Origin of the sequence: Pseudomonas syringae pv. coryli str. NCPPB 4273 (genome assembly GCF_000972175.1) — a bacterium.
GTDB classification, from domain to species: domain Bacteria; phylum Pseudomonadota; class Gammaproteobacteria; order Pseudomonadales; family Pseudomonadaceae; genus Aquipseudomonas; species Aquipseudomonas syringae.
Genome location: NZ_AWQP01000016.1, coordinates 1 through 112776, shown reverse-complemented (window position 1 = coordinate 112776; position 112776 = coordinate 1). Strand labels below are relative to the sequence as shown.

The following is a 112776-nucleotide window of genomic DNA, read 5'->3' as shown; positions in this document are numbered from 1 at the left end:
ATGCAGCACGGGGAAGCCGCTTATGCAGCGATCGCGCGCTGGGTCGTACTCCGAGCAACGATTTATTTTGGACATGACTTCGTCCTTGCCGCACACGCGGCTAACATTGAATTGATTGAGAAGGATGAGGCGGAGCTAACAAATGAAAGATCGTATTAGGGTGGCTTTGTGGCAAAGCCACACCTTAAACTACGCGACCTGCCAGATGGAAAAAGGAAAACAATCTGTGATGCCCTTACCTACGGATAACTTCAATAAATGCCTTGCGATCCTCGGTCTTACAATGATTGCTGGTAGTTTCTATTTTTGGTGGCCTATTAAAGTTACAGTTGACGATGACTACGCTGAGGTGCTGTATCTTTCAGAGAAAGCACAGCAGCCATTCAACGTCATGGTGAGCGCAGTGAGTGAGGCCACGGCGATGATCAACAGTGTGGGGGGAGACCGCTCGAAGCTAGACGCTGTGCAAAACGCTTTTATAGACGAGAAGCTTGAAGAGGCGACACCGGCTTCCGAAGAAGCGAAGGTCAGCCTAGATCAGGTCCTCAAACCTTTGAGGATTGCTGAAGTGCGATATAAACGCTTTATTCTGGCAAGCTGGTTATGCGGCGCAGTAGCATTCCTCGGACTTATACTTTCCTGCTATGGCTTTTACAAGTGGGGTCGGGCGGATAGGACATCTCACTAATCGCCGCAGAAGCAAGCGATTGCCTCGTCATGATCAGCGAACATATCGAACTGCGTATCTGAGTAGTCGAGCATCTGCTGATAGCTCGGCCGGTCGAAGCGGAATAGCGCGCCGTCAGTTGTGGCGGTGCTGCTCTGGGTGGCGGTGCGTTCCATCCGAACCCACCAGTCGGCCTTGCTGCGGTCGCTGGCAATGATCGAGTAGACCTGCTTTGCACCCTTGAGAAAGCACAGGTCACAGTTTCCTTCCAGGGTGCGGCCATTGATCGTTGGTAGTTCCAGATCAAACGGCTGCGCCTTCCAGAATTCTCCGATCTGCTGCACGCCGACGCCTGCATCTGCCAGCGGCATCACCATCGTTGCGTGCTTGCTCTCTGATGTGGTCTTGCGATGCCGTATCTTGGCTACCCGTCGCGGTTCATCAGCTCGGATGCCGGTCATCATGTCGACCGGGGTTTCCTCTGTGGAGCATCCAACCATCCGCAGATATTTGTGGATCACCCTGATTTTGAGGTCAATGGTGCAGAACCGCGTGACCGGGTTGGGCAGATAGCTGCGCTTGCGGATCAGCGCTTCGAACGGCTCGCCGTCCCTGCTGGCGGTTTCGTAGGTAACAATGGCGAAGCCTCGATCATCGTCGCGGTACTCCAGCCAGACAATGGGAACTTGCCAGCGCTGCGCGCATTCGTTCACGAAGTCGAGGGTGGCGGGGTGTTCCTTGCCGGTGTTGGCGAACGTGACGATCAGATCGTCCAGATCATCGTTGGCGTCCAGCACCTGGCGCAGCATGTAGGCGCTGGTCCGACCACCGGAAAAGCTGACAACCGTCGTCCCGGACATTTTGTAGGGAGACATGGGGATTCCTCGCCGGGGTGGCGTGAGTCGTTGAAGTGGGGTATTAGTGCTGCCCGACAGAGTGCGGGATCTTCCTCCCAGTAAATGATAGTTGGACAACAGACGAATTTATAATAGGGATACTTATGAATAAGAAAGTTAATATTGCATGGTTCTGTTTTGCCGGTTTATTTGGTCTGCTCGCGATTGCAGGCGTAGCATTAAGGTATACCTATGTATTTTCAACTACTACTTATGCTGATCGAGAAGCCTGGGGGCAGTTTGGGGACTACTTTGGCGGTGTGCTAAACCCTCTTCTCTCCTTTGCGGGGTTCGTGACGCTGCTTATTACGCTTCGTATGCAGCTTGCTGCGAATGGCAGAAGTGAAGATATGTATCAAAAACAGGTTCGGGAACAACGCCTATTTCAGTTGTTAGACATGTTAGGCAACAGTGCTTCTAGTGCTGTCTACCAGCCGGCTCCCACGGATGTCCGACCAGCATTAAAAGGGCATGTCGCACTTCACAATGCGTGGCACGACTTCAGAAAGTCTATTGTGAAGGAAGTTTCGACAGGCCAATCAATTCCTCTGGAGCAATACCGTGATGTTGAGAAAGTATTCTTTATCTTCAAAAGAACCGCATGGCCTTCATTAGAAATATTTGTAGAGTCTTCGTTTCTTCTGATTGACTTTGTCTCAAAAGATAATAGCTTGGCAGATCGGTACACTGAGTTTTCTATGGGGGCATTACGTGTTCAGATGACGGAGCCTGAGAGGTTGCTGCTATGGTACTCAGCATTGTGTATGCCACAATATGCGCACTATCTTTTGGTTCTCAAAGCTTTTGGTTTTAAAGGTGCTGAAGGCCCTGAAAGTAATGATCCCTCGTGGGCGTCGGCAGATAAGCTTTACGAGTGCGCCCTAGTTAACGCTAATTTACGATATTGAATTTTGGCAGTGCCCTTTGGTGACAATTAGTCGAGTTTCAGCTATAGATGACTACCGGCATGGAGTCGGATCCAAGGAGTAGGGTTATGGGTCATGGTTTTGAAGGCGAGCAAAGCAACCGAGCAGTGGCAGACGCTCTGGGAATCTCTGAAGAGCATGCGGAGCAATACGTAACCATCGACACGAATGAAAGCGACGACGGTTTGGTCTACAGCTACATCGCGACATTCCATGAGTCGACACCAAAAGAGATTCTGGAGGCGGCTGGGGTCGGCGATGATCTTACGGTTGAGCTTGGGCCAAACGTTTTCGATGAAGAGGAATGATCATGCTGGCGCGATGATTTCATCCCCAGGCTCTTGCTGAATCGTCAGCATGCTCTTGCGGTGAGACTCCAGCGCCACGATTTTGTTACTTTGCTCGGGCGCTGGGGATCATCGTTGTTTAAGCTGAAAAGCAGCCCAGAGCCAGCTGCGCCGCTTCGCCCACCTTCACTTCAAGCACCGACTTGAACTCTTGCGCAATCTCTTCGCGCTGCACGTCCTCGCCGACCCAGCGCAGCTTCAACACCGGCTGTGCGCCGCTGGTGATGACCGAGATTCGCAGGATGATTTCGCGCATCTGCAAGCCTTCAAACGGCACAGCCGAGAAGATCAGCGACGTGGGCAAGGTTTCCTTGCTGGTCGCCTCGATGGCATCCATTGCGCTGCGACTGGCGCGTGTCTCGCTGACGGTGTGATCGCTTTCCGAAGATGCCTTGACCGTGATCGTGCGCACGGCGGCGATGGCTTTGGCCAACGGGATGTTCTGCAGCTCCTCACCGACCGCCGACAGGGTGCTGTGCCAGTCTTCAATCCAGTCGCTCATATCCTTCTGCGACATGGCCCGGCCACTGATGGCCTGCACAGCCTGATAGGCAGCGGTGGGCTTGAGCTTCAGCACTGCGCGATCATCTGCGTGGCCTGGCACTTCCTCGTTGCCCAGGTTGAACAGCACCGAACAGGTCATTTCGTCCTGATTGATGAAGCCCTTTGCGTCGGCCACTGCCCGGTCGGAAACGTACTTGGCGAAGTCGGCCAGGGAGTTGGTGGAGAACGTGCCACGGAAGCGACTGCGGCCTGCGCCGAATTGCTCAAGGTTTACGACCTTCGCGCCTTCGGGCAGCACGATGGTGGGCGTGACGGTGTCCAGGACTTTGCCGTCCGCGATCAGCGCGGTGTCGGTGATCAGTTGAATTGCTTCTTTCGTGAGGGACATTTGTCAGCTCTCTTTGAGGATGAAGGGTTGTTGCGATTGATCAGGTGCGTGGCTTGACCGGTGCTTGGTCGCGTTCGAACAGCTGGCCAGGGTGCGGAGCTTCAGCGAACAGCGTTACTTGGCCGCCGGTGCCGACGTTCATCGGTGTATCAAGTGCGGTGTTCTCGCTCCGGGTACCTCAATCATCACCTGCCACCTCAAGCCGCGCCTGTCCGAACTGCTCATTGCCGATGTGGACCGGTCCACCTTGGACAAGCTGGTCATGTGGCCCATGCAGGCCGAGATGTCGCTGTCCTACGTCAGGCTGATGTGGGGCGTTCTTGTGGTCGCTTTCCGCCAGGCCGAAAAGCTGCGTCTGATCGCCCAGAACCCAGTCGCCGGTTTCAAGTTCACCGACTTCACCAAGGCCCGCATCCTGCCGAAACCATCGCGGCTGCGTGCCGCTCAGCTGGAAGAGGTGCTTGGGGACCTTGCTGCCGGGTTCGACCAGCACCCACAGGACTGCATGCTCGCTTTGATGATGCTGTGTCACGGCACGCGTGCTGGCGAGACAAGGCAGGCCCGTTGGTTGCACCTCACGCTGGGTGAGCAGGGCGAGTGGTTCATACCTGCCGAGAACACCAAGACCCGCTGTGAGCATCGCTTACCGCTGACCCATCAAGCCTGTGCGTTGCTGGAGCGGTATCGGGACTGGCAGTCGTCGAAGGGCTACAAGGGTGCCTACATGTTCCCGGCTCGCAACCGTGGGCCGATCAGCGACAGCCAGGCATGTGCCGTATTCGCTCGCCTGGGCAAGGGCGAGTGGACGAGCCACGACCTGCGCAAAGTGGCCCGGACCGGCTGGACTGATCTGGGCGTCGACTTCCTGATCGGCGAGATGCTGGTGAACCACACGCTGACCCGCAACGTGCAGACCTATATCCACACCTCGGCTGAACTGCTCAAGCGTGACGCGCTGAACAAGTGGCACGAATGGTTAGACGGGAAAGGCTTTAGCCGCATTCACCGCTCGACCCTGACTAGAAACGGAAATTCGCAGAATGCCGTCGAGGCCAATACCGGCGCGGCTTCCAGCGCGATCACGAATCCATAAAAGGCGAGGTTTAAAAATGACCACTTCAGATAGAAAGCTGATGATGTGCCGGTCGCCGAATCTCGGATTTGCCGGGTGTCTTCAGGCTTTGGAATCCTATGGTGCTGCGCGTTTTTGGAAGAAAGACCGCCCGGTTAGCAACACGCCGCGTCCTTGGCTGCGCCGCAAAAAGGGACGGTCCATTAAATGAAGAAGACTCACGGCCCAGCGTTCCGCGCCGACCAACTCGACCTGGCCCAGTGCGCGGCCTGCCGAGGTCGCGCTGTGATCAAGGGTGTTTTCCACGAAATGGCCTGCGTGCAGTGCAACGCCTCTGGCTGGGTCGCCGCCGAGACAGGTCAACCTCTGCCGCTGGAAGTGTTGGTGACCCAATTGAGCATGCGCTTGCAGGCCGCCGACCGACAGATCGAACAATTGAAGCGCCCGGCCCAGATGACTGGACCTGCCGCCATTTATAACCAGAACAACCGCCGCGGTGCCGGTGGAGCGAATTACACAGGGGATTGACCATGAAAAAACGTACATATGTCGACAAGCCTTTGGGCGATACCGAGTACCTGCTGGAAAACTGGGGCTCTTGGCGTATATCTGGCATGGGCGTGCCGCAATATGTCTCCCCGCTGGCGGCGCTGATGAACCAGTGCTGCCCAGAGCCGACTGCGATGACTTATGTCATCACCGACGAAACGGCAATGCTTGTGGATGCGGCTATCGCAAGGCTGATCGCGCGCAACCAGCAAATGGGCGATTTCATCTGGTGGTACTTCGGCTTCAAGTGGACGATGGTCCGGATCGCTGAGTCTCACAAGATGTCGGAACGGTCCGCGCGCGAAATAATCCGCCAAGGGGTGGCATGGGTTGACGGTGCTTTGGGAGATTTTTGCGCAGCTGCGTAGAAAGTTCTTTCAGGCCTGATAAACACCTGTTTTCATTGCACGGTGTTCAGCTGTACCAGCGCGGCACCACTCATGATCTAGTCCGGCCAAACGCTGGGCTTTTTGTTGGATGTGGTGCCCACGTGTGGCATTGTGATTGCTCAAATCGCGGAGCAAGACGATGACGAAATTTTCAGAAATCGCCAACGCATATCGAAAGTCCTTGGAAGATGATGACCAGGATCTTAAAAGCTTACGTGGTACCGCTTTGACATTGCGCAAAGAGTTTGCGAAATACCTTGGTTTGTCCGAAACCAATTCCAATCTAATCGATGTACAGAATCAGCCCGCTGTTGCGATTGGTGTGCTCGATGAGCAAGGCAGATTTAAAAGTGTTACACGCACGGCTTTTCCTCGAGTATCCAGTTCACAAATCCAATTTGTCATCCGTCTAAACTTCGACCCAGACTCTATTGGTCTTGAGCAGGGCATCCTCTTGTTTCAGCTCCATATGGAGCGATCAGAAGCTGGTGTTACAGTTTTTCTCGACGATGAAACATCTTTCGATGTCGGTATTTATGATATGCATCCTTTGTTTGATGAAATGTTCAATCGAGCGATCGCTAAGGCTCGTAGTGCAACGAGGTAATGGCCTTTTGGTGAGTATATTCAAGGCATAACTTTCATCGTTAGCCCCAGCGATTGCTGGGGCTTTTTGTTTTGTAGATCCCGAAAGGGTTGAGACCGGATGCGCACCATGCCTGACAAACCAGATACATGGGCCAGGATCGTGGCGGCCATTTCAAACCCACTGTGGCAGGGCATGATTATGGCCATCGTCGTCTCTCTACTTCGCATCCTCTATGACGCCAAAGAAACCAGCAAACGCCGGATCTTCTTTGAAGCGTTGATCTGCGGTGCCCTCAGCTTGGTTGCTTCAAGCTTGATCGAGTGGATGGCATGGCCGCCCAGTCTGTCTGTTGCCGCTGGTGGAACCATCGGCTTTCTCGGCGTTACGGCCATACGCGAGTTGGTGACCCGATTCATTGGCCGCAAGGTGGATTCCGTATGAATGCTATTGCCGCTGCAATCATCATCGGTCTAGTAGGCCTGCTGCTGGTGGGTATCCAGCAGTACCGCGTCCTCGCGCTGGAAGGGCAGGTGACTCTGCAAATGAAGACTGCCAAGGATGCCACCGACGCCAACACCGAAAGCCAGAAGACAATTACCACGCTCCAGGCCGAGGCCAAGCGCAATGCCAACTACACGGCCGATCTGCAGCAGCGCCTCAAGGCCAGCGAAGACAAGGCCCGCCAAGCGACGAAAGACTTTGAAGACCTCAAGCGTAAGAGCCCGGCTGTTCGTAAGTGGGCTGATCAGCCTTTGCCTGACGGCCTACGCGGCAAGGGCGCTGGCAGTGGCGATGCCGTCTTGGCGCCTGACCTAATTTAACTTGATTAGGTCGGGCTACATTGTTTTTTGGTCAAGCTTAAAGTGTGAACTTCTTCACCATGCCCTCGAGGACGACGGCCAAACCTGACATTTTCTTACTTGCGCTCATTATGTGGTGTGTACCTTTTTCAGTTTCGCCAGATAGGTCTCGAATGCTTATTAAGTTGCGGTCCACCTCCCTTGCTACATAGGCCTGTTCCTCTGAGGCTGTAGCAATTTGCATGTTGCGCTCCTCAATAAGTTGTACGGCGTCCATAATTTCTTGTAATGCTTTACCCGCTTCCTGAGCTATGTCGTACGTAGCATGCGCCTGAGATGTACTTGTTTGCATTGAGCTCACAGCGCCCTTAGTACCTTCTTGGATAGCAATGATCATGCTTTCGATTTTTTTAGTCGATTCCTGGGTGCGTTGGGCCAGCGCACGAACCTCATCAGCTACAACAGCAAAGCCTCTGCCTTGCTCTCCAGCTCGTGCTGCCTCAATGGCAGCGTTCAATGCAAGCAGGTTGGTTTGACCGGCGATCGCTTGAATGACGCTGACGACTTCAGCAATATTCTGGGCCTGGTCCGCAACATCTTGTACTTGTTCTGAGGTACTTTCCACCTGAGAAGTGAGTTGCTTCATAGCGTCCAGTGTCTGAGTCACCTTACTATTTCCAAGTTTTGCCGCGTGACTCGATTCGCGTGCGGACTCGGATGTGGATGTTGCATTCCGTGCCACCTCTTCAACGGCAGCGCTCATCTGGGTAACCGCCGTGGCTGCTTGATCGATTTGGCCGTTTTGCTGTTCTTGAGTTAAACCAGCTTTGTCGGTGACTGTTTGCATCTGCGTGGCTGACGATGTCAGTTCAGCAGAAGAATTCACGATACCCTGAATCGTCTGCCTAAGATTTTCTTGCATTTGTTTGAGGGCTTGCATCAAACCGGCGGCTTCATCTTTTCCAGACACGTTGATGGAGCGATTCAATTCACCTCTAGCTATCGCCTCAGCGACACCCAGGCAATCTCCTATAGGGCTAGACATGCTTTTTGTAAGTCTCCAAGCAAGTAACACTGTGACCAGAAGAGACATGCTGACGATAAAAAACATGACTTTAAGGCTGTGCTCGTATACAACGGCAGAGTGCTCGCCAGATTCTTTCACTCCCTCGGAATTTACATCGCGCAGGGCTGTAAGTTTAATCTGATAGTTCTTGGCGTTATCTGCTTGTGGACCGTTAGCGTACTCAATAGCAGCACCCCGATCTGCTCGGGCGAGTCCAACCAAATGGTCTAACCCGTCAAGGTATTGCTTCATCAGGGTGGACGCTTCTTCAAATCGTGCTTTTTCTTGTTCGCCAGAAATTAAATATTTTTTGTAATACTCTGTGAGTGTATTGAGTTCATCACGATTTCGTTTTATTGTCTCTGCTGTAGTTTCGAACACTTCGGAGTCTGTCGAGGCAAGTAATCGGATACCTTCAAGTCGAGTATGAAGCAATGCTATCTGAATGTCGTCTGCCTTTTGAATACTAGGTAGCCAGTCGTTCTCGAGAGTCTGTTGAGTCGATCTAAGTTCGCGTATTTGCTCGAAGGCAAAGGCGCCCAGCAACAGTACGAAAACCGTAATAATAGAAAAGGCAATAGCTGCCCTGGGAGCTATGCGAAAGGATCTAAAGTTCATGAAGTCATTCCTAGGTAATATACTGTGAGTTGGGCTTTACGGATATATCTGCCAGATCGGCTTAAACTTGAGCGGCAATCCACGACAAGCACGTATAAAGGTCGCAGCCCTTCCCTCGTTTCGCAGCCTTTGCGGCGCCCTTTGTTCCATCGGATTGCTCGGGGGCTGAAGGGCCGTTTTTTTAGCCACAAAAGACCGTTGATACGCTCAGAGTCAACAGAAAGACTTATTTTGCCTGGACTCCTCAGCCTCTGCCTAACGGCCTGTGCGACAAGTCCGCAGCCAGTGGCGGTAAAGATGACATCGGTAAGACTGGAAGCACTGGAAATGGTCCCGTGTGAGCGGGTAAGTGAAAGCGACGACGAGCTAGCCCTGAATGGCGATCTTTGGGCGTTGAAAAATCGCGCCATCAACCTGCTGGATACCTGTGCTGACCAGGTGGATGCGCAGATACAACGTAGCAAATCAAAGTGATATTCCAAGGAAGCAAACGCTTAAAAAATCGAACGTCTATTCGAGTTTACCAAGCATAATACGGGCTGCGAATTTTCAGCCAAATTAGCGTTCAGAATGGATAGCTCATATAAACGGGTCATGCATTCGTGCTGCGCAACTAATGAGTTATTAAGTTTTTCCAAAAGCCCAACAACTATCGGGTCTTCTGAAGCGTATATCGCCTTCAGCTTTAGGACTGTGTCTGAGAGTAATTGATGGTTATTAATTATTTGGTTCAAGTCGGGCATGGCTCCTCCTGAGCTATCTTGCCAAGCTTCAAGAATCTTATATCGGCACAGACTTTCTCGGCTTGAGCGGTTGTCAAGGAATCCAGCCGAACGGTATCAATCTGACCGCAAACAGTTTTCTTGCGGGGTTTGGTGGCGAGATGCATTGGGGGTGCCTTTCGGCGTTAGTAGTTCAAGAAGTGGAGCAAGGTGGCATATGAACGAGCACAGCAACTCATTGCTAAGCCAGATACAAAAGCTGACACCGAGCAAGGGCGATCTACTGGTGATCTACCCAGAGAACCCTATGACAGTCCTTCAGCACGAACGAGTGACCAAGAGCCTTGAGCCATTTGCTCAGCGGATTGGGTGCAACTTGCTGGTAAGTCAACCTGGCATTCAGGTGGCTCTGCAGCCGAATGGTGCTGCGATCCTTGAAGAGATGCGCAAGCAGACAGAACTGCTTCGGCTGATGACAGAGCAACAGACGCTGCTGATCGACGCACTGAGTGAAGAAGAGCCAGAAGACCCTGATGCAGCGCCCCAGACTTACCTGGACGGTACACCATGCCGTTGAGGCCGCAGAAACCATGCAATGCCCAGGGCTGCAACACGTTGACCCGCAACCCTCGGTACTGTGACGCCCATAAGGATGTAGGCAAGCAGTTCGATGTGAAGCAGCGGGAGAAGCAACGCGAGACCAGCAGCCAGCGCGGCTACAGCTACAAGTGGCAACAGGCGCGCAAGGGCTTCTTGGCTAAGCATCCGCTCTGCGTAGAGTGCGAGCGCGTTGGACGTGTCACAGCGTCGACAGACGTTGATCACATCGTTCCTCACAAGGGTGACATGGACCTGTTCTGGGATCGATCCAACTGGCAGGCCATGTGTCATCCATGCCACAGCACGAAGACGGCCGCAGAGGACGGCGGGTGGGGCAACACCCAGGTTGCCCGGTCGTGCTGACCGAAATGAGAACGGTTCTCGGCGTGCTTCACGGAATGCACCGGTATGGTGCGCGCACCAGTCTGGTGCGGTGGGGGAGGGTCAAAAGTCTGGTCCCTTTGGCTTCTAGACCGCGCCCTCAATCGTTTTTTTACACCCGCGAAATTAAAAAATCTGGAGTTGCGCGATGGGAGGTACCGCCACGGTCGCCGGCCGTGGTCGCAAACCCAAGCCGACCGCCAAGAAAGCACTAGCCGGTAATCCCGGCAAACGCGCGCTGAATAAGGCCGAACCCGCTTTTTCGAAGATCACAAATGTTGATCCTCCCGAATGGCTGAGCGACCGCGCTTCGCAGATGTGGAAGATGATTGTCCCCGAGCTTCTGCGCGAAAACGTGGTCGCGATAACTGATTTACACAACGTCGAAGCGTTCTGCGTTGCATACGACAACTGGCGGATGGCGCAGGAATCAGTCCAGACCCACGGCATCGTGGTTACTGGTGCCACCGGCGGACCTATGAAAAACCCGGCACTGACTGCCGCGAACGAAACGATGCGGCAAATGGTGACATTCGGGTCGATGCTGGGCCTGGACCCGGCCAGCAGGACACGCCTTATCGGCGGCAACAAGGAAAAAGAAACCAACGAATTCGCCCAACTACTGAGATCTTAAATGGCCAAGTCCGCCCACCCCAACGTCGATAAGGCAATGGTGTGGGGAAGGTCTCTATTGCGCGGGAAGGTGCCTGCCTGCCGCTACATCCATCAGGCCGTGCAGCGTCATTTCGACGACCTGGCAGCCAGCCGCAAGCGCGGGTTCAGATTCAAGTTTGATCCGGCCAAGGCTGAGAAAAAACTCAAGCTGATCCAGCTATTGCCGCACACCAAGGGTGAATGGGCGTTCAAACGCCAGTTGATCACTCTTGAGGGATGGCAGCTCTTCGGCTTGGCCGTCACGTTTGGTTGGGTCAAGAAGAAGGGCGGGCATCGAAAACACCCTGTCCAGCATGAATGGCATCGCCCGGACCGTGCAGCTTTCCTCTACTCAGGTCGCAGGTCTGGGTCAGCACTCCGAGCACATTTCATCGATCGTCAGCGTGATTCAGGGCATTGCCGACCAGACCAACCTGCTGGCCCTCAACGCTGCCATCGAGGCTGCTCGTGCCGGTGAACAGGGGCGTGGCTTCGCAGTGGTTGCTGACGAAGTACGCCTGCTGGCGCAGAACACCGGCAAGTCCACCAAGGAAATCGCCGGGATGATCGAGAAAATTCAGGCGGGCGTGCGGGAAACCGTCGAGAGCATGCGCAGCGGCGTTCAGGAAGTGAACGAAGGCGTGGAAATGGCGGGCACTGCCGGTCAGGCGATCATCGAGATTCGCGACAGTTCGGGCAAGGTTCTGCAGGTGGTCGACCAGATATCCTTCGCGCTGCGTGAGCAAACCGCAGCCAGCCAGGATGTCGCACGTAACGTCGAGCGCTCCGCGCAAATGGCTGAACAGAACAACATGTCGGTTCAGGAACTGCTCAAGACCAGCGGCGGCCTGAAGACCCTCGCCACCAGCCTGCAGACGGAAGTGGGCAAGTTTCGGCTTTAAGGTCTGAAAGCGCATCAGCAGCAGGATCACCCTGCTGAAAAAACCGGTATTAGTCGAAGCGCTAATGCCGGTTTTTTTTGCATATTAAAAAAATGCGCCTAACCTTTGGTGCCTCGATGACGATCCCGAGCAGCGCATCGAAATTCATGCAATGAAATGGCAGCGCAGGCTGTCTCAGGACTGATGCCTTGTTACGTCAGTGCTGAGCCAGAATACTGTCCAGCAGACCCGGGAAACGGCTCTCGAGCACCTGTTTGCGTAGCGAGTTCATGTGCGTGGTGCCCACGTTGCGCGTCTGTACAAGCCCCGCGTCGCGCAGCACGCGGAAGTGATGGGACATGCTGGATTTGGGGCGTCCGCCGTCCAGTTCGCCGCAGGTGGCCTCTGCAACGCCGGCCAGGCAGCGCACGATTCCCATGCGAACGGGATCACTCAAGGCATAGAGTAAGCGTTCGAGGGTGAGGTCTTCAGGATCGGGATGTTGGAAGGTTCGCATGCTGGGGATGATATCAAGGCTTTCGTTTATTGCCATAGTTCGATTACCATCGAACAACTGAAATCAAAAGTCATCTGGCCTACGGGAGCTTTCCAATGTCTGCATTGTTCGAACCCTTCAAACTGAAAGACGTTACGCTGCGCAATCGAATCGCCATTCCTCCGATGTGCCAGTACTCGGCAACCGAAGGTGTTATCAACGACTGGCACCAGGTGCATCTGGCCAGCATGGCGCGCGGTGGCGCGGGTCTGTTGGTGGTTGAAGCTACCGCCGTTGCGCCGGAAGGGCGTATTACCCCAGGTTGCACCGGTATCTGGAACGACGAGCAGGCGCAGGCATTCGTGCCTGTCGTCAAAGCCATCAAGGCCGCAGGGTGCGTGCCGGGTATTCAAATTGCCCACGCCGGTCGCAAGGCCAGCGCCAATCGCCCATGGGAAGGTGATGACCATATCGCAGCGTCCGATTCGCGCGGCTGGGACACCATCGCCCCGTCCGCCATCGCGTTCGGTGCCAATCTGCCGAAAGTCCCGCGCGCCATGACCCTGGAAGACATCGCTCGTGTTCGCCAGAACTTCGTCGATGCTGCCCGTCGCGCCCGCGATGCCGGCTTTGAATGGATCGAGTTGCATTTTGCCCACGGCTACTTGGGGCAGAGCTTCTTCTCCGAGCATTCCAACCAGCGCACCGATGAGTACGGCGGCAGCTTCGATAACCGTAGCCGTTTCCTGCTGGAAACCCTGGCTGCAGTGCGTGAAGTCTGGCCTGAGAACCTTCCGCTCACCGCACGTTTTGGCGTGATCGAATACGACGGTCGCGACGAGCAGACTCTGGCAGAATCGATCGAACTGGCGCGCCGCTTCAAGGCTGGCGGGCTGGATCTGTTGAGCGTCAGCGTCGGTTTCAGCACCCCGGACGCCAACATTCCGTGGGGGCCTGCATTCATGGGGCCGATTGCCGAGCGTGTGCGTCGTGAAGCGGATATTCCAGTGACCAGCGCCTGGGGTTTTGGCGAGCCGAAGTTGGCTGAAGAGGCGGTCAAGTCAGGTCAGCTCGATCTGGTCTCTATTGGTCGTGCACATCTGGCCGACCCTCATTGGGCCTACTTCGCAGCGAAAGAACTGGGCGTTGAAAAATCGGCCTGGACCTTGTCTGCGCCTTACGCTCACTGGCTTGAACGTTATCGCTGAGCACGCCTGACCTGAAGATATGCATTCGTTGGTGGAACCTACAGCGTCTGCACCTTATCTTCTGCTGAAGTGGTGGTAGGCGTTTGCCAACCACCACCCAGCGCTTTGAATACGGCGACCGCCGCCTGCGCGGATTCGACCTGTGCCTGCGCCTTGGCGTCAGCGACCTGCAGCATTTTCTCTTCGGCGCGCAGAACCTCGATCAAACTGGCAGCACCTTTGCTGTAGCTTGCGAATGAGGATTGTCGGGCTGACGCAAGTGCAGTTTCTCCTTCACCCAGCATTGCAGCTTGAGTTTCGCGGCTGGCCAACGAAGAAAAAGCATTTTCAACGTCCTCAGTGGCGCGCAAAACTGCCTGTCGATAAGCCGCCAGAGCTTCTGCCTCTTGTCCCTTGGCTTGACTGATCCGGGCGTTCACCCGGCCGAAATCAAAAAGCCTCCAGCGAAGCCCCAAAATACCTGCTGACTGACTGGCACCGCCGGTAAACAGATTGCCGCTCGACACGGCTGTGGCGCTGCCCAGCAATGCGCTGAGTGAGAGTTTGGGGTAATACTCGCTGATCGCCACGCCGATACGCGCGTTCGAAGCTGCTAGGCGCCGTTCGGCGACGATCAGATCAGGTCTGCGACGGAGGAGATCGGCTGGCGTTCCTGTCGATGTGAGCGTGGGTGCGTGAGGGATTCGACCTGTTTCCGCCAGAGAGCCCCGATGAGTGCCAGGCGGTACGCCCAGCATCACGTCAAGCGCGTTCATGGCAGCGTCGAGACCTGCTTGCAGAATCGGCACTGTTGCCTGCACCTGTAAAAGCTCGGCTTCGATCTGACGAACTTCATAGTCAGGGGACAGACCACGCTCATGAAGGAGCTGGACTTTTTCCAGCAGGTCTTGCCGGGTTTTAACCTGTCGGTTCGTGATCGCCAGCCTGGCTTGCAGACCACGGATGGTGATGTAGGTATCGGCGGTCCGGGCTGCCACAGCGAGCCTCGCAGCCGCAACACCTGCCTGCGAAGCCTGGTATTCAGCCAGTGCAGCCTGTCGGCTGCGTCTCAAACCGCCAAAAACATCCAGCTCCCAGCTTGCGGTCAGATTGGCTTCATAGGCATTGCCATAACGATCGTAGCCAGGTGCCGAGTTCAGCACCTGGCCGAGTGGCGTCTCTACCGATTGATGAGCCCGCGCCGTCTGTGCATCGATGTTGCCCGACGGGAGCAGGGCGGCGGTTGCCGCATCTGCTCCGGCGCGTGCCTGAGCCAGTTGCGCGCTGGCTTGAGCGAGATCGAGGTTCTGCGCCAGTGCGCGTGACACGAAGCTGCTCAGTAACGGATCATCAAAACCGTCCCACCACGCGGCACTGACAAGCGGATGCGCGGTAATATTCGCAGCGCCACGTGGTTGAGTCAGATAGCGGTCAGGCAGGGGCGCATCCGCGCGCTGGTAATCCGGACCCACGGCGCAGCCCGACAGCAGGCCGGTGCTCATGACCAGTACATAAGTACAAAGCGTGCGCATGGAAATTCCTTGAGATGATCAGATTGTGACTATATTACGATTCGGTCACTTGTTGTCAATGAGTGTTCACATAGCTAAGCTGGAAACATGACTAATCAAATCAAGACATCGCCAACACGTGGTCCCTCCGACCACAGCGTTCGCGATCAGGTTGTCGAAGCGGCAACACAGCATTTCGGCCACTACGGCTATGAGAAAACCACGGTCTCCGATCTGGCCAAGGCCATCGGTTTTTCCAAGGCCTACATCTACAAGTTCTTCGACTCCAAGCAAGCCATCGGCGAAGTGATCTGCTCGAACCGGCTGGCGATGATCATGGCGCTGGTGAACTCGGCCATCAGCGACGCGCCAACGGCCTCCGAAAGGCTGCGCCGCCTGTTCCGCTCGCTTGTGGAGGCCGGTAGCGATCTGTTTTTTCACGACCGGAAGCTGTATGACATAGCCGCTGTCGCAGGCCGCGATCAGTGGCCTTCTGCTGCCGCGCACGACGAGCGTATTCGCCAGCTCATCCAGCAAATCGTTCTTGAAGGCAGGGAGTCGGGAGAGTTCGAACGCAAGACACCGCTGGACGAGGCCGTTCAGGCCATTCACCTGGTCATGCGTCCGTACATCAACCCGGTGCAATTGCAATACAACCTCGACACCGTGTCGACGGCTCCGGTCCATCTGTCGGCGCTGATACTGCGAAGTCTGGCACCCTGAAACTGTGACCATTGACTAATTTGGTCACTTTTCGGAGAATCGTTTCCCTGCTCACTTGATTTCAAGTAGGGATCCCATGCTCCTGTTCAGACCCAAAGCCACTGCGTTGTTGTTATTGCCTCTCTTCCTGACTGCGTGCAGCGAGTCGTCCGGGGGGCGCGATCCACGTACCCAGCCGCCTCTGGTAAGGGCGGCCACTGTTGCAAATACTGATCAAGCCTCCCGTTCATTCACCGGGGTTGTGGTCGCTCGGGTTCAGAGCGACCTGGGGTTTCGGGTTTCCGGGAAGGTGCTTGAGCGCCTGGTTGATACCGGCCAGACCGTCAAGCGCGGTGAGCCGCTGATGCGCCTGGACCCCGTTGACCTTGGGCTTCAGGCTCAGGCCCAACAGCAGGCGGTTGCCGCCGCAGTGGCACGAGCCAGGCAGACCGCCGATGACGAAGCGCGCAACCGTGACCTGGTTGTTGCTGGTGCGATATCCGCGTCCGCCTACGACAGGATCAAATCCCTGGCCGACACCGCCAAGGCAGAGCTGAGTGCTGCACAAGCGCAGGCCAGCGTGGCGCGTAACGCAACCGGATACGCCGTTTTACTGGCGGACGCCGACGGTGTGGTGGTCGATACCCTGGTCGAGCCTGGACAGGTCGTCAGCGCAGGCCAGCCCGTGGTCAGGCTGGCAAAGGCCGGGCCACGTGAAGCCATTGTCCATCTGCCTGAAACCTTGCGGCCGACTATGGGGGATCGGGCTGAGGCCAGACTGTATGGCGACAGTGCGCGCGTCATACCGGCAAGGCTGCGGCTGCTCTCTGACGCCGCAGACCCGCTGACGCGTACGTTTGAAGCCAGGTATGTGCTTGAAGGCTCAAACATCAGTGCACCTCTCGGTTCAACGGTGTCCCTCGATATCGCTGTCGGCAAGGCTGGCCGGCAGTCGCTGGCGATACCCATTGCCGCTCTGCATGACCCGGGTCGAGGCCCGGGTGTCTGGGTCATTGCAGGTACGCCTGCAAAAGTCACCTGGCGCGCCGTGCAACTGCTGGGTGTGAGTGACGATTCGGCAAATGTGAGTGGCGGTCTCGAGGCCGGTGAGCAGGTCGTGGCACTGGGCACGCATTTGCTTCACGACGGTGAGGAAGTGCTCGTGCAGCAAGGTGGTATCACCGCCGAGGCACGACCATGAGTCCGGGACGTTTCAACCTTTCTGCACTGGCCGTTCGCGAACGCGCCATCACGCTGTTTCTGATTATTTTGATCGGCGTGGCCGGTACGCTTTCATTTTTCAAACTGGGGCGTGCGGAAGATCCGCCTTTCACCGTCAAGCAAATGACCGTTATTTCTGCGTGGCCTGGCGCAACCGCTCAGGAGATGCAGGATCAGGTTGCCGAGCCGCTTGAAAAACGCATGCAGGAATTGAAGTGGTACGACCGTAGCGAGACCTACACCCGGCCAGGTCTGGCATTCACTATGGTTTCATTCCAGGACAAGACGCCACCTTCTCAGGTGCAGGAAGAGTTTTATCAGGCGCGCAAGAAACTCAGTGATGCCGCGAAGTCATTGCCTGCGGGGGTCATTGGTCCGATGGTCAATGATGAATTCTCGGACGTGACCTTTGCGCTGTTTGCGTTGAAAGCAAAAGGTGAGCCGCAGCGGCTACTGGTACGCGATGCCGAGTCACTGCGCCAGCGTCTGTTGCATGTGCCGGGCGTGAAGAAGATCAATATCATCGGCGAACAGGCCGAACGAATTTTCGTGTCGTTCTCCCATGAGCGGCTGGCAACATTGGGTATCGCTCCTCAGGATATTTTTTCGGCGCTCAACGACCAGAACGCTCTGACGCCTGCCGGTTCGATTGAGACCAGCGGGCCACAGGTTTTTCTGCGCCTGGACGGTGCCTTCGACACCCTTGAGAAAATCCGCAATACGGCGATTGTGGTGCGGGGTAAAACGCTGAAGCTCCAGGACGTGGCGACAGTGGAGCGCGGTTACGAAGACCCCGCGACCTTTATGGTCCGCAATCAGGGTGAGCCTGCGCTGTTGCTGGGCATCGTGATGCGCGACGGCTGGAACGGGCTGGACCTGGGTAAGGCGCTGGATGCAGAAACGGCCAGCATCAACCAAGCCATGCCCTTGGGAATGACGCTTTCAAAAGTCACTGACCAGTCGGTGAACATCGGTTCGGCCGTTGACGAGTTCATGATCAAATTCTTCGTCGCCCTGCTTGTGGTGATGCTGGTGTGCTTCCTCAGCATGGGCTGGCGAGTCGGTGTGGTCGTCGCTGCAGCGGTACCGCTGACGCTGGCCATGGTCTTCGTCGTGATGGAAGCGACTGGCAAGAACTTTGATCGTATTACCCTGGGATCACTGATCCTGGCGCTGGGCCTGTTGGTGGACGACGCCATCATTGCCATCGAAATGATGGTGGTGAAAATGGAGGAAGGTTACGACCGGATCAAGGCCTCAGCCTATGCCTGGAGCCACACAGCGGCGCCCATGCTTGCCGGTACCCTGGTGACTGCGGTCGGCTTCATGCCGAACGGCTTTGCGCAGTCGACTGCCGGCGAGTACACCAGCAACATGTTCTGGATTGTCGGCATCGCCCTGATTGCTTCCTGGATAGTTGCAGTGGTCTTCACACCTTATCTGGGGGTGAAGATGCTGCCGGAAATCAAGCCGGTTGAAGGCGGACACGCCGCCATCTACGACACGGCGCATTACAATCGTTTCAGGCGGATTCTGGCCCACGTCATTGCCAGGAAGTGGTGGGTGGCGGGTGCGGTTATCGCTGCATTTATGGTGGCGATTCTCGGGATGGGGGCCGTCAAGAAACAATTCTTCCCGACTTCCGATCGGCCCGAAGTACTGATCGAAGTGCAGATGCCCTATGGCACATCCATCGAGCAGACCAGCGCCACCACCGCCAAAGTAGAGGCATGGCTGAAAAAGCAGGATGCCGCGAAGATCGTCACGTCCTACATCGGCCAGGGCTCGCCACGCTTTTATCTGGCAATGGCGCCGGAGCTGCCCGACCCGTCGTTTGCAAAGATCGTTGTACTGACTGAAAGCCAGGAAGCACGTGAGGCGCTCAAGCTGCGGATTCGCGAGGCGGTTGCTGACGGACTTGCACCTGAAGCCCGGGTCAGGGTCACACAGCTCGTGTTCGGTCCTTATTCACCGTTTCCCGTGGCGTATCGCGTGAGCGGGCCGGACCCTGACACATTGCGCGAGATCGCCGCGCGGGTCGAAACCGTGATGGCGGCGAGTCCGATGATGCGTACTGTCAACAGCGATTGGGGAACACGAGTGCCCACGCTGCACTTCTCTCTGGATCAGGATCGTTTGCAGGCCGTCGGGCTGACCTCGAGCGCAGTTGCCCGGCAATTGCAGTTCCTGCTTTCAGGTGTCCCTGTCACGTCTGTCCGCGAAGATATCCGTTCAGTGGACGTGATGGGCAGGGCGGCGGGTGACATCCGCCTGGACCCTGCGAAGATCGAGGGTTTCACGCTGGTGGGGGCTGCCGGTCAGCGTATTCCTCTGTCGCAGACCGGAGTGGTCGAAGTGCGCATGGAAGACCCGATTCTGCGCCGTAGAGATCGTGTGCCGACTATCACCGTGCGCGGTGATATTGCGGAAGACCTGCAACCGCCGGATGTCTCCGCCGGGATCATGAAAGCACTGCAGCCGATCATCGACAGCCTGCCGCAGGGCTATCGGATCGAGCAGGCCGGATCAATAGAGGAGTCGGCAAAGGCCACTGTGGCATTGGCTCCGCTGTTTCCGATCATGATTGCCGTTACCTTGCTGATCATCATCCTTCAGGTGCGTTCGATGTCGGCGATGATGATGGTGTTTTTCACCGCGCCGCTCGGGTTGATCGGCGTTGTGCCGACAATACTTCTGTTCAATCAGCCGTTCGGTATCAATGCTCTGGTCGGGCTGATCGCGCTGTCCGGCATTCTGATGCGCAATACCTTGATCCTGATCGGGCAAATCGACCACAACGAAAAGCAAGGGCTCGACCCGTTTCATGCGGTGGTCGAAGCGACCGTACAGCGGGCACGTCCGGTGCTGCTCACGGCACTGGCGGCGATCCTGGCGTTCATTCCCCTGACCCATTCGGTGTTCTGGGGCACGCTTGCCTACACGCTGATCGGAGGCACCCTCGGCGGGACAGTCATGACGCTGGTGTTCCTGCCAGCGATGTATTCGATCTGGTTCAAAATCCGTCCGGATAGAGAAACGCAGCCCCGAAACTCCAGCAGTCACGCCTCAACTGGCACAGAGATGAAAAGGATCTGATCATGAATCGTTACGCTTAAAGGCGGAGTGGCTTTGCGATCAGTTCTACAAAATCGACTGCCGCACATTCGTTCGGTGCTGGCCTTGCAAGATCCGCTCGTCCTCATGAGAGTAATCTCGCCTAACCGGATTCGGCGGGGTCAATGCCAGCGTTCTCTTTCGGCGCTGGGAAGGCAAGCTGTAAGTCGTTTGGTCCTGAAAAGTGCTCTGCAGCGGCCTGGCTGCTTACTTGCGCCGCACCCGCGGCGCAAGTCCTGTCAATTGCTGCCGAACGCACGCCCAAGCCAGGTGCAGGGCATTACGCAACGCCACTGCATCGGCGCTCATCACGCGTACCGACACGCCGCAATCGTTCGGCAATGCGCTGATGCCCTGGTAGCTATCGGCAACGTCGTGTAACGCCTCGCGTAACGTCCGTTTCAAATCCTCTACCGGTAAACCCTGACCCACCAGCATGAACGTTGCCAAGGCTTGCCGTTGTCCGCTTACGCCGGGCAGTCGGCGTTGCAGGTCTGCGCCGGTCATTGCCAGGCGGTCACCGGCCAACAGTTTTCCGGCCGGGTTGTAGACCTGCAGATCGGCGCGGTAAAAGTCAGGCAGTCCTTCGCTGCCTTGAGGTGTATGCAGGCAGAATGCGTCGCACAGCAGCACCCGTGCGCCGGGGTGCAATGTCACGTCCACCCGGCTGTGCAGTCGTGTCTGTGGAAACAGAATGGTCGCCATCGGCAGGTACTCCAGCAGCGCATCGGCTTCGGCGACCAGTGTCACGGTCTGCCGCGCCGATTGTTCTAGCATGCTGTGCGCGACCGTCGCAGCGCCGGTGCTGACGTGCACTTGTGTGCCTGGCCCCGCGTGCAGATGCAAGTGCAGTTGTTCCCCGGCGAACAGACCTCCCGAGCACGATTGCAGGTAGACCGCCGCCATGCCGGGCGGGTCCTGCGGCAGGGTCAGGGTACGGCCCAGATGGAAGGGGTAGCCGACCTCCTGACGAGACACATAACTGGCCCCGGAAGGCGCTTTGCTGAAGGCAATGTGCGCCGTGCGTTTCGTCTGTGCGGGCAGTGACGATTGATGGGCGTTCATGTGCGGTCGAACAACACGGCACGGCTTATCGCTTCAACCACCGCATCGACGCCTTCGCCAGTGTTGCAGTTGGTAAACAGCACTGGCTGGCCGTTGCGCGCCTGCGCCGACTCGCGCCGCATGCGCGGCAGGTCGACACCCACATAGGGCGCCAGGTCATATTTATTGACCACCAGCAGGTCGCAGCTCAGCACGCCGGGGCCGCGTTTGCGCGGGATATCGTCGCCGCCTGCCACATCGATGACGAAAATCCAGTAGTCCACCAGATCCAGCGAAAAGGTCGAGGCCAGGTTGTCGCCGCCGGATTCGATCAGCACCAGATCAAGATTACCGAAGCGCGCTTCCAGCTCATCGGCCATTTGCAGGTTGAGGGTCGGGTCTTCACGAATGGCCGTGTGCGGGCAGGCACCGGTTTCCACCGCGCGAACCCGCTGCGGGTCGATCAGTCCGCTGCGCTGCACACGCTCGGCATCCTCACGGGTGGCAAGGTCATTGGTGATGATCGCCAGCTCGGTGCCTCGTGCGATGAAGCGCGGGATCAGTTGTTCCAGCAGACGTGTCTTGCCCGAGCCGACCGGCCCGCCGATGCCGACACGCGCTGCGCCGGGATGCGGGTGGGCAGCGGCATGTTCGGAAGATGGAGCGGGAGCATTCGTGGTTTGGTTCATTGGCGGGTTTCCTGTGCGGAGATGGTTTCAACGCAGCATGTAGCGCTGCGCGAGTGGCACTTCGCTGACCGGCTCGCAGTGCAGGCGCTCGCCGTCGGCGTACACATCGAAAGTCTGCGGATCGACGCGGATGTCCGGGCAGGCATCGTTGTGCAGCATGTCGGACTTGCGCAGGGTGCGAGTGCCGAACGCGGGCAGCAGTTGCTTCTTGAGCCCCAGTCGCGCGGCGGTGTCGGCCTCGACGGCAAGACGATTGACGAAGTTGACCGACAGCGCCTGTTTGGCCTCGCCAAACGCGCCCCATTGCGGGCGCATCACCAAGGGTTCGCAGGTGTACAGCGAGGCGGCGGAATCACCCATCACGGCGTGCACGATGAAGCCGCCCTTGACCACCAGCTCCGGCTTGATGCCGAAGAAGGCCGGCCGCCAAAGCACCAGATCGGCCAGCTTGCCGGGCTCCAGAGAGCCGATGTAGCTGTCGATGCCGAATACCCGCGCGGCGTTGATGGTGTATTTGGCGATGTAACGCTTGATCCGTTCGTTATCGCCCAGTGCCGTGGTTTCTTCCGGCAGGCGACCGCGTTGGTCTTTCATTTTCGACGCCAGTTGCCAGGTCCGGCAGATCACCTCGTTGATACGGCCCATGCCCTGGCTGTCGGAGCCCAGGATCGAAATGGCGCCGGTGTCGTGCAGGATGTCCTCGGCGGCGATGGTCTGCGGGCGCACTCGCGATTCGGCGAACGCCACGTCTTCCGGCACATCCGGATTGAGGTGGTGGCAGACCATGATCATGTCCAAGTGCTCGTCGAACGTGTTCACGGTGTAGGGGTTGGTCGGGTTGGTCGAGGAGGGGATGCAGTTGCTTTTTCCGGCGACGCTGATGATGTCCGGCGCATGCCCGCCGCCTGCACCCTCAGTGTGGTACATGTGGATGGTGCGGTCGCCGATGGCCGCCAGCGTGTCTTCGAGAAACCCGGATTCATTGAGCGTGTCGGTGTGCAACTGCACCTGAAAGTCGTATTCGTCGGCGACTTTCAGGCAGGTGTCGATCACTGCCGGCATGGCGCCCCAGTCCTCGTGAATCTTCAGTCCCAGGCAGCCGCCACGCAGTTGCCCGAGCAGCGATTCGGGCTTGCTGGAATTGCCGCGTCCCAGAAAGCCGAAGTTGATCGGCCAGGCTTCGGCAGCCTGCAACATCTTGCCGACGTTCCACTCCCCGCCACAATCGATGCCGACCGTGATCGGCCCGAGCGAACCGCCGATCAGTGTGGTCAAACCTGCCGCCAGCGCGTGATCGCAGAGTTGCGCGGAGTCGAAATGCACATGCACGTCGATACCGCCGGGGGTGACGATCAGGCCCTCGGCATCGCGTACGGTCGTGGCGACGCCGCAGATCAGTTGCGGGTGTACGCCGTCCATGATCTGCGGGTTGCCGGCCTTGCCAATGGCCACGATCTTGCCGTCCTTGATACCGATGTCGCCTTTGACGATGCCGATCACCGGGTCGATGATCAGCGCGTTGCAGATCAGCATATCGAGGGCGCCGTCAGCGCTGTCATGCCCGGGCATCAGGCCCATGCCGTCACGCAGCGTCTTGCCACCGCCGTGCAGGCACTCATCGCCGGGCACCGAGTGGTCGAACTCGACTTCGGCCAGCAACGAGGTGTCGCCCAGGCGCACGGCATCGCCAGTCGTGGGGCCGTACATGGCGGCGTATTCCTTGCGCGTCATCGTTGCCATGCCTCAGGCTCCCTTGAAGTATTGGGCGCGGGCACGCTTCAGCGCTGCGAGCTTGCAGGCCGGATCGTGCAGGTTGCCATTGGTCAGGCCACTGAAGCCGTGGATGTCGCCAGTTCCGCCAAACTGCACCAGTTGCACTTCGCGCAGCTCGCCGGGTTCGAAGCGCACCGCCGTGCCTGCGGGAATATCCAGGTGCATGCCGAAGGCACTTTCACGCGGGAAATCCAGCGCCTTGTTGACCTCGAAAAAGTGATAGTGACTGCCGATCTGCACCGGCCGGTCGCCGGTATTGATCGCGCGCAGGGTGGCGGTCGGGCGGTCGCCATTGAGGTGGATATCGCCGTCAGGTGAAAGGATCTCCCCTGGTGTGGGCATGACCGCCAGCGGCAGTCGGCCCGGCCGGATCGGTTGATGCACAGTGACCAGTTTGGTGCCATCCGGAAACGTGCCCTCGACCTGCAGCACCGGCAGCAGGTCGGCGACCCCTGGCATCACGTCATCGGTGTTGAGGATCGTCGAGCCGAAACCGATCAGCTCGGCGACGCTGCGGCCCTCACGCGCGCCTTCGAGGATTTCGTCAGCGATCAGTGCCGAAGCTTCCGGGAAGTTCAGGCGCAGGCCCTTGCTGCGGCGTTTGCGTGACAGCTCGGCAGCGGTGTACAGCGTGAGTCGTTCAAGTTCGGTAGGGGTCAGCAACATGAGGGGGCTCCAGAGCTGTCAGTAGAAGGCCGGTCAATTGGCAAACAGGCGCAGGTCCTGGGTTTCGTGGCGCATCACGGCGATTTCGCCCATGGGTGTGAAGCCGCATGCGTCGTCCGGCGACGGCGGCTCCTGCGCCAGCAGTTCGGTGATCAGCGGTTGAATATCGGTCAGCACCCGTTGCGCATCGATGTGGCCCATGACCCCGAGCCGCACGGCGGCGCTGACCAGGCCGGTACACAAAGCGTGCGCGGCAGCCAGTTGGCAGTGATCGCGGTGCATGCCCAGGTGATTCCAGAGCAAGCCCTGCACCACGGGCAGATGGCCCGGTGTGTTGCCTGTAAGAATCTGCTGTTGATAGGACGCCGCGCCCGATGTGCCCAGCGCGACATGCACGCCCAGCAATGCCTGGCCGACACGTCGTGAGCCCTGACGCAGTTCCTCGGCCAGGGTCAGCGCTTCGATCTGGGCGTCCAGAGCCATCAACGCCGGCGGGTCATCAGCCGCGTGCCAGGCGGCGAGCAGAAACACCCGATCAAAACTGTTCCAGCGATGGCGCAACTGGCCCTCGACGAAGCCATGCACTTCGGCACTGCGGCTATGGCGAACAGTCCGTTGCCGACGTGGTGGCGCGACGATTTCGCCGTGGCCGAGGTGCCCGTCAGCAACCAGCGTTTCCAGACCCCACGACCACGCGACCGCGCCGCCGGGAAAGAAACTGTCGGCCTGCTGCAGGGCCAGCAACAGGCTGCTCGAGGCATTCATGCGCGCTGCACCCGGCCGTCCGCGAGCATGGGCGCCAGACGCTCGAGGTAGTCAGCTTCCGGGCCGTTGAGCGGGATCTGCAAGGTGTCTCCGGCAAAGCGCACCGCCCAGTGCATGTTGCCGGCGAAATAACCCAGTTCCAGCGCGGCGGCTGCGTCGCGTGGCTGCAAGTTGAGGTATTGCTGATCCTGCATTTGCACGACGATGGCGCGTTGACTGTCGAGCATAAGCACCGAGCCGTTGCGCAGCTGTTGGTGGCGTTCCAGGCGGATTGCGCAGTCGGTGCCCCGGTCGCTGGCCAGACGCAGGCGATGGCGCTGAATGTCACTGCCCGACAGGCTCAGGGTTTCGACCTGACCGGCGTGGCTCAGGTCATGCAAGCGGTCGGCGAGGGCAGGGTCGCTGGCCTGGCCCAGAATGCGGTCGAGTATCAGCATGGCGATGGCTCCTGTGCGTTGGTCAGATTGTCAGGTAGCGCAGGATGCGCTCGCGGTCGACGGTCTCGCGGACTTCGCTGTGCACGAATTCGCCTTTTTCGATGATCAGGTAGCGGTCTGCCACCGCCATGGCGAACGACAGCACCTGCTCGGAAACAATCAGCGAAAACCCGCGCTCCTTTTTCAGCAGGTTGAGGGCTTTGGCGATGTCTTTGATGATCGACGGCTGGATGCCTTCGGTGGGCTCATCGAGGATCAACACCTTGGGGTTGGAGACCAGCGCCCGCGCGATGGCCAACTGTTGCTGTTGACCGCCGGACAGGTTGCCGCCCTTGCGTCGGCGCATCTCGAACAGCACCGGAAAGTACTCGAAGATGTAGTCGGGAATCGGCGCGGCGGGCGCACCCTGCATGCCGGTCAGGATGTTTTCCTCGACACTCAGGTAGGGGAAGATCATCCGCCCCTGAGGCACGAAACCGACCCCGGCGGCGACCCGCTCGTAGCTGTTGCTGCCGGTCAGTTCCTGCCCTGCAAGGGTGATGCTGCCGCTGCGCGTCGGCAACATGCCGACCAGGCTTCTGAGCAGCGTGGTCTTGCCCATGCCGTTGCGGCCCATGACCGCGAGTGACTCGCCTGCCGCCAGTTCCAGGCTGAGGTCACGCAACACGTGACTGTCGCCGTAATACACATTGAGGTGAGAGACATTCAGCATGTTCAGTGCCCCAGGTAGACGTCGATGACGCGAGGATCGTTCTGCACCTGATCCATCGAGCCGTAGGCCAGGGTCTTGCCCTGATGCAGGACGGTGACCTTGTCGGCCACCGATTTCACGAACTCCATATCGTGCTCGATGATCACCATCGCGCGACCCTTGGCGATGAGCTTGAGCAGGCCAGCGGTTTTCTCCCGCTCGCCTGCGCTCATGCCGGCGACGGGCTCGTCGAGCAGCAGCAGTTCCGGGCGCTGCATCAACAGCATGCCGATCTCCAGCCACTGTTTCTGGCCGTGGGACAACAGCCCGGCCTTGCGTCCCAACTGGTCCTTGAGAAAGATCATTTCGGCGGTCTGATCGATTTCGGCATTCAGCGCCGCATTCTTTCCGGCGAACAGGCAGTTGAAGATGCCGCGCTTGTCCGGCGAGGAAATGTCGAGGTTTTCGCGCACGGTGAGGTCTTCGTAGACCGACGGGTTCTGAAACTTGCGGCCCACGCCAGCGCGGGTGATCTGGTACTCGATCATGTTGGCCAGTTGCAGGTCCTTGAAGCGGATGCTGCCGGCACTCGGGCGGGTCTTGCCGCAAATCATGTCGAGCAGGGTGGTCTTGCCCGCGCCATTGGGCCCGATCACCACATGCACCTGGTTTTCCTCGACATAGAAATTGAGGTTGTCGACCGCCTTGAAACCGTCGAATGACACGGTCAGGTCTTCGACGCTCAGTAACATCGCGCTCATGACTGCGTCTCCTTGTTGTTCAGGCGCTGCAGCAGCCCGGCCAGCCCGGTGGGCAGGAACAGCACCACGGCCATGAACAGGAAACCGATAAAGTACTGCCAGAAACTGACGAAGTTTTCCGACAGCCAGGTTTTTGCCGTACCGATCAGCAGCGTGCCGTACACCGCACCCACCAGAGAGAGGCGCCCACCCAGTGCGGCGTAGATGACGATCTCGGTGGACGGAATGATGCCCACCAGCGAGGGCGACGCCAGGCCGACCTGCAAAGTGAACATCACCCCGCCCAGCGCGGAAATCAGTGCGGCCACGGCAAAGATGAAGGCCTTGAACAGTGCAGTGTTGTAGCCGGAGAAACGTACCCGGTCTTCGCGATCACGGATCGCCACGATCACCTTGCCCAGACGGCTGCGCAGAATGAACCCGCACATCGCGACGCTGGCCAGCAGCAACAGTGTGGTGATCAGGTAGAGAATCCAGGGCGTCTGGGGTGTCTGCAGGCTCAGGCCGAAGGCCGTCTTGAAATCGGTCAGGCCATTGACGCCGCCGGTGTAGCCCTGTTGGCCGATGATCATGATCGACATGATCGAGGCCAGTGACAGGGTAATGATCGAGAAGTACACGCCGCCCACGCGCTTTTTGAAGTAGGCATAACTGAACAGAAACGCCAGCAGCGCAGGCAGGATCAGGATCGCGGCCAGGGTAAAGGTTGCCGACTCGAACGGCTTCCACCACCAGGGCAGGGCTTCGACGCTGTTCCAGATCATGAAGTCCGGCAGTGCCGAGCCGTAGAACGCGGCGAGGGCGCTGGCCGCTTCGTCCGTGGCAGTGGCTTCGAGTTTGAGGTACATCGCCATCATGTAGCTGCCCAGGCCGAAGAAGATCCCCTGGCCGAGGCTGAGGATGCCGCCGTAGCCCCAGATCATCACCATGCCCACTGCGCAGAACGCCAGGCTCAGGTATTTGCCGGCCAGACCGAGGCGAAAATCACCCAGTATCAGGGGTAACGCCACCAGCAACAGCAGCGACAGCCAGATCAGGCTGTAGCGCTCGATCAGCGTCAACCAGCCACCCGCTGGCTTGCCTGCGCCCGGTACTGTGGCCTGCGGCCGGAGCATCGGCTTTTCAGTCATGTCATTCATCTCAACGTCTCACTTTCGTGGCGAACAGGCCGTTGGGGCGGAAAAACAGCAGCACGATGACCACCAGCAGGGTGATCGCCTTGGCCATGGAACCGGTGGTCAGGTATTCCAGCGAAACCTGGGTCTGACCGATGGCGAACGCCGACAGGAAAGTGCCCAGCAAGCTTTCCACGCCGCCGAACACGACGACGATGAAGGTGTCCACCAGGTACTGCTGACCGCTGACCGGGCCAGTGGACGCAAGCATGGTGAACGAACTGCCGGCAATGCCCGCAAGGCCACAGCCCAGCGCGAAGGTCACCGAGTCGACCCGTGCGGTATTGATCCCGGCTGCACCGGCCATGGCGCGGTTCTGGGTCACGGCACGAATGCGCAGGCCCCAGCGACTGCGGTAGAGAAACAGGAACACCGCGGCGGCAATCACGAAGGTCAGACCGATGATGAAAATCCGGTTGAGGGGCAGCTCCAGCCCATCGCTGATTTTCCATGCGCCCTGCAACCATTGCACGGTGGGTACGCTGACTTCCTTGGGGCCGAAGACCTGGCGGAACAGCTGCTGCAGGACCAGAGACAGTCCCCAGGTCGCCAGCAGGGTGTCGAGCGGTCGGTTGTACATGAAGCGGATGAAGCAGCGCTCCAGCAGGAGGCCGAAGGCAAAGGTCACCACAAAGGCCATCCCGATGGCGATGATGAAATACCAGCCCATGAGCTCGGGAAAGTAGCGCTGAAACACCACGGAGGTGACGTAGGTCATGTATGAGCCCATCGCCATCAGTTCGCCGTGCGCCATGTTGATCACGCCCATCAGGCCGAACACAATGGTCAGCCCGAGTGCCATCAGCACCAGCACGGAAAACAGCGAGAACCCGCTGAAGACTTGCATTACCAGCGTATCGAGAGTCATGCCGTCGCTACCTGTTGCTGCACATTGACGAAAGCGGGCGCGAAGCGGATCGCGCCCGGGCCGGGATCAGAGTTTCGGAAAGGGGTTGGGCTCGATCGGTGCCGACTCGTAGATCACGTCGACCTGGCCCTGTGCATTGAGGGTGCCGATGCGCGCACGCTTCCACAGGTGGTGGTTGTCCTTGTGCACCTTGATCTCGCCTTCGGGCGCATCGAGGGTCAGTTCCGAGGATGCGGCGATCACTTTCGGCACGTCGAAACTGCCTGCTTTCTCGACGGCCTTTTTCCACAGGTACACCGCGGTGTACGCCGCTGCCATCGGATCACCGACGACGCGCTGCTGCCCATAGCGCGTTTTGAACGCCTGGACGAATTTCTCGTTGACCGGGTTTTTCAGGCTCTGGAAATAGCTCATGCAGGTCAGGAAGCCGACGAGGTTTTCTGCACCGATGCCGGTGACTTCCTCTTCGGTGATCGCCAGCCCCATCAGCGTCTGGTTACTGCTGTCGATACCCGCAGCCTTGAGCTGTTTGTAAAACGCCACGTTGGAGCCGCCGACGATGGTCGACAGCACGATGTCCGGCTTGGCCGCCTTGATCTTGTTGATCACCGAGGAAAACTCGATGGCGCCCAGCGGCAGATAGTCTTCGCCGACGATGGAGCCGCCCTGTTTGGTCACCGATGCCCGCGCCAGCTTGTTGGTGGTGCGTGGCCAGATGTAGTCGGAACCGACCAGATAGACGCTTTTGCCCTTGTTGGCCATCAGCCAGGTAACGGCCGCCAGGGTCTGCTGCGACGCTTCGGCACCGGTGTAGATAATGGCCGGGGATTTCTCCAGCCCTTCATAGAAGGTCGGGTAGTAGAGCAGGCCCTTGTTGCGCTCGAAGACCGGCAGTACCGCTTTGCGCGAGGCCGAGGTGAACGCGCCAAAGGTGACCGCAACGTGGTCGTTTTCCAGCAGCTTGCGCGCCTTCTCGGCGAAGGTCGGCCAGTCGCTGGCTCCGTCCTCGACGATCGGCTCGATGGTTTTGCCCATCACGCCGCCACTGGCGTTGATCTCTTCGATGGCCAGTTTTTCTGCGTCGACCACCGAGGCTTCACTGATGGCCATGGTGCCGGTCAGCGAGTGGATGATGCCGACTTTCACAGTCTCGTCCGCCTGCGCCTGACCGATCAGGGAAAACGGCAGCAGGCTGATCGCACCCAGCAACAGAGCATGCTTGATCAAACGGCGTTTGTCGTTGTGCATTCACTTATCTCCCAGGAATGAAAAAAGCCCGACGTCCCGGCCAAATCAATGGGCGGGAGGTCAGGCTTTTGTGCCGAATCTGGCGGGACAACTGCGTCCGATCCAGTCGTACGCGAGGTGTCTCCCTACTTGCCGAGAGGGGCGTAGGGCAAACAGCTGGCGCGATGTCTCAGGAGGAACTTAGCAAGGGCAATGCCAACTGGCGAAACGGCTGTTGGCGCGCGTTTCCAAACCCTGAGGCAGAGCATCCCTGCATTAATTGCACGCACACACCGACATGCGCCGCTTTGGCGCGAGCAGCGCTTCTACGCACCAAAAGCGTGATGCAAAAGTCCCTTTTCCTCGCGATATGTACTCACGCATAGACTGAGATATTGGGCTTTTGCAGGAGCGAACTTGTTCGCGAAGGCAATGTTCGAGGCGACCTAAACCCCACGTATGCACGGACGTCTTCGCCAACGAATTCGCTTCCCCCTGATGCGCCTCGTCACGCATGGCCCGCTCCCTGCATGAGCCTGCCCGACACCCTCGCAGGGTCTCTTGCCACACGCCCATTCTCGGCAGGTGTGGAAGGCCCCTCGCACGACTGGTCCTGACACTGCCGTCACGCCAGCCCCAGGCACAAGCGCCTGAGAGCCACCGTTGAATCCACGGTTATTCGCTCAGTCTTCTTTTCAGGCTCCCGGCCACCTGCGGGCGTCTCATCTCACGTGAAAGGTTTATAGGCATGACTGACCCGTCGATCCGCATAGGAGGTCTGTTTTCCAATACCGGCGTCACCGCTGCCGGTGAGTGTTCAACAATGCGCGGCGCACAGTTTGCAATTCATCAGATCAATGCCGCCGGGGGCGTGAATGGGCGTCCTCTGGAACTGATCACCCGCAATCCGGATTCCACGCCTGCGCTGTTTGCCATGCATGTCGAATCGCTGATTCGCGAAGAGAACCTGCGGTTTTTCTTCGGTTGCTACACCTCGGCGGCGCGCAAGGCCGTATTGCCTGTCGTCGAACGCTACAACGCATTGCTGCTTTATCCGGTGTACTACGAGGGCTTCGAGTATTCGCGCAACATCATCTACACCGGCGCCACGCCGAACCACAACGCGGTGCCACTGGGCAGCTACATGTTCGATCACTTCGGCAGTCGCGTGCTGATGATCGGCTCGGAGTACGTCTACCCGTACGAAACCAACCGGTTGATGAGCGACCTGCTTTACGAACGGGGCGGCAGCAAGCTGGGCGAATACTATTTGCCACTGAAAAACGCCAGGGCAGAGGACTTCGCCAGACTCATGGTCAAGGCCAGAGAGCTGAAACCCTCGTTCATCTTTTCGACAGTGGTCGGCGACACCATGGCGCACCTGTATCAGGCCTACGCTGATGCCGGTTTCGACCCAGCGGTCATGCCGATTGCCAGTGTCACTACCAGCGAAACCGATATTCAGCAGATGGGCGTCCATCTGGGCACCGGGCACATTTCGGCAGCGACCTATTTCCAGTCGATCGACACGCCGCTCAATCGCCAGTGCATCGCCCAGTACCGGGAAATGTTTGGCCAGCATCAGGTGACCGACCGCTGCTGGGAGGCCGCTTACTTTCAGGTCCATCTGCTGGCCAAGGCGATCGCCCGTGCAGGCAGTACCGACGTGGAGAGTGTGTTGCAGACCATGCGCGGTCTGGAATACGACGCGCCTCAGGGACGGGTGCGTATCGATGAACACAACCACCATACCTACCTGTACTCGCGGATCGGCCGTGCCAATGCCGACGGGCAGTTCGACATCCTTTACGAAAGTCAGAAAGCGCTGAAGCCCGACCCTTATGCGGTGGCGCCTGACTTCAATGGCTGGTCCAGCCTGACCGGGAGGCGTCCATGACCCTGCGTGCCGCCAAGAAACGTTTGCGCAACGACAGCGCAGGCGGCATCAAGGACCTGCGCGATATCAGCGTGCTGGTGATGCATCCCGATGACGAAGACGGTCGCAACCTGATCGCTCAGTTGCAGCGCATCGGTTGTCAGGTGCGTGTGCAGTGGCCGATCCCCGAGCGTCTGCACAGCGAGGCTGACGTGATCGTGCTGGCGGTATCGCCGGAGAGTCTGTCGACCAACACGCCCTGGCTGCTGCATCACTCGACGCCACCGATCATTCCGGTGATCGCCTATGAAAACCCGATCATTGTCGAGGCGCTGGTGCAGCTCAACGCCTGTTCGGTGATTCCGTCGCCGGTCCGCTCGTTCGGCCTGCTGACCGCTCTGGCCATCACCCTCAGCCAGGCCCGCAAGACGCGGGAACGGGAAAAGCACGTCAAGCGCCTGGAAGGGCGCATGGCGGTCATGCGCACCGTGCAGCAGGCCAAGATCATCCTGATGGAAACCAAGGGCCTGTCTGAAACGGACGCCTACAACGCGCTGCGTGATCAGGCGATGGCCAAGCGCGAGCCGGTGGAAAAAATCGCCGAGGCGCTGGTCAAGGCCCATGAACTGTTTCAACAAGCCTGTTCCTGATAGGTTGCAGACAAGCTTCGAGTGTCGGGCGCCACGCCTGATCCTCTTCTGCGCGGAAGGTTGCCATACGCCCTGACCCGGCAGGTATGGAACACCGCGTGGCGACCGGCGTGGACAACGACGTCCTCCGGATCGAGCCCAGGCCTGTGCGCCCCTGCGCAGGCGGCTCCAGTCAATGACTGCCTGAACCCGGGCTGTCCTTACCGTTATCTGGAGAACACCATGTCCGTAAAACGCCCCAGCAAAGCCGACTTTCTGATTGCCGCCCAGGACCATGGCTACGACCTGTCAGACAGCCAGATGGAGTCGTTCCTGAGTCTCGCAGACGAAACTCTGGGTTCCTACGAAGCCATCGATGCCCTGTACGCTGCGCATGTTGCCCAGCCTGCGCCGTTGCGCGAACACAGCAAACCGGCTGCGGCCGAGAACCCGTACGGAGCCTGGTACGTCAAGACCCACATTGCCGGTGCTGCCAGTGGCCCGCTGGCAGGCAGAACGGTGGTTATCAAGGACAACGTATCGGTGGCCGGTGTGCCTATGGCCAATGGCTCGCTGAGCCTTGACGGTTACGTGCCGTCCGAAGACGCCACGGTGGTCAAGCGCCTGCTAGCTGCGGGTGCGACGGTGATTGGCAAGTCGGTGTGCGAAGACCTGTGTTTCTCCGGAGCCAGTTTTACCTCGGCCACCGGCGCGGTGAAAAACCCCTGGGACCTGACCCGCAACGCAGGTGGTTCATCCAGCGGCAGCGCCGTGCTGGTCGCGCTGCAGGAAGTGGACATGGCCATCGGTGGCGATCAGGGTGGGTCGATCCGCATGCCGTCGGCCTGGAGCGGCATCGTCGGACACAAACCCACCTACAGCCTGGTGCCTTACACCGGCGCCTTCCCGATTGAACGGACCATCGACCATGTCGGCCCGATGGCCAACAACGTGCGCGACTGCGCGATCATGCTCGATGTGATCGCCGGCGCCGACGGGCTCGACTCGAGACAGAAAAACCCGCCAGCCGTCAGCTGCGTCGCGACCCTCGATCAAGGCGTTGCCGGCCTGAAAATAGGCCTGCTGCGTGAAGGCTTCGCGATTCCCGGCATGTCCGAGCCGCAGGTTGACGCACTGGTTCGTGCTGCCGTGGCGCAACTGGAAAGTCTCGGTGCGACGGTCGGTGATGCCAGTGCACCGTGGCACTGCGGGGTGGCGCTGGACATGTGGAATGTCATCGCCACCGATGGCGCGGCCTACCAGATGCTGCAAGGCAACGGTTATGGCATGAATGTCGACGGCTACTACGATCCCGAGATCATGAGTTACTTCGGCGCCAAGCGTCGCGAACACGCCAATGCGTTATCCAGCAGCGTGCGTGCCGTGGCGCTGACCGGGCATTACAGCCTGAAAAACCTGCACGGTGCGTACTACGCCAAGGCGCGGATGCTGGTGCCGGAGCTCACCCGTCAATACGATGAAGCCTTCCAGCAGTTCGACGTGCTGGTAATGCCGACCATGCCGTTCGTGGCGACCACACTGACCGCCGCCGACGCGCCGATTGAAGAGTACGTGCATAGCGCATTGAACATGCTGGCCAACACCGCACCGTTCGACCTGACCGGCCACCCGGCCACGTCAGTCCCGGCCGGTCTGGCAGACGGACTGCCGGTCGCCATGATGATCGTCGCGCCGCGCTTCAAGGATGCCCTGGCGTTGCGTGTCGCGCAGGCTTATGAAACCGCTCGCGGAGCGTTTCCCACGCCGCCGGGTGTTTGAGTCCGGAGACTGATCGAGGGGCATACTCGCTCCATGCGAGCGGGTGTGCCCCTTCATTCCTCAAGGCTTCCACACCTCCACATCCTGCGCATCCACCGCCTTGGGCAGCAGGCCGGCAGCGAAGAAGGCTTCGGCGATATGCTGTTGTTCGTCCAATTGATCGTGCGTGACTGGCTGGATCTGATAAGTCCGATGGCTGTTGGCGATTTCAACCGTTTCGATATCCAGATTGCCCCACAAAGGGCTCAGTAGCTGCGCTGCTTCGCGTGGATTGGCCTTGAGCCAGATGCCTGCCTTGTGCAACTGCTCGTAAACCACGCTGAGCACTTGTGGGTGGTCCTTGGCGTAGCCGGTGCCGGTCAGGTAATAACGCTTGTAGCTGGACAATCCCTTGCCGTCAGCCAGAGTGCGCGTCGGCAATTGCCGTTGGGCGCTGGTCAGGAAGGGTTCCCAGGTGACCCAGGCGTCAACTTTATTGTTCTCGAAGGCCGCGCGGCCGTCGGCGGGCGACAGGTAGGCGGGCTGAATATCGGAAAATGTCAGACCGGCCTTTTTCAATGCTGCGATCAGCAGATAGTGAGAACCCGCCGCCTTGGTGACCGCGACCTTTTTGCCTTTCAGATCCGATAACTGCTGCACGGGCGAGTTTTTATGGACGATGATCGCCTGCGCGGAAGGCGAGGCCGCTTCCTGGGCAAAGTAGGTCAGCCGGGCCTGCGCTGCCTGGGCGAAGATCGGTACGGTGTCCGCCACATCCGCGCTGATATCCACGTTGCCGATGTTCAAAGCCTCTAGCAGCGGCAGGCCACTCGGAAACTCATGCCAGGTGACGGTGACGTTTTGCGGCGCGAGGGCTTTTTCCAGAATGCCCTGTGTTTTCAGCAGGGTGATCAGCGTCGACGATTTCTGGTAACCGATTCGCAGCGTTTCCTGCGCTTCGGCAGGGAAGGTGATGCACAAGGCCAACGCCGCGAGCAGACCTGCCAGCAGCGGACGACGATAGCCGGTTTGTGTGTTTTTTATCGGTTTGGGCATGGCACGCTCGGTATTTGAAGGTGACGCTGAGTGTCAGGAGTGGTATCCCCACGCAGCGCAATGAGGATGATCTGTGTCAGTAGCCGCGCTGGCGATCAGCCTGATTCTGCAAGGCCTGCCCGCTGAGAAAACGGTCAAGGTTGGCCAGAAAGCTGTCGGCTATTTCGTGGCGGCTGTTGCTGGAGATCGCCGAGGTGTGGGGTGACAGGCGTACTCTGGGGTGTGCATACAGGAGATGACCGTCCGGCAGGGGCTCGGGTTCAGTGACGTCCAGCGAGGCTAGGCCAATGGTTCCCCTATCGAGCGCCTTGAGCAGCGCCTCATGGTCAAGCAGGCCACCACGGGCGATGTTGATCAGGTGCAGGCCGGGTTTGGCGCTGTTCAGTACGTCGGCGTTGACGATGTGCCGTGTGGCAGGTGTCAGAGGTGCGGCCAGTACCAGATGGTCGGCGCGGGAAAAAAGCTCGTGAATGTCGCGCGCGCTTTCGACGCCATCAACCTCGAACGGCGTCTGGCTCTGCCGCAACGCCACGACGGTGATGCCCAGTGCCAGCGCTTTACCGGCCAGGCTGCGACCGATGGCGCCGAAGCCGAGAATCCCGAGCGTAGTGCCCTTGAGCGGTGTCAGTGCAGTGAAATTCCATTGCGAGTCATGCACCCAGATGTCCGGCAAGTGTTTGGCAGCAGCGAAAATGGCGGCCAACGAGAACTCGGCAATGTTTTCTGCTGCGCTGCCCCGCGAGGTGCTGACCGGCGGGCCGTCGAACAGCCAGCCGGGATAGAAGTCGATGCCCGAAGACACCACCTGAATCCATTTCAGGCCATAGGGCCAGCCCGGAGGCGGCGAGGCAGGGGCTTCATAACCACGCACATTGATAGGGCGCGCCAGCAGAATGCTGACCTCGCCGGGCAGGTCGCTCGGCACGCCGGCCGGTACGCCGATGACCCTGGCTTCTGGATGGGTCACTGCAAGCCGCTCGCTGATGACCTGATTGAAGTCATCATCCAGTTGGCTGGCTATCACGAGTCGAGTCATGCCACAGCCTCGTCTGATTGATGGGCGACAGCCTTTGCATGACGATTGGCCGGTATTTCAAGACCGAGATTGTCACGCAGCGTATTGCCGGTGTATTCGGTGCGGAACAGTCCGCGCTGCTGCAGCACCGGCACCACCTGTTCAGTGAAATACTGCAAACCGTCCGGCAGGACGCTGTTGATGATGAAGCCATCGGCTGCGCCTGCCTCGAACCATGTCTGTATCGCGTCGGCAACCTGATCGGGCGTGCCGACGAAGTCGCGTCGGGGCAGGGAGAAGCGCAGGGCGACCTCACGCAGGCTCAGGCCTTCGTCTCTGGCCAGTTGCTTGATCCGGTCCGAACCGCCTTTCTGGCTGTTGGAGCCCAGATCACCTAGTTCCGGGAAGGGTTCGTCCAGTGGGTACTGGCTGAAATCGTGATCATTGAAGGGGCGGCCAAGGGCGACAATGGCATCTTCGATCGTCACCAGCTCCACGGCCTGGCGATAGCGGCTCTCCACCTCGGCCTCATCACGCCCGACAATCGGGCGAATACCCGGCAGAATCGACAGCGCGTGGGGATCTCGGCCAAAGCCGCCAGCTCTCTGTTTCAGGTCCTGATAGTAGGCGCGTGCTTCATCGAAGCTCTCGGCGTGGACAAAGATCGCATCCGAATTCTGAGCGGCGAAGTTACGCCCGGCCTCGGAAGTGCCTGCCTGAAAAATCACCGGTTGACCCTGCTTCGACCGGGCGATGTTGAGCGGGCCTTTCACCGAGAAAAATTCGCCCTTGTGGTTCAGCGCGTGCAGTTTGCCTGGCGTGAAGAACTCGCCTTTCTGCTTGTCGTAGGCGAAAGCGTCGTCTTCCCAGGAATCCCAAAGGCCCTTGACCACTTCGATATGCTCTTTGGCAATTCGGTAGCGCACCGCATGTGGCGGGTGTTCGCCCTTGCTGAAGTTATCGGCGGTGCCACTCAGCCACGACGTCACCACGTTCCAGCCAGCCCGGCCGCCGCTGATGTGGTCCAGTGAGGCAAACTGGCGGGCGACCTGGAAGGGCTCTGTGTAACTGACCGTGACCGTTGCTACCAGACCGATGTGCCGGGTGGTGGCTGCGAGTGCGGACAGAATGGTCAAGGGCTCGAAGCGATTCAGGTAGTGAGGACTGGATTTCTCGTGAATGTGCAGGCTGTCGGCAATGAACACAAAATCGAATCGGGCCGCTTCTGCCAGGTGGGTCTGTTGCTGATAAAACCCTAAATTCACACTGGCGTTGGCCAGCGCTTGCGGGTGGCGCCATTCGCCCCAGCCATGGCCGACCCCGTGGACCATGGCGCCAAGTTTAAGGTGTCGTTGTTTGCTCATGAAGTGTGCCCCGGGCGTGATGAGGAAGGTAGATTCACCTCCGCCTGGAGAAAGGGGTCGGTAATGGGATTACGGTATTCCTATAAAAAACTGCCGTGAAATTCTTTTTTGTTATAGGTTTATTATTAAATTAAATAATTATTAATTTAGAAATTATGCGTTATTTGAATTTTAAGGATTTCCCTTCGCACGCCATGTCCCGGGCCTGATTATCTGTTCGTGAAATATCTGGCCGACGCCTTACTCAAGTACCTGACCGGGTCGCAACGAACAAACATTGATCCAGGGCAAAACCTGCACGTCTACAGTGTTTCAAAGTGACGAAAATAATTGATATGTCGGTGATCCGGCCGATACAGGCCTACGTATGCAGCCCTCAGCCTACCCAAGCCTTCTAGAACAGGAGTTCTATGGATCCGCGTCTTGCTGGACTTTCCTTCTTGCTGACCCTGGGCTGGACTGGCGCTGTCATTCTTGTCATCTGGTTTTATGCCTGATGAACAAGAGGTGTTCGACGTCGATAAAGGCGTGGTGTTCGAAGCGCTCTTCGCTGACGAACGGCAGTCTGTCCATGTGATAGCGAAATAGCTGCCCTAAAGCTGTTCCGTTTGATGCCGATGTTAATGCTACAGCTACCTGCCAAGTGGAGTCGGTCATTCCATCCGGCGCTGATGAACTGCAGTTTGCGCTATGGACGGCATTGAGAAAGACGATTAACCGGCTTGATCGGCAGCCTCCATAGTCCACACATCGCTATGTCTGACAGGGCTCGCGGAAACCGGCGCTTCATAACAATACTTCCATAGATGCTTACTCGTAGAGTATTTCCACATGTCGACCACAATTGAAAGCACCCCCAGGGACAAGGCCGGGCTGGAACTTGATCTTCACTCGCTGATGACGGCCATTGAGCGTTCCCAGGCGATGATCGAGTTCGATCTTGAAGGCAATATCCTGCGGGCCAACACCAATTTTCTGGATTGCGTCGGTTATCGGCTGGATGAGGTCCAGGGTCGGCATCACCGTATGTTCTGCACGCCGGAACATGCGTCCAGCGTCGAATATGCAACGTTTTGGGAAAAACTGGGCAAGGGCGCTTTCGACGAAGGTCAGTACAAGCGCCTGGGCAAGAACGGGCGCGAGATCTGGTTGCAGGCTACTTATAACCCGGTGTTCGACGAGCAGGGCAATCCGTTCAAGGTCGTGAAGTTCGCCACGGACGTGACTGCGCAACGCAAGTCCAATGCCGAGTACGAAGGCAAGGTTGCGGCCATTGATCGTTCGCAGGGCATTATCGAATTCGACCTGAACGGTCGCGTGCTCAACGCCAACGAAAACTTTCTCAAGGTCCTGGGCTATCGTCTGGACGAGATTCAGGGTCAGCACCATCGCATGTTCTGCGAAGACGACTACCTGAACAGTCCGGCCTATCGGGCCTTCTGGGCCAAGCTCGAACGTGGCGAGTATGACTCCGGCGAATACAAGCGCATCGGCAAAAACGGTCGCGAGCTGTGGATCAGCGCCACTTACAACCCGATCTTCGACCCGGATGGTCGTCCTTACAAGGTCGTGAAGTTCGCCAACGATGTGACCGAGAGCCGCATTCGTCAGGCTGAGTCCGCGGGCAAGGTGACAGCCATCGAACGTTCTCAGGCGGTGATCGAATTCGATCTGACGGGCAAGGTGCTGCACGCCAACCGCAATTTTCTGGCGGTATTTGGCTACGAGCTCGATGAAATCGTCGGCGAGCACCACCGCATGTTCTGCTCCGAGGAATTCGTCAGCAGCCTGCAGTATCGTGAGCTCTGGGAGAAGCTGGGGCGCGGCGAGTACGACGCCAACGAATACAAGCGCAAGCGCAAGGACGGTAAGGAGATCTGGATTCAGGCCACCTACAACCCGATTTTCGATGCGCAGGGCAAACCCTACAAGATCGTCAAGTTCGCGCTCGACGTGACTGTGGCCAAGGAAACCAGCGTCGAGGACCAGGGCAAGGTGAATGCCATCGACCGCGCCCAGGCCGTCATCGAATTCGACATGGCCGGCAACATCATCACCGCCAACGCCAACTTCCTCAAAGCGCTGGGTTATGGCCTGCTGGAAATCAAAGGCAAGCATCACCGTATCTTCTGTGAGGAAGAATACGTGCGCGGCACCGAGTACCGTGAATTCTGGCACGGGCTGGGGCAGGGCGAGTTCTATTCCGGGCGCTTCATGCGTGTCAGCAAATACGGGCAGAAAATCTGGATTCAGGCGACGTACAGCCCGATTTTCGACCACGACGGCTTGCCGTTCAAAGTGGTGAAATTCGCCACTGACATTACCCGTCAGGTCGAGATGGAACAGGCGATAGAGGCCAAGACCCGCGCCATGGGTGATTCGGTGAAAGCACTGATGAACGCCATTTCCTATGTGGCGCAAAGTACCGAGACGGCCACCGATCTGGCCAGAATGACGCGTGAGCAGGCCAGTTCCGGTTCGCAGACGCTGGTCAAGGCGTCCGACGCAATGGGCATGATTGCCAAGTCCGCCGAGGGCATTCAGGACATCATTCAGGTGATCAGCGAGATCGCCAGCCAGACCAACATGCTGGCCTTCAACGCGGCCATCGAAGCGGCCAGGGCCGGTGAACATGGCCTGGGCTTTTCGGTAGTCGCCGACGAGGTGCGCAAGCTGGCCGAGAAGTCCTCGCGTGCGACCAAGGAAATCAACAAGCTGATTCTGGAAACGGTCAGCCGGATCGAGTCGGGCAACGAGATTTCGCGCAGTGCCGGCGAAGCCTTCGAACACATCGTGGAAGGCGTGATGCAGACCACTCAGGCGATCGACGGGATCAACACGGCGACAGAGAAGCAACGCCTGTCGGCGCAGGAAGTCGAGACCCTGATCGTCGAGCTGCATAAAGCCAACCTGACCGGCTACACCGAAACTCTGAACAAGGTATCCATCGGACAACCTGCATGAGCAGCCTGAATGCCTATGGCGTCGTGCAGATCAATGGTGTGTATCTGGCGGTGGTTGCCGATGCATTGATGGAGGCCGTGCACTGGCCCGCTGATCTGCATCCCCATCCATTGACCCGGGGGGCGTTGCGTGGGGTGTTTACCCTGCGCGGCAAACCGGTGCCATTGGTCGACCTGCGGGCTCAACTGGCGGAGGGTGGCGATATGTCTTCGCCGACGCCACTGGTCGCGATTCTCAAGTACGGCGGTGGCTACCTCGGGCTGGCGATTGACGCGGTGTGCGACATTCTCAAGGCCCGCGATTCTCAGTTCAGCCCGCTGGGGCCCGCGGGCAGCGCTGTCGGGCTGCTGCCCTCTCTGCTGCTCGGCGCTGAAAAGTCACGGATGATCTACAAGCTCGATCTTGCCTTCATGAGTGGGTTGCAAGGCGTACTGTTCGCTGCCGACCCCAACGCGCAAGTGCTCAAGGATGAGGCGCTGGCCGCCAAGAGTCGCTTGCTGCATTACCTGGTGTTCGAGTGCGATGGCCGCAACTTCTGTATCGATGCCAGCGTTGTGACCGAGTTGGTGGACGATCCCGAGATCACGGCGTCGGATTTTGCCAGTGACTGCTGCTTCGGCGTCACCTCGGTGCGTGGCACAAAGGTCCCGGCGCTCAATCTGTCCGAAGTGCTTGGCCTGGATCATCAGCGTCAGACGTCCAAGCCGCAGTTGCTGCTGTTGACTGCGCCGGACGGGCGGGTGTGCGGGTTTGGCTACGACCGCATGGTTGCCATTCAGCGTCAGGATCCGGACAGCCTGTTGGCGGCGCCGGGTTACGGCCTGCCGCATCCAGAGCTGCTGGCCGGAGTGATGAACCTGGAGGATGGGCAGCAGGCCTTGTTGCTTGATCATCCGATGCTGCTGCAGCGCCCGGAAGTCAAAAGCTACACCCAGGTTTATCAGCACGACGTCAAACCTGCCCAGGCGTCGCACGATGTGACCAAGGCCATGCTGCGCCACGCCTGCCTGCTGTTCGATGCGCCGACCCGCTTCGTGGCACCGTTGAGCCAGATCGTGGAAATCATGAGCATGCCGCAGCAACTGATCGGCCTGTCGCAGCCGGAAACGCATTTGCTGGGGCAGTTCAATTTGCGCGGCGAGCAGGTACCGCTGATCTGCCTGAGCAGCCTGCTGGGCGAAGGCGCACAGGTCCAGGGCGAAGCGTCGCGTGTATTGATCGTGCGTGGCGAGCGGCTGTGCTTCGGTTTTGCAGTGAACCGCGTCGATGCAATCGACGCGTTCAATCAGTTCGATCCGGCCATGCTGGAACAGGGCTGGCAAGCCAGTGCCGGCAAGGGCATTTCGGTCAATGACCGGGTCCGTTCGCTGGTCAGTGTCGGCAGTCAGGAGCGCAGCTGGCGCGCGACCCTGCTCGATCTGCAGGGGCTGGCCAGGCAACTGGAATGCAACGTCGATCAGCGCCGCACTGTGCAATCAGTCTGAACCGAATGCTCCGCGCGTGGCCTTATTTGAGTGTCCACCAGCGGAGTCAACGACCATGACTGACAAGAAAGACGAGAAAAAACCGGAACCGCAAAGCGATGTGCCCGCGCACTCGACGCCCGAAGAAAAGGAACGCCTGAAAGACTTCAACAAGGACGGCATCCCGCCTGGGGTTTGTTGATCAGCTTGCGGTAGTGTTCACGTGACGCCCGGTCTGTTCAGGCCGGGCGTTGTCGTTTCTGAAAGCCTGCCTGGGCTTTGTCTCGACTCACGCGTCGCGCAGCAGGTCGTTGGCGTTGAGCAACTGATAGGCGATCTGTGGACGTGCTTCCAGGGCGCGACGGATGGCGGCAGGTATCGATTGACGCGTCTTGCGACACAGCCCGACCTTTTCCTCGACGACAATGCTGATGCCGCGCATGGTGCGCACTTCATTGAAGCCCGGCGCGACGTCGACACGCACGCCCAGTTGCTGGAAAATCTTGCGCTGCATGTGCTCCAGATCTTCCAGACTGTCGATACGCTCCAGGCGATCCAGCAGGGTTTTTTCTGCGTCGCGGGACAGCAGCAGAATCCGCAGGTCTGCATCTTCCGCGTCCAGCAGCTCGCGCTTGCAGTCGCAAGCGCCGGGCGGGCAGGGGTTACGGATTTTCAGAGGGGCGTTCATGGGCGCAGCATAGCGACTGATATGGGCGTCTGACCATAGCTGAGTGCATGTGCGCCGCGCAGGTAAAAGCCTGGCCCCTGCTGATATTCGCAGCGCTCCGCCGGGGCCTTACAGGTGCCGGATCAATTTGGCCACTTCATCTCGCCCTTGATGACTTTTGCGCTCATCTCCAGCGAAGCCGGTTCGGCCAGTTGCGGCCATGCTTTGTGCATGGCGTCGATCAGGGCGGCGGAATCCTTGGCCTTGGCGGCCTGCTCTTCGAAGGACTTCAGGTAGTCGGCGGTAAACGTCACAGCCTGGGTGCCTGACGGGACCTCGCCCAGGTAATGACCCGGAATCACGGTGGCCGGTTTCAGCGCCTCGATGCCTTTGAGTGTCGCGAGCCAGTCATGACGCGATTTCGTGCTTTGCGTGTCAGCGACCCAGACATGAATACCGCTGGAGACCACGACACCGCCGACCACTGCCTTGAGGGAGGGAATCCATACGTAGCTGCGCTCGGGCGCCGGGCCGTTAAGGCCTTTGATCTGCAACGGTTGGCCTTCAAGCGTCAGGTGGTCGCCCTTGAGCACTTCCGGCACAACCAGGCTGGCTGGCGCATTGTCCTTGAGAATCGGGCCCCAGTAGGCGAGTTTGCCCTGCATCGACGCCTTGATCGCCTTCACGGTAGGTGCGCTGGCGACGATCTTCGCCTCGGGGAACGCGGCTTTGATGACGTCCAGACCGAAGTAGTAATCCGGGTCGCTGTGGCTGATATAGACGGTGGTAAGTTGCTTGCCGCTGGCCTTGATCTTTTGCACCAGGGCCTCGGCGTCGTTGCGCTGGAACTGCGCATCGATAAGCACCGCGTCATGCTTGCCGGTGATCAGTTCGGATGACACCGGGAAGACGGCTTTTTCAGCCGGGTTATACACTTCGATTGCCAGGGGGGCGGCGGCCTGGGCTGCGAGAGGGAACAGAGCAGCGAAGGACAGGGCAAGCAGGGATTTACGCAACATGGGGTACGACCTTCGTTCGGGCAGGACTGAGGTCGTTATCTTATGTTGCCTTAGATGAAACAAAAGCCTCAGTATTGGCAACTATTGATTGCTTATATCGGACGAATCGTGGATCGGATCATAGCGGCACGGGTATTCATCGCTATCAACGACAGGGGCAGCCTCATAGCCGCCGCCGAGGCGCTGGACATGTCTCGGGCAATGGTCACGCGTTATCTGGCGCAGATGGAAAGCTGGGCCGGAGCGCGATTACTACACCGGACCACGCGCAAGCTCGGCTTGACCGCCCCCGGACAAGTGACCTTGTTGCGTTGCCAGCAGTTGATTGAGCTGGCCGACGCGGTGCCGCTGGCGGCCGATACGCAAATCGAGGAGCCACGCGGCATGCTGCGCATCGCCTGTTCGCAGTCACTGGCCCTGGCCGTTCTGGCACCCGCGGTGACGGCTTACCTGCGCCGTTATCCCGGCACCTCGGCAGACCTGCTTATCGGCAACGAGGCCGTGGATCTGGTCAGCGAGCGAATCGATCTGGCGATCCGCATCACCAATCAGCTGGACCCCAATGTCATTGCCCGTCCGCTGGGGCAGTGCGCTTCGGTGGTGTGTGCTTCTCCAGCCTATCTCGCCGTGCACGGCACGCCGTCCAGGCCGCAGGAACTGCCTGCCCACAACTGCCTGACCTATTCGTACTTCGGCAAAAGCCTTTGGGAGTTCACCCGCCAGCAACTGCCGCTCAGTGTGCCGGTCGGCGGCAACCTGAGTGCCAACGATTCAGTGGTGCTGCTGGAGGCCGCAGTGGCGGGCGCCGGTATCAGTCTGCAGCCTGTGCATTCGGCGGCGCCGCTGATGGCGAGCGGCAAGCTGATCGCCCTGATGCCGGAGTACCAGCCACGGGCTTTGGGGATACACGCGATCTACACCTCAAGGCACCATCAGTCAGCAACGCTGCGTACTTTTCTGGATTTTCTGACCGAATGGTTTGAGAGGGGTGGAGATTAGATCACCTGCTGCGGACAGGACGCAGCGCGTCCAGAACACGCGGAGCATGGGCACGATAGGGGGCGCACAGACGCCCATCGTTCCCACGCTCCGTGTGTGCATTATCAGGTCTTGAACTTGCGCACCAGGCCGTCCAGTTCGCTGGACAGCATCTCCAGGCTTCTGGAATCCGCGCGGGCCGAGTCCGAGAGTTCGGCGATCAACTGCGCATCACCATGGATCTGGCTGATGTGCCGGTTGATGTCTTCGGCCACCTGATGCTGTTCCTCGGCGGCGGTTGCGATCTGGGTGTTCATGTCGCGAATCACATCCACTGACTCGCGGATCTGCTCGAAGCTGCTGCGTGCCTGTCCGATCTTGGTCACCGATTGCTGCGACACGTCGAGGCTGGCATGCATCTGTTGCGCCACCGAGGCAGTGCGTTTGGCCAGGTTGCCCAGCAGGTTGTCGATTTCGGCGGTCGAGTCCGAGGTGCGTTTGGCCAGTGCGCGGACTTCGTCGGCTACCACGGCAAAGCCGCGACCCTGTTCGCCTGCACGTGCTGCCTCGATGGCGGCGTTGAGCGCCAGCAGGTTGGTCTGCTCGGCAATCGAGCGGATGGTGTTGAGGATCGACTGAATGCCTGCGCTGTCCTTTTCCAGTTGCGTCATGTCCTTGGCCGAGCGGGTCAGCTCCTCGCTGAGCTGGTCGACGCTGCGCACCGCCTCATCGATCTGCCGCTGACCTTCACGCGCCTGTTGCTGACCGTTGTCGGCCGAGTCGGCGGCCTGGCTGCAGGAGCGCGCGACTTCATTGGAGGTGGCGACCATTTCATGAAACGCCGTGGAGACCATGTCCACTGCTTCGCGCTGCCGGCCAGCGGCTTCAGCCATGTCGTTGGAGACACGTGTCGAACTGTGTGAGGCTTCGAGAATCTTCCCGGCCGCCTGGCCGATGTGCTGGATCAGGCTGCGGATCGCGGTCAGGAACTTGTTGAACCAGCCCGCCAGCTGCGCGGTTTCATCCTTGCCGCGCACGGCTAGGTTCTGGGTCAGGTCGCCTTCACCGCCCGCGATGCCTTCCAGACCACTGGAAACACTGTGGATCGGACGCACGATAACGCGGGCGAAACTGGCACCGACAATTGCAAAGACCATCGCCAGCACCACCGCGATGATACCGATCAACCAGGTCAGGCGTGTGGCCGAGGCCATCACTTCGTCCTGCTTGATCAGGCCGATGAAGTTCCAGCCCAGTTGCTCGGACGGGTACACATTGGCCATGTAGCGTTCGCCGTTAAGTGTCACCTCGACCAGCCCACTGGCGGTTTTCGCCAGATCGCTGAAGCCGTCGCCCAGTTCGCCCAGTTTCTTGAAGTTATGCTCGGGCTGTTTGGGATCGACCAGCACGGTGCCGTTCTTTTCCATCAGCATCAGATAGCCGCTTTCGCCCAGTTTGATCTGCTTGACGATGTTGGTCAGTTGCTTGAGCGATACGTCAATATTGACCACGCCGCCAGGGTTGCCCAGTTTGTTGGGAATCGCCCGGATGGTGCTGACCAGTACCGCGTCGTCGTTGGCCCAGTAATAGGCGTCGCTGCGCACAGTCTTGCCGGCATTGGCCATCGCCGTCTTGTACCACGGCCGCACACGCGGGTCGTAGTTACTCATTTTCGGGTCTTCCGGCGTCATGATGTAGCTGCCGTTGATCAGGCCATAAGAGACGTAGGAGTAGGCCGGGTGGGCCTTGGCGATATTGGCGAACAGCTCGGTCGCCTGCCTGTCATTCTCTGACTGCGCGGTAGGCGTTGCACCCATGTAGCTGCGGAAATCGTCGCTCGCCCCGGCGATCAATGGGTGCGCTGCGATGTAATTGACGTTCTGCGTAATGCCGTCGAAAAACAGTTGCATGGCATTGTCGACCTGGCGAATCTCGCGTGCGCTGCCGTCCACGAAATCACTGGTCGCCTTGTCGCGCAGGTTCACCACCACGATGGCGGCGACGACTAATATGGGCAAGCACGCAATGACTGCGAACGCCCACGTCAATTTCTGTTTGATATTCATTTGAGCTCCGGGATGTCCGTTACTGCCGCAAGTGTTGGGCGCTGCATGGATGCAGTCTGCGACCCGGGGCGATGAGCTGAGGGTCGCTCTTATGGTCTACCAAGAGGTCAACGACTTTTTGCCAGCATTCTTTAGGCGGCTTGGCGGTAACAGACACTTGTTGTCGTTCATGAGCACGAAACGGCCTTTATTCACCGGAGCAATAACCCGTTGTTCATGAGAGGCGTCCCCCAAACTCGGTCATGGCATCCAGCATTGCGTCCTTGAAGTAAGCCAATGAGGCCCGATCGAAGAGGATCTGGAAACAGGGTTCGGCCTGCGCGCCGAGGTTGATGACGATCACATTGATGCGCGCTGCCGAAGTCTGCGCCACCGAACCTGGCGCAAACGCTTCGGGACGCAGATCCACGCCACACAGTTTGGCCATCACCTCGGCGATGCACACGCCACTCAGTTGCAGCCAGGCATGGCTGTCTTCGCGAGGCAGCAGGTAGTTGGCGCTGTGGTCCAGCTCCCAGCGAGCTTCTTCATCGGCGATGCGCTGCCCGTCATCAAGCGGGCTGCCCAGCAGCAGGTATTCGGTCTGTGAAAGGCGCGCGACATGGCTGCCGTCTGCCTGTGTGACGGCGCGGTTCGGTGCCTCGGGCAGGCTGAAACCGCGTGCCGTGAGGTAGTCAGCGCTTTGCGTGCCGCGAAATCCTACGCGTGGCCGATCGGTAAGGTCTTGCAGCGTGCACAAGGCGCGCGGGCTGGCGCCGACAGGGCTGTTCTGGCTAAGGCTGGTCATGGGTCAGAGCTCCTGGCGCTGGTTTTCAGGGTCGAAGAACGGCAGTTTCACAACGGTTGCCTGAACCACCACGCCATCTTCGACGCGGATCGGAATCTGCTGGCCGGGTGTGCTCTGGTCGAATGCGGCATAGGCCATGCCGATGATCATGCCCAGGGTCGAGGAGTACTCGCAGGACGTCACGTTGCCACTGATGTCCGGGCCTTTGAGCACCAGATGCCCCTCAAGCGGCAGCGGGCTGGCCTTGGGCAGGGTGAAGCCAACCAGTTTGCGCTTCTGCGGCTGGGCCTCGAGGATGTCCACCGAGCGGCGGCCGACGAAGAAAGGCTTGCTGCGGCTGACAGCCCAACCCATGTCGATTTCGGCCGGATGGGTCATGCCATCGGTGTCCTGACTGATGATGACGTGGCCTTTTTCCAGACGTAACAGGCGTTGCGTCTCCACGCCGAACGGACGCATGTCGAAGGCCTTGCCAGCCTCGACAAGTGCATCCCAGAGCCTGAGCGCGTGACGAGCGGGGACGTGGATCTCGTAGCCCAGTTCGCCGACGAAGCCGACCCGCAACAGCCTCGCCTTGATGCCGGCAACCGTGCCCAGGCGCACGCCAAGATAAGGGAAACCTGCGGCAGACAGATCAAGGTCGGTACAGACCTGCTCCAGCACCTTGCGCGAATCCGGACCCGCCACGTTGACCGCAGCGATGGCCGCCGTGACGTTGGTGATGTCCACGTTCAGACGCCACTGGGCATTCCACTTGAGCATCTGCTGATAAATGCGATCCACGCCGCTGGTGGTGGCGGTGACGTAGAAATGCTGTTCGGCAAAGCGCGCGCAAACGCCGTCGTCGATGACCACGCCTTGCTCGTTGGTCATCAGCGCATAACGCGAACGCCCGACCGGCTGTTTGAGAAAGGCGAAGGTGTACAGGCGGTTGAGCAGTTCGGCGGCGTCGGGGCCGCGTACGTCCAGGCCGCCGAGTGTCGACACGTCGATGATGCCGACCTTGTTGCGCACGTGCAGCGCTTCCTGCTGCATGCAGGCATCGCGTTGCGAGGGGTTGCCGTAGAACGCGGGACGCTGCCAGATCCCGGCCGGCATCATTTTCGCGCCTGCCTGCACATGACGCTGGTGCATGGACGTCTGCCGATACGGATCGAAAGCACGGCCTGCAACGTGTGCCAGTTTCTCGGCCTCGAAGGGCGGCCGGGCCGTGGTCACGCCGGTTTCACTGATGCTGCGCTGGGTCGAGGCAGCCACCAGTCGTGCGGTCGGCAGTGCCGAGTGGCGACCTTGCGACGGGCCCATGCCTACCGTGGAATAGCGTTTTACCAACTGGATGTCGCGGTAGCCGATGCGCGTGGCATTGACGATATCGCGTACCTGAAGGTCTTCGTCGAAGTCGACAAAGTCCTTGCCGTCAGGGTGCGGGAAGATCGGCCAGGCGAAGTTGACCTGCGCTTCACTGCGCAGCGGGGCAGGGCTTTCAGCCGAGGTCAGGCCCAGTGCCGAGACCACGCTGGCGGCGGCATGGGCCGCATCGGCCAGCACGTTGTCCAGCGCGTGGTAACCGTTGACCGAGCCCGCGATGCCCAGGTTCTGCGGCAGGCTGCTGATGGCGAATTCGGCCTGCTGATCGTCATAGGCCAGCTTGCCGCCGGCCTGACACAACAACTGGTAGACCGGCATGTAGCCGCCGGACATGCACAGCAGGTCGCAGTCGACACGCGAACCGCTGTTCGCCACCTGACCCTGGCCGGTGATCTTGCGCAGCTCGGCGCCGCTGACATGGCGCATGCCTTTCTCATGCAGCGCTTCATAGACCGTTGTGTTCACGTGGCAGACGATGCCGCGCTTCTCCAGAGCAAGCCGCAGCGTCCGGTCCGACGGGCCGCTGCGCATATCGGCAACCGCGACCACGTCGACGCCCTGATCGTGCAAATCCAGTGCGGCGAGGTAACCGTCATCGTTGCCGGTCAGCACCACCGCGCGTTTGCCAGGCTTGACGGCGTACAACTTGATCAGCCGCTGTACGGCGCTGGTCAGCATGACGCCGGGGAGGTCGTTGTTACGGAAAATCACCGGCTGATCGAACGAGCCGCTGCACACCAGGCAGTGTGTGGCACGCACCTTGTACAAACGCTTGCCCTGAATCACCGGCAGGTAGTTGTCGGTGAACCAGGCATTGCAGGTCGCGTGCTTGAGCACCTGGATATTGTCATGTGCTTCTACCGCAGCGACCAGTTCACGCCGCAGCTGTTCGGCACGCAGGCCTTCGACATCAAAGCGGGCATACGCCAGCGAACCGCCGAGGATCGGCTGCTGTTCGATCAGCAATACCTTGGCGCCGGCATTGGCAGCACTCAGTGCTGCCTGCAAGCCGGCAGGTCCCGCGCCGATCACCGCCAGATCCGTGAACAGGTAGGCCTTGTCGTAGTACTCGGGCTGGAAGGTCAGGTCCAGCACGCCAAGGCCGGCCTTCTTGCGAATGATCGGCTCCCAGACTTTCCACATGCCCTTGGGCTTGTAGAACGAGCGATAGTAGAAACCCACCGGCATGAACTTCGAGAACTTGCCCAGGTACGCGTCCCGGTCGTTGTCCAGTGAGCCGTTGAAGTTCTGGCCAGTGGCCTGCAAGCCTTCCTGCAGCGCAACGGTGTCGGCCATTACGTTGGGCTCGTGAGGCAACTGGATCAGGCTGTTGGCGTCCTGTCCGGCCATGGTCAGCGGACCGCGCGGGCGGTGGTACTTGAACGACCGTGAAAGCAGGAAGCGACCGTTGGCCAGCAAAGCACTGGCAATACTGTCGCCCTGCAGGCCCTGATAGGTTTTGCCATCGAAGCTGAACGTGAGCGGCTGGTTGCGATCGATCAGCAGGCCCATGGGCGCGGGCAGGCGGGCGGGGGTGGTCATCCTGCGATCTCCTTGGAGGCGAGAGGGGCGAAGTCGATACGTGCGGTAAATAGTTCGCGTGGATCGAAGGTGCGGATGATCTCGTCGCTGCCGGTGTGGCGCTCGGCCAGGAACCAGTAGCTGGAGGGATTGTGCATCCACCACTCGCGCACCACGCCCAGTGTGTCCTCACTGTTGAACACGTAATCGGCCCACTCGCTGTCGTTGCAGGTTTGCGGGTCGGGCATGTGTTTGAATTCCCCGCCGTAGGTGAACTCGCTGATGTTGCGCGGCCCGTTGAGCGGGCAGGTCATGATTTTCATGTGTCGCTCTCCGTCAGTGGCTGGCCGCTGTTGCGCCCATTTCGTTGACTTGCTGAAAGGTCGAGAAGCGTTCGAGCGCGAACGGCCTGATCAACTCGGGCACCTTGCCGCCGCTGGCCACCAGTTCTGCCATGGTCTTGCCGCAGATCGGCGTGGCCTTGAAGCCCCAGGTGCCCCAGCCTGCATCCAGGTAGTAATTCCTGACCGGGGAGAGGCCCATGATCGGGCTGTAGTCCGGGGTCATGTCGGTGATCCCGGCCCATTGGCGCATCAGTTTGGCGTTGGCCAGAAACGGAAACATCTCGATGGCGTGGGCCAGCAGGCTTTCCTTGAGGTCCAGCGTCGAGCGGCTGTTGAACAACGGGTAGGGATCAGAGCCACCGCCAAACACCACTTCGCCACGGCTGGTCTGCTGCACATAGCAGTGCAGGGCGGACGAACTCACCAGCGGGTCAAGAAAGGGTTTGAAGGGTTGAGTGACCATCGCTTGCAGCGGGAAGGTCTGGATCGGCGAGCGAATCCCGGCCTTCTTCATCATCTGCGAACTCATACCTGCCACCGCCTGCACGGCGCAACCGCACTGGATGGTGCCGCGATTGGTCTTCACTGCCTTAATGGTGCCGTTCTCGATCACCAGTTCCTGCACTTCGGTCAGTTGATGAATTTCCACTCCGCGCTTGGCCGCCTGCTTGGCGTAGCCCCAGGCAACCGCGTCATGCCGGGCGGTGCCGCCGTCGATGTGCCACAGGCCGGCGAGTACCGGCAGATGGCCGGGGTCCAGATTGAGGCTCGGCACCAGTTCACGGATCTGCTGGCGGTCGATCATCTCGGTGCGGCCGCCGAAATGCTTGTTGACCTCGGCGCGCTGGCGGAACGACCGGACCGTGGCGTCGGTATGCGCAAGGGTCAGTTGGCCGCGCTCGGAGTACATGATGTTGAAGTCGAACTCGTTGGACAGGCCCTGAAACATCTTCACCGACTCGGCATAGAACTTTACGCCTTCGCTGGTCAGGTAATTGGAGCGGATCACCGCCGTGTTGCGCGCTGTATTGCCGCCGCCCAGGTAACCTTTTTCCAGCACGGCAATATTGGTGATGCCGTGGTATTTCGACAAGTAGTAGGCGGTGGCCAGGCCATGCCCGCCGCCGCCGATGATCACCACGTCGTAGGAGGACTTCAGTTCCTTGGGCGCAGGCAGATCTACCTCGACCGGGTACTCCGAGCTGAGCCCGTATTTCAACAGGTTGAAAGGCATACGGCCTCCGATTGGCTGCGTTGCGCGTGGGCCTGCTGCCGGGCAGCAGTCACGGTGTTTTTCATCAGGAAAGCGATGGTCATCGGGCCGACTCCGCCGGGAACCGGGGTTATGGCAGCAGCGACTTCGGTGGCGCTGTCGAAATCCACATCGCCCACCAGGCGGCTGCGGCCATGGTCCTCGATGCGGTTGATGCCGACGTCGACCACCACCGCGCCACGCTTGAGCCAGCTGGCATCGATCAGGCGTGGGCGGCCCACCGCCGCCACGACGATGTCGGCCAACTGACACAAGGCCCTGGCGTCGTGACTGCGCGAATGCACCACCGTCACCGAGCAATGCGCTTGCAGCAGCAGGGCGGCCATGGGTTTGCCGACGATGTTGGAGCGACCGATCACCACCGCATGCTTGCCGCTCAGATCGCCGCAGGTTTCTTCGAGCAAGTGCAGGCAGCCGCTGGGCGTGCAGGGCGTCAGTATGTTGCGCCCCTGGCTAAGCCCACCGACGTTTTCACTGTGAAAGCCGTCTACGTCCTTGCCCGGATCGATAGCCTGCAGGACGCGATTTTCTTCTATATGAGCGGGCAAGGGCAGTTGCAGGAGAATGCCGTTTACCGAGTTGTCGGCGTTCAGCTCGGCAATCAGCGCCAGTAAGCGGGCCTGGCTGCTGTCGGCCGGCAGGCGGTGTTCCAGCGAGCGAATGCCGGCTTCCTCGGCGCGCAGGATCTTGTTGCGTACGTAGACTTCACTGGCCGCGTCGTTACCGACCAGAATGACCGCCAGCGCCGGCTCGATGCCTTCGGCCTTCAAGGTGTTCACATCGTGTTTGACCTGTTGCAGAACGCGAGCGGAGGCGGCCTTGCCGTCGATGATGTGTGCGCTCATCGAAACACCACCGTTCGATCCGTGTTGAGAAACACGCGGTGCTCCAGGTGGTACTTGACTGCCCGCGACAGCGCGATGGTTTCGTTATTGCGTCCCGCCGCGACCAGGTCGGCAGGCAGGTAGACGTGATCGACGCGCTGCACTTCCTGCTCGATGATCGGACCTTCATCCAGGTCGCTGGTGACGTAGTGCGCGGTGGCGCCGATCAGCTTCACGCCGCGCTCGTAAGCCTGATGGTAGGGCTTGGCGCCCTTGAAACCCGGCAGAAACGAGTGATGGATATTGATCGCCCGACCCGCCAGTTGCTGGCACAGGTCGTCGGAGAGAATCTGCATGTAGCGCGCCAGCACCACCAGCTCGGTCCCGGTTTCATCGACCACCTTCATCAGCGCGGCTTCCTGCGCGGCCTTGTTTTCCCTGGTCACGGGCAGGTAGATGAAGCGAATACCCTCACGTTCGGCCATCGGTCGCAAATCCAGGTGATTGGAGACGATGGCGGTGATGGTCATGTCCATTTCGCCCTTGTGGTAGCGGTACAGCAGGTCGGTCAGGCAGTGATCGAACTTGCTGACCATCAGCAGCACACGCATCGGCCGGCGCGTGTCATGCAGCTCCCATTGCATGGCAAAGTCGTTGGCCACAGCGTCGAAGCCGGCTTTCAACTGCTGGATATCGCCCTCATGACCATCGTTGAAACGAAACACTGCGCGCATGAAAAAAGTGCCGCTGTACTCATCGTCGAACTGGGCCATTTCACCGATGTAGCAGCTGTTGCCAGCCAGGTAGGAAGTCACCGCCGCGACAATGCCGGAGGTCGCCGGGCAACTGATCTTCAGGATGAAATGGTTCTTCTCGTGTTGCATGGCGTGTCCTCTGAAGGGTGGCGGCAGTTCGGCGCAGGGCGAAAAAGGTCAGATGCAGAGGTTTTTCGTCGACGAATAAAATTCTCTACAGGAATTTAATATTCTTGAAGGCTGTTTTATAGGCGAAAGGAAATCCAGCGTCCAGAGGTTTATGGAAACTTTGTTTACTAAAGGGAATATTTCGGGTGGAGAGGTTTGGAGGAGGGCAGCTCAGGTTCACGCACTTATAGACAGAAAACGCCTGCGGCAGGCGTTTTCCGGAAGCAGGAAGGGGGGGGCTACTCGTGATGCGCCTCACCGACAAACGTCAGCGAGGTAAACAAGCCGCGTTCGGCGATGTCGGCGTTGTCCTTGACCGGCAGCGTGACCTCGGCCGCGATGATATTCAGCCCCTCATTACGCACGATGACGCTGGCCAGACCTTGTGCATCGGTTTCAGCGCTGACGACGTCCGGTGCACTGCGGTAATCGCCGATCAGCTTGATGCCGGCGGCGGGTTTGCCGTCGACCAGTACGCGCACCGGCAGTGGTTTGCCCGCGCCGACCTTCAAAGGGTCGGTCTGCGGCACGATCACGAAATTCAACTTGTTGAACGCTGGCAGGTGCGCGCCTTCGGCGTAAATGGCCACGCTGTATTTGAAGGTGTGGATGGAGTCGGTGCCATTGGGCACTTTGCTGCGTCCCTCATTGATCCATTTCTTTTCGGCGTCGCGCGTCCACATGCCGTTATCCAGCGCAACGCTCATGACCGCAGGCGGCTTGAGCGGCACCAGACGCGCGTGGTCGTCAAGGCGCTGTACCGTCACCGGGATCATTTTGCCCTGCAGGTCGTAGGCCCACGCGCCGCTGACCTTCTGCGCCTTGAAGGCGCTGTCTTCGGCGCCATGACCGTAGACCACTTCGATATTGCCGCGACGCTGTTCGGTCCACAGACCGTGCGCATCGACGTGACTGGCGAACAAAGCGCCGAGCAGGCCCAGGGCCAGAAAAGGTTTGTTTGAAAGCATGATGCGTCCTTGTTGTTGGGAGCGGGGTGTATTGAATCGGGTTGTCATGGGCGTCAGAGGCTGAGGGTCAGGCTGACCGTAACGTTGCGCGGTTCGCCAGGCGCGACCCAGTAATTGCTGTAGGAGCGCTCGTAGTATTTTTCATCGAAAATGTTGTTCAGGTTCAGGCCCACCGTGACGTTCTCACTGGCTTTGTAATGCGCCAGCAAATCTACGGTCTGGTAGGCCGGCAACTCGAAGTCAGAGCCTGACTGCCCTGAGCGGTCGCCGACGTAGGTGTACGCAGCGCCCACGTCCGAGCCGCGCAATGCGCCTTCCTGGAACTCATAGACGCCCAGCAGGCTGCCGCTGTGTTTGGCAACACCGAGGATGCGACTGCCGGTGGGAATGGTCTGGTCGCCCTTGGTCACTTCGGCGTCAATGTAGGCGAACGCACCGATGACCCGAATGGCTTCGCTGACCTGCCCGGTAAACTGCAGGTCGAAACCCTGGCTGCGAGCTTTGCCCACCGCACGATTGGTGTCGGTGCCCGGATCCAGCGCGAGAACGTTTTCCTTTTCGATATGAAAGGCGGCGAGGGTGGTGCTCAGGCGATCGTCGAACAGTTCGCTCTTGATCCCGACTTCGTAGCCGACGCCTTGTTCCGGGTCGAAGGTTTTGCCGGCGGCATCCAGGCCATTGTTGGGCTTGAACGAAGTGGAGGCGTTGGCGAACAGGCCGACCTGCGGTGTGAGTTGATAAAGCAACCCGGCGCGCTGAGTGAAAGCGTCCTGGCGCTGTCCGGAGGTGGCGTTGGTGGTGAAGTCATCGACCTGCTGATCGAAGTGCTCGTAGCGTGCCCCGATCATGCCGCGCAGCTTGTCGGTAAAGACAATCTGGTCCTGCAGGTTCAGCGCGCGGCTTTCGACATGCTCGTAGAAATCAGTGCCCGAGCGTGCGCCGGCGGGTTTCGGCTGGCCGTAGACCGGGTTGTAGATGTCGATGGCGTAGGGGCTGCCAGCGATGGTCGTGACGCGTTCGTTCTTGCGATAGTTCTCGTACTCGGTACCGATCAGCACTTCGTGCTCGACCCCCATGCCATCGAAACGGCCGCGTAACTCCAACTGGGTGATGCTGTCATGCCAGTTGTTGTCGCGCTCCCGGTAACGGCGATTGACAGTGTGCCCGTCGGCATTCAGCGGGCGCGCCTCGCTGGCAAAACCCGACATCTCGCCCTGTTTGTAGTGGCTGGCCAGACGCAGCGACCAGACATCGTTGAGCTGATGGTCCAGGGCGAACTGGACCATGTTGTTGTCGTTATCGATGTCATCGTCCGGCTCGCCGAGGAAGGTCGAGCGCGACACGCCACTCCACTTGTTGTTGGGGGCGACCACGCCTCGGTCGAACGTCGATGTGTGGCGCACGAACTCGGTTTCCACCTGCAGACGGGTGTCAGGGTTCAACTGCCAGCTGAAGGACGGGGCGACAAACACCCGTTTGCTCTCTACATGGTCACGAAAGCTGTTGTTGTCTTCTGCGGCCAGATTGACCCGCGAAAGCAGATTGCCTTCTTCATCCAGCGGCGTGTTGACGTCCAGCGCGGTGCGATAGCGATCCCAACTGCCTGCGCTGGTCTGCAAGGTGGTAAAGGCGTCACGCTGGGGTTTCTTGGTGACGATGTTGACCGTGCCGCCCGGATCGCCACGCCCGTACAGGCTGGCGGCGGGGCCTTTCAGCACTTCGATGCGCTCGATATTTGCGGCATCCGGCGTTGCAGGGTAGCCGCGGTTGGCGCTGAAGCCGTCCTTGTAAAACTCGGAAGTGGTAAAGCCGCGGATGCTGTACTCGTAAAGCGTCAGACCGCCGAAGTTGTTCTGCTTCGACACGCCGCCGGCAAAATCCAGCGCTCGCTCGACATTGTTGCTGCCAAGGTCCTTGAGCACTGAAGCAGGTACTACGCTGATCGACTGCGGGATATCCGCGATGGCGGTGTCTGTCTTGGTGGCCGTGGCCGAGCGGGTGGCGCGGTAGCCCTGGACCGGGCTGGTCGCCGTCTCGTACTGATAGTCGGAAGTGACATTGACGCTTTCCAGTTCAATGGTCTGCGGGCCTTCCTCCGCGTATCCCGTATTGCCCAAAACTCCGATTGCCAAGCCTGCCAGAGACGCGATTCTACGAGACGACATGTGAGACTTCCTGATAATAATAGATACAATATAACATCTCCTTTGGGAATTATTTTTGTTTGTTCAAGGGAGATTTAATCGTTCGTCTATCAGCAGGCATTCTGGCCGTGAGGCTCGGGATTCAGGTGGGATCGAGCACGCGCAAGGTCCATTTCCGTTGAGGAAATGGACCTTGCTCACTTACGCCAGCAACTCTGTCCCGAGTTGAAACGCCACCCACAACGCCAGTCCGGTGGCGAAGGTCAGCGCGATGTTTTCGAACCAGTTGTTGCGGTATTCCTTGCTCAGCAGTGACTTCTGATTGGACATGATCAGCAGCCCCAGCGAGATGACGGGCAACCCGATGATATTCAGCGCGTTGACGCCCAGCGTCAGGGTCACGAAGTCCGGCATGCCGGGCAGCGACCAGATCAGCGGGGTGACCAGAATGAACAGCATGAACCAGCGGTGCATCGGATCGTTGTGGAACACTTTGCCGTAGCGTTCGCGGCGCTTGGGCTGGATGTGCTGGAAGGCATCGGTGATCAGCATCGGAAAGGCTGTGGTCTTGCCGGAAATACTGGCGAACAGCGTGGCGAACACGCCGATGAAGAAGATGTACCAGCCCAGCGGGCCGAAGAAGATCTCCAGCGCCTTGCCCAGGTCCGCCAAGGTGTTGACCTGAATACCGTTGGGCCGCAGGATTTCGACGCCCACCACCCAGATGGCCAGGTTGATGATGATGCCGACGATCACCGCGAACAGCAGATCGTTGCGCTGGATGCGCTTGTGCTCTGGGCCGGTCCAGCCTTTTTCACGCATCACGTAAGGGTGGACGAAGTTGGCGATCGACCCGGCCACGGCGCCGATCACCGAGACCGCCACCAGCAGCGCGCCGTGTACGCCTTCATCAGGCGGAATACTGAAGCCGATGGTGCCCTTGATGATGCCGGTGACATCGGGTCCGGACATGATCGCCAGGGTCATAAACGCCAGGGTCATGATGGCCAGCAGCACCTTCATCACGCCTTCGATCATTGCGTAGATATTGCGGCCCACCAACAGCCACACGGCAATTACCACTGCGACGGAGCAGAGCAGTGGCTGGTCGATGTGCAGCAGCATGGCAAGCGCCTCGCCAGCGCCCTTGATCATGTAGGCGTTGATCAAATGCCCCATGAGCAATGCGTAGCCAAGCATGAACCAGGCGAACAGCGGGTGCAGTTGCGCGTAACCCTGGAGGATGGTCATGCCCTGGTTATTGCAGAGCTGGAAGCGGGCGATGATGTTGACGATCAGGAACCTGAGCAACAGCGAAATCGCCAGTACCCACATCATGGCGTAGCCATAACTGGCGCCTGCAACCGATGAGGTGATCAGATCGCCCGCGCCCAGCCAGGACAGCACGGCAATGATGCCGGGCCCCAATAATTTTGCAAATTTCTTGAGACGAGGTTCGGCTACTGGCGTGGCCGTTTCTTTGAGAGACGGGGTTTGCGGCATGCGGTGAATCTCCGTTTTTTATTGTAATGAGATGTCAGTCACTGCCAGACAAGATAGGACGTCATACAACATGGGTCGTTGGTAAAAATGTAACTATGTGTGAACCAGATGCGGCGCGGGCTAAGCTTGCGTCTGCCAATCTCGTTTTCCCTGGAGAGCCAATGATGTTTCCAATACTCGCCGCTGCCCAATTCTGCTCTGCGCGGGGAGATATCGAACACAATCTCTCCGGGCATTCGGCGTTCATGCAACAGGCATCTGAGTTGGGCGCCAGTTACTTGCTGTTTCCCGAGTTGTCACTGACAGGCTACGAACCGGATCTGGCTCGCGAGCTGGCCTTGCTTGCAGACGATGCACGTTTGGCGCCGCTCGCGGCACTGGCTGTGAAATTGCAATTGACGACCACCGTTGGCGTGCCACTCAGGGGGGCGAGCGACAGCGTCCTGATCGGCGCATTGACCTTCACCGCCGCGGGCGATGTCATCGCCTATGCCAAGCAACACCTGCACCCCGGCGAAGACGTCGTGTTCAGTGCCGGCAGCGAGGACGGCTATCTGCTCGTTGATCAGCAGCGAATCGGTCTGTGCGTGTGTGCAGACTTCGCCCACGCCGAGCACGCGCAACGCATGGCGCAAGGCGGATCCTGGGGGTACGCAGCCAGTGTGCTGATCTCGCCGGGAGGCTATGAATACGATGCCGGACTGCTTTCGGGGCATGCTCGCCGCCACTCACTGCCGGTATTGATGGCCAATCATGGCGGGCCGACTGGCGGCTGGCAGTCGGCGGGGCGCAGTGGTCTGTGGGACGAGGCAGGGCATTGGGTTGGCGGGATGGAGGGTGAAGGAGGTGGTCTGGTAGTCGCGACTCGCCAGCGCGAGGGCTGGCGGGTCAGAGCAGTTACAGTGGGCTAAGACGTTTCACGCGCCTACTGCATTGTCCGGTTTGAGCCCGGTTTCGTTATGCGAGCGCGAAAGGGTCTCCGGTACAGCCAGCCACAACAGACAGAACGCTACCGCTGCTACACCGGCGAGGGTCAGAAATGCCGCGCTGTAACCTGCTGCATGCACGACAAAACCCGCCAGGCTGTTGCTCAGCGCCGCACCCAGCCCGAACAGCGTGGACAGCGCACCCAGACTCACGTTGAAACGCCCGCTGCCTTGAGTGAGGTCCTTGACCATCAATGGGAACAGGGCACCGAACAGGCCAGCGCCGATGCCGTCGAGCATCTGCACCGCCACTAGCCAATAGGGATCATCGGAGAGGGTGTACAGCACACCGCGAATCGGCAAGAACAGAAAGCCGGCCAGCAGCAGCGGCTTGCGCCCCCAGACATCCGCTTTCATGCCTACCAGCAGCGCGGCAGGCACCATCACCAGTTGGGCCGCGACGATGCACGCCGAGGTCAGCGGTGTGGCCATCTGCATGTTGATTTGTGACAGCTTCTGACTCACCAGCGGCAGCATCGCCGCGTTGGCCAGATGGAACAGCGCGCAGCAGATACCGAACATCAGCAGCGGCTTGTTGCTTAACAGCGCAGAAAGGCCTGACGGCTGGTGACCACTGACCTCGTGGCTGGCGTCGAAGCCCCGAGCCACGTCGTGATCGATCGCGTCTGCGGAAACGAAGCTGACCGCGACAATGCTCGCCAGCGCCATGGCGGCCATCAGGTAAAACACCGCGATAGGGCCGAATAGATAGGCGAAGCCGCCAGCCAGAAGGGCTGCGCAGGCATTACCTGCGTGATTGAACGTTTCGTTGCGCCCGGTACGACGGGTAAACGCTTTGGGCCCGGTGATACCCAGCGAAATGGCCGCGATGGCCGGTGCAAATACCGAGGCCGCAATGCTGCTCAACGCCTGGGTCAGGGCGACCACGGAAAAAGACGAAGTAAAGGGCAGAATCAGGCAACTCAGGGTCACCAACAAGGCCGCCACACCGATCATGGCGCGCTTGTAGGGCGTGCGGTCGATCAGCGCCCCGGCAGGTGTCTGGGTCAGCAGCCCGGCAATGCCGGCAATGGTCATCACCACGCCGATGCTGGCCGGGTCCCATTTGTGCACCGCCAGTAGATAGATCGCCAGATACGGTCCCAGGCCATCGCGCACATCGGCAAGGAAGAAATTCAGACTGTCCAGTGAAAGGGTGTTGCGGCGATCTGCATGACTGACCAAGAGTGAAGTTCCTGTAATTCGTCCGACTCCAGGCAACCGAGTCACGGGTAATACTGACCCGGGCCGTTTTAAAGAAGTTTCCGCACCCAAGATGAAATTTAGGCTTCAAATGCTCTTTTTCTGCAGGCTTTTCAGTCGCTGGGTCGCGCGTTGCACGGCTGCCATCTTTTCAGGCCGTTTCATACGCTTCCATTTGCGAATATCGTCCTTGGTACGCCCGCAGCTCACGCACAGATCGCCGCTGAGCTGGCACACGGAAATGCACGGGTTTTCGATGTCCTTGGCCATGCTCAACCTCGTCTGGCGTATTTGCGTTTGATGCGCTGCTGCCAGTCGCCCGCGTTCTCGCGCAAGCACTGCTCTTCGCAGTCGACATGCACATGTGCCGCTGCATTCGACAGGCTGACCTGAGCATCGTCAAGTGCCTCTACCGTGAGACCGGTCATGCGCTTGTCCAACCCGCGCTGCAGCGCAGCGTTCTTGTCAGCCAGCGTGTCAAACACCCACACCACCTGCAGGCTGGCCGGGAACGCCGCGTAATCGACTTCATGAGTCAGCCAGCAGAAACCGGGCATCTCGGCCTTGGCGGTCTCGCAGGCGTTCGTCAGTGCGCTCACCAGACGCCGATCTGTGTGGGCCTGTTCGCGTTTGCTGGATGGCATGGGGGGCCTTGAAGTGTAGAGGGAAAGATGGTCACGATACCTGATTGCTGGTTTTGCTTACAGGCTGAGGCAATCAAGAATGTGGAAGCTGGGTTCCGAGTTGGCCTCAGATTAAGTACATAACTGTGAGGTCTTGTTTATTTTTAAACGTTTCGGTGTGACGTGTCCTTCATTATCTTCAGATAAGGACGATAGCGCTAACATGTGTTGTTCGGGCATCCTTGTGTGCATTGAATTATTGCTTGTCGAGCTGGCGACGTTTTAATCGGCTAAGGAGTGTTCAGTGATTGTGTCTCATATAGGTGTGTTTGGCACTTTATTTGTAGATTATAGGTCTTTTGTTAACTGTACGCAGGGGGTAGTGCTATGGCGTTTGATACTTACATGCAGATCGAGGGTATTCCTGGCGAATCCCTTGACGCTGTATTTAAAGATTGGATAGAGCTTTCGGATTTTGATGTGGGGGCAAGCCAGTCAGCTTCGGCGACGACAACAAGCGCTGGCGGTGCAAGCAGCGGGCGAGCCAGTATGAGCGATTTCTTTTTCCGTAAAGCTGTTGATAAATCTACCCCCAAGCTCCATGAGGCTTGCTGCAGTGGTAAGCATTTCAAAGAGGTCACTATCGCTGTAAATCGTGCAGGTACGGAAAAAATAAAATATCTAGAGATAAAGCTTGAAGAGGTAATAATTTCTTCGGTGTCTCTGAATGGCAATGGCTCGATTGAAAGTGGTTTTCCAACTGAAACAGTGCGCCTTAATTATGGGCGCATAAAAATGCTTTATACCCAGCAGAAGCGATCCGATGGTCAAGGCGGCGGACAAGTAGCGGGTGGTTGGGATGGTATAAAAAATAGAGTCTACGCCTAGTTTTTGCCAGGGAAGGGTGTTATATGTTGGAAAATACCAATAATTCTAATGTTGCATATTGCAGCTTTTCATTAAACAGTGAATCCGTGAGCACCTTACGTTGTGGTCAAGCTAGCTATGAAGCGTTCTCGGGTATGGGGGCTCCATTTGTTAACAATCCTCAATATCAGTCTGTTCAGGGGAAAGGTGCAATTCCAACTGGGCGATATTTTATTGTTGATCGGCAAAGTGGGGGCAGGTTCGGTTGGGTTAGAGAACCGTTACAAGACTTTTTGGCTGGCACAGACAGAGGAGAGTGGTTTGGTCTCTATAGAGATGACGGGGAAGTTGATGATCAGACAACTGTTGATACTATACGGCGTGGCGCGTTTAGGCTACACCCCGTCGGACCGCGTGGTCTAAGCGAAGGCTGCATTACTCTTAATTCTCAGATTGGTTTCGATGAGCTTAAGAAGTATCTTCGCAGCCAGAGAGGGGAGGTTATCAGCGGAACGAATCTCAAGTATTATGGGGTGATAGATGTGGTCGGTGCTGGCGATAAAAATTCCAAATGAAGAAGATAGTGAAACTCATCATGATAGGCGTTTTGGTTTTGGTACTGGCTGCGCTGCTCACTAAGTGGGTTGTCGCTTTAGGCTTTATTGGCTGGCTTCTTGGAACTGAAACAGGCCTCGATATGTATGCTTCAGCAGTGAGTGCGCTAGGCATAATCGGTGGCGAGGATGGAGAGTTCATGCTTCTTGCCTTGATGGTATTCGTCATGCTGGTTCCATCGGCGTTTCTTGTGGGCGCTGCAGCTAAAAGGCTTCATACGTTCAGAGCAGAACAGCAGTCAGCAGCTAATAAGAGAGCTGGCAGATAATACGCAGTGCTGCCTGATCTCACACGGCCATCATTCAAGCCATGCAGCGTTATCTTGTAGGATGACGTTCGGTCGCAAGGCCGGCGCCATTCCAAAAATAACAAGGAGACGCATGATGGATTTCTCAACCTCAAGCCCCGCTCTGGAGCCAAGCCGTCGGAGCTTTCTGAAAAAATCGCTGGCCGTTTCAGCAACCGTTGCCGCCATCGGCGCATTGCCGCGTCTTTCCAGCGCTCAGCCGCTGACCCAACGCTACCCCGACCCTTTGGTCCGTGTGCTGGATGACAGCTTTACCGACATACGAATATTCAATGCCAGCGTCGAGAAGCTGGCCAGCGGCATGCGCTGGGCCGAAGGGCCGGTGTGGATCGGTGACGGGCGCTACTTGCTGGTCAGCGATATCGCCAATAATCGCATCATGCGCTGGGACGAAGTGACGGGTGAGCTGTCGGTGTACCGCGAGCACTCGAACTTTTCCAATGGCATGTGTCGCGACCGTCAGGGCAGGCTGCTGGTTTGTGAGGGCTCCAGCACGACCAATGAGGGGCGGCGGGTAACGCGTACCGAGTACAACGGGCGCATCACCGTGCTGGCCGACAGCTTCGAGGGCAAACCTTTCAATTCGCCCAACGATATCGCCTGCAAACGGGATGGGTCTATCTGGTTCACCGATCCCACCTTCCAGGCCGAAAGCAACTACGAAGGTCAAAAGGTCAAGCAGGAGCAACCTTTCGGCGTCTATCGCATAGACCCCTCGAACGGCAAGGTCTCCAGAGTGATCGATGATCTGGCAGGTCCGAACGGCCTGTGCTTTTCGCCGGACGAGAAAACCTTGTATGTGGTCGAAGGGCGGGCCAGACCCAATGGCCTTATCTGGGCTATAGCGGTCAAGGAAGACGGCACGCTGGGCGAGCGGCGCAAGCTTATCGAAGGCCTGGACTACGCGGCGATAGACGGCATCAAGTGCGACGAGAGCGGCAATCTGTGGTGCGGCTGGGGCGGTAACGGTGATCCCAAAGCGGATATGGAGAAACTCGACGGCGTGCGAGTGTTCAACCCTCAAGGCAAGGCCATCGGCCACATCAGCCTGCCCGAACGCTGCGCCAACATCTGCTTCGGCGGGCGAGAGGGCAATAGGCTGTTCATGGCCAGCAGCCATTCGCTTTATTCGGTGTTCGTGAACGCGCGCGGTGCTACGTTTGCCTGACGGCGCGTGACCCGATGACGGCGCATGATACGACGCGTCGTCAATCGGGTCGAACCCCTCGGGCCGTGCCCGGTCTGTTCCTGTAATTACTTTCAGGGATAGTTATTTATGTCGGCGCAACGCGGCCTTGTTCTACTTGCACGAGGCGGTTATGCCGCCCGTGGTGTTGTTTATCTGATTATCGGTCTGTTCGCGGTACTGGCGGCGCAGGGCTCCTCGCAGCCGGCCGACAGCCACAGCAGTCTTGAGGCGCTGTTGAGCCAGCCTTTCGGCGGTGTTCTGGTCGGGGTGGTGATCGTCGGCCTGCTGGCGTTCGCGGCATGGCGTGTCTTGCAGGCTACCCGGGACGTTGACCACCATGGCCGCGAATTCAAGGGGTTGGTGATTCGCGGCGGTCTGTTGGTGGGCGGCTTTACGTACGGCGCACTGGCGTTCTTTGCCCTGGGCCTGCTGGTCAGTGGGCTGAAGAGCTCCGGCGGCTCATCGGACGGTGGTCAGGCCAAGGACCTGCTGGCGGCCATTCTGTCCTGGGATCATTCCAATCTGCTGGTCTATGTGGTCGCCCTGGTGCCCTTGGGGGTGGGCATTGTGCACATAATCAAGGGCTACAAGGCGTCCTTCGAGAAGTATTTCGAGGCCGACGAAGACGTCATGAAATACGTGCGTCCTGTCTCGCGCTTCGGCCTGATAGCCCGCGGCGTGGCGTTCATTGAAATTGCCGTGTTACTGGCGGTCAGCGGCTCCAGTTATCAGGCCATGCACCCGCCTGGCATGAAAGATGCGCTCAACGGTTTGCAGGATTTGCCCGCAGGCGGCTTGGTATTGCTGATCGTGGCACTTGGGCTGATCGCGTTTTCGGTGTACAGCTTCGCCCAGGCGGCCTGGCGCCGGATCAATATGGACGTGCCTGATGCGCCGGAGGCTGTGGCGCGTCATTTCCGCTGATCGCCCGTATTCTGGCAGAGGACTGCGTGACGTCTCAGGTCAGGCAGTCCTTTAGTGGCGCCTGCCAGTAAAAATAATGTGATCTACGTCTCAAGTCACCCTTGGCGCGGCCGACATTCTCTTTAGCGTTGCGATCATTTTCCGGACTGACGTTCTCCACGCGGGCCCGGATCAGATTCAGCGCAATAAAAATAAAAGAGGATAGCCATGACCATTCTTCAGCGAGTGATCGGTGGATTTGCTGTGCTGGTGGTACTGCTGCTCGCCATGGCAGGTATCAGCTATCAAAGCACCCATTCCATAAGTGATCGGATCAGCGTCATTACAGGGCAGTCCGCACCGTTGAGCAGGGCGGCGAGCGAGCTTTACGTGCATGTGCTGCGCGCCAACCAGGCATTGCTCGGGATTCTGGTCAGCACTGATCCCAAACAGATCGACGATGGCAAACAGCCCTTCAACGACAGCATGACCCGATTCAATCAGCTGCTTGACAGCACGCCTGCCTATATTGGCGATCGTGCCGAACTGCGCGACAACCTGAACCAGCAACGCCAACTGAGTGCTGCTTATGCCGAGCAGGCGCAGACCCTGATCGCCAGCCATCGACAGCACGTTCTGCAGGCACTTCAGAGTCGAGTGTTACAGGGCTACAGCAGCAGTCAGGGCGCGCAACTGACCGGTTATCTTCGTGACTATATTGCCCGCGAGCGCAACGCCGGCTCCGCCGAGACGGTGGCAGCGGGGGAAAAGCTGTTACTGGATGTCGGCAAATCCTACGAAGGTCTGGCTGCCCATGCCGCCACACCGAATATTCAGACCTTGCAGCGCGTGCTCAACCTGCAGGATGAGGTGATCAGCACCCGCACACGGGAGCTCATCGCAGCCGACCCGCGTGCTGGCCGGATTGCCGGCGTGATGGTCAACCGCCTGCTTAACGATCTGACCGGCAGCGACGGCGTTTATCAGGCCTACAGGCAGGAAGCGGCACTCGCCGAGCAGGTCGACAAACAGCGCCAGGCAGCGGAAACCCGTCTTCAGGCAACGCTGGGCAAGATTGGCGAGTTCGGCAATCAGTCACTGGCGGTGGCCAACGAGGCCAAGGCCGGGGCGGACTCGACCATTGCCACAAGCCTCAGCCTGTTGCTGATCGCCTGCCTGCTGGCCGTCATGGCGGCAGCGATCATCGGCACATGGGTCGCCTTCAGCCTGCGTCGCCCTCTGGCTGCGTTTCGCGAGGTTTTGAAGACGCTCACCAGTGGCGACATGCGGGTACGTTTCGACGTCAGCCGCCGCGATGAGTTTGGTGAGCTGGGTGGTTATCTCAATGAATTCACCCAGTCGTTGCAACAGACGTTTCGCCAGCTGATCGGGTCGGCCGATGCCCTGGCGCTGACCGCCAGCCAGAACGCGCAGATCAGTGAGCAGACTACCCGCGTGGTCGACGAGCAGAAGGATCGTCTCAACTCTGCCGCGTCAGCCATGAATGAAATGGAAAGCACGGTCGAGGAAGTCGCCCGTCGGGCTCAGGACACACGCGGTGCGGTGGACAGCACCAGTGAGCTGACCGGGAAAGTGCAAAAGCGCGTGGCTGAAACCATCGTCAACATTCGCCAGCAGGCTGAACAGGTCAACAAGGCATCTGCGGTGACCGACGAGTTACAGAAATACGGGCAGAACATCGACGGCATCGTCGACGCCATTCGCACCATTGCCGAACAGACCAACCTGCTGGCGCTCAACGCCGCCATCGAAGCGGCGCGGGCTGGCGAGCAGGGCAGGGGGTTTGCGGTGGTGGCCGATGAGGTGCGCTCGCTGGCCAGTCGAACTCAGACCTCCACCAGCGAAATCCAGGAAATGATCGGCCAGATGCAGAGCAAGATCCATTCGGCGGTAGAGGTGATGAACGAAAGCCAGATCCAGTCCGACCATTGCGTGACACTGGCCTCCGGCGCTGATCAATTGCTGGTGGAAATGGGCGAGGCGGTGGATGTGATTCGCGACATGAACATTCAGATCGCTGCGGCCACCGAACAGCAAAGCGCGACCGTGCAGGAGACCAGTCGCATGGTCACGCACATCAACGATTCCGCCCAGCAGGCCGCCGACGGTGCCGAGCAATCGGCAATCAGCAGTCAGGACCTGTCGAAAATGGCCAGGGATCAGCGCGAGCTGCTCCATCATTTCAGCGTTTAACGCCCCGGGAGTCAGAACATGAAACAGTGGTTATCGATTTCCCTGAGTGCGAGCCTGCTGTTCGCTGGCCTGGCGCAGGCTGCCACGCCGCTGATCGGTGTAGGCATGGCCAAATACAACGACAACTTCCAGACCATCCTGCGCCACGGCGTGGAAAAACAGGTAGCGCTGCTGGACGCCGACATTTTCATGGAAAACGGCCAGGACGACGTGGAACTGCAGATGCGGCAGTTTCGCAATCTGGTGAACTCGAAAGTCGATGCCATCGTTGTCGCCATGGTGAGTGGCAAAAGTGCGTCGGAAATGATGCGTCTGGCCAACGAGGCCAAGGTTCCGCTGGTATTCGTCAACCGCAATCCGGAGCCTGCCAAGTGGCCTGCGCTGACGGCGTTCGTCGGCTCTGACGAACTGGAATCCGGCACATTGCAGATGAAAGAGCTGGCCCGCCGCGCCAATTACAAGGGCAATGTGGTGATTCTGGTCGGCGACCCTAGCAACAAATCATCGGTCATGCGCACCGAGGACGTGGAGAAGGTGGTCGCCAAGTACCCGGACATGAAGGTTGTGCAGAAGAAAATCGGCAACTGGGAGCGCAGTCAGGCTGCGACCATCGTGATTGAATGGGTCAAGCAGGGCGTGGACTTCTCCATCATCGCTGCCAACAATGACGAAATGGCCATTGGGGCAATCATGGGGCTGGAAAAAACCGGCAAAAAGGCGGGTGATTATCTGGTGGGCGGGATCGATGGCACCCCGGATGGTTTGAAGCTGATGGCCGAAGGCAAGATGGCGGTGAGCGTGTTCCAGGATGCGCTCGGGCAGGCCAACGGCGCAGTGGATGCCGCGATGCGCATGGCGCGCGGCGAAACCCTGGCGTCGCCGGTCATCTGGGTGCCGTTCAAGCTCATTACTCCGGAAAACCGTCAGCAGTTCGAGTAGTGCTCAGGTTACAAACGTGTGGCGCTGGGCGTCACACGTTTGTGTCCTTGCTGCACACTCGGGGTCGAACCTGGAGTAGGCCGCGCTGACCTGCAGGTCAGACCCGAATATCCTGCGGTCCGCGGATCTGGGCTTCGATGCGTGTGCCGGTCAGGCGCTCTTCGTTGGAGAACCCGTCGTAGCTGGACAGGTCGCCAAAGCGGATACCGGTGAGTTGCTCGATCTGCGCGACGCTGCGTTGCCAGGTTTTGAGCGGGCCGAACATGATGTCCAGCTTACCCAGCTCGCGGGTCTGGTCGATCATGTAGGCGCTGGCCGAAGGCTTGCCGTCATCACCGAGAAACGCCACGACCTTCCAGAATGCTGAAGGGATTTTGACAGTGCGGTAGCTGCGGTCGTCGTCGCGCAGCACCGGGCCGGTGAACACCGTTACCCGTGATTTCCAGCGTCGTGTGTTGTCGAGAATGTAGTCCTCGAGTTCCAGCCAGGTCTTCTGGTTGAACGCACCCATCTGCGGCGAGCAGTTGGTGAAGTGGAAGGTGTCACTGTTGGCGACTTCGGCTTCCTTGCCCCAGTTAGGGTCCTGCCGTCGAACCAGATGGCCGCGATCCAGCAGGTTGTCGGCGTACACGCTTTCGCCAATCTGCGCTTCGGCAGGCAGACGGCCGTCGAAGGCCCAGGAATCCTTGCTGCGTTTGACCTCTACGCTGTTGGCACCATCAATGTTGACGCCGACATACAGCGCCAGACGCCGACTGCGCGACATGGTGATGGAAAAGTGCGTGTAATCGAGACGATCCCCCGTGTTCTTCAAAGGATAGACATCAGGCGCAAGCTCCTCGTCGGCTGTCGGCCAGGGCACGATGAAATCACCGAGGAAGTTCTCGGCATAGCCGGTGCGTTTTTTCAAGTCGCTTGCTGGTGTGGTGCGTCCTGCGGCCAGCGCCTGTGGTTCGAGTAAGGGTGTAGTCGACATCAGTGGTTTGAGGTCGGCAAGGCGGGGCCGGTAGGCGAGATCGATGGCGAACTTCTTGTCAGGCACAGTGCTTGCTCCTGTGGGGATTGAATGTCTTTAGTTCACCATAGACGCGTTACAGAGCGGCGTCAGGCCGGGCGTTCGACATTATCGGCTGACGATTCGGCAAAATCGGTTAAATAGGCTTAAGTATCTGGCAACGTGCGTCGATAAGCTGTAGATAAGAGCAATCCGCAGCTCGCGTTATTTCATTGGCCGGAGGGCTACAGGATGTCGATAAAACTACGTCTGTTCTTGCTGATAGGCACCAGTGTGCTGACCGTCATGATCATCAGCCTGGTCAACTACCTGGGTAATACGCGCATGGAGGCGGCGATGCTCGACAGTGAAGTCAGCATGGCTGCGCTGGGCAATCACCTGCAAGCCGACATGATGCACGACGCGCTGCGCGCCGATGTGCTGTCAGCGATGCTGTTTGGTCTGGGCAGGAGCAACAGTTCGCGTGATGAAGTGCAGGCATCCCTCAAAGAGCATGCCGCACTGTTTCGCAAGGTCGTGAGCGATAACCTGCAACTGCCGCTCACCGAAGCCATCAAGGCAGAGCTGAGCAGGATCAAGCCGAGCCTCGACGCCTATATCAGCGCAGGCGAGCGGATTGTCGGGCTGGCCATCGACAGTCCGGACCGCGCGCAGCAAGAGCTGGGCACATTTTCCAGTGCCTTCACGCAACTGGAGGGGCAGATGTCGAGCTTGAGTGACCTGATCGAGGACAACTCCAAAGCCAGCGGCGAACGCACCCGTCAGACCACGCGAAGTGCCAATGTCACCTTGGCGGTCGTGCTTTCGATCAGTATTTTGCTGCTGCTGATCCAGGGGCATTGGGTGACGCGCAGCATCATGATCCCGCTCGCGTCCGCCAGCCGTATTGCCGACAGTATTGCCCATGGCAACCTGCGCGAACCCATCGCCGAGTCAGGTGGCCGTGACGAAGCCAGCATGCTGATTCGCAGCCTGGCGATCATGCAGCGTGACCTGCGCAGCATGATCGAGGTGGTGCGCAGCAATGCCAATGACGTCAGTGGCATGAGTCGTCAGCTCAGCAGTGGTTGCCATGAGGTGGCCGACAGCAGCCGGCAGCAGAGTTCGGCAGCCGGCACCATGTCGGCGGCGACCAGCGAGATGACCGCAAGCATTGAAGAAATCACCCGGCATGCCGGGCAGGCCCTGGAAATGGCCAGTCAGGCCGAATCCCTGGCCAAGAACGGCGGCCGGGTGATTCATCAGGTGGTCAGTGACATGGACAGCATTGCCCGCTCGGCGCAGCAGTCGGCTCAGGTGATCCGCACGCTGGACAAGGATTCGGAAGGCATCTTCAATATTATTCAGGTCATCAAGGGCATTGCCGACCAGACCAACCTGCTGGCGCTCAACGCGGCCATCGAAGCCGCCCGCGCTGGCGAGCAGGGCCGTGGTTTTGCCGTGGTGGCCGACGAGGTGCGCAGCCTGGCAGGGCGCACCAGTGCTTCCACTCAGGAAATCACCACCATGGTTGCGCGCATTCAGCAGAGCACCCGCGAAGCGGTTACCAGCATGGAGGCCGGTGTGGCCCAGGTCGACAAGGGCATGGCGGTGACCGCCGAAGTGGAACGTGCGATCAGCGATATCCTGGATGCCACGCTGAGCACCACGCAACTGGTCAACGACATCACCCGCACCATTGGCGAGCAAAGCCTGGCCAGTAATGAAATCGCTCATCAGGTTGAAATGATTGCCAGCATGTCCGAGGGCAATAGCCGGGTTATCGGCCAGACCGCCAGTACTACTGATGAACTGTCGGTAATGGCCGGGCAGCTTTCACAATCGGTCGATCGCTTTCAGCTGTGATATCAAATTGCCCAACTCTGCAGTACTCTGCGGCGCGAAAAGCGCCGTGAGCTGCGTGGCCGAAATTTTTCCGCCTCTGCTGAAGGCGAACGCATTAAAGCTTTGGTAGCGAGAGACGTTAACCATCGCACCAGAACCACCCTTGTACCCAGGAGCAGCAAAATGCAGACGTTAAAGGCTTTGTACGAGTCAGTTGAAAGGCAGTTTTTCAACACGCTGACCAAGAAGCTATCAAGCCTTTTCCTGCTGGTCCTGGTCAGCGCCTTGCTGTATTGGGTAGCGTTGAACATTCGTTCCGACATCATGCTGCAATTGCGCGGCACGCAAACGGACCCCGCCGCGCTGGGCGTGATTCAGAGTCAGCTGGATCTGCTGAGCAACGCGATTCTGCTGAGCACGCTGTTCACGCTGGTCATGGTCAGCTTCATGGTCTGGTATTTCCGCCACCTGATCGTGCGTCCGGTGATGTCCATGACTCGCGCGCTCGAAGAAGTCGCCAGTGGCGAAGGTGATCTGTCGAGGGACCTGCCGCTGCTCACCCATGACGAGATCCGCGGGCTGGCCAGTACCTGCAATCTCTTTCTGGCCAAACAGCGCGAGATCATCAGCAGCATTCAGGGGCTGACTGTGCAGATCGCCGTCGAGTCGGCACGTTCGCTGAAGAACATCAGTGATTCCAGCGACAGCGCGACCGATCAGGCCCGCTTCGCCAGAGAAGTGATGGACCAGAGCAACATGGCAGTGGGCAGCATCGAGGATGTCTCGCAGCAGACCCAGGGCATTTCCAGCACCACCGCGCAGAACCTGAGCATGGCGCGCGATTCTTATGCCGAATTGCTGGAAGTGACCGGAAACATCAGCCAGATATCCAGCAGCCTCAATGAGTTCGGTGGACTGGTCTCTGGCTTGAATGAGCGTTCATCAAGCATCAAGTCGATTGTCGGCCTTATTCAGCAGATTTCTTCGCAAACCAACCTGCTGGCGCTCAATGCGGCCATCGAAGCGGCACGTGCAGGGGAGAGTGGTCGAGGTTTTGCGGTGGTGGCTGACGAGGTGCGCACGCTGGCGCAAAACGTCAGTAAAGCCACTGACGACATCTCGCGCAACATCGACGCCATGCTTCAGGAAGTCAGCTCCACACACGAACAGACCATTCAGATCAGCCACAGCGCCCGCGAAACCCAGCTGGTGGTAGAGCGTGCGTCCGGCCATTTCGAAAGCATGATCGGCGATTTCGAGTCGACCAACGACAAGCTCGCCGACATCGCTGCGCACATTCAGCAGTTCGCCTCTACAAACACGGGGATCAATGAGCGGGTAACGCGGATCTATTCCGATAGCCAGGCCATCGACCAGCGCATGCAGCACTCCGCGACGGCCACCCGGGATCTGTCAAGCGTGGCCGAGCAGGTGCAGGCGCTGCTGGGGCGATTCGTGCTTGGGCATGGCGAACTGGATGCGGCGATCACTCGCGCCAGCCAGTGCCGTGACATTCTGCAAGCACGCCTGGCCGAGCTGCACAAGCAGGGCGTCAATCTGTTCGATCAGAGTTACAAGCTGATTCCGGGCACAGATCCCAAACAATACACGACCGGTTACACCGAGCGTTTTGCGCAAATCTGCCAGGAAGAATGTGACAAGCTGACCAAGGGCACACGCGGCGGCAAGGTCACCTTCATCGTCGACAGCAAGGGCTATTGCCCGGTCAACAACAGTTGGGTATCGCAAAAACCTACCGGCAATCGTGAAGTCGACCTGCCGGTGTGCCGCAACAAACGCATGTTCTCCGACCCGATCGGCCTGCGCGCTGCGGGCAATAAACAGCGTTTTCTGTTGCAGACTTACCTGCGTGATACCGGCGAAATCATGACTGAAATCGATGTGCCGTTCTTCTTTGAAGGGCGCCACTGGGGCAACTTGCGCATGGGCTTCGATGCAGCGCTGCTGCTGGGCAAGTGACTGAATATGCCAGGGCCTGCGCCATGCGCAGGCTGATGGCGCTTTTCAGCCCAGCAGATGTTGGGAGATGTACCTGGATATCTGGACGATAGAGGTCTTGCCGGTGAATTCGAATTTCACCTTGCCGACCGCCGAAAAGTAGATTTCCAGTTCAGAGTCCAGATCGAAGGTGCCCGAGGTCTCGACCGACCAGGCCACGATGTTCTTGTACGGCAGGGAAGTGAAGTCCTTCTTGCTGCCTGTCAGGCCCTGGACATTGACCGCGATGATGCGCTTGGTCGTGAACACTACGCCATCGCGCATGGACTTATAAGCATCGATAACCTCTTCGCCGTCGAGCAGCAGGTCCTTGACCCGGTCCGCGTATTCGTCATTCTGCTTGAGTTTGAAGAAGCCCTTGTTGTTGAAGTCGATCATCTGTCTATCCTTGAACATCTGTTCGGGGGGGTACGCGACGTGCGCAGCCGGGTGTCCGAAGCCGTCGCAGAATAACATCGCTCAACCTGTCTCATGTATTTGCGACATGGATATTCAGGCTGGCGGTGCCCCAAACGACTGAACGTTTGCGCCAATAAAAGCTCCATTTTCAAGCGGCGCTGATTTCCAGAACGCCACCGGAGGTGTGACTTTGAACATTCAAGACCTGACCAAGCATGTAAAGGATCAAACGGTTCGTGAACTCGATCTGATCTCCATGGAAGGCGGTTCCTACGTGCTGCACGCAAAGCTCGACGGCAAGTCTGTGCCGGTGGAAGATTCGAGCGGGAAAACCCTGCACGTTGCCTCGGTGGAAGAAGCGCGCAAGGTGCTGTCTTCGGTGTCTGACGTAAAGTTGTTCATGACCCAGGCCGTGGCGCATGACGAAATGGTCGGTCTGGACGATGTCCGGGCACAGTCTTCGCGGCACGAGATACCCTTGCGCTCCAGCCTGTGATTGCCGATCAGGCGTTGTTGCGCCTGACCGCAACGCACTTGATTTCGAGCAACAATCCGGGGTGCGCCAGTTCGGCCACGCCGATGCAGGTCCAGGCACATTGGCCACGCGGGAAAATGCGGTTCTTCACGTCACGAAACACCGCCATGTGCTCGCTCATGGCGACGTGATAAGTGGTCATGTCGACGATATCGTCGAAGGTGCAGCCGCCCTCGGCGAGTACCGTGCGCAGATTCTCCCAGCAGGCGATGAATTGCGCCTCGGGGTTGAGGATGACCTCCATATCCCGTGTACGTCCCACCTGGCCCGCGCAATACAGGGTATCCCCAACCCTGACCGCAGGTGCATAGCCTGCACGGTCCATGATCGACTGCATGGTGGGCGGAATGATGAGCTCTCGGTCTGACATGTTGTAACACCTGTTCGTAACGCTTGAATGTGCAATGGCTGATCTGGCTATCGCTGTTGCGGCCTACGCCTTGGCGGCCGGTCTGGCAGCACGCCGCGGCTTTTTCGCCGCAGTGTCCGCTGTGGCGGTGGAGGTCTTGGCGACGCGCTTTGTGGTCTTGCGTTTTTTCTTCCAGGGCGGCGCAACGCCTGCCGGGCTGGCCGGCCCGCTGATGCTCATACGCATGCCAACGCAACGGCTGACCTGTTTGCTCATCCACGCCGCCTGTTTGGCAACGAACTCTTCGAGGCTCATTTCGCCGCTCTGGACCATGTCCAGCGCCTGCTCCCAGATGGCGGTGGTGCCCGGGTCAGCGATGGCACGCGGCACGGCGTCGATCAGGCTGAAGGCTGCCGGTGCTGCGCACAGCGCTTTGCCCTGCTTGGTCAGGTAGCCACGGTCCAGCAGGCCTTGAATGATCCCGGCGCGGGTGGCTTCGGTGCCGATGCCGGTGGTGTCCTTGAGCTTCTGTTTGAGCAGCGGGTCTTCCACCAGTTTGGCGACGTTCTTCATCGCCTTGATCAGGTCTCCCTCGGTGAACGGTTTCGGCGGCTGGGTCCAGAGGTCCTTGAGGATGACCTCGGCGACTGCACACTCGCAGCCCTGAAACAATGCCGGCAACGGCTGCGGGGCAGGCGCTTCGCGACCCTTGGCCGGGGCCAGCGCTTCGGGCATCGCACGCTTCCAGCCCGGCTCGACGATCTGCTTGCCCACCGCACGCAGCGCGTGGCCCGCACAGTCGAAGTCAGCCTGGGTGCGGTCGTATTCATGGTTGGGCAGAAACTGGGCCAGGTAACGCGCCCTGATCAGGGTGTACACCGCTCGCGGTTTACCGGTCAGACGCTCTACGCCGCGCACCGCTGCAGTGGGAATGATGCCGTGGTGGGCCGTCACTTTGCTGTCATTCCAGGCGCGCGACCGACGTTGTGGGTCCATGTGCGGCGACAGGCCTGCCAGCGCAGGGTCGGACTTGCACAGCGCCGCGATGATACCTGCCGCTTCACCGTGCTGACTGTTCGGCAGGTACCCACAATCGCTGCGCGGGTAGGTGATGACCTTGTGGGTTTCGTACAGGGACTGGGCGATGTCGAGGGTTTCCTGCGCGCCGAGCCCGAGCTTCTTCGAACAGATTTCCTGCAGGGTGCCCAGGTCGAACGGCAAGGGCGCGGCTTCGCGAATGCGTTCGGTGCGCAGCTTGACCAGTCGTGCGCTGGCGGCGGCGCGCATGTCGTGCGCAGCCTGTTGCGCCAGCGCCTGGTTCAGGCAGCGGTCCTGGTCGTCGCAGGCATCCGATGGTGCGCGCCACTGGGCAATGAAAGCCTGATTGTCATGCAGCAGCCTGACGTCAATCGCCCAGTAGGGCGCCGGGACGAAGTTGGCGATGCTGCGATCACGGTCCACGACCAGTCGCAGGGTCGGGGTTTGTACACGGCCCACTGGCAACACGCCCTGATAACCGGATTGTCGACCCAGCAGGGTGAACAGACGGCTCATGTTCATGCCGATCAGCCAGTCGGCGCGTGATCGTCCCAGTGCCGAGTGATAAAGGCTGAACGTATCGGCACCGGGCTTGAGCGCCGCCAAGGCCTTGCGGATCGAGGCGTCATCCAGTGCTGACAGCCACAAACGCTGAATCGGCCCGCGATAACGACAGTGCTCGATCAATTCGCGGGCGATCATTTCGCCCTCACGGTCGGCGTCGGTGGCGATCACCAGTTCCCGGGCTTCGCCCAGCAGCCGTTTGACTGCCTTGAACTGGCTGGCAGTTCTGGGCTTGACCAGCATCTTCCATTTTTCCGGCACGATGGGCAGGTCTTCCAGCACCCAGCGTTTGTAACGTGCATCGTAGGCGTCGGGCGGGGCGGTTTCCAGCAGGTGGCCGATGCACCAGGTCACCGTCGCATTGGCACCCACCCAGCAGCCGTCGCCACGCCGGGTCGCGCCGAGCGCAGCCGCAATGTCTTTGGCCTGGGAAGGTTTTTCGCAGAGAAACAGCCGCATGACTACCGTCGTCGATTACCGGTGCAAGGGCTGCAAGGATGAACGTTGAATGCGTAGCGGGCAAGTTTTATCTGTATGGATATACAGATAAATGCACTGTGCGGCCTCAGCAATGGACCGCTCGACGCCATGCCCGCGTGCGCGGTTCAGCCTGTAGAGTTGCCGGTGACTCAGCTCAACAATTCGGAAAACGCCTTGTCGGCTTCCAGCACCGCTGGCAACCCGGCAAACAGCGCGTCCAGATCGATGCCTTCCATCAGCGGCCCGCCTGACGCCTGCTGCGCCTGAGGTGTCGCGCCGCCGTGGGCCTCCAGCGCGTCCGAAATGGTGATGGCCTGGGCGACGATCCTCGGTAAAGACGCGTCCTTCGGTGCGTCCTTCGGTACGTTCAGCGGAGTCGCCTGATAGGCGATAGCATGGCGAATGACCTGGGGCAGATGCCAGCGACGGGCCAGTTCTGCGCCGACTTCCGGGTAGCTGAAACCCAGTTGCAGGGTTTCGCTGGCTGCACGCCCCGGCGTCCCGGCTTTGGCGGCGTTGTTCAGGCGCTCGGCGACATCGGGCGCGCCGGTCTGGATCAGCAACTCACCGATGTTATGCATGACCCCGCAGGTAAAGGCGATTTCAGGGTCGGCACCGGTCTGTTTCGCCAGCATCCGGCAGATCCCTGCCACCTGAAAGCTTTTCAGCCAGAACCCCTTGAGATCAAAACTCGGTCCGGCCTTGAATGCACCGGTCACTGCCGAGGCCATTACCAGCGTGCGCAGTGTATTGAAACCCAGGCGCATGGCCGCGTCTTCGATGCTCGAGGATTCCCTCGAACCACGAAAGCGCGCCGAGTTGGCCAGGCGCAATACCTTGGCCGCAATCACCGGGTCTTTTTCTATATTGCGGGCAATGCTTTCCAGGTTGGAAGCGGGATTGTCAAATTGCAGCATCAAGTCCTGAGCCACTTTGGGAATACTCGGGAGGCTATGCAAACCGTCAAAAAGTTGCTCGATACTTGGCATGGCGAGGCCATCCTGTGCAGGGCGGGGGATGATTTCAACCATAGCCAGTTTTTCCTGTTCTGCACGCTTGAGTGTCGATTGTGGGAAGGACGTCTCGACCTGCGACGAAAAAAATAATCAAGGACTCGCGGATTGCGCCGATATGGCGATACAAGCGTCTCTGTAAGGTTTCGATACTCGGATCTGCCTGGTGATTGACGCCGCGGCAGGTGTATCGGCTCCGGTTGCTGAACGGCCTGTGGGTTGTAACGTGAAATAGACGGCACCGTTGTGAAGTTTGATTGGCGATCCAGAGATCGTCCTTATTGGTTTTTTGCCGTGGAAGTATCCGCTATGAAGAGTCTGGGGTTCAGCAAGAAAATCCTTCTTGCCGCTGCATTGATTGTGGTTGTTGCGTTCAGCGTGTTCATTGTCGTCAATGACTATCGCCAGCGTCAGTCACTCAAATCCAGCGTCAAGTCCGAGTTGCAACAACTGGGTACGCTCACCACGCAGAATATTCAGACCTGGCTGGAAAGCCGCATGCAATTGCTGCAGTCGATGTCGCAGCAAATCGCCGCGGATGGCAAGGAACTGCCACAGTTGCAGCGCGCCATTGGCCTGCCTGCCTACACCGACAGTTTTCAGCTGAGCTACTTTGGCAGCACCGACGGCGTGATGTTCTCGGTGCCGTCCGCCAATCGCCCCGCTGACTACGACCCGCGTGCGCGTGGCTGGTACAAGGCGGCACAGAATGCGCCCGGCACCATTGTGACCGAACCCTACATCGCGGCATCTTCCGGCAAGCTGGTCATGACCATGGCCACACCGGTCAAATTTCAGAATCAGTTCGTGGGCGTGGCCGGTGCTGATATCGCTCTGGACAACGTCACCAAGATCATCAACTCGCTGAATTTCGATGGCCATGGCTATGCATTTCTGGTCAGTGCCGACGGCAAAATCCTGGTGCACCCGGACAGCAAACTGGTGCTCAAGAACATCAGCGAAGCCTACCCGACCAATACGCCGAAAATTACCACGGGTGTGACTGAAATCGACTCCGGTAAAAAGCCGGAAATCATTTCCTTCACGCCTGTTCAAGGTGTTTCGACGGCCAACTGGTACGTGGCACTGGTGCTCGAGCAGGATTCCGCCTACGCCATGTTGGCCGAGTTCCGTGCCTCGGCCATCACGGCCATGGTGGTAGTGGTGGTGGTGATCATCCTGCTGCTGGGCCTGTTGATTCGCGTGTTGATGCAACCCTTGCATCAGATGGGTCGCGCGATGCGTGATATCGCTGACGGCGAGGGCGATCTGACCAAGCGTCTGGCCATCACTACGCAGGATGAATTCGGTGAACTGGCCGAGTCGTTCAACCGCTTCGTCGAGCGTATTCACACCTCGATCCGTGAAGTGGCTTCGACTGCCGCGCAATTGGGCGAGGTTGCCACCCGGGTGGTCAAGGTCTCCAACGCGTCGATGGGCAACTCCGACCAGCAGTCCAACCGTACCGAAAGCGTGGCGGCGGCGATCAACGAATTGGGCGCCGCAGCCCAGGAAATCGCCCAGAATGCGGCACGCACCTCGCAGCAGTCGAGCGATGCGAGCGGCCTGGCCAGCGACGGTCAGAATGTCGTGCAGCAGACCATCAAGGCGATGAACGAGCTGTCCGGGAAGATCAGCGAGTCGTGCGTGAACATCGAAAGCCTGAACGGCAAGACCGCCAACATCGGGCAGATTCTTGAAGTGATCACCAGCATTTCCCAGCAGACCAACCTGCTGGCGCTCAACGCGGCCATCGAAGCGGCGCGTGCCGGTGAAGCAGGGCGCGGGTTCGCGGTAGTGGCCGACGAAGTGCGCAACCTGGCGCACCGCACTCAGGATTCTGCCCAGCAAGTGCAGACCATGATTGAAGAGCTGCAGGTCGGCGCGCGCGACGCAGTGACCAACATGACTGAAAGCCAGCGTCAGAGCGAGGACAGCGTCGGCATCGCCAACCTGGCCGGCGAGCGTCTGAGCAGCGTGACCCGCCGCATCGAAGAGATCAACGGCATGAACCAGTCGGTCGCGGCGGCAACCGAGGAGCAGACCTCGGTGGTCGAGTCGATCAATGTCGACATCACTCACATCAACACCCTCAACCAGTTGGGCGTCGACAACCTGCGCCAGACCCTGGATGCCTGCAACTCGCTGGAAGAGCAGGCTGCGCGTCTGCAGCAACTAGTGGGCAGCTTCCGGATCTGATCCGGCTGCATCTGCGCCGCTCTGCCGTACCGGGAGCGGCTGCCTGGTCGCCGTTCGTTCTAACGCTCCTGCGTGGCAATGCAGCGGATGACGGTCACCGCTGTCCGTTGCCACACGATTGGCGACAAACTGTTATCACTTGGTCACTCTCGGTTCATGAGGCTGCAACAACACAGGTTCAGTTTGGTTGACAACCAAATGCGACCTGTCCCGGGTCGTGCACAGACCGAGAAGCCTCATGAACGAAGCCATTCATGTACAAGGCCTGAACAAGACCTTTTCCCACAAAAGCGCGCTCATTGACCTTGCGTTGTCTATACAACCCGGTGAGATGGTCGCGCTGATTGGCGCTTCCGGTTCGGGCAAGTCAACGCTGCTTCGGCATCTCGCCGGCCTGGCGTGCTGCGATCGCAGCAATGGTGGTCAGGTTCAGGTGCTTGGGCGCGAGGTTCAGTCCTCCGGCCGCCTCAACAGCCAGGTGCGACGTCTGCGCGCCGATATCGGTTATATCTTCCAGCAATTCAATCTGGTCAATCGCCTCAGCGTGCTGGACAACGTCCTGCTCGGTTGTCTGGGGCGCATGCCGCGCTGGCGCGGCAGTCTGGCGCTGTTCAACAACGAGGAAAAACAGCGTGCAATGGCTGCGCTGGAAAGGGTCGGGCTGGCGGACCTTGCCGCGCAACGGGCGTCGACCCTGTCCGGCGGTCAGCAGCAGCGGGTGGCGATAGCCCGGGCCTTGACCCAGCGCGCCGAAGTGATCCTCGCCGACGAACCGATTGCCTCGCTGGACCCGGAATCGGCCCGCCGCGTCATGGAAATCCTCGCCGACATCAACCGCCGCGACGGCAAGACGGTCGTGGTGACCCTGCATCAGGTCGATTATGCGGTGCGCTATTGCCCGCGTGCGGTGGCCCTCAAGGCAGGGCGCATTCATTTCGATGGCCAGGCGCAGGACCTCAGCAAACAGTTTCTCAACGACCTCTACGGTGCAGACGCGGACGCGAGTCTGATGATCACCGAGCGAAGCCGGCGCGTGCGGCAAAAAGCCAGCCTGACGCTGGCCAAGGTCTGACGTCCTTTCAACATCCCCCACCTGACATTTTCCGGAGAGCCTGCATGTTCAAGCGTATCGGTCGTCTTCTCGCCTCTGCCGCCTTGCTGACTGCCTGCGCGTTGGGCACGGTCCAGGCCGCAGAAGAAAAAGCCATCAATTTCGGCATCATGTCCACCGAGTCTTCGCAAAACCTGAAAAGTATCTGGCAGCCGTTTCTCGATGACATGAGCCGCAAGACCGGTCTCAAGGTTAACGCCACCTTCGCCTCGGACTACGCCGGCCTGATTCAGGGCATGCGCTTCAACAAGGTGGACGTGGCCTGGCTGGGCAACAAGGCGGCGATGGAAGCGGTGGACCGCTCCAACGGCGAGATCTTTGCCCAGACCTCCGCCGCCAACGGTGACGCGGGCTACTGGAGCCTGCTGATCGTGCGCAAGGACAGCCCGATCAATAACGTCGAAGACATGCTCAATAACGCCAAGAGCCTGACCTTCGGCAACGGTGACCCGAACTCCACTTCGGGCTATCTGGTGCCAGGTTATTACGTGTTTGCGAAAAACCATGTCGATGCGTCCACCGCCTTCAAGCGCACCTTGAACTCCAGTCATGAAGTCAACGCCCTCAGTGTTGCCAAGGGGCAGCTGGACGTTGCGACCTTCAATACCGAAAGCTGGGATCGCCTGGCCGTGACTCAGCCCGACAAGGTCGAGCAACTCAAGGTGATCTGGAAATCGCCGCTGATCCCGGCCGACCCGATTGTCTGGAGCAAGGCGCTGTCGGACCAGGACAAGGCAAAGATTCGTGAATTCTTCACCAGTTACGGCAATACCGATGAAGAGAAAACCGTGCTGAAGAACATGCAGATGGGCAAGTTTCTCAAGTCCAGCGATGACCAGTTGTTGCCCATTCGCCAACTCGAACTGTTCAAGCAGCGCACCGAAGTGGTGGCCAGCACCACGCTGGACGAGCAGGAGAAAGCCGCCCGTCTCAAGGATATCGATGCCAGCCTGAGCAAGTTGCAGGAGCGCATCACCGAGCTGAACCAGAAAACCGCAGGCAGCTCCGCAGGTTGAGCCAGCCGTTCACGATCAGGAGTTCGTCATGACCACTCATGTTGCCTACACCCAGGTTGCGGGCAAACCCAACTGGTCCCGTTATCTGGGCTGGGGCCTGTTGCTCGCCGCACTGGCCTGGGCCTGGCACGGCGCAGAAATGAACCCGATGGCACTGGTTCGCGACTCGTCGAACATGGCCACATTCGCCGCCGATTTCTTCCCGCCGGACTTCCGTGAGTGGCGCAGTTACCTCAAGGAAATGCTGGTGACTATCCAGATTGCTCTGTGGGGCACGGCGCTGGCGATTGTCTGCTCGATACCGCTGGGCATTCTGTGCGCCGAGAACATCACGCCGTGGTGGATTCACCTGCCGCTGCGGCGCTGCATGGACGCTTTTCGTTCGATCAACGAGATGGTGTTTGCGATGCTGTTCGTGGTCGCCGTCGGGCTGGGGCCGTTTGCCGGGGTGCTGGCGCTGTGGATCAGCACCACCGGGGTCCTCGCCAAACTGTTCGCCGAGGCTGTCGAAGCCATAGAGCCCGGACCGGTCGAAGGGGTGCGCGCCACCGGTGCCAGCGCCTTGCAGGAAGTCATCTACGGAGTCATTCCGCAGGTCATGCCGCTGTGGATCTCCTATGCTCTATACCGGTTCGAATCCAATGTGCGCTCGGCGACCGTGGTCGGGATGGTCGGCGCAGGGGGCATCGGGGTTATCCTCTGGGAAAACATTCGCGCCTTTGCGTTCGTCCAGACCAGCGCCGTGCTGCTGGTGATCATCGTTGTGGTAAGCGTCATCGACATCATGTCGCAGCGCCTGCGCAAGCAATTCATCTGACAGAAGAGGGGTGTTCAATGAACACTTTTTTTAACCATGCAGTTGTCTAGACAATCTGAGCCGATGTATCTGGAACTGGCCGAGACGTTGCGTGACGAGCTGGCCACGTATCTGCCTGGCGATTACCTGCCGGCGGAGTTTCAGCTGGCCGAACGTTTCAGCGTCAACCGCCACACCATCCGCCGTGCGGTCGACGAGCTGGTCCGCGAGGGCAGCGTGCTGCGCCGGCAGGGCAAGGGCACTCAGGTACTGGAACGCCCGTTGATCTACCCGATGCAGGCCGACAGCGCTTACAGCAAGTCGCTGTCGGCGCAAGGCATCGGGGTCGAGGCCGTGCTGCTGGTGCGCCGCGAATGCCTCGCCAGTCAGGAAGATGCGCTGCATCTCGGGCTGGAAGAGCATGCGCCACTGATCGAGCTGCAGACCTTGCGCAAGCTGGACGGTCAGGCCATGAGTCTGATCTGCCATCGCTACAGCGCCCGTTACAGCGAGTTGCTGGCTGATTATCAGGGCGGTTCGGTGCGCCAGTACCTGGCCGAGCGCGAGTTGCCATTGAGCCGTGCGCAGAGCCTCATCGGTGCCCGCTTGCCGTCCCGCGGCGAGGCCGGGCTGCTGCTGATGCCGCGGCACATGCCTGCGCTGACGGTGTTGACGGTTTCGTGTGACCGGTCGGGGCAGCCCGTAGAGCTTTCGCGCTCGGTCAGCCGTTCTGACCGCTTCCAGTATCAAGTGGCATTCAACGCGATTGCCGACAGCCAGATGGCTGGCCACCCAACGACGGACTGACCCCGAGGTGTTCCATGCAAGCATCCCCCGAAACAGCCGCACGTCAGCACTGGATGGGCGTATTGGCGCGCGCCCATGTCGATGAGCCGAGCCGCGAGCGATTGCAGCGTCACGAAGCGGCATTGCGCGACACCGATTACCAGATGATCCGCGCCCCGGAAATCGGTATGACTTTGGTGCGTGGCCGTATGGGCGGCACCGGTTCAGCCTTCAACCTTGGCGAGATGAGTGTGACGCGCTGTGTGGTGCGTCTGGCCGATGGGCGCACCGGCTACAGCTATCTGGCCGGACGCGACAAGCATCACGCTGAACTGGCGGCGCTGGCCGACGCGCATTTGCAGGGCGCGCAGCAGGCCTGGTGGCTCTCCGAACTGATCGAGCCCCTGGCGCGTGCGCAAGCCGAGCGTCGGGCGCGCAAGGACGCCGAGGCCGCTGCCACCAAAGTCGAATTCTTTACCCTGGTCCGAGGAGAAGACTGATGAATGCCGTCCTTTTGCAACCTGCCTTCAGCGATCCGGTACTGGATGCCCAGCGCAGTTTTCGTGTCGCCCTCAAGGCGTTGTCCGGTCCGGGGGTGATTCAGACCCTGCCCAGCGCGCACCAGCCGCCGGCCTTGCAGGGCCTGGACAGTGCCACCCACGCCTTGTGCCTGGCGTTACTGGACCTGGACACGCCAGTGTGGCTGGCACCGGCATTCGATACCCCGGCGATTCGCGCGAACATTGCCTTTCATTGCGGCAGCCCGATTGTCACTGAGCGGCACGCAGCGCGCTTCGCGTTGCTCGATGCATCGACTGCCCTGCAACTGCACGATTTCGATACCGGCAATGACCGCTACCCGGATCAGTCCTGCACCTTGCTGATCCAGCTGCCTGACCTGGAAGGCGGGCGGATGCTTGCCTGGAGCGGTCCGGGCATCGAGCGACACCATTCGGTGGCCCTGCCGCTGGATGAAGGTTTCTGGGCCGCACGTGAAGCACGTAATGTCTTCCCTTGCGGGCTGGATGTGTTCTTTATCTCGGGCAGTCGATTGCTCGGCTTGCCACGCAGCACTCGCGTGCAGGAGTGTGCCTGATGTACGTCGCGGTCAAGGGTGGCGAACAGGCCATCGATAACGCTCACCGTCTGCTGGCCAGCAGGCGTCGTGGCGACACCGGCATTGCCGAACTCGACGTCGAGCAGATCCGCCAGCAACTGCCGCTGGCGGTAGCACGGGTCATGAGCGAAGGTTCGCTGTACGATCCGCAACTGGCTGCACTGGCGATCAAGCAGTCGGCGGGCGATCTGATCGAAGCGATCTTCCTGTTGCGCGCCTACCGCACCACGCTGACGCGCTTTTGTGCCAGCGTGCCCATCGACACTTCGAGCATGCAGCTCAACCGTCGCTTGTCGGCCACGTTCAAGGACCTCCCTGGCGGTCAATTGCTGGGGCCGACCTTCGACTACACCCATCGCTTGCTGGATTTCACCCTGCTGGCCGAAGGCGAGCACCCGGGCCCGGAAGTCACCCCGCACGCCACGCTGGAGCCCTGTCCGCGAGTGCTCGGATTGCTGGCCAAGGAAGGGCTGATGAAGCCCGAAGTCGACGACGGTGAGCGAGTGGCGGACATCACCCGCGAGCCGCTGGAGTATCCGTCCAGTCGTGCCCAGCGCCTGCAGGCACTGGCGCGTGGCGATGAGGGGTTTCTGCTGGCGCTGGGTTATTCGACCCAGCGCGGCTATGGCCGCAACCACCCGTTCGCCGGGGAAATCCGTATCGGCGAGGTGGAAGTCTGGATCGAACCCGAAGAACTGGGTTTCCCGATCGTGATCGGCGACATCGAAGTCACCGAGTGCGAGATGGTCAATCAGTTCGTCGGCTCGGCCAGCGAACCCGCGCAGTTTACCCGGGGTTACGGCCTGGCGTTCGGTAACGCGGAGCGCAAGGCGATGGGTATGGCACTGGTGGACCGTTCGCTGCGCGCCGAGGAATTCAACGAAGAGATCCTCTCACCGGCCCAGCAGGAAGAGTTCGTCCTGGCGCACTGCGACAACGTTGAAGCGGCGGGTTTCGTCTCGCACCTCAAGCTGCCGCATTACGTCGACTTCCAGTCCGAGCTGGAGCTGATCCGCAAGCTGCGCAAGTCTGCACCGAAACCGGGGAGCGACCAATGACTCATGCACCGATCAACACCACACAAAGGCCTGCACGGGATGAGGCCTACAACTTCGCTTATCTGGACGAGCAGACCAAACGCATGATTCGTCGCGCCTTGCTCAAGGCGGTGGCGATCCCCGGTTATCAGGTGCCGTTCGGCGGGCGCGAAATGCCGCTGCCGTATGGCTGGGGCACCGGCGGGATGCAACTGACCGCGGCGATCCTGGGCGCCGATGATGTGCTCAAGGTCATCGACCAGGGCGCTGACGACACCACCAACGCGGTTTCGATCAGGCGTTTCTTTGCCCGCACGGCCGGCATCGCCACCACCGAGCGCACGCCCGAGGCGACGGTCATCCAGACCCGTCACCGGATCCCGGAAACACCGCTGCACGCCGATCAGATCATGGTCTATCAGGTGCCGATTCCCGAGCCGCTGCGTTTCATCGAGCCCTCGGAAACCGAGACCCGGACCATGCACGCGCTGGATGATTACGGCGTCATGCACGTCAAACTCTACGAGGACATCGCCACCTTCGGTCATATTGCCACCAGTTACGCTTACCCGGTGATGGTCGATGAACGCTATGTGATGGACCCGTCGCCGATTCCCAAATTCGATAACCCCAAGCTGCACATGAGCCCGGCATTGATGCTCTTCGGTGCGGGGCGCGAAAAGCGTCTGTACGCCGTGCCGCCGTATACGCAGGTGGTGAGCCTGGACTTTGAGGATCACCCGTTCGAGGTGCAGCGCTGGGAGCAGTGCTGTGCGATCTGCGGCAGCCATGATTCCTTTCTCGACGAGCTGATTCTCGACGATGCCGGGACGCAGAGCTTTGTCTGTTCCGACACCGATTACTGCGCCCAGCGCGTCAAACAGCAGGAGAACGACCGATGATCAGTGCACGTTCATTGGACGCGGCGGGCGAGCGCCTTCCCGAGGCTGTGCAGCCGCTGCTCAAAGTACGCGGCCTGACCCGTCTGTACGGTGTGCAGAAGGGCTGTCAGGACGTCAGTTTCGATCTGTACCCCGGCGAGGTGTTGGGCATCGTCGGCGAGTCCGGCTCGGGGAAATCCACGCTGCTCTCGCTGTTGAGCGGACGTTGCCCGCCGGATCGCGGCAGCATCGACTATCGCAGCAAGCAGGGCGACTGGTTCGACCTGTACAGCGCCAGTGAGGCGCAGCGGCGCACCTTGCTGCGCACCGAGTGGGGCTTTGTCGAACAGAATCCGCGCGATGGCCTGCGCATGGGCGTCTCGGCCGGTGCCAATATCGGCGAGCGTCTGATGGCACAGGGGGTACGCAATTATCAGCAGTTGCGCGGTGCCGCGCTGGACTGGCTGACCCAGGTGGAGATCGATCCGCAGCGCATCGACGACCTGCCGCGGACCTTTTCCGGCGGCATGCAACAGCGCCTGCAAATCGCCCGCAATCTGGTCTCCAGCCCCAGGCTGGTGTTCATGGACGAACCCACCGGCGGGCTCGACGTGTCGGTGCAGGCCCGCTTGCTCGATCTGTTGCGCGGGCTGGTGCGCGAGCTGGATCTGGCCGTGGTCATCGTCACCCATGATCTGGCGGTCGCGCGGCTGCTGGCTGACCGGCTGATGGTCATGCGTCGCTCGGAAGTGGTCGAAAGCGGCCTGACCGACCAGATTCTCGATGACCCGCAGCACCCGTATTCGCAACTGCTGGTGTCCTCGGTATTGCAGCCATGAGCCGCACTGTCCGAACAGCCTGTACAGAAGAGGTGAGCCCGATGACAACCTTGATCGAGGTCCGTGACCTGTCGAAAACCTTCACCCTGCATCAGCACAACGGCGTGGTCCTCAATGTGCTGCGCGGGCTGAATTTCTCGGTGCGTGCTGGCGAATGCCTGGTGCTCAGCGGGCACTCCGGCGCGGGCAAAAGCACGCTGCTGCGCACCCTGTACGGCAATTACCTGCCTGCCGCCGGCAGCATTCGCGTGCAGCATGAAGGCGAGTGGACCGAACTGGTCGGCGCAACCCCGCGCCAGGTGCTTGAGGTACGACGCAAAACGCTTGGCTACGTCAGCCAGTTCTTGCGCGTGATTCCGCGTGTGTCCAGCCTGGACGTGGTCATGGAACCGGCCCTGGCGCGCGGCTGGTCCCGTGAGCAGGCGCAGGAGCGCGCGCAACTGCTGCTGGGGCGGCTGAATATTCCGCAGCGTTTGTGGCCGCTGGCGCCCAGTACGTTTTCCGGTGGCGAACAGCAGCGCATCAACATCGCGCGCGCGTTCATGGTGCCATGGCCGGTGCTGTTGCTCGACGAACCAACTGCGTCGCTGGACGACGCCAACCGCCGGGTGGTGCTGGAACTGGTCGATGAGGCCAAACAGGCCGGTGCCGCGCTGATCGGTATTTTCCATGACCGCGACGCCCGCGAGGCAGTCGCCAATCGTCAACTCGACATGACCCCGGTGGACCTTACCGCCAAGGAGTTGCTGCAATGCTGAACGAACAGGTTTTCAGTAACGCCCGCGTGGTGACGGCCGAGCAGGTATTCACCGGCACTGTGGTGGTCCGTGACGGCCTGATTGCCGAGGTCGACAGTGGATGCAGCCAGTTGAGTCAGGCCCAGGACATGCAGGGCGATTACCTGCTGCCGGGGCTGGTGGAATTGCACACCGACAACCTGGAAAAGCACCTGTCGCCGCGTCCGGGTGTCGACTGGCCGTCGATGTCGGCGGTGATCAGCCACGATGCGCAAATCGTCGCGGCAGGCATCACCACGGTGTTCGACGCGCTGTCGATCGGCGACATCAACCCCAAAGGCAAGCGCATGCAGCAATTGCCCGCCATGCTGCAGGCGATTGCCGACGCCAATGCGGCAGGCCTGACCCGCGCCGAGCACGTGCTGCACTTGCGCTGTGAGGTCAGTCACCCGGATACCTTGAGCGTGTTTCGCGATCTGGTGGACCAGCCACTGGTGCAACTGGTCTCGGTGATGGACCACGCGCCCGGCCAGCGTCAGTTTGCCCTGGAGTCCAAGTACCGCGAGTACTACATGGGCAAGTACCACATGAACAACGAGGAAATGGACCGCTTCATCGTCGAGCAGGTGGCCAACTCCAACGAGTACGCCGACCGCTACCGGCGTGCGATCGTCGAACTGTGCCTGGCGCGCGGCCTGTCGATTGCCAGTCACGACGATGCAACCATGGCGCATGTCGAGGAGTCGGCGGGTTTCGGCATGAACATCGCCGAGTTCCCGACCACGCTCGAAGCGGCCCGTGGTTGTCGGCAACTGGGCATGAGCGTGTTGATGGGCGCACCGAACATCGTGCGCGGCGGCTCGCACTCCGGTAACGTGGCGGCAGCATCGCTGGCCCGTGACGGGTTGCTGGATATTCTGTCCAGCGATTACTACCCGGCCAGCCTGTTGCAGTCTGCATTCATGCTCGCCGCTCAGGACAACGCATGTGACCTGCCGCAGGCGATCAACATGGTCAGCCGCACGCCGGCCGTGGCTGCCGGGTTGGCGGATCGTGGTGAAATACGTGTGGGGCTGCGCGCTGATCTGATCCAGGCGCGTGATCATGCTGGCCTGCCGGTTATCGACAAGGTCTGGCGACAAGGCAAGAGGGTGTTTTGATGGTTGGCAGGTTGATCTATCTTATCGGGCCGTCCGGATCAGGCAAGGACAGCCTGCTGGACGCGGCCCGGGATACCCTGGCGCAACGCGATTGCCGAATCGTTCGGCGGGTGATCACCCGTTCTGCCGAAGCGGTGGGCGAGGCGGCGCAGGCGGTGACCGTCGAGCAGTTCGAGCAGATGCGCAAGCGAGGCGCGTTCGCCTTGAGCTGGCAGGCCAATGGTCTGCACTACGGCATTCCCGTCGAGATCGATCAGTGGCTGCTGGAAGGCCATGACGTCCTGATCAACGGCTCCCGGGCGCATCTGCAAAAGGCGCAGGCGCGCTATCCCACGCTGCTGGCGGTGTTGCTGACGGTCAATCAGGAGGTGTTGCGCAAGCGCCTGCTGGCGCGCAACCGGGAAAGCCTTGCGGAAATCGAGGAGCGCCTTGCGCGCAACTCGCGCTTTGCCGGAGATTTGCTGGCGAGCAATCCGCAGGTCTTCCCGCTGGATAATTCCGCTGATCTGCAACACACCGTTGCCACGCTGCTCGGCTTGCTCGACAAGCGTCACGCATGCGCCTGACCCTGCTGGGCACCGGTGACGCCCGACAGGTGCCGGTCTACGGTTGTCAGTGTGTGGCGTGTGCTGCCGCGCATGCCGACCATGATCTGCGCCGCTTGCCGTGCAGCGCGCTGATCGAGTGCGCCGACCAGCGCTGGTTGATCGACAGCGGCCTGACCGACCTCACCGAGCGTTTCCCACCGCGCAGCCTGAGCGGGATTCTGCAGACGCACTACCACGCCGACCATGCGCAGGGGCTGTTGCACCTGCGCTGGGGCCAGGGGCTGGTGATTCCGGTCCACGGCCCGGCGGATCCGGAAGGCCTGGCCGACCTCTACAAACACCCCGGCATTCTGGATTTCAGCCAGCCATTCGCCGCTTTCGAACGCCGTGCACTGGGCGCGCTGCAGGTCACCGCGCTGCCACTGGCGCACTCAAAGCCTACGTTCGGCTACCTGTTCGAAGGTGAAGGGCAACGTTTTGCCTACCTGACCGACACCGTCGGCCTGCCCGACGACACCCGCGAGTACTTGCAACGTGCACCGCTGGACCTGCTGGTGCTCGACTGCTCCATGCCTCCACAGCCTCAGCCGCCGCGTAATCACAATGACCTGACGTTGGCGCTAGAAACCATCGATTGGCTACGACCGGGCAGGGCGGTGCTGACGCATGTCGGCCATACGCTGGATGCGTGGTTGATGGGGCGAGCGGGGCAATTGCCTGATCAAGTGTTCGTCGGTCAGGACGGGATGACCCTGTAGAACGCTGGCGCGAAAATTCTGTTCGCTGATCGCCCGCAATCCTGCGCGCTAGACGCATCACGGCTTTGACCCGCTCTGTCAGTGACCTGAATCTGCCTGATGTCGCTCGGCCATGATCCTTTTACATACCGGGCAGGCTGCGACAATTTGTCTTAATGAACCGTTTAGTACATTCTGCGCGCCTGTGAAAATCCGACAGGTTTGAAAAATGACAAATGCGCAAAATACAGGGGCAGTCGGCAGGTTCCTGCTGCCTGGACTGGGTGGGGTGATCGCCTTGATCGGACTCTGGCTGGCAGGTGGCGGTGGCTATCTGGTATCGCTTGGCGGGAGCTGGTTCTTCCTGCTGATGGGCCTGGCGATGCTGGTCAGTGGTGTACTGATCGCCGCCCGCAAGCCCAAAGGTGCCTTGCTGTATGGCATTGCCCTGATACTGACCGCCATCTGGGCTGTCTGGGATGCAGGCCTGCATTACTGGCCACTGGTTTCCCGAGTATTGACCTTCGCCGTCATCGGCCTGGTGGTGGCACTGATCTATCCGACACTGGTTCGCGCCTCGGGTGCTCAGGCAGGGCGCGGTGCCTATGGCCTGGCCGGTCTGTTGGCCATTGGTGTTGTGGCGACCATCGGTTATATGTTCGTACCGAGCCATGTGGTCAGCGCCGCCAGCGTGCCTGATGTGGTTCCGGTGGCTCCGGGCTCCGAGCAAAAGGACTGGGCGCACTGGGGCAACACTCCGGCAGGCAACCGTTTTGCCGCTCTGGATCAGATCAACAAAAGCAACGTCGACAAGCTGCAGGTCGCCTGGACCTTTCATACCGGCGACATCCCGCAAAGTACCGGGGCCGGCGCAGAGGACCAGAACACTCCGCTGCAGATCGGCGACACGGTTTACACCTGCACCGCTTACGGTAAGGTCTTCGCACTCGATGCAGATACCGGCACACAGCGCTGGAAGTTCGATCCTCAGGGCAGTGCGCCCAACTGGCAGCGTTGCCGAGGCCTAGGCTACTTCGCGGCACCTGTCGCCGAAGCAGCGACAGCCAATGCGCCGGCACCATCAGTCTCAGGCGCATGCGTCGCGCGCGTGTTCCTGCCGACCGGCGACGCGCGTCTGATCGCACTCGACGCCAAGACCGGCGAGACCTGCAAGGACTTCGGCAATCAAGGCGTGGTCGACCTGAAAACCGACATGGGCGAGGTCAAGGAGGGCTACTACCAGCAAACCTCGACGCCACTGGTAGCGGGCAATGTGGTGGTTGTCGGTGGTCGTGTTGCCGACAACTTCTCTACCGGTGAGCCTCCGGGCGTAGTACGCGCCTACGACGTGCACACGGGTGAGTTGGTCTGGGCGTGGGATCCGGGTAACCCGAATACCACCAAACGTCCGCCCGCAGGCGAAACCTATACCCGTGGCACGCCGAACGTCTGGTCGGCCATGTCCTACGATGACAAGCTTGGCCTGATCTACTTGCCGACCGGTAACGCAACACCCGACTTCTTCGGCGGGACGCGTACCGAGCAGGATGACAAGTGGTCCTCGTCAGTCGTGGCGGTCGATGTCAAGACCGGCCAGGTGCGCTGGAACTTCCAGATGACTCACCACGATCTGTGGGACTTCGACATCCCGGCGCAGCCGTTGCTGTATGACATTCCAGACGGCAAGGGCGGTACCCAGCCGGCATTGGCACAAGTTACCAAGCAGGGCGAGATCTTCCTGCTCAACCGCGAAACCGGCGTGCCGATCTCGCGGGTCGAGGAACGCCCTGTGCCGCAAGGTAACGTGCCGGGCGAGCGCTATTCGCCGACCCAGCCGTTCTCGGTGGACATGCCTTCGATCGGCAACCAGACCCTGAAAGAGTCGGACATGTGGGGCGCCACGGCATTCGATCAGTTGATGTGCCGGATCGCCTTCAAAGGCATGCGTCACGAGGGTGTCTACACGCCACCTGGGTTGGACCCGGCGTTGCAGTTCCCGGGTTCGCTGGGTGGCATGAACTGGGGCAGTGTCTCGGTTGACCCGACCAACAGCTACATGTTCGTCAATGACATGCGCCTGGGCCTGGCCAACTACATGATCCCGCGCGACAAGATCGCCGCCGGTGCCAGCGGTATCGAAATGGGTGTTGTGCCACAGACCGGTACTCCTTTCGGGGCCATGCGTCAGCGTTTCCTGTCTGCCGTCGGCATTCCCTGCCAGGCACCGCCGTTCGGCACCATGTCGGCGATTGACCTGAAAACCAAGAAACTGATGTGGCAGGTTCCGGTCGGCACCGTGAAGGACACAGGCCCGATGGGCATTCGCATGGGCCTGCCGATTCCGATCGGTATGCCGACGCTGGGTGCCTCGTTGTCCACCCAGTCGGGCTTGCTGTTCTTCGCCGGTACGCAGGATTTCTACCTGCGCGCTTTCGACAGCGGCAACGGCAATGAAATCTGGAAGGCACGTCTGCCAGTCGGCAGCCAATCCGGCCCGATGACCTATGTATCGCCCAAGACCGGCAGGCAGTACATCCTGCTCACTGCCGGCGGTGCCCGCCAATCGCCGGATCGTGGCGATTACGTGATTGCCTACGCGTTGCCCAAGTAACGCGTATCACCTCTGAGGGGCAGATGCTGCCCCTCAGCCTTTTTTACATCGCCCCAATCTCCGGCTTGCCCGTTCTCGACCCGCCATAGATCGGCGGATGCGTGACGATGTGGGTCAGGTCGACCGCCGAGGCCAGCAGTTTCTGCAGGTCGGGACGCGGACGTGACAGGCGTAGATCATTCAGCGTTGCCTGCTCGATCGCGTCAGCGCAGGCCAGCAGTTTCGCATCGCCACGAAATCCGCCGATCACCTGCAGCCCGAACGGCATACCGTTGTGGTCGGCGCCGCAGGGCAGGGACAGCGCCGGATTGGTGGTCAGGGTGATGATGTAGCACAGCGCCAGCCAGCGATAGTAATTGTCCAGAGGCACGCCGTTGACTTCGCGCAGGTACAGCTCGCTCCAGGGGAAGGGCGAGACTGGCGTGGTGGGCGCGAGGATCAGGTCGTAGTGCTCGAATTGTTTCTGAAAGCCGCGAAAGATCCGGCTTTGCTCGCCATGCGCCTTGACGCAGTCCTGCAGCGACATCGCGGCCCCCATGTCGAAATTGGCGCGGGTGTTGGGCCCCAGTGCATCAGGATCGCGGTCGTGAGCGTCCTGCAACCCGGCGACGAAGGCTTCGGCACGCAGTACGTCGAAGGTGCGATGGGCGCTGGTCAGGTTCAGGTCGATGGCTTCGCAGGACTTGAACAGCGATTTCAGGGCGCTGATCTTTTCCCGAAAGACGGCACGGATTTTGTCATCCACAGCACACGCGCCGAAGTCTTCGCTGTAGCCGACACGCAGCTGGCTGAGGTCGATCGGGCGCGGTGAGAGCTCGTCAGCGGCGATGGCATAACTCAACGGGTCGGACTGCCCCAGCCCGGCGCTGGCGCGCAGTTGCAGCAGGGTATCGGCAACATTGCGGCCCATGGGGCCTACCACTGAAATCGGTGTCCAGCCGAGCTTTTTGCGTTCGCTCGGCACCAGCCCTGGTGAAGGACGCAGGCCGACGATACCGCACAGCGCCGCAGGAATACGCAGCGAACCGCCGGTGTCCGAGCCGCTGCACAACGGCACCATGTCGACGGCCAGTGCGGCGGCGGATCCACCCGAGGAACCGCCGGCATTCAGTTCAGGATTGAACGGGTTACCGGTCGCGCCCCACACCACATTGCGGGTATTGGCGCCTGCGCCCAGCTCCGGAACATTGGTCTTGCCGACCATGATTGCCCCGGCTGCACGCAGGCGCGCGACGAACAGGTTGTCCTGCGCGGGAATGTTGTCGCGAAACAGTTGCGAGCCGTAGGTGGTGAGTACCCCGGCGGTTTCTTCCAGGTCCTTGATGCCGATTGGCAGGCCATGCAGCAGCCCCAGAGATTTGCCCTGCATGACGGCCTGTTCGGCCAGCAGTGCCTCGTCGCGGGCGCGCTCGAAACAGGTCGCGGCGAACGCGTTGATCTTCGGGTTCAGGCTTTCAATCCGCTCGATACAGGCGTCCAGCAATTCCACCGGAGAGAGCTGTTTGTTGCCGATCAGCGCACGCAGTTCGGTGGCAGATTTACCGAGCAGCTCGGACGATTTTTGCATGGAGTGTTCTCCCGAATGTCATCGTTCCGCACGCTCCGCGTGGGAATGCATTTCGTGACGCTCTGCGTCACACATCTGCGTCGCGCCTCTTTTTCCAGATTGGGCGCACGTGGGCAGTCTCTTCAAACATCCCCCAGCGCCAGAATCGTCGCGACCAGCGCCTGGCCTCTGGGCACCAGGGTTTTCAGTTCCAGGTACTCGCGGTCGGTGTGAACCTTGCCGCCCACCGGGCCGAGGCCGCACAGGGTCGGGATCCCGAGGCTGGCGGTAAAACCCGAGTCGGCGCAGCCTCCGGTGAATTCGCCCTCCACGCTGAAACCCAGTTCCTGCGCGAGGCCCTGATAAATACTCAGCAAATCGGTGCTGTGCCGAGATTCCATCGGCAGGAAGGTGGTGGCTTCCAGCAGTCTGGCCGACGTCCCGGGCAGTTCCTCTTCGGCGACGATCGCCTGCACGGCTGCAAGTATTTCCGCCCATTGGCGAAGCTCGACAAAACGCACGTCGAGCTTCGCCGTGGCGCTGGGCGCTACCGTGTTGCTGGAGGTGCCACCGCAGATCAGCCCGACATTGGTGGTGATGCCCGCTGCGTAATCAGTCAATGCATGCAACTTGATCACCTTGTGCGCCAGCGCCTGGATGGCACTGGCGCCGTCGGCATGATTGACTCCCGAATGCGCTGCGCGGCCGCTGACTTCGATGATCAACGTGGCACCGCCTTTGCGCGCGCTGACCACATTGCCGCTGGCGCGTCCTGGCTCGGGATTGAGCACCGCACGCGCCTGGCGGGCGTAGTGTTCGATGTGGCTGCGAGCGCTGGCTGAGCCGATTTCCTCGTCGCCGGTATACAGAATCTGCACCGGGAACGGCAGCGGGCCTGCGCGCTTCAATGCCTTCAGCGCAAAGCAGTTGAGCACCAGTCCGCCTTTCATGTCGGCCACGCCAGGGCCGTAGGCTAGCTCACTGTCTTTTGTGTAGCCGCGTGTTGTAGTGGTGCCCTTGGGGAATACGGTGTCGCGATGACCCAGCAGCAACACTGGTTTGCCGGGTCCGCCGGGCAATTCAGCCAGCAACACATCGCCGAAACCCTCGACCGGGATACGCTCGACGCTGATTCCGTCAGCCTGCAATTGTGCGCAGAGCAGGTCACCGACTGCGTCGACGCCGACCTTGTCGTAGCTGTTGGAATCGGTATCGACCAGGCGCTGCAGCAGTGCTTCCATCGCCTCATATTGCTCGGCCAGCCACGCGGTGGCGTGCAGTTGTGCCTCGTTCATTCACTCAGCTCCTGTGCCCGCTGCTCCCGTGTCAGTCGTGCGCCGTCCGTGCCCAGGTCCCAGAACAGTCCGGCCATGATTTGCAGGCTTTCCTTGACCACCGGAGCCAGCAAGTGCTCATCAGGCGCATGCTGCGAGCACGCCGGGTATGAGTGTGGCACCCAGACCGTCGGCAGGCCCAGCACTTCAGCGAACACGTCATTGGGCAGCGAACCGCCCAGATTGGGCAGCAGTGCGGGTTTCTTGCCAGTGGTGGTGGCCAGCGAATCCAGCGCCCAGCCGACCCACGGGCTGTCCGGCGACAGGCGCGTGGCGTGCATCACGTCCATACGCGTCTGCCTGACCTCGACACGATCGAAGCCGTGGGCATCGAGGTGCGCGCGCACCGCGGGGATGAATGCGTTGTAATCGCTGTCGACCACAAAGCGAATGTGACACAACGCGTGAGCCTTGCCGGGAATGGCGTGTACCGGGGCGTCCGGGTTGCCGGTCTTGAAGGCGAGGACGTCGAGGGTGTTCCAGCCGAAGACTTTTTCGCTGAGCGACAGCGCCGGGTTGCCCCAGTCGGCGTCGATGTCCGGATCGCCGGGGCCGCCGCCGACCTCGATATCCGCCAACGCGGCCTTCACAGCGTCGGGAATGGCTTTGGGCATCAGCCCCGCGACTTTCACCCGGCCATGCTCATCGACCATGCTGGCGATGGCATTGGCCAGAATGATCCCCGGGTTGGCCAGCAGGCCGCCCCAGTTGCCGGAATGGTGCGCGCCTTCGCGCAGGTTTACCGTCAGCTCGAAGTTGAACACCCCGCGCGAGCCGAGAAACAGGGTAGGGCGTGCCGCTGCGAGGCGCGGGCCATCGGAGGCGATAAAGATGTCGGCGGCGAGCTCTTCGGCGTGGGCCTGGCAGAACGCGCTCAGGCCGGGAGAGCCATCTTCTTCGCCCATTTCCAGAAGCAGTTTGACGTTGAAGCCCAGCTTGCCATCGCGAGCCTTGAGGGTCTGCTCCAGTGCCGTCAGGTTGATCAGGTGCTGACCCTTGTTGTCGGCGGTGCCGCGCCCGTACCAGCGCTCGCCACGTTCGATCACCTGCCAAGGCGACAGGCCGGTCTGCCACTGCGCGTCATAGCCGCGAACCACGTCCCCGTGGCCGTAACTGAGCAGCGTTGGCAGTTCAGCGGCTTCGATGCGCGTGGCGATCATCAGCGGGCCGCGTCCGGCGACCGGGTTGTGATGCACGGTAACGCTGAAACCCAGACGCTCGACATGCGGGGTGATGAACTCTTGAAGATAACGATACAGCTCGGGCAGGCTCTCGGCCTCCTGGCTCTGGGTCGGGTAGGCAACGCTTTTGCCGAGCAGGGCGAAAAAGGCGCCGTTGTCGAACTGTTCAGTGACGTTTTCGATGGCGTGCGAACGGCTACTCATGAGGGCATCTGCTCCAGAGGTTTCGAGGTGTCGTGCAGGTGGCAGCGAACGGTTCCGCCTTCCATGCGGCCAATGGCCGGGGCTTTTTCCTTGCACACCGGCATGCACGCCGGGCAGCGTGGATGAAAGGCACAGCCGGACGGCGGCGACATGGGGTTGGGAAAGGTGCCGTGCAAACCCAGATCGGGAATGCCCAGATGCGGGTCCGGGGTCAGCACCGAGTCCAGCAACGCCTGGGTGTAGGGATGGCCGGGCCGGGCGAACAAGGATTCGCGGCTGTGCTCTTCGACGATCCGCCCCAGGTACATGACCGCCACGCGGTCGGCCAGATGTTCGATGACCGCCAGGTTATGGCTGATCAGCAGGTAAGTCAGGCCGAATTCCTGTTTGAGCTCCTGTAACAGGTTGAGAATCTGCGCCTGCACTGAAACGTCCAGCGCCGAAGTCGGCTCGTCGCAGATCAACACATCCGGGCGCATCACCAGCGCCCGGGCAATCGCCACACGCTGGCGCTGGCCACCGGAAAGCTGGCTCGGGTAACTGTCGATCACGCGTTTGGGCAAGCCGACCACGTCCATCATCGCTTCGGCGCGCTGGCGACGTTCGGCCGGGGTGCCGATGCCATGCACGATCAGCGGCAGCGTGACGATCTCGCGCAGGGTCTTGCGCGGGTTGAGTGACGAGTAGGGGTCCTGAAAGATCGGCTGAATGCGCCGCGCCATCTCCTTGCGGTCGGTGCCGGCGAGGTGCTTGCCGTTGACCAGTACGTCGCCGCTGCTGGGCGCAAGCAACCCCAGCAGCATCTTCGCCAGGGTACTTTTACCGCAGCCCGATTCGCCGACCAGCCCGAGTGTTTCGCCACGCATCAGGCGTAGCGACACACCATCGACGGCTTTGAGCGTGGCATCGGGTTTGAAAAAACCACGACTGATGCTGAATTCGCGGCGTATATCGCACAGTTCCAGCGCTATGTCTTTCTTGACGCTGGCAGTCGGAACCTGTTTCACGGCGGTATTCATGACGGTACGCCCTCACGGTGAAACACAGGTTCGGCGCCCGCTGCGGCAAACAGGCAGCGAGTCATGTGGTTGTGGCTATTGATCGGCGGGACGTCACCGGCACAGGCCGGGATCGCTTGCGGGCAGCGATTGCGGAATGCGCAGCCGTGTTGCTCGCCCACCAGACTGGGCACCAGCCCCGGAATCGACCCCAGCGGCTGGCCCGGCTGAGTGCGCCCGGGGATCGGTATGCTTGTCAGCAAGCCGCGGGTATAGGGGTGTTGCGGGTTCTCGAACAACTCGATGGCCGGGGCGGTCTCGACGATCTGTCCGGCGTACATCACCGCGACCCGGTCGGCGATACGTGCCACCAGCCCCAGGTCGTGGGTGATGAAGATCACGGCCAGACCCAGCTCCTTCTGGATGTCGCGGATCAGGCGCAGGATCTGCGCCTGAATGGTCACGTCCAGCGCAGTGGTCGGTTCGTCGGCGATAATCACGTCCGGCTCGCACATCAGGGCCATGGCGATGATCACCCGCTGGCGCAGGCCGCCCGACAGTTGATGCGGATACTGGCGCAAGCGCTCGCCCGCGTTGCTGATCCCGACTTTCTCGAGCATCTGCGCGGCGCGCTGCAGGGCCTCCTTGCGCGACACCTTGCGGTGTCGGGTGAGCACTTCGCTGAGCTGATCGCCAATGCTGTAGGCCGGGTTCAGCGAGGTCATGGGCTCCTGAAAGATCATCGCCAGGCGGTTGCCGCGCAGGTCGCACATCTGCCGCTCGCTCTGGGTCAGCATGTCGATGCCGTCCAGGCTCAGCGTCGTTGCGGTACGTCGGGCCTTGCGCGGCAGCAGGTCCATGAGTGCCAGCGAAGTCAGGGATTTGCCGCACCCGGACTCGCCGACGATGCACAGCATTTCGCCGCGCTCGACCTGAAAGTCCAGGCCGCGCACTGCGTGGAGTGTGTCTTGCCCGAGAGGAATCTCGACACGCAGGTTTTCAACATGCAAAAGCGCCATGTGCGTATCTCCTCTGTCAGTTGCGCCCGTCGGGCAGGATCAGGTCGCGCAGGCCGTCACCGACCAGGTTGATGCCCAGCACCAGCACCATCAGGGCGACGCCGGGAATGGCGATGACCCAAGGGGAAAAGAACATGTACGGTTTGCCCTCGGCGATCATCAGCCCCCATGAAGGAATGGGCGGCTGCACGCCAACCCCGAGAAACGACAGGGCCGACTCGAGGAGGATTGCGTGAGCCATTTCCAGCGTAGCGACGACGATCAGCGCACCGACCAGATTGGGCAGGATTTCGCTGGCCAGAATGCGCAGCGTCGAGCAACCCAGGGCCTGGGCCGAGGCGACGTATTCAGCGTCGCGAATCTGCTGCACGGCAGCGCGCACCACCACGGCAAAACGGTCCCAGAGCAGGCAGCCAAGCAGTACGATCACCACTTTCAGCGAACCACCGATCAGCGACGCGGAGGCCAGCGCGATCATCACTACCGGCATCGCCAGGCGGGTGGTAATCAGGTAGCTGATCAGTGCATCGGTCTTGCCGCCAAAGTAACCGGCCAACAGGCCCATGATGGTGCCGATGATTCCGGAGATCAGCGCGGCCGAGAAGCCGATGAACAACGAGATGCGTGCGCCGTAGAGCAGGCGTGACAGGTAATCGCGGCCCAGTTTGTCGGTGCCCAGCACGTAGTCCCAGGTGCCGTTGGCCATCCACACCGGCGGTTTCATGCGCAACATCACGTCCTGCGCATAAGGGTCGTAGGGGGCCAGCCAGGGCGCGAACAGGGCGCCGAGCATGATGATCAGCAGCAGTACCGCGCCGATGGCGAAGCCGCGATGCGCGAAGCTGCTGCGCAAGGTGCGCCAGACGCTGCGCGCTGGAGGCTGGTAATCGTTGATCAGCAGCGGCGATGAGGTGGTTGTGCTCATGGGGCCTCCTATTTCACGCGGATGCGCGGGTCGAGCAGTGCGTTGAGCACGTCGGCCAGCAGGGTGAGGACGATGTAGATCACTGCGATCAACAGCACGACCGCCTGCACCACCGGGAAGTCGTCACGGGCAATCGCGTCCCAGGCCAACTGGCCAATGCCCTGCAGCGAGAAAACCGTCTCGATGACCACCGAACCGCCGAGCATGAAACCGAATTCCACGGCGGCGAGGGCCACCACCGGAATCAGCGCGTTGCGCAGCGCATGCTTGAACAGCACGGTGGCAGGGCGCAGGCCCTTGGCCCGCGCGGTGCGGATGTAATCGGAGTTGAGCACGTCGAGCATGCCCGCACGGGTCAGGCGCATGATCGCCGGCGTGGCGTAATAACCGAGGGCGATGGCCGGCATCACGAAGTGCGCCCAGGTCGAATTGCCTGACACCGGCAGCCATTTCAGGGTGACCGAAAACACCACGATCAGCATCAGCGCGAACCAGAAACTCGGCATCGCCTGACCCAGTACTGCGATGCTCAGTGCCAGGCGATCAATCCACGTGTCGCGTTTCACCGCGGCCAGCACACCCAGCGGAATGGCGATCAGCAGCGCAATACTCAGGGCCATCGCACCCAGCCCGAGGGTGATCGACAGGCGCGAGGCGATCAGGTTGTAGACCGACTCCTGAAAGAAGAACGAGTCGCCCAGATCGAGGCGCACCACGTCGGCCAGCCATTCGAAATACTGCGTAACCAACGGCTTGTTGAGGCCGTACTGCACCCGGATCTGTTCGATCTGCTCGCTGCTGGCTTCCGGCCCACCGATGGCAGTGGCCAGATCGCCGGACAGGTGCAGCAGGGAAAAGCTGATCACCGATACGGTAATCGCTACGCACAGGGCAATGCCCAGGCGGCGCAAGAGAAATCCGAACATGGCAAGTGACCTTGTGTTCAGGGAATGACGGGGTGGCTGACCCAACTGCAAGGCGCGTCATGCGCCTTGCAGCCAGGTTCACCGACTGGCCTGGGCAAGCGCTTATTTCCAGCTCGACAGCACGAAGCGCGGCAGCTCGTCCGGGTAAGGCTTGAAATTCAAGTCCGAGACGTAGGCGTAGTTCATCGAGTAGTTGAACAGCGGCGCCCAGTAGGCCTGCTCGCTGATGCGCTGCAACGCCTTGCGGTAGTTGTCCTTGCGCACCTGCGGGTCCAGCGCGTTGTCGGCGGTCTGCAGCCAACTCTGGACTTGCGGGTCCTTGATGTTGTCGTCGGGGTTGCCCTTGAACCAGGTACCTGCCGACGCCGAGGTGTCGAGGATCGAGAACGAGCCCCAGGCCTGGAACGACATCGGTACTTTGCCGCCTCGCTGCTGATCACGCAGGGCGGCGTACTTCAGGTAGCGCAGCTTGGCGTTGATGCCCACCGCGCGCAGGTTGCCGATGATGGCTTCCACGTAGTCGCGGTCGCGGTAAGCGAAGATTTCGGTTTCAAAGCCGTTCGGGTAGCCGGCTTCGGCGAGCAGCGCCTTGGCCTTTGCCGGGTCGTAGTTGTAGACCGTGGCGGCGGTGGTGTCACAACCGAACTGGCCAGGGTAGCAGGCGACTTGCAACGGCTTGCTTTCGCCGCCGACCAGTTGCGAAGCCAGGCCATCCCGATTGATCGCGTAGTTGATCGCCTGACGTACTTTCAGGTGCTTCATCGGCGAATCGGCGCTGGAGGTGCCGCGCGCGTCGAGAATCAGAAAACCAATGCGCATTGTCGCACCGCTGGTGACCACCAGATTGGGCATGGCCTTGAGGTTTTCCGCCTGATCCGGTGCAACCCGCCAGGTCCAGTCGACGCCACCGGTCATCAGCTCGGCCAGACGCGTTTCGGCATCGGCGATCACCCGGAAGTTGATGTGCCCGATCTTTGGCTGACCCTGCGGGCTGTCCTTGAAGTAGTCCGGGTTCTTGTCCATTTTCACGCCTTCGCCGGTGGCGATGGCCGTCACCTTGTAAGGCCCGGTGCCGACCGGTTTACGGCTGAAGCCTGCCAGCCCGACTTCTTCGAAATATTTTTTCGGGAACATCGGTACGGCGTTGGAGAGGTATTCCAGCGCAGGCGGGAAGGGCTTTTTCAGGTGCAGACGAACGCTGTAATCACCCAGTTTTTCGGCGCTCTTGATCCAGTCGACGTTTTGTACCGTGACCACCTTGGACTCGGGAGACACCACATAATTGAGGGTGAACACCACGTCATCTGCGGTAAACGGGTCGCCGTTGTGAAACTTCACGCCCTGGCGCAGCTGGAAATCGATGGTCGTATCGTCGACCTGTTTCCAGCTGGTGGCGAGCATCGGTTGGTACTCGCCATTGTCCGGGTTGCGATAGACCAGGTTGTCCCAGATCAGGCGACCGAGGATCACGCCTTCGCGCAAATCGTTGTGATAGGGGCTGATGTTTTCCGGTTCGCTGTCGGAGGCGTAGACCAGTGTGTCGTCAGCCTTGCCGGCCAGGACGGAGAAACTGCTGAACAGGCTCAATAGCGCGATGCTGCGAGCGAAACCCTTGATTCCCATGCCGTCGTCTCCAAAAGGCAAAGTGGATGTATCAAAGGGCAGTGGGTCGCAAATGCGAGAAGGAGGAAGCAACGAGGCCGCAGTGTTCTTTTGATTGGGTTGTTTTGATGAATTGCGCCTCGACACGACTCTAGGCAAAGCGTATCAATGCCACAAGCACAATATTTCGAACCTTTCATTGCTGAAAAGGCAACGCAGGAGCATTGATGCAACTCTACGGCGTACAGTCCACGGCCTTGCGCTACTTCCTCGAAGTGGCGCGGTGCGGATCGATCAGCGAAGCCTCGATCCGCCTCAATGTCGCGTCTTCGGCGGTCAGTCGACAGATCAGCAAACTGGAGCGGGAACTGGATGCGGTGCTCTTCGAGCGTCAGGCGCGCGGCATGATGCTCAGCGAGGCGGGGGTTCGCCTGGCGGCCTATGCACGCAAATCACAGCTTGAGGCCGAGCAGGTGGTACTGGAAATTACCGAGCTGCAAGGCTTGCAGCGTGGGCATGTGCGCATCGCCTGCTCCGAGGGCTTTGCCCTGGATTTTCTGCCGCAGTGCATTGCGCGCTTTCGGCGGCAGTACCAGGGCATCCATTTCTCGATGGAGGTCTGTGCCCCGGCGCAGGCCACCGAACGGGTGCGCTCGGGCGACGCTGACCTGTGCCTGACCTTCAGCCTGACGCCGCAGAACGAGATCAAGGTCGAGCACATCCACAGCGGCGCGATCTGCGCAGTGGTCAGTCATAACCATCCGCTGGCCGCCCGCAAGGAGGTCACGCTGGCTGAGCTGCAGCCTTACGCCATCGCCCTGACCAATACCGACACGACCTTGCGCCAGTTGTTTGATATCTGCTGCGGCGTGCAGGGCCTGCTGTTCGATCCGGTGCTGACCAGCAACTACATCGGCGCGTTGCTGCGGTTTGTTCGGGAGGAGGGCGGGATCAGCCTGTCCAGCGAGATGACACTCGACAAACGCGCCCATGAAAAACAGCTCAAATCGCTGCCGATCAGTGACGATGGCATGAAGGCACGGCGTATCGAGTTGCAAAGCATGGCCGGGCGCAACCTTCCCGCTGCAGTTGCTGCCTTCCGGGATTTTCTGATCGAGGAACTGGCAAAGACCTGAGCCGCTGGCGGTATTGCGGGAGCGCTGTGTGGAGTGAGTAACCTTTGGTTGATGAAGTTCGCAAGCATGATGTTATAGTGTAACGAATTTATGGCCGTGCACTGCACGGCTGTGAACCGCCAACATCAGGCTTCGCCCGCGTGGTGAAGTTCGCCAACGAGACGAACGACGCACATGAACAAACCTCTCCCGGATGTTGCCCTGACGGAAATTTCCCCGGCGCTGGTTTCACTCGACTGGGTCGGCATGCAAGGTGTGGAAGTGCCGATCAGACTGGCTGAAGCGAGCATTCGTCATCCTGTTCACGCGCATGTCGATCTGCAGGTCGATTTGGCCGACCCGAGCGTCAAGGGCATCCACATGTCGCGACTCTATCGGCTGCTCGACGGCTATGCCGAACGGCAGATCGTCAGCCCCGATACGCTGTCTGCCTTGCTGGAAGCCATGGTCGAGAGTCACCTCGACTGTCACTCCAGCCACGCCCGACTCAAGCTGAGCTTCAATCTGCTGTGCCGTCGCCCGGCGTTGATTACCGAAGGGCTCAGCGGCTGGAAATCCTACCCCGTGACCCTCGATGCCACCTGGCATGCCGGTCGGCTGTGCCTCGACAGTTCGGTGGATGTCACCTACTCGTCCACCTGTCCGTGCTCGGCCGCATTGTCTCGCCAATTGCTGGAAGAGGCATTCGCGGCGCGCTTCGGCAGGCAGTCGTTTGTCGATCCGATGCAGGTCGCCGCCTGGTTGCGCGAGAACGCATCGTTCGCCACGCCGCACAGCCAGCGCAGCGTTGCGACGGTGCAGGTGCGGGTGGCGGAGCAGGCGACCGAACTGGGCCTGATGACGCTGATCGACCTTGTCGAACAGGCGTTGGGCACCCCGGTACAAACCGCTGTCAAGCGCGCCGACGAACAGGCTTTCGCGCGGCTCAACGGCCAGAACCTGATGTACGTCGAAGACGCTGCGCGCAAGGTCCAGCAAGCACTCGAGGGCCGCTATGCAGCTTCCAGCGTCAGTGTTCGTCACTTCGAAAGCCTGCACCCGCACGATGCCGCTGCCCAGACTTCCAACTACCTGTCCTGAGGTTTCATTCCGTGATCCGTAAAAATCCTTCCGGCCATCTGCCGGTCATTGCCGAGTCCGCCTACATCGATAAAACCGCGATCATCTGCGGCAAGGTGATCATCAAGGACAACGTGTTTGTCGGGCCCTACGCCGTGATCCGCGCCGACGAAGTCGATGCCACCGGAGACATGGAACCGATCGTCATCGGTGCCAATTCCAACATTCAGGATGGCGTGGTGATCCATTCGAAATCAGGTGCTGCTGTCACCATCGGCGAGTTCACCTCGATCGCCCACCGCTCCATCGTGCACGGACCTTGCATGGTCGGAGATCGCGTGTTCATCGGTTTCAATAGCGTGTTGTTCAATTGCCAGGTCGGCAACGGCAGCGTGGTCAGGCACAACTCGGTGGTCGACGGTCGCGATTTACCGGAGCACTTTTACGTGCCGTCCACCACACGGATCGGGCCGGGCACTGACCTTTCGCAATTCCCACCGGTGAGCATTTCGGCTTCGGAGTTTTCCGAAGATGTGGCGCACACCAATATTGATCTGGTGCGCGGCTACAAGGCGCTTCAGAACGAGTTCTGACTCAGGACACCCTCGACTCATTGCACTTCCGCCCACGGATCTGGATCTTTCATGACAACAGCTGTTCACTCAACCCGGGCACCCGCATCACGGCTGCGCTCAATCGATGCTCTGCGCGGGCTGATCATTCTTTTCATGTTGCTGGACCATGTCCGCGAAACGTTCTTCATGCACCACCAGGTCATCGACCCGATGGACGTCACCACCACCGCGCCCGAGCTGTTTTTCAGCCGGACGCTGGCGCATTTGTGTGCGCCACTGTTCGTCCTGCTGACCGGGCTTTCGGCGTTCCTCTATGGCGAGAAACACCAGGGCAAAAGCGACGTTGCGGCGTTCCTGCTCAAGCGCGGTCTGTTTCTGATTGCGCTGGAGTTCACCCTGGTGAGCTTTGCCTGGACCTTCCAGTTCCCGCCGACCATCATCTACCTGCAAGTGATCTGGGCCATCGGCCTGAGCATGGTCGCGCTGTCGCTGATGGTGTTCCTGCCGCGCTGGGCGCTGGTGGTCATCGGTGTGGTGATCATTGCCGGGCATAACCTGCTGGACACCGTGCATTTCGGTGTCGAGTCGGCCATGCACGTGCCGTGGGCGATCCTGCACGACCGTGGCTGGATCGAGGCTTCCGATAACCTGCGCTTGCGCACCTCGTATCCGTTGTTGCCGTGGATCGGCATCATCGCACTGGGCTACGCCGCAGGCCCCTGGTTCTCAAGCAGCTACGACGCGGCGAAACGCCGTGCGAACCTGTGGAAGTGTGGGGCAGGGGCGCTGCTGGGCTTCGTGGTCCTGCGCCTGATCAACGGCTACGGCGAAAAGCCGTGGAGCGTCGGCGATACCGGCGTACAGACGGTCATGAGCTTCTTCAACATCACCAAATACCCGCCGTCGCTGCTGTTCATCTGCCTGACGCTGGGGATTGGTCTGCTGATCCTCATCGCCTTCGAACGCGGTCAGGAAAAAAGCGCGTTGCGGCCGCTGGTGGTACTCGGTTCGGCGCCGATGTTTTTCTACCTGCTGCACCTTTACGTGCTGAAAATTCTGTACCTGATTGCCTTGGCGATCTGGGGCACCAATCAGGGCACGTACTTCGGTTTCGACCACATGTGGGGCGTCTGGCTGACCTCGGTGGTACTGGCCGTACTGCTGTTCCCGGCGGTGCGCTGGTTCGCCGCGCTCAAGGCTCGTCGTCGGGATATCAGCTGGCTGAAATACTTCTAGTCCCGGCAACAGCGGTGCGCCTGCTGGCGTACCGCGTCTCGCCTGGCGTCAATCTCCGTGCGCCCCGTAATTCATGATCGACAGCAGTTTGATCGGCACCTGCACCAGTTGCTCGGGGCCATGGGGGATGTCGCCATCGAAGGTCAGGCTGTCACCGGCCTGCATCGGATACAACTGGTTGCCGTGGCGGTAAATCAGCTCGCCTTCCAGCAGGTGCAGAAACTCCGTACCTGGGTGTGAGAAGGTCGGAAACTCTTCGCTGGCATCGTCCATCGTCACCATGTACGCCTCGAAACTCTTCTTCGGCCCACGGGTATGGTTGAGCAGGTGATAGGTGTGGCCTTTCTCGGTGCCGCGCCTCACCACTTCGAGTCCTTCATCGGCCTTCACCAGCAAGGCACTGCTGCCTTGCTGGTCGTACTGGCTGAACAGTTTGGACATGGGCATGCCCAGCACGTCGCACAGGCGGCTGAGGTTGTCGAGGCTGGTCGAGACCTGCGCGTTCTCGATCTTGCTCAGCATGCCCTGGCTGATACCGGCGATGCGCGCCACGTCGGCGAGCTTCAGTTCCTGAGCCTGGCGCTGACGCTTGATCTGAATGCCCAGGTACTGCTCGAGCTTCAATTTCGGATGAGGGTCGGTCGGCATGTTCATCGGCTTTGCACGGTTTCCGTTCAATAATTTTTATTTCGCACTGGGAATGTGCGTTTCGCCTGACCGTGGTGTGGCCGGGTTGCAGATTATTCCCACAGGGAAAACGAGTTTCCCATATAAACAGCAGAATTACCCCTCCTGAGTCACTTCGTTTAATTGGCATACCAAACTGGCAAGCGCCTTGCATTCCTAAAGGGAAAGTAACTTTCCTGTTCGGAATATATCCCGAAAGGCAGTGAACAGCGGCCCTTCCTTGAAACGTTTTGCTTTTGCCAGGAGACACGTCCCATGTTGCCACCCGAAACACAGCGTCTGATCGAACAGCACGGCATCAAGTACGTACTGGCTCAGTTCGTCGACATTCATGGTTCGGCCAAGACCAAATCGGTTCCTGTGACAGGTTTGGAAATGGTTGCAGAGGACGGTGCCGGCTTTGCCGGTTTCGCGATTTGCGGGATGGGCATGGAGCCCCACGGGCCGGACTTCATGGCCAGGGGTGATCTGTCGTCGCTGACCCCGGTGCCATGGCAGCCGGGCTATGGACGGGTAGTGTGCATCGGCCATGTGGATGGCAAACCCTGGCCTTATGACAGCCGCTACGTGTTGCAGCAGCAGGTCGAACGCCTCAGCCAGCGTGGCTGGACCCTCAATACCGGCCTGGAGCCCGAGTTCAGCCTGTTCAAGCGCGACGTCACCGGCAGTCTGCAGATGGTCGATGCCAGCGATAACCTCGACAAGCCCTGCTACGACTACAAAGGGCTGTCGCGTTCTCGCGCGTTTCTCGAGCGCCTGACCGAGGCACTGCAGCCAGTGGGTTTCGACATCTATCAGATCGATCATGAAGACGCCAACGGCCAGTTCGAGATCAATTACACCTACAGCGAGGCCATGGAATCGGCTGACCGTTTCACCTTCTTCCGCATGGCCGCCGGAGAGATTGCCAATGACATGGGCATGATCTGCTCGTTCATGCCCAAGCCTGATCCCAAACGTGCCGGCAACGGCATGCACTTTCACCTGTCGATCGCCAGTGCCAGCAACAAGAACCTGTTCCACGATGCCAGCGATCCGAGCGGCATGGGGTTGTCGAAACTGGCCTATCACTTCGCGGCGGGTCTTTTGGCTCATGGACCTGCGCTGTGTGCCTTTGCCGCACCCACGGTCAACTCCTACAAACGCCTGGTGGTCGGCAATTCACTCTCGGGCGCCACCTGGGCCCCGGCGTTTATTGCCTTCGGTGCCAACAACCGCTCGGCGATGGTGCGCGTGCCTTATGGCCGTCTGGAGTTTCGTCTGCCCGACGCTGGTTGCAATCCGTATCTGGTCAGCGCCGCAATCATTGCCGCAGGGCTCGACGGTATCGACCGGCAACTGGAGATCGATCACGTCTGCAACGAGAACCTCTACACATTGAGCCTCGAAGAGATTGCCGCACGGGGCATCAAGACCCTGCCGCAGTCGCTCAACGAAGCCTGCGACGCGCTGCAGGCCGACCCGTTGTTTGGCGAAGTGCTGGGCAGCGAGATTGTCGATGAATTCATCCGCCTCAAGCGCATGGAATGGGTGGAATACAGCCGCCACGTGAGCGACTGGGAAGTGAAACGCTATATCGAGTTTTTCTAGCTGCACGTTTCAAGCTTCAGGCTGCAAGAAGAAGCTGGATTGCGGCGAATTTGATTTTTCTGTCTATGCGGTTGGCTTGCAGCGTGAAGCTTGCCGCTCCCGAACAAGGTGAGGCTTATGTGCGGAATCGTTGGTTTGTATCTGAAAAACCCGGCGCTGGAGTCGCAACTCGGCAAGTTGTTCGAGCCGATGCTCGAAGCCATGACCGACCGCGGACCGGACAGTGCCGGGTTCGCCATCTATGGCGATGAAGTGGCGCAGGGCTGGGTCAAGCTGACCTTGCAGGCCACCATCGAACAGTATGATTTCACGGCGCTGATTGCGGCGCTGCAAGAAAGGTTGAGCGCGCAGCTGGACTGGTTTCAGAACGCCAGCGCCGTGGTCTTGAAGATTCAGGCAGAAGAAGCCCCGGTGCGCGCTGCGCTGGCGGAACTGGCACCGAGCGTGCGCATCATGAGTGCCGGGCAGAGCATCGAGATCCTCAAGGGCATGGGCCTGCCGCGGGAGATTTCCGAACGTTTCGGTCTGGCGTCCATGAAAGGCAGCCACATCATCGGCCACACGCGCATGGCCACCGAAAGCGCCGTGACCATGGAAGGCAGTCACCCGTTCTCCACGGGCTCCGACCTGTGCCTGGTGCACAATGGCTCGCTGTCCAATCACTTCCGTCTACGCCAGAACCTGCGCCGCGAAGGCATTCACTTCGAGACCGATAACGACACCGAGGTGGCGGCGGGGTATCTGGCCTGGCGTCTGCAACAGGGCGACAGCCTGAAACAGGCGCTCGACAAGTCGCTTGAAGACCTCGATGGCTTCTTTACCTTCGCCATCGGTACACGCAACGGCTTTGCGGTGATTCGCGACCCTATCGCCTGCAAACCGGCAATCCTTGCCGAAACCGATGACTACGTCGCCATGGCCTCGGAATATCAGGCGCTGTCCAGCCTGCCGGGGATCGAAAACGCCAGGGTCTGGGAACCGGTCCCGGCCACCATGTACATCTGGGAACGCGAGCCAGCCGAGGGAGCACGCCCATGAAAACCGTCGATCTTTCCAGCGCCACCGTGCGTGATCTCAACCAGGCCCTGCACGATCAGGTCAAGCAATTGCAGGACCGCGAATGGCTGGTCACGCATCCCGATGGCGCACACAACCTGGCGGTCGGCGTCAACGAAGCCATCTCCATCGATATTAAGGGCCACGCGGGTTACTACTGCGCGGGGATGAACCAGAAAGCGTCGATCACCGTGCACGGCAACGTCGGTGTCGGCTGCGCGGAAAACATGATGTCCGGCGCTGTGCGGGTCAAGGGCAGTGCCTCGCAGGCGGCCGGCGCAACGGCACATGGCGGCTTGCTGGTAATCGAAGGCGATGCCGGGGCGCGTTGCGGGATTTCCATGAAAGGCATCGACATCGTGGTCGGCGGCAGCATCGGCCACATGAGCTGCTTCATGGGCCAGGCCGGTCGGCTGGTGGTCTGCGGCGACGCTGGTGATGCGCTGGGCGACTCGCTGTATGAAACGCGGATCTACGTCAAAGGCAAGGTCGAGTCACTGGGCTCTGACTGCATCGCCAAGGAGATGCGTGAAGAGCATCTGCAGGAGTTGCAGGAGTTGCTCAATCGCGCGGGCTTCAACGAGAAGGCGGCGGATTTCAAACGCTACGGCTCGGCCCGTCAGCTGTACAACTTCAAAGTCGATAACGCCTCCGCGTACTGATCCAGGAGCATTACCATGAGCGACCCTATCAGCCACAAACCTGCTCCAGTCCTGCGCGAATCGGCCACCTTCGATCGCCTGACCATTCAGGAAATCCAGCGTGCTGCGGAAACCGGCATCTACGACATTCGTGGTGGCGGCACCAAGCGCAAGCTGCCGCACTTCGACGACCTGTTGCTGCTCGGCGCCAGCGTGTCGCGCTACCCGCTGGAAGGCTACCGCGAGAAGTGCGGCACTGACGTGGTGCTCGGCAATCGTTTTGCCAAGAAACCGTTGTACCTGAAAATCCCGATAACCATTGCCGGCATGAGCTTCGGCGCGCTGTCGGCCAACGCCAAGGAAGCACTGGGCCGTGGCGCGACCATCGCGGGCACCAGCACCACCACCGGCGACGGCGGCATGACCCCGGAAGAGCGTGGCCAGTCGCAGCATCTGGTCTATCAGTACCTGCCATCGCGTTATGGCATGAACCCGGACGACCTGCGCAAGGCCGATGCCATCGAGATCGTGCTGGGGCAGGGCGCCAAACCGGGCGGCGGTGGCATGTTGCTGGGCATGAAAGTCACCGAACGGGTGGCCGGCATGCGTACCTTGCCGGTCGGCGTCGATCAGCGTTCGGCCTGCCGTCACCCGGACTGGACCGGCCCGGACGATCTGGCGATCAAGATTGCCGAGATTCGCGAGATCACCGACTGGGAAAAGCCGATCTACGTGAAGATCGGTGCCAGTCGTCCCTACTACGACGTGAAACTGGCCGTGAAAGCCGGCGCCGACGTGATCGTGCTCGACGGCATGCAGGGCGGTACGGCAGCGACTCAGGAAGTGTTCATCGAACACGTCGGCATCCCGATTCTGCCTGCCATCCCGCAAGCCGTGCAGGCGTTGCAGGAAATGGGCATGCATCGCAAGGTGCAGTTGATCGTCTCCGGCGGCATCCGCAACGGCGCCGACGTAGCCAAGGCCATGGCGCTGGGTGCCGACGCAGTGGCGATCGGCACGGCGGCGCTGATAGCACTGGGCGACAACCATCCGCGGCTCGACGAAGAACTGAAAAAGATCGGCTCGGCAGCGGGTTACTACGACGACTGGCAAAACGGCCGCGACCCAGCGGGCATCACCACCCAGGACCCGGAACTGTCCAAACGTCTCGACCCGGTCGAAGGCGGTCGGCGCTTGGCCAACTACCTGCGCGTACTCGTCCTCGAAGCCCAGACCATGGCCCGCGCATGCGGTAAATCACACCTGCACAACCTCGACCCGGAAGACCTGGTGGCACTGACCGTCGAATCAGCGGCGATGGCCCGCGTGCCCCTGGCCGGGACATCATGGATTCCGGGTTCGGGTTCTGGTTACTGACGTCATAACGTGCTTTCGAAGGCGAAGGAACCCGACGAAGTCGGGCCGGAAACGAGATCGGAAGAGCGTCGTGTAGGGAAAGAGTGTAGATCTCGGTGGTCGCCGTATCATTAAAAAAAAAAAACCAGGACGTTCCATAAT

The 112776-nt window shown here is 59.7% G+C and carries 107 protein-coding genes and 6 pseudogenes; 63 read left to right on the top strand and 50 right to left on the bottom strand.

The features are described 5' to 3' along the window. Positions 1-142 precede the first annotated feature (142 nt). Positions 143-688 (top strand): hypothetical protein, encoded by a 546-nt coding sequence (locus P406_RS08205; RefSeq protein WP_144431217.1) that lies wholly within the window; start codon positions 143-145, stop codon positions 686-688. On the opposite strand, the gene P406_RS08200 is transcribed toward P406_RS08205, so the two are convergent. Beyond that, complete coding sequence (locus P406_RS08200; protein ID WP_046235920.1) at positions 685-1542, bottom strand: phosphoadenosine phosphosulfate reductase domain-containing protein; 858 nt, start codon at positions 1540-1542, stop codon at positions 685-687. The genes P406_RS08205 and P406_RS08200 overlap by 4 nt on opposite strands. Positions 1543-1667: 125 nt before the next feature. Between P406_RS08200 and P406_RS08195 the strand changes: the two genes are divergently transcribed. Further along, on the top strand, positions 1668-2471 hold the full coding sequence (locus P406_RS08195; RefSeq protein WP_046235919.1) for a hypothetical protein: 804 nt from the start codon (positions 1668-1670) through the stop codon (positions 2469-2471). An 86-nt stretch (positions 2472-2557) separates the two neighbouring features. After that, complete coding sequence (locus tag P406_RS08190; RefSeq protein WP_046235918.1) at positions 2558-2797, top strand: hypothetical protein; 240 nt, start codon at positions 2558-2560, stop codon at positions 2795-2797. A 118-nt stretch (positions 2798-2915) separates the two neighbouring features. On the opposite strand, the gene P406_RS08185 is transcribed toward P406_RS08190, so the two are convergent. Beyond that, positions 2916-3728 carry a YfdQ family protein gene (locus P406_RS08185; RefSeq protein WP_046235917.1) on the bottom strand — a complete coding sequence of 271 codons (813 nt, stop codon included), beginning with the start codon at positions 3726-3728 and terminating at the stop codon, positions 2916-2918. A gap of 118 nt (positions 3729-3846) precedes the next feature. Between P406_RS08185 and P406_RS08180 the strand changes: the two genes are divergently transcribed. From P406_RS08180 to P406_RS08155, 6 genes are all read left to right on the top strand, one after another. Continuing rightward, on the top strand, positions 3847-4821 hold the full coding sequence (locus P406_RS08180) for a tyrosine-type recombinase/integrase (protein WP_244467796.1): 975 nt from the start codon (positions 3847-3849) through the stop codon (positions 4819-4821). Between the two features lie 186 nt (positions 4822-5007). Next, positions 5008-5328: a hypothetical protein gene (locus P406_RS08175; RefSeq protein ID WP_002553180.1), complete on the top strand. Its 321-nt coding sequence runs from the start codon at positions 5008-5010 to the stop codon at positions 5326-5328. Between the two features lie 2 nt (positions 5329-5330). Beyond that, positions 5331-5717, top strand: a complete 387-nt coding sequence (locus tag P406_RS08170) for an antiterminator Q family protein (RefSeq protein WP_031598197.1) — start codon at positions 5331-5333, stop codon at positions 5715-5717. Between the two features lie 160 nt (positions 5718-5877). Further along, on the top strand, positions 5878-6345 hold the full coding sequence (locus P406_RS08165; protein WP_031598199.1) for a hypothetical protein: 468 nt from the start codon (positions 5878-5880) through the stop codon (positions 6343-6345). 99 nt (positions 6346-6444) lie between these two features. Then, on the top strand, positions 6445-6768 hold the full coding sequence (locus P406_RS08160) for a phage holin, lambda family (RefSeq protein ID WP_031598201.1): 324 nt from the start codon (positions 6445-6447) through the stop codon (positions 6766-6768). Beyond that, positions 6765-7148 carry a hypothetical protein gene (locus tag P406_RS08155; RefSeq protein ID WP_031598203.1) on the top strand — a complete coding sequence of 128 codons (384 nt, stop codon included), beginning with the start codon at positions 6765-6767 and terminating at the stop codon, positions 7146-7148. The genes P406_RS08160 and P406_RS08155 overlap by 4 nt, the downstream gene beginning before the upstream one ends. 37 nt (positions 7149-7185) lie before the next feature. Here P406_RS08155 and P406_RS30205 read toward each other — a convergent pair whose 3' ends face one another. Together P406_RS30205 and P406_RS30200 are read right to left on the bottom strand one after the other, a co-directional pair. Continuing rightward, positions 7186-7974 carry a methyl-accepting chemotaxis protein gene (locus tag P406_RS30205; RefSeq protein WP_474001666.1) on the bottom strand — a complete coding sequence of 263 codons (789 nt, stop codon included), beginning with the start codon at positions 7972-7974 and terminating at the stop codon, positions 7186-7188. A 66-nt stretch (positions 7975-8040) separates the two neighbouring features. Next, positions 8041-8811, bottom strand: a pseudogene (locus tag P406_RS30200) (MCP four helix bundle domain-containing protein); the annotation flags it as partial. A 297-nt stretch (positions 8812-9108) separates the two neighbouring features. On the opposite strand from P406_RS30200, the gene P406_RS27325 reads away from it, so the two are divergent. From P406_RS27325 to P406_RS08125, 6 genes and pseudogenes are all read left to right on the top strand, one after another. Then, the gene (locus tag P406_RS27325) at positions 9109-9285 is read left to right on the top strand and encodes a hypothetical protein (protein ID WP_156174823.1); all 177 of its coding nucleotides are present in this window, start codon (positions 9109-9111) and stop codon (positions 9283-9285) included. Between the two features lie 465 nt (positions 9286-9750). Beyond that, the gene (locus P406_RS08140; protein ID WP_046235914.1) at positions 9751-10110 is read left to right on the top strand and encodes a hypothetical protein; all 360 of its coding nucleotides are present in this window, start codon (positions 9751-9753) and stop codon (positions 10108-10110) included. After that, a complete protein-coding gene (locus tag P406_RS08135; RefSeq protein WP_046235913.1) occupies positions 10101-10496 on the top strand; it encodes an HNH endonuclease in 396 nt (131 codons plus the stop codon). Before P406_RS08140 ends, P406_RS08135 begins: the two co-directional genes overlap by 10 nt. A gap of 166 nt (positions 10497-10662) precedes the next feature. Beyond that, positions 10663-11148, top strand: a complete 486-nt coding sequence (locus P406_RS08130) for a phage terminase small subunit P27 family (protein WP_025168048.1) — start codon at positions 10663-10665, stop codon at positions 11146-11148. Continuing rightward, positions 11149-11469, top strand: a pseudogene (locus P406_RS29995) (terminase large subunit); the annotation flags it as partial. It lies immediately after the preceding gene. A gap of 13 nt (positions 11470-11482) precedes the next feature. Next, positions 11483-12070 carry a methyl-accepting chemotaxis protein gene (locus tag P406_RS08125; protein ID WP_244467795.1) on the top strand — a complete coding sequence of 196 codons (588 nt, stop codon included), beginning with the start codon at positions 11483-11485 and terminating at the stop codon, positions 12068-12070. 196 nt (positions 12071-12266) lie between these two features. Here the strand turns inward: P406_RS08125 and P406_RS08120 are convergent, their stop codons facing one another. Next, positions 12267-12602 carry an ArsR/SmtB family transcription factor gene (locus P406_RS08120; protein ID WP_044311526.1) on the bottom strand — a complete coding sequence of 112 codons (336 nt, stop codon included), beginning with the start codon at positions 12600-12602 and terminating at the stop codon, positions 12267-12269. Between the two features lie 59 nt (positions 12603-12661). Here P406_RS08120 and P406_RS08115 point away from each other — a divergent pair, with 59 nt between their 5' ends. Then, positions 12662-13753, top strand: a complete 1092-nt coding sequence (locus P406_RS08115) for an NADH:flavin oxidoreductase/NADH oxidase (RefSeq protein ID WP_046235912.1) — start codon at positions 12662-12664, stop codon at positions 13751-13753. A 38-nt stretch (positions 13754-13791) separates the two neighbouring features. On the opposite strand, the gene P406_RS08110 is transcribed toward P406_RS08115, so the two are convergent. Next, positions 13792-15264, bottom strand: a complete 1473-nt coding sequence (locus P406_RS08110) for an efflux transporter outer membrane subunit (RefSeq protein ID WP_046235911.1) — start codon at positions 15262-15264, stop codon at positions 13792-13794. 87 nt (positions 15265-15351) lie between these two features. Between P406_RS08110 and P406_RS08105 the strand changes: the two genes are divergently transcribed. From P406_RS08105 to P406_RS08095, 3 genes are all read left to right on the top strand, one after another. After that, positions 15352-15966: a TetR/AcrR family transcriptional regulator gene (locus P406_RS08105; RefSeq protein ID WP_046235910.1), complete on the top strand. Its 615-nt coding sequence runs from the start codon at positions 15352-15354 to the stop codon at positions 15964-15966. Between the two features lie 76 nt (positions 15967-16042). Further along, the gene (locus P406_RS08100; RefSeq protein WP_029572639.1) at positions 16043-17146 is read left to right on the top strand and encodes an efflux RND transporter periplasmic adaptor subunit; all 1104 of its coding nucleotides are present in this window, start codon (positions 16043-16045) and stop codon (positions 17144-17146) included. After that, a complete protein-coding gene (locus tag P406_RS08095; RefSeq protein ID WP_046235909.1) occupies positions 17143-20262 on the top strand; it encodes an efflux RND transporter permease subunit in 3120 nt (1039 codons plus the stop codon). The genes P406_RS08100 and P406_RS08095 overlap by 4 nt, the downstream gene beginning before the upstream one ends. Before the next feature lie 225 nt (positions 20263-20487). Here P406_RS08095 and P406_RS08090 read toward each other — a convergent pair whose 3' ends face one another. The 11 genes from P406_RS08090 to urtA form a co-directional block, all read right to left on the bottom strand. Further along, positions 20488-21345: an urease accessory protein UreD gene (locus P406_RS08090; protein ID WP_046235908.1), complete on the bottom strand. Its 858-nt coding sequence runs from the start codon at positions 21343-21345 to the stop codon at positions 20488-20490. After that, entirely contained in the window at positions 21342-22013 is a 672-nt protein-coding gene (ureG, locus tag P406_RS08085; RefSeq protein WP_004410666.1) for an urease accessory protein UreG, read from the bottom strand. Before ureG ends, P406_RS08090 begins: the two co-directional genes overlap by 4 nt. Before the next feature lie 27 nt (positions 22014-22040). Then, positions 22041-23753, bottom strand: coding sequence for an urease subunit alpha (gene ureC / locus P406_RS08080; protein WP_004412520.1), 1713 nt, complete (start codon positions 23751-23753; stop codon positions 22041-22043). A gap of 3 nt (positions 23754-23756) precedes the next feature. Continuing rightward, positions 23757-24452, bottom strand: coding sequence for an urease subunit beta (locus P406_RS08075; protein ID WP_046235907.1), 696 nt, complete (start codon positions 24450-24452; stop codon positions 23757-23759). A 33-nt stretch (positions 24453-24485) separates the two neighbouring features. Next, entirely contained in the window at positions 24486-25217 is a 732-nt protein-coding gene (locus P406_RS08070) for an urease accessory protein UreF (protein WP_046235906.1), read from the bottom strand. Next, positions 25214-25654: an urease accessory protein UreE gene (gene ureE, locus P406_RS08065; protein WP_046235905.1), complete on the bottom strand. Its 441-nt coding sequence runs from the start codon at positions 25652-25654 to the stop codon at positions 25214-25216. The genes P406_RS08070 and ureE overlap by 4 nt, the downstream gene beginning before the upstream one ends. 22 nt (positions 25655-25676) lie before the next feature. Further along, on the bottom strand, positions 25677-26366 hold the full coding sequence (gene urtE / locus P406_RS08060; protein WP_046235904.1) for an urea ABC transporter ATP-binding subunit UrtE: 690 nt from the start codon (positions 26364-26366) through the stop codon (positions 25677-25679). 2 nt (positions 26367-26368) lie between these two features. Beyond that, complete coding sequence (urtD, locus tag P406_RS08055) at positions 26369-27106, bottom strand: urea ABC transporter ATP-binding protein UrtD (protein WP_003367067.1); 738 nt, start codon at positions 27104-27106, stop codon at positions 26369-26371. Next, positions 27103-28245: an urea ABC transporter permease subunit UrtC gene (gene urtC, locus P406_RS08050; protein WP_046235903.1), complete on the bottom strand. Its 1143-nt coding sequence runs from the start codon at positions 28243-28245 to the stop codon at positions 27103-27105. Before urtC ends, urtD begins: the two co-directional genes overlap by 4 nt. 1 nt (position 28246) lies before the next feature. Then, a complete protein-coding gene (gene urtB, locus P406_RS08045; protein WP_003407314.1) occupies positions 28247-29149 on the bottom strand; it encodes an urea ABC transporter permease subunit UrtB in 903 nt (300 codons plus the stop codon). A 66-nt stretch (positions 29150-29215) separates the two neighbouring features. Continuing rightward, positions 29216-30397, bottom strand: coding sequence for an urea ABC transporter substrate-binding protein (urtA, locus tag P406_RS08040; RefSeq protein ID WP_016567925.1), 1182 nt, complete (start codon positions 30395-30397; stop codon positions 29216-29218). A gap of 727 nt (positions 30398-31124) precedes the next feature. Here urtA and P406_RS08035 point away from each other — a divergent pair. The 3 genes from P406_RS08035 (at position 31125) to P406_RS08025 (ending at position 34660) form a co-directional block, all read left to right on the top strand. Then, positions 31125-32273 carry a transporter substrate-binding domain-containing protein gene (locus P406_RS08035; RefSeq protein ID WP_003407312.1) on the top strand — a complete coding sequence of 383 codons (1149 nt, stop codon included), beginning with the start codon at positions 31125-31127 and terminating at the stop codon, positions 32271-32273. Beyond that, a complete protein-coding gene (locus P406_RS08030) occupies positions 32270-32902 on the top strand; it encodes an ANTAR domain-containing response regulator (RefSeq protein ID WP_003407311.1) in 633 nt (210 codons plus the stop codon). Before P406_RS08035 ends, P406_RS08030 begins: the two co-directional genes overlap by 4 nt. A gap of 222 nt (positions 32903-33124) precedes the next feature. Further along, a complete protein-coding gene (locus P406_RS08025) occupies positions 33125-34660 on the top strand; it encodes an amidase (protein ID WP_046235902.1) in 1536 nt (511 codons plus the stop codon). Between the two features lie 60 nt (positions 34661-34720). On the opposite strand, the gene P406_RS08020 is transcribed toward P406_RS08025, so the two are convergent. The 3 genes from P406_RS08020 to P406_RS08010 all read right to left on the bottom strand — a co-directional run bounded on the left by P406_RS08020 (position 34721) and on the right by P406_RS08010 (position 38074). Then, positions 34721-35695, bottom strand: coding sequence for an aliphatic sulfonate ABC transporter substrate-binding protein (locus tag P406_RS08020; RefSeq protein WP_004410690.1), 975 nt, complete (start codon positions 35693-35695; stop codon positions 34721-34723). A gap of 76 nt (positions 35696-35771) precedes the next feature. After that, entirely contained in the window at positions 35772-36731 is a 960-nt protein-coding gene (locus tag P406_RS08015) for a D-isomer specific 2-hydroxyacid dehydrogenase family protein (protein ID WP_046235901.1), read from the bottom strand. Continuing rightward, positions 36728-38074: an LLM class flavin-dependent oxidoreductase gene (locus tag P406_RS08010; RefSeq protein ID WP_004410692.1), complete on the bottom strand. Its 1347-nt coding sequence runs from the start codon at positions 38072-38074 to the stop codon at positions 36728-36730. The genes P406_RS08015 and P406_RS08010 overlap by 4 nt, the downstream gene beginning before the upstream one ends. 831 nt (positions 38075-38905) lie before the next feature. On the opposite strand from P406_RS08010, the pseudogene P406_RS08005 reads away from it, so the two are divergent. The 4 genes and pseudogenes from P406_RS08005 to P406_RS29935 form a co-directional block, all read left to right on the top strand. Beyond that, positions 38906-40363: pseudogene (locus P406_RS08005) on the top strand (PAS domain S-box protein); the annotation flags it as partial. Positions 40364-40411: 48 nt separating this feature from the next. Beyond that, on the top strand, positions 40412-41038 hold the full coding sequence (locus tag P406_RS30195) for a methyl-accepting chemotaxis protein (RefSeq protein ID WP_370737597.1): 627 nt from the start codon (positions 40412-40414) through the stop codon (positions 41036-41038). Next, complete coding sequence (locus P406_RS08000; protein ID WP_046235899.1) at positions 41035-42522, top strand: chemotaxis protein CheW; 1488 nt, start codon at positions 41035-41037, stop codon at positions 42520-42522. Before P406_RS30195 ends, P406_RS08000 begins: the two co-directional genes overlap by 4 nt. Before the next feature lie 55 nt (positions 42523-42577). Next, complete coding sequence (locus P406_RS29935; protein ID WP_003315538.1) at positions 42578-42703, top strand: hypothetical protein; 126 nt, start codon at positions 42578-42580, stop codon at positions 42701-42703. Between the two features lie 87 nt (positions 42704-42790). Here P406_RS29935 and P406_RS07995 read toward each other — a convergent pair whose 3' ends face one another. Together P406_RS07995 and P406_RS07990 are read right to left on the bottom strand one after the other, a co-directional pair. After that, positions 42791-43189 carry a hypothetical protein gene (locus P406_RS07995; RefSeq protein ID WP_003423844.1) on the bottom strand — a complete coding sequence of 133 codons (399 nt, stop codon included), beginning with the start codon at positions 43187-43189 and terminating at the stop codon, positions 42791-42793. 122 nt (positions 43190-43311) lie between these two features. Then, positions 43312-44187, bottom strand: a complete 876-nt coding sequence (locus tag P406_RS07990) for an MBL fold metallo-hydrolase (protein WP_046235898.1) — start codon at positions 44185-44187, stop codon at positions 43312-43314. Between the two features lie 108 nt (positions 44188-44295). On the opposite strand from P406_RS07990, the gene P406_RS07985 reads away from it, so the two are divergent. Next, on the top strand, positions 44296-45186 hold the full coding sequence (locus tag P406_RS07985) for a LysR family transcriptional regulator (protein ID WP_052739324.1): 891 nt from the start codon (positions 44296-44298) through the stop codon (positions 45184-45186). A 104-nt stretch (positions 45187-45290) separates the two neighbouring features. Here the strand turns inward: P406_RS07985 and P406_RS30190 are convergent, their stop codons facing one another. The 11 genes and pseudogenes from P406_RS30190 to P406_RS07935 all read right to left on the bottom strand — a co-directional run bounded on the left by P406_RS30190 (position 45291) and on the right by P406_RS07935 (position 58886). Further along, the gene (locus P406_RS30190; protein ID WP_370737596.1) at positions 45291-46019 is read right to left on the bottom strand and encodes a methyl-accepting chemotaxis protein; all 729 of its coding nucleotides are present in this window, start codon (positions 46017-46019) and stop codon (positions 45291-45293) included. A gap of 129 nt (positions 46020-46148) precedes the next feature. Then, a pseudogene (locus P406_RS30185) lies at positions 46149-47075 on the bottom strand (HAMP domain-containing protein); the annotation flags it as partial. Between the two features lie 370 nt (positions 47076-47445). Then, positions 47446-48018 (bottom strand): sarcosine oxidase subunit gamma, encoded by a 573-nt coding sequence (locus tag P406_RS07975; protein WP_046235895.1) that lies wholly within the window; start codon positions 48016-48018, stop codon positions 47446-47448. A 3-nt stretch (positions 48019-48021) separates the two neighbouring features. Further along, entirely contained in the window at positions 48022-50928 is a 2907-nt protein-coding gene (locus P406_RS07970) for a 2Fe-2S iron-sulfur cluster-binding protein (protein ID WP_046235894.1), read from the bottom strand. Beyond that, positions 50925-51230, bottom strand: a complete 306-nt coding sequence (locus P406_RS07965; RefSeq protein WP_046235893.1) for a sarcosine oxidase subunit delta — start codon at positions 51228-51230, stop codon at positions 50925-50927. The genes P406_RS07970 and P406_RS07965 overlap by 4 nt, the downstream gene beginning before the upstream one ends. A 13-nt stretch (positions 51231-51243) precedes the next feature. Beyond that, positions 51244-52485, bottom strand: coding sequence for an FAD-dependent oxidoreductase (locus P406_RS07960; protein WP_003423862.1), 1242 nt, complete (start codon positions 52483-52485; stop codon positions 51244-51246). Next, positions 52467-53369 (bottom strand): bifunctional methylenetetrahydrofolate dehydrogenase/methenyltetrahydrofolate cyclohydrolase FolD, encoded by a 903-nt coding sequence (gene folD, locus P406_RS07955; protein ID WP_046235892.1) that lies wholly within the window; start codon positions 53367-53369, stop codon positions 52467-52469. The genes P406_RS07960 and folD overlap by 19 nt, the downstream gene beginning before the upstream one ends. Beyond that, positions 53366-54232, bottom strand: coding sequence for a formyltetrahydrofolate deformylase (purU, locus tag P406_RS07950; RefSeq protein ID WP_046235891.1), 867 nt, complete (start codon positions 54230-54232; stop codon positions 53366-53368). Before purU ends, folD begins: the two co-directional genes overlap by 4 nt. Before the next feature lie 278 nt (positions 54233-54510). After that, entirely contained in the window at positions 54511-55239 is a 729-nt protein-coding gene (locus P406_RS07945) for a DUF4198 domain-containing protein (RefSeq protein WP_046235890.1), read from the bottom strand. Positions 55240-55292: 53 nt separating this feature from the next. Then, the gene (locus tag P406_RS07940; RefSeq protein WP_046235889.1) at positions 55293-57404 is read right to left on the bottom strand and encodes a TonB-dependent siderophore receptor; all 2112 of its coding nucleotides are present in this window, start codon (positions 57402-57404) and stop codon (positions 55293-55295) included. Between the two features lie 180 nt (positions 57405-57584). Beyond that, positions 57585-58886, bottom strand: coding sequence for an Nramp family divalent metal transporter (locus tag P406_RS07935; protein WP_004410722.1), 1302 nt, complete (start codon positions 58884-58886; stop codon positions 57585-57587). 161 nt (positions 58887-59047) lie between these two features. Here P406_RS07935 and P406_RS07930 point away from each other — a divergent pair, with 161 nt between their 5' ends. Then, the gene (locus P406_RS07930; protein WP_046235888.1) at positions 59048-59797 is read left to right on the top strand and encodes a carbon-nitrogen hydrolase family protein; all 750 of its coding nucleotides are present in this window, start codon (positions 59048-59050) and stop codon (positions 59795-59797) included. A 6-nt stretch (positions 59798-59803) separates the two neighbouring features. On the opposite strand, the gene P406_RS07925 is transcribed toward P406_RS07930, so the two are convergent. The 3 genes from P406_RS07925 to P406_RS07915 all read right to left on the bottom strand — a co-directional run bounded on the left by P406_RS07925 (position 59804) and on the right by P406_RS07915 (position 61719). Further along, positions 59804-61057, bottom strand: coding sequence for an MFS transporter (locus P406_RS07925; RefSeq protein WP_046235887.1), 1254 nt, complete (start codon positions 61055-61057; stop codon positions 59804-59806). Positions 61058-61162: 105 nt separating this feature from the next. Beyond that, a complete protein-coding gene (locus P406_RS07920; RefSeq protein ID WP_003315517.1) occupies positions 61163-61345 on the bottom strand; it encodes a DUF1289 domain-containing protein in 183 nt (60 codons plus the stop codon). Positions 61346-61347: 2 nt separating this feature from the next. After that, positions 61348-61719: a hypothetical protein gene (locus tag P406_RS07915; RefSeq protein ID WP_046235886.1), complete on the bottom strand. Its 372-nt coding sequence runs from the start codon at positions 61717-61719 to the stop codon at positions 61348-61350. A 366-nt stretch (positions 61720-62085) separates the two neighbouring features. Here P406_RS07915 and P406_RS07910 point away from each other — a divergent pair, with 366 nt between their 5' ends. From P406_RS07910 to P406_RS07880, 7 genes are all read left to right on the top strand, one after another. Further along, positions 62086-62586, top strand: coding sequence for an Hcp family type VI secretion system effector (locus P406_RS07910; RefSeq protein ID WP_004410730.1), 501 nt, complete (start codon positions 62086-62088; stop codon positions 62584-62586). Positions 62587-62609: 23 nt separating this feature from the next. Next, positions 62610-63140 carry a DUF2778 domain-containing protein gene (locus P406_RS27305; protein ID WP_082100738.1) on the top strand — a complete coding sequence of 177 codons (531 nt, stop codon included), beginning with the start codon at positions 62610-62612 and terminating at the stop codon, positions 63138-63140. Beyond that, the gene (locus tag P406_RS07900) at positions 63137-63448 is read left to right on the top strand and encodes a hypothetical protein (protein ID WP_046235884.1); all 312 of its coding nucleotides are present in this window, start codon (positions 63137-63139) and stop codon (positions 63446-63448) included. The genes P406_RS27305 and P406_RS07900 overlap by 4 nt, the downstream gene beginning before the upstream one ends. Positions 63449-63563: 115 nt before the next feature. After that, positions 63564-64655, top strand: a complete 1092-nt coding sequence (locus P406_RS07895) for an SMP-30/gluconolactonase/LRE family protein (RefSeq protein ID WP_046235883.1) — start codon at positions 63564-63566, stop codon at positions 64653-64655. A gap of 108 nt (positions 64656-64763) precedes the next feature. After that, positions 64764-65600, top strand: coding sequence for a DUF1206 domain-containing protein (locus P406_RS07890; protein WP_004410736.1), 837 nt, complete (start codon positions 64764-64766; stop codon positions 65598-65600). A gap of 207 nt (positions 65601-65807) precedes the next feature. Next, on the top strand, positions 65808-67793 hold the full coding sequence (locus tag P406_RS30480) for a methyl-accepting chemotaxis protein (protein WP_046235882.1): 1986 nt from the start codon (positions 65808-65810) through the stop codon (positions 67791-67793). Positions 67794-67811: 18 nt separating this feature from the next. Next, positions 67812-68732 carry a substrate-binding domain-containing protein gene (locus P406_RS07880; RefSeq protein ID WP_046235881.1) on the top strand — a complete coding sequence of 307 codons (921 nt, stop codon included), beginning with the start codon at positions 67812-67814 and terminating at the stop codon, positions 68730-68732. A 97-nt stretch (positions 68733-68829) separates the two neighbouring features. Here the strand turns inward: P406_RS07880 and P406_RS07875 are convergent, their stop codons facing one another. Next, entirely contained in the window at positions 68830-69774 is a 945-nt protein-coding gene (locus P406_RS07875) for a DNA/RNA non-specific endonuclease (protein WP_046235880.1), read from the bottom strand. Positions 69775-69978: 204 nt separating this feature from the next. On the opposite strand from P406_RS07875, the pseudogene P406_RS30170 reads away from it, so the two are divergent. The 3 genes and pseudogenes from P406_RS30170 to P406_RS07865 form a co-directional block, all read left to right on the top strand. Continuing rightward, a pseudogene (locus P406_RS30170) lies at positions 69979-70734 on the top strand (MCP four helix bundle domain-containing protein); the annotation flags it as partial. Continuing rightward, on the top strand, positions 70729-71592 hold the full coding sequence (locus P406_RS30165; RefSeq protein WP_370737594.1) for a methyl-accepting chemotaxis protein: 864 nt from the start codon (positions 70729-70731) through the stop codon (positions 71590-71592). The pseudogene P406_RS30170 and the gene P406_RS30165, both read left to right, overlap by 6 nt. A gap of 162 nt (positions 71593-71754) precedes the next feature. Next, entirely contained in the window at positions 71755-73551 is a 1797-nt protein-coding gene (locus tag P406_RS07865; protein WP_046235878.1) for a methyl-accepting chemotaxis protein, read from the top strand. Between the two features lie 45 nt (positions 73552-73596). Here the strand turns inward: P406_RS07865 and P406_RS07860 are convergent, their stop codons facing one another. Beyond that, positions 73597-73968, bottom strand: a complete 372-nt coding sequence (locus P406_RS07860; RefSeq protein WP_004410746.1) for a PH domain-containing protein — start codon at positions 73966-73968, stop codon at positions 73597-73599. A gap of 205 nt (positions 73969-74173) precedes the next feature. Between P406_RS07860 and P406_RS07855 the strand changes: the two genes are divergently transcribed. After that, positions 74174-74485 (top strand): DUF6482 family protein, encoded by a 312-nt coding sequence (locus P406_RS07855; RefSeq protein WP_024647907.1) that lies wholly within the window; start codon positions 74174-74176, stop codon positions 74483-74485. 7 nt (positions 74486-74492) lie between these two features. Here P406_RS07855 and P406_RS07850 read toward each other — a convergent pair whose 3' ends face one another. The 3 genes from P406_RS07850 to P406_RS07840 all read right to left on the bottom strand — a co-directional run bounded on the left by P406_RS07850 (position 74493) and on the right by P406_RS07840 (position 77944). Next, on the bottom strand, positions 74493-74894 hold the full coding sequence (locus P406_RS07850; protein ID WP_003319308.1) for a RidA family protein: 402 nt from the start codon (positions 74892-74894) through the stop codon (positions 74493-74495). 63 nt (positions 74895-74957) lie between these two features. Continuing rightward, the gene (locus P406_RS07845; RefSeq protein ID WP_046235877.1) at positions 74958-76934 is read right to left on the bottom strand and encodes a DNA topoisomerase III; all 1977 of its coding nucleotides are present in this window, start codon (positions 76932-76934) and stop codon (positions 74958-74960) included. Positions 76935-77104: 170 nt separating this feature from the next. Then, the gene (locus tag P406_RS07840) at positions 77105-77944 is read right to left on the bottom strand and encodes an HDOD domain-containing protein (RefSeq protein ID WP_046235934.1); all 840 of its coding nucleotides are present in this window, start codon (positions 77942-77944) and stop codon (positions 77105-77107) included. 333 nt (positions 77945-78277) lie between these two features. Here P406_RS07840 and P406_RS30160 point away from each other — a divergent pair. The 16 genes and pseudogenes from P406_RS30160 to P406_RS07765 all read left to right on the top strand — a co-directional run. Beyond that, positions 78278-79309, top strand: a pseudogene (locus P406_RS30160) (HAMP domain-containing protein); the annotation flags it as partial. Positions 79310-79402: 93 nt separating this feature from the next. Continuing rightward, complete coding sequence (locus P406_RS30155) at positions 79403-80167, top strand: methyl-accepting chemotaxis protein (protein ID WP_370737593.1); 765 nt, start codon at positions 79403-79405, stop codon at positions 80165-80167. Between the two features lie 238 nt (positions 80168-80405). Continuing rightward, positions 80406-81239 (top strand): phosphonate ABC transporter ATP-binding protein, encoded by an 834-nt coding sequence (phnC, locus tag P406_RS07830; protein ID WP_004410760.1) that lies wholly within the window; start codon positions 80406-80408, stop codon positions 81237-81239. A gap of 44 nt (positions 81240-81283) precedes the next feature. Then, on the top strand, positions 81284-82294 hold the full coding sequence (gene phnD / locus P406_RS07825) for a phosphonate ABC transporter substrate-binding protein (RefSeq protein ID WP_046235875.1): 1011 nt from the start codon (positions 81284-81286) through the stop codon (positions 82292-82294). 28 nt (positions 82295-82322) lie between these two features. Next, complete coding sequence (gene phnE, locus P406_RS07820) at positions 82323-83111, top strand: phosphonate ABC transporter, permease protein PhnE (RefSeq protein ID WP_003403611.1); 789 nt, start codon at positions 82323-82325, stop codon at positions 83109-83111. A 36-nt stretch (positions 83112-83147) separates the two neighbouring features. Next, the gene (gene phnF / locus P406_RS07815) at positions 83148-83897 is read left to right on the top strand and encodes a phosphonate metabolism transcriptional regulator PhnF (protein WP_046235874.1); all 750 of its coding nucleotides are present in this window, start codon (positions 83148-83150) and stop codon (positions 83895-83897) included. A 14-nt stretch (positions 83898-83911) separates the two neighbouring features. Next, positions 83912-84376 (top strand): phosphonate C-P lyase system protein PhnG, encoded by a 465-nt coding sequence (phnG, locus tag P406_RS07810; protein ID WP_004410778.1) that lies wholly within the window; start codon positions 83912-83914, stop codon positions 84374-84376. Then, on the top strand, positions 84376-84972 hold the full coding sequence (gene phnH, locus P406_RS07805) for a phosphonate C-P lyase system protein PhnH (protein ID WP_046235873.1): 597 nt from the start codon (positions 84376-84378) through the stop codon (positions 84970-84972). The genes phnG and phnH overlap by 1 nt, the downstream gene beginning before the upstream one ends. After that, complete coding sequence (locus tag P406_RS07800; protein WP_046235872.1) at positions 84972-86051, top strand: carbon-phosphorus lyase complex subunit; 1080 nt, start codon at positions 84972-84974, stop codon at positions 86049-86051. The genes phnH and P406_RS07800 overlap by 1 nt, the downstream gene beginning before the upstream one ends. Beyond that, entirely contained in the window at positions 86048-86932 is an 885-nt protein-coding gene (locus tag P406_RS07795; RefSeq protein ID WP_004412612.1) for an alpha-D-ribose 1-methylphosphonate 5-phosphate C-P-lyase PhnJ, read from the top strand. Before P406_RS07800 ends, P406_RS07795 begins: the two co-directional genes overlap by 4 nt. Next, positions 86929-87750 (top strand): phosphonate C-P lyase system protein PhnK, encoded by an 822-nt coding sequence (gene phnK / locus P406_RS07790; protein WP_046235871.1) that lies wholly within the window; start codon positions 86929-86931, stop codon positions 87748-87750. Before P406_RS07795 ends, phnK begins: the two co-directional genes overlap by 4 nt. Positions 87751-87791: 41 nt before the next feature. After that, positions 87792-88508 carry a phosphonate C-P lyase system protein PhnL gene (gene phnL, locus P406_RS07785; RefSeq protein WP_024693647.1) on the top strand — a complete coding sequence of 239 codons (717 nt, stop codon included), beginning with the start codon at positions 87792-87794 and terminating at the stop codon, positions 88506-88508. After that, a complete protein-coding gene (locus P406_RS07780; protein WP_046235870.1) occupies positions 88502-89647 on the top strand; it encodes an alpha-D-ribose 1-methylphosphonate 5-triphosphate diphosphatase in 1146 nt (381 codons plus the stop codon). The genes phnL and P406_RS07780 overlap by 7 nt, the downstream gene beginning before the upstream one ends. Beyond that, a complete protein-coding gene (gene phnN, locus P406_RS07775) occupies positions 89647-90213 on the top strand; it encodes a phosphonate metabolism protein/1,5-bisphosphokinase (PRPP-forming) PhnN (protein ID WP_046235869.1) in 567 nt (188 codons plus the stop codon). The genes P406_RS07780 and phnN overlap by 1 nt, the downstream gene beginning before the upstream one ends. After that, entirely contained in the window at positions 90204-90953 is a 750-nt protein-coding gene (gene phnP, locus P406_RS07770) for a phosphonate metabolism protein PhnP (protein ID WP_046235868.1), read from the top strand. The genes phnN and phnP overlap by 10 nt, the downstream gene beginning before the upstream one ends. A gap of 208 nt (positions 90954-91161) precedes the next feature. Further along, entirely contained in the window at positions 91162-93543 is a 2382-nt protein-coding gene (locus P406_RS07765) for a glucose/quinate/shikimate family membrane-bound PQQ-dependent dehydrogenase (RefSeq protein ID WP_046235867.1), read from the top strand. A gap of 43 nt (positions 93544-93586) precedes the next feature. Here the strand turns inward: P406_RS07765 and P406_RS07760 are convergent, their stop codons facing one another. The 8 genes from P406_RS07760 to P406_RS07725 form a co-directional block, all read right to left on the bottom strand. Next, on the bottom strand, positions 93587-95110 hold the full coding sequence (locus tag P406_RS07760) for an amidase (RefSeq protein ID WP_046235866.1): 1524 nt from the start codon (positions 95108-95110) through the stop codon (positions 93587-93589). A gap of 122 nt (positions 95111-95232) precedes the next feature. After that, complete coding sequence (locus P406_RS07755) at positions 95233-96384, bottom strand: M20 family metallopeptidase (protein ID WP_046235865.1); 1152 nt, start codon at positions 96382-96384, stop codon at positions 95233-95235. Beyond that, positions 96381-97808, bottom strand: coding sequence for a M20 family metallopeptidase (locus tag P406_RS07750; protein WP_046235864.1), 1428 nt, complete (start codon positions 97806-97808; stop codon positions 96381-96383). The genes P406_RS07755 and P406_RS07750 overlap by 4 nt, the downstream gene beginning before the upstream one ends. Further along, entirely contained in the window at positions 97805-98827 is a 1023-nt protein-coding gene (locus P406_RS07745; RefSeq protein ID WP_046235863.1) for an ABC transporter ATP-binding protein, read from the bottom strand. The genes P406_RS07750 and P406_RS07745 overlap by 4 nt, the downstream gene beginning before the upstream one ends. Continuing rightward, a complete protein-coding gene (locus P406_RS07740) occupies positions 98824-99825 on the bottom strand; it encodes an ABC transporter ATP-binding protein (RefSeq protein WP_046235862.1) in 1002 nt (333 codons plus the stop codon). Before P406_RS07740 ends, P406_RS07745 begins: the two co-directional genes overlap by 4 nt. Before the next feature lie 16 nt (positions 99826-99841). Then, positions 99842-100750 carry an ABC transporter permease gene (locus P406_RS07735; protein WP_046235861.1) on the bottom strand — a complete coding sequence of 303 codons (909 nt, stop codon included), beginning with the start codon at positions 100748-100750 and terminating at the stop codon, positions 99842-99844. An 8-nt stretch (positions 100751-100758) separates the two neighbouring features. Then, positions 100759-101676, bottom strand: a complete 918-nt coding sequence (locus tag P406_RS07730) for an ABC transporter permease (RefSeq protein ID WP_003348343.1) — start codon at positions 101674-101676, stop codon at positions 100759-100761. 102 nt (positions 101677-101778) lie between these two features. Continuing rightward, entirely contained in the window at positions 101779-103299 is a 1521-nt protein-coding gene (locus P406_RS07725) for an ABC transporter substrate-binding protein (protein ID WP_046235860.1), read from the bottom strand. 206 nt (positions 103300-103505) lie between these two features. On the opposite strand from P406_RS07725, the gene P406_RS07720 reads away from it, so the two are divergent. The 4 genes from P406_RS07720 (at position 103506) to P406_RS07705 (ending at position 107284) form a co-directional block, all read left to right on the top strand. Next, a complete protein-coding gene (locus P406_RS07720) occupies positions 103506-104414 on the top strand; it encodes a LysR substrate-binding domain-containing protein (protein ID WP_003408081.1) in 909 nt (302 codons plus the stop codon). A gap of 174 nt (positions 104415-104588) precedes the next feature. Then, entirely contained in the window at positions 104589-105494 is a 906-nt protein-coding gene (gene folE2 / locus P406_RS07715; RefSeq protein WP_046235859.1) for a GTP cyclohydrolase FolE2, read from the top strand. Between the two features lie 11 nt (positions 105495-105505). Then, on the top strand, positions 105506-106066 hold the full coding sequence (locus P406_RS07710) for a gamma carbonic anhydrase family protein (protein WP_003367212.1): 561 nt from the start codon (positions 105506-105508) through the stop codon (positions 106064-106066). A 51-nt stretch (positions 106067-106117) separates the two neighbouring features. Next, positions 106118-107284 carry an acetyltransferase domain-containing protein gene (locus tag P406_RS07705; protein WP_046235858.1) on the top strand — a complete coding sequence of 389 codons (1167 nt, stop codon included), beginning with the start codon at positions 106118-106120 and terminating at the stop codon, positions 107282-107284. A 48-nt stretch (positions 107285-107332) separates the two neighbouring features. On the opposite strand, the gene P406_RS07700 is transcribed toward P406_RS07705, so the two are convergent. After that, the gene (locus P406_RS07700) at positions 107333-107938 is read right to left on the bottom strand and encodes a helix-turn-helix domain-containing protein (RefSeq protein WP_003423969.1); all 606 of its coding nucleotides are present in this window, start codon (positions 107936-107938) and stop codon (positions 107333-107335) included. A 288-nt stretch (positions 107939-108226) separates the two neighbouring features. Here P406_RS07700 and glnT point away from each other — a divergent pair, with 288 nt between their 5' ends. The 4 genes from glnT to P406_RS07680 all read left to right on the top strand — a co-directional run bounded on the left by glnT (position 108227) and on the right by P406_RS07680 (position 112635). Further along, the gene (glnT, locus tag P406_RS07695) at positions 108227-109561 is read left to right on the top strand and encodes a type III glutamate--ammonia ligase (RefSeq protein WP_004410830.1); all 1335 of its coding nucleotides are present in this window, start codon (positions 108227-108229) and stop codon (positions 109559-109561) included. 117 nt (positions 109562-109678) lie between these two features. Then, positions 109679-110599, top strand: coding sequence for a class II glutamine amidotransferase (locus P406_RS07690; RefSeq protein ID WP_046235857.1), 921 nt, complete (start codon positions 109679-109681; stop codon positions 110597-110599). Further along, positions 110596-111279 (top strand): GltB/FmdC/FwdC-like GXGXG domain-containing protein, encoded by a 684-nt coding sequence (locus tag P406_RS07685; protein ID WP_046235856.1) that lies wholly within the window; start codon positions 110596-110598, stop codon positions 111277-111279. The genes P406_RS07690 and P406_RS07685 overlap by 4 nt, the downstream gene beginning before the upstream one ends. Positions 111280-111294: 15 nt before the next feature. Continuing rightward, on the top strand, positions 111295-112635 hold the full coding sequence (locus tag P406_RS07680) for an FMN-binding glutamate synthase family protein (RefSeq protein WP_046235855.1): 1341 nt from the start codon (positions 111295-111297) through the stop codon (positions 112633-112635). The last annotated feature ends 141 nt before the right edge of the window (positions 112636-112776 follow it).

Coding starts and splice junctions, on each gene's coding strand:
- P406_RS08205 (WP_144431217.1), top strand. CDS start 143: ATGAAAGATCGTATTAGGGTGGCTTTGTGGCAAAGCCACACCTTAAAC.
- P406_RS08200 (WP_046235920.1), bottom strand. CDS start 1,542: ATGTCTCCCTACAAAATGTCCGGGACGACGGTTGTCAGCTTTTCCGGT.
- P406_RS08195 (WP_046235919.1), top strand. CDS start 1,668: ATGAATAAGAAAGTTAATATTGCATGGTTCTGTTTTGCCGGTTTATTT.
- P406_RS08190 (WP_046235918.1), top strand. CDS start 2,558: ATGGGTCATGGTTTTGAAGGCGAGCAAAGCAACCGAGCAGTGGCAGAC.
- P406_RS08185 (WP_046235917.1), bottom strand. CDS start 3,728: ATGTCCCTCACGAAAGAAGCAATTCAACTGATCACCGACACCGCGCTG.
- P406_RS08175 (WP_002553180.1), top strand. CDS start 5,008: ATGAAGAAGACTCACGGCCCAGCGTTCCGCGCCGACCAACTCGACCTG.
- P406_RS08170 (WP_031598197.1), top strand. CDS start 5,331: ATGAAAAAACGTACATATGTCGACAAGCCTTTGGGCGATACCGAGTAC.
- P406_RS08165 (WP_031598199.1), top strand. CDS start 5,878: ATGACGAAATTTTCAGAAATCGCCAACGCATATCGAAAGTCCTTGGAA.
- P406_RS08160 (WP_031598201.1), top strand. CDS start 6,445: ATGCGCACCATGCCTGACAAACCAGATACATGGGCCAGGATCGTGGCG.
- P406_RS08155 (WP_031598203.1), top strand. CDS start 6,765: ATGAATGCTATTGCCGCTGCAATCATCATCGGTCTAGTAGGCCTGCTG.
- P406_RS30205 (WP_474001666.1), bottom strand. CDS start 7,974: ATGCAAACAGTCACCGACAAAGCTGGTTTAACTCAAGAACAGCAAAAC.
- P406_RS27325 (WP_156174823.1), top strand. CDS start 9,109: ATGACATCGGTAAGACTGGAAGCACTGGAAATGGTCCCGTGTGAGCGG.
- P406_RS08140 (WP_046235914.1), top strand. CDS start 9,751: ATGAACGAGCACAGCAACTCATTGCTAAGCCAGATACAAAAGCTGACA.
- P406_RS08135 (WP_046235913.1), top strand. CDS start 10,101: ATGCCGTTGAGGCCGCAGAAACCATGCAATGCCCAGGGCTGCAACACG.
- P406_RS08130 (WP_025168048.1), top strand. CDS start 10,663: ATGGGAGGTACCGCCACGGTCGCCGGCCGTGGTCGCAAACCCAAGCCG.
- P406_RS08125 (WP_244467795.1), top strand. CDS start 11,483: ATGAATGGCATCGCCCGGACCGTGCAGCTTTCCTCTACTCAGGTCGCA.
- P406_RS08120 (WP_044311526.1), bottom strand. CDS start 12,602: ATGGCAATAAACGAAAGCCTTGATATCATCCCCAGCATGCGAACCTTC.
- P406_RS08115 (WP_046235912.1), top strand. CDS start 12,662: ATGTCTGCATTGTTCGAACCCTTCAAACTGAAAGACGTTACGCTGCGC.
- P406_RS08110 (WP_046235911.1), bottom strand. CDS start 15,264: ATGCGCACGCTTTGTACTTATGTACTGGTCATGAGCACCGGCCTGCTG.
- P406_RS08105 (WP_046235910.1), top strand. CDS start 15,352: ATGACTAATCAAATCAAGACATCGCCAACACGTGGTCCCTCCGACCAC.
- P406_RS08100 (WP_029572639.1), top strand. CDS start 16,043: ATGCTCCTGTTCAGACCCAAAGCCACTGCGTTGTTGTTATTGCCTCTC.
- P406_RS08095 (WP_046235909.1), top strand. CDS start 17,143: ATGAGTCCGGGACGTTTCAACCTTTCTGCACTGGCCGTTCGCGAACGC.
- P406_RS08090 (WP_046235908.1), bottom strand. CDS start 21,345: ATGAACGCCCATCAATCGTCACTGCCCGCACAGACGAAACGCACGGCG.
- ureG (WP_004410666.1), bottom strand. CDS start 22,013: ATGAACCAAACCACGAATGCTCCCGCTCCATCTTCCGAACATGCCGCT.
- ureC (WP_004412520.1), bottom strand. CDS start 23,753: ATGGCAACGATGACGCGCAAGGAATACGCCGCCATGTACGGCCCCACG.
- P406_RS08075 (WP_046235907.1), bottom strand. CDS start 24,452: ATGTTGCTGACCCCTACCGAACTTGAACGACTCACGCTGTACACCGCT.
- P406_RS08070 (WP_046235906.1), bottom strand. CDS start 25,217: ATGAATGCCTCGAGCAGCCTGTTGCTGGCCCTGCAGCAGGCCGACAGT.
- ureE (WP_046235905.1), bottom strand. CDS start 25,654: ATGCTGATACTCGACCGCATTCTGGGCCAGGCCAGCGACCCTGCCCTC.
- urtE (WP_046235904.1), bottom strand. CDS start 26,366: ATGCTGAATGTCTCTCACCTCAATGTGTATTACGGCGACAGTCACGTG.
- urtD (WP_003367067.1), bottom strand. CDS start 27,106: ATGAGCGCGATGTTACTGAGCGTCGAAGACCTGACCGTGTCATTCGAC.
- urtC (WP_046235903.1), bottom strand. CDS start 28,245: ATGAATGACATGACTGAAAAGCCGATGCTCCGGCCGCAGGCCACAGTA.
- urtB (WP_003407314.1), bottom strand. CDS start 29,149: ATGACTCTCGATACGCTGGTAATGCAAGTCTTCAGCGGGTTCTCGCTG.
- urtA (WP_016567925.1), bottom strand. CDS start 30,397: ATGCACAACGACAAACGCCGTTTGATCAAGCATGCTCTGTTGCTGGGT.
- P406_RS08035 (WP_003407312.1), top strand. CDS start 31,125: ATGACTGACCCGTCGATCCGCATAGGAGGTCTGTTTTCCAATACCGGC.
- P406_RS08030 (WP_003407311.1), top strand. CDS start 32,270: ATGACCCTGCGTGCCGCCAAGAAACGTTTGCGCAACGACAGCGCAGGC.
- P406_RS08025 (WP_046235902.1), top strand. CDS start 33,125: ATGTCCGTAAAACGCCCCAGCAAAGCCGACTTTCTGATTGCCGCCCAG.
- P406_RS08020 (WP_004410690.1), bottom strand. CDS start 35,695: ATGCCCAAACCGATAAAAAACACACAAACCGGCTATCGTCGTCCGCTG.
- P406_RS08015 (WP_046235901.1), bottom strand. CDS start 36,731: ATGACTCGACTCGTGATAGCCAGCCAACTGGATGATGACTTCAATCAG.
- P406_RS08010 (WP_004410692.1), bottom strand. CDS start 38,074: ATGAGCAAACAACGACACCTTAAACTTGGCGCCATGGTCCACGGGGTC.
- P406_RS30195 (WP_370737597.1), top strand. CDS start 40,412: ATGGAACAGGCGATAGAGGCCAAGACCCGCGCCATGGGTGATTCGGTG.
- P406_RS08000 (WP_046235899.1), top strand. CDS start 41,035: ATGAGCAGCCTGAATGCCTATGGCGTCGTGCAGATCAATGGTGTGTAT.
- P406_RS29935 (WP_003315538.1), top strand. CDS start 42,578: ATGACTGACAAGAAAGACGAGAAAAAACCGGAACCGCAAAGCGATGTG.
- P406_RS07995 (WP_003423844.1), bottom strand. CDS start 43,189: ATGAACGCCCCTCTGAAAATCCGTAACCCCTGCCCGCCCGGCGCTTGC.
- P406_RS07990 (WP_046235898.1), bottom strand. CDS start 44,187: ATGTTGCGTAAATCCCTGCTTGCCCTGTCCTTCGCTGCTCTGTTCCCT.
- P406_RS30190 (WP_370737596.1), bottom strand. CDS start 46,019: ATGGTCTCCACGGCGTTTCATGAAATGGTCGCCACCTCCAATGAAGTC.
- P406_RS07975 (WP_046235895.1), bottom strand. CDS start 48,018: ATGACCAGCCTTAGCCAGAACAGCCCTGTCGGCGCCAGCCCGCGCGCC.
- P406_RS07970 (WP_046235894.1), bottom strand. CDS start 50,928: ATGACCACCCCCGCCCGCCTGCCCGCGCCCATGGGCCTGCTGATCGAT.
- P406_RS07965 (WP_046235893.1), bottom strand. CDS start 51,230: ATGAAAATCATGACCTGCCCGCTCAACGGGCCGCGCAACATCAGCGAG.
- P406_RS07960 (WP_003423862.1), bottom strand. CDS start 52,485: ATGCCTTTCAACCTGTTGAAATACGGGCTCAGCTCGGAGTACCCGGTC.
- folD (WP_046235892.1), bottom strand. CDS start 53,369: ATGAGCGCACACATCATCGACGGCAAGGCCGCCTCCGCTCGCGTTCTG.
- purU (WP_046235891.1), bottom strand. CDS start 54,232: ATGCAACACGAGAAGAACCATTTCATCCTGAAGATCAGTTGCCCGGCG.
- P406_RS07945 (WP_046235890.1), bottom strand. CDS start 55,239: ATGCTTTCAAACAAACCTTTTCTGGCCCTGGGCCTGCTCGGCGCTTTG.
- P406_RS07940 (WP_046235889.1), bottom strand. CDS start 57,404: ATGTCGTCTCGTAGAATCGCGTCTCTGGCAGGCTTGGCAATCGGAGTT.
- P406_RS07935 (WP_004410722.1), bottom strand. CDS start 58,886: ATGCCGCAAACCCCGTCTCTCAAAGAAACGGCCACGCCAGTAGCCGAA.
- P406_RS07930 (WP_046235888.1), top strand. CDS start 59,048: ATGATGTTTCCAATACTCGCCGCTGCCCAATTCTGCTCTGCGCGGGGA.
- P406_RS07920 (WP_003315517.1), bottom strand. CDS start 61,345: ATGGCCAAGGACATCGAAAACCCGTGCATTTCCGTGTGCCAGCTCAGC.
- P406_RS07915 (WP_046235886.1), bottom strand. CDS start 61,719: ATGCCATCCAGCAAACGCGAACAGGCCCACACAGATCGGCGTCTGGTG.
- P406_RS07910 (WP_004410730.1), top strand. CDS start 62,086: ATGGCGTTTGATACTTACATGCAGATCGAGGGTATTCCTGGCGAATCC.
- P406_RS27305 (WP_082100738.1), top strand. CDS start 62,610: ATGTTGGAAAATACCAATAATTCTAATGTTGCATATTGCAGCTTTTCA.
- P406_RS07900 (WP_046235884.1), top strand. CDS start 63,137: ATGAAGAAGATAGTGAAACTCATCATGATAGGCGTTTTGGTTTTGGTA.
- P406_RS07895 (WP_046235883.1), top strand. CDS start 63,564: ATGGATTTCTCAACCTCAAGCCCCGCTCTGGAGCCAAGCCGTCGGAGC.
- P406_RS07890 (WP_004410736.1), top strand. CDS start 64,764: ATGTCGGCGCAACGCGGCCTTGTTCTACTTGCACGAGGCGGTTATGCC.
- P406_RS30480 (WP_046235882.1), top strand. CDS start 65,808: ATGACCATTCTTCAGCGAGTGATCGGTGGATTTGCTGTGCTGGTGGTA.
- P406_RS07880 (WP_046235881.1), top strand. CDS start 67,812: ATGAAACAGTGGTTATCGATTTCCCTGAGTGCGAGCCTGCTGTTCGCT.
- P406_RS30165 (WP_370737594.1), top strand. CDS start 70,729: ATGCAGCGTGACCTGCGCAGCATGATCGAGGTGGTGCGCAGCAATGCC.
- P406_RS07865 (WP_046235878.1), top strand. CDS start 71,755: ATGCAGACGTTAAAGGCTTTGTACGAGTCAGTTGAAAGGCAGTTTTTC.
- P406_RS07860 (WP_004410746.1), bottom strand. CDS start 73,968: ATGATCGACTTCAACAACAAGGGCTTCTTCAAACTCAAGCAGAATGAC.
- P406_RS07850 (WP_003319308.1), bottom strand. CDS start 74,894: ATGTCAGACCGAGAGCTCATCATTCCGCCCACCATGCAGTCGATCATG.
- P406_RS07845 (WP_046235877.1), bottom strand. CDS start 76,934: ATGCGGCTGTTTCTCTGCGAAAAACCTTCCCAGGCCAAAGACATTGCG.
- P406_RS07840 (WP_046235934.1), bottom strand. CDS start 77,944: ATGCCAAGTATCGAGCAACTTTTTGACGGTTTGCATAGCCTCCCGAGT.
- P406_RS30155 (WP_370737593.1), top strand. CDS start 79,403: ATGGGCAACTCCGACCAGCAGTCCAACCGTACCGAAAGCGTGGCGGCG.
- phnC (WP_004410760.1), top strand. CDS start 80,406: ATGAACGAAGCCATTCATGTACAAGGCCTGAACAAGACCTTTTCCCAC.
- phnD (WP_046235875.1), top strand. CDS start 81,284: ATGTTCAAGCGTATCGGTCGTCTTCTCGCCTCTGCCGCCTTGCTGACT.
- phnE (WP_003403611.1), top strand. CDS start 82,323: ATGACCACTCATGTTGCCTACACCCAGGTTGCGGGCAAACCCAACTGG.
- phnF (WP_046235874.1), top strand. CDS start 83,148: ATGCAGTTGTCTAGACAATCTGAGCCGATGTATCTGGAACTGGCCGAG.
- phnG (WP_004410778.1), top strand. CDS start 83,912: ATGCAAGCATCCCCCGAAACAGCCGCACGTCAGCACTGGATGGGCGTA.
- phnH (WP_046235873.1), top strand. CDS start 84,376: ATGAATGCCGTCCTTTTGCAACCTGCCTTCAGCGATCCGGTACTGGAT.
- P406_RS07800 (WP_046235872.1), top strand. CDS start 84,972: ATGTACGTCGCGGTCAAGGGTGGCGAACAGGCCATCGATAACGCTCAC.
- P406_RS07795 (WP_004412612.1), top strand. CDS start 86,048: ATGACTCATGCACCGATCAACACCACACAAAGGCCTGCACGGGATGAG.
- phnK (WP_046235871.1), top strand. CDS start 86,929: ATGATCAGTGCACGTTCATTGGACGCGGCGGGCGAGCGCCTTCCCGAG.
- phnL (WP_024693647.1), top strand. CDS start 87,792: ATGACAACCTTGATCGAGGTCCGTGACCTGTCGAAAACCTTCACCCTG.
- P406_RS07780 (WP_046235870.1), top strand. CDS start 88,502: ATGCTGAACGAACAGGTTTTCAGTAACGCCCGCGTGGTGACGGCCGAG.
- phnN (WP_046235869.1), top strand. CDS start 89,647: ATGGTTGGCAGGTTGATCTATCTTATCGGGCCGTCCGGATCAGGCAAG.
- phnP (WP_046235868.1), top strand. CDS start 90,204: ATGCGCCTGACCCTGCTGGGCACCGGTGACGCCCGACAGGTGCCGGTC.
- P406_RS07765 (WP_046235867.1), top strand. CDS start 91,162: ATGACAAATGCGCAAAATACAGGGGCAGTCGGCAGGTTCCTGCTGCCT.
- P406_RS07760 (WP_046235866.1), bottom strand. CDS start 95,110: ATGCAAAAATCGTCCGAGCTGCTCGGTAAATCTGCCACCGAACTGCGT.
- P406_RS07755 (WP_046235865.1), bottom strand. CDS start 96,384: ATGAACGAGGCACAACTGCACGCCACCGCGTGGCTGGCCGAGCAATAT.
- P406_RS07750 (WP_046235864.1), bottom strand. CDS start 97,808: ATGAGTAGCCGTTCGCACGCCATCGAAAACGTCACTGAACAGTTCGAC.
- P406_RS07745 (WP_046235863.1), bottom strand. CDS start 98,827: ATGAATACCGCCGTGAAACAGGTTCCGACTGCCAGCGTCAAGAAAGAC.
- P406_RS07740 (WP_046235862.1), bottom strand. CDS start 99,825: ATGGCGCTTTTGCATGTTGAAAACCTGCGTGTCGAGATTCCTCTCGGG.
- P406_RS07735 (WP_046235861.1), bottom strand. CDS start 100,750: ATGAGCACAACCACCTCATCGCCGCTGCTGATCAACGATTACCAGCCT.
- P406_RS07730 (WP_003348343.1), bottom strand. CDS start 101,676: ATGTTCGGATTTCTCTTGCGCCGCCTGGGCATTGCCCTGTGCGTAGCG.
- P406_RS07725 (WP_046235860.1), bottom strand. CDS start 103,299: ATGGGAATCAAGGGTTTCGCTCGCAGCATCGCGCTATTGAGCCTGTTC.
- P406_RS07720 (WP_003408081.1), top strand. CDS start 103,506: ATGCAACTCTACGGCGTACAGTCCACGGCCTTGCGCTACTTCCTCGAA.
- folE2 (WP_046235859.1), top strand. CDS start 104,589: ATGAACAAACCTCTCCCGGATGTTGCCCTGACGGAAATTTCCCCGGCG.
- P406_RS07705 (WP_046235858.1), top strand. CDS start 106,118: ATGACAACAGCTGTTCACTCAACCCGGGCACCCGCATCACGGCTGCGC.
- P406_RS07700 (WP_003423969.1), bottom strand. CDS start 107,938: ATGAACATGCCGACCGACCCTCATCCGAAATTGAAGCTCGAGCAGTAC.
- glnT (WP_004410830.1), top strand. CDS start 108,227: ATGTTGCCACCCGAAACACAGCGTCTGATCGAACAGCACGGCATCAAG.
- P406_RS07690 (WP_046235857.1), top strand. CDS start 109,679: ATGTGCGGAATCGTTGGTTTGTATCTGAAAAACCCGGCGCTGGAGTCG.
- P406_RS07685 (WP_046235856.1), top strand. CDS start 110,596: ATGAAAACCGTCGATCTTTCCAGCGCCACCGTGCGTGATCTCAACCAG.
- P406_RS07680 (WP_046235855.1), top strand. CDS start 111,295: ATGAGCGACCCTATCAGCCACAAACCTGCTCCAGTCCTGCGCGAATCG.